The organism is Streptomyces atratus, assembly GCF_040655115.1.
In the GTDB taxonomy this organism is placed as follows: domain Bacteria; phylum Actinomycetota; class Actinomycetes; order Streptomycetales; family Streptomycetaceae; genus Streptomyces; species Streptomyces atratus_D.
Genome location: NZ_JBFAJH010000001.1, coordinates 511,507 through 617,337 on the forward strand (window position 1 = coordinate 511,507; position 105,831 = coordinate 617,337).

The 105,831-nt window shown below is 69.6% G+C and carries 94 protein-coding genes and 7 pseudogenes; 75 read left to right on the plus strand and 26 right to left on the minus strand.

The window, feature by feature from the left end; all coding sequences use genetic code 11:
- Positions 1-6: 6 nt before the first annotated feature.
- From AB0I23_RS02380 to mutM, 9 genes are all read left to right on the plus strand, one after another.
- On the plus strand, positions 7-1,641 hold the full coding sequence (locus tag AB0I23_RS02380; protein WP_359106066.1) for a DAK2 domain-containing protein: 1,635 nt from the start codon (positions 7-9) through the stop codon (positions 1,639-1,641).
- A gap of 126 nt (positions 1,642-1,767) precedes the next feature.
- A complete protein-coding gene (recG, locus tag AB0I23_RS02385; RefSeq protein WP_359106068.1) occupies positions 1,768-4,041 on the plus strand; it encodes an ATP-dependent DNA helicase RecG in 2,274 nt (757 codons plus the stop codon).
- 281 nt (positions 4,042-4,322) lie between these two features.
- Positions 4,323-4,907 carry a 16S rRNA (guanine(966)-N(2))-methyltransferase RsmD gene (gene rsmD / locus AB0I23_RS02390; RefSeq protein WP_359106070.1) on the plus strand — a complete coding sequence of 195 codons (585 nt, stop codon included), beginning with the start codon at positions 4,323-4,325 and terminating at the stop codon, positions 4,905-4,907.
- 26 nt (positions 4,908-4,933) lie between these two features.
- On the plus strand, positions 4,934-5,413 hold the full coding sequence (gene coaD / locus AB0I23_RS02395) for a pantetheine-phosphate adenylyltransferase (RefSeq protein ID WP_359106253.1): 480 nt from the start codon (positions 4,934-4,936) through the stop codon (positions 5,411-5,413).
- Between the two features lie 99 nt (positions 5,414-5,512).
- The gene (locus AB0I23_RS02400; RefSeq protein ID WP_359106072.1) at positions 5,513-6,577 is read left to right on the plus strand and encodes a cell division initiation protein; all 1,065 of its coding nucleotides are present in this window, start codon (positions 5,513-5,515) and stop codon (positions 6,575-6,577) included.
- A gap of 186 nt (positions 6,578-6,763) precedes the next feature.
- Entirely contained in the window at positions 6,764-7,438 is a 675-nt protein-coding gene (locus AB0I23_RS02405) for a YceD family protein (RefSeq protein WP_359106073.1), read from the plus strand.
- A 2-nt stretch (positions 7,439-7,440) separates the two neighbouring features.
- Positions 7,441-7,614, plus strand: coding sequence for a 50S ribosomal protein L32 (rpmF, locus tag AB0I23_RS02410; RefSeq protein WP_003965982.1), 174 nt, complete (start codon positions 7,441-7,443; stop codon positions 7,612-7,614).
- 19 nt (positions 7,615-7,633) lie between these two features.
- Positions 7,634-8,458: a ribonuclease III gene (gene rnc, locus AB0I23_RS02415; RefSeq protein ID WP_359106074.1), complete on the plus strand. Its 825-nt coding sequence runs from the start codon at positions 7,634-7,636 to the stop codon at positions 8,456-8,458.
- A 118-nt stretch (positions 8,459-8,576) separates the two neighbouring features.
- Positions 8,577-9,437 (plus strand): bifunctional DNA-formamidopyrimidine glycosylase/DNA-(apurinic or apyrimidinic site) lyase, encoded by an 861-nt coding sequence (gene mutM / locus AB0I23_RS02420; protein ID WP_359106076.1) that lies wholly within the window; start codon positions 8,577-8,579, stop codon positions 9,435-9,437.
- Here the strand turns inward: mutM and AB0I23_RS02425 are convergent.
- Positions 9,434-9,838: a winged helix-turn-helix transcriptional regulator gene (locus tag AB0I23_RS02425; protein WP_359106078.1), complete on the minus strand. Its 405-nt coding sequence runs from the start codon at positions 9,836-9,838 to the stop codon at positions 9,434-9,436. The two genes, mutM and AB0I23_RS02425, sit on opposite strands and share 4 nt — an antisense overlap.
- A 661-nt stretch (positions 9,839-10,499) precedes the next feature.
- On the opposite strand from AB0I23_RS02425, the gene AB0I23_RS02430 reads away from it, so the two are divergent.
- Complete coding sequence (locus AB0I23_RS02430) at positions 10,500-11,306, plus strand: hypothetical protein (RefSeq protein WP_359106080.1); 807 nt, start codon at positions 10,500-10,502, stop codon at positions 11,304-11,306.
- Between the two features lie 271 nt (positions 11,307-11,577).
- Here AB0I23_RS02430 and AB0I23_RS02435 read toward each other — a convergent pair whose 3' ends face one another.
- Positions 11,578-12,513 carry a CAP domain-containing protein gene (locus tag AB0I23_RS02435; RefSeq protein ID WP_359106081.1) on the minus strand — a complete coding sequence of 312 codons (936 nt, stop codon included), beginning with the start codon at positions 12,511-12,513 and terminating at the stop codon, positions 11,578-11,580.
- 148 nt (positions 12,514-12,661) lie between these two features.
- Between AB0I23_RS02435 and AB0I23_RS02440 the strand changes: the two genes are divergently transcribed.
- From AB0I23_RS02440 to AB0I23_RS02455, 4 genes are all read left to right on the plus strand, one after another.
- Positions 12,662-12,943, plus strand: a complete 282-nt coding sequence (locus AB0I23_RS02440; RefSeq protein ID WP_359106083.1) for an acylphosphatase — start codon at positions 12,662-12,664, stop codon at positions 12,941-12,943.
- 439 nt (positions 12,944-13,382) lie between these two features.
- Positions 13,383-13,595, plus strand: a complete 213-nt coding sequence (locus AB0I23_RS02445) for a hypothetical protein (protein WP_018551753.1) — start codon at positions 13,383-13,385, stop codon at positions 13,593-13,595.
- A gap of 309 nt (positions 13,596-13,904) precedes the next feature.
- Complete coding sequence (locus AB0I23_RS02450) at positions 13,905-17,771, plus strand: AAA family ATPase (RefSeq protein WP_359106085.1); 3,867 nt, start codon at positions 13,905-13,907, stop codon at positions 17,769-17,771.
- 208 nt (positions 17,772-17,979) lie between these two features.
- Positions 17,980-19,398, plus strand: coding sequence for a sugar porter family MFS transporter (locus AB0I23_RS02455; RefSeq protein ID WP_359106087.1), 1,419 nt, complete (start codon positions 17,980-17,982; stop codon positions 19,396-19,398).
- Positions 19,399-19,467: 69 nt separating this feature from the next.
- Here AB0I23_RS02455 and AB0I23_RS02460 read toward each other — a convergent pair.
- From AB0I23_RS02460 to AB0I23_RS02470, 3 genes and pseudogenes are all read right to left on the minus strand, one after another.
- A pseudogene (locus AB0I23_RS02460) lies at positions 19,468-20,435 on the minus strand (LLM class flavin-dependent oxidoreductase); the annotation flags it as partial.
- A gap of 57 nt (positions 20,436-20,492) precedes the next feature.
- Positions 20,493-20,900, minus strand: a complete 408-nt coding sequence (locus AB0I23_RS02465) for a hypothetical protein (RefSeq protein WP_359106089.1) — start codon at positions 20,898-20,900, stop codon at positions 20,493-20,495.
- Positions 20,861-21,058, minus strand: coding sequence for a hypothetical protein (locus tag AB0I23_RS02470; protein ID WP_359106091.1), 198 nt, complete (start codon positions 21,056-21,058; stop codon positions 20,861-20,863). Before AB0I23_RS02470 ends, AB0I23_RS02465 begins: the two co-directional genes overlap by 40 nt.
- Before the next feature lie 119 nt (positions 21,059-21,177).
- Here AB0I23_RS02470 and ftsY point away from each other — a divergent pair, with 119 nt between their 5' ends.
- The gene (gene ftsY, locus AB0I23_RS02475) at positions 21,178-22,389 is read left to right on the plus strand and encodes a signal recognition particle-docking protein FtsY (protein WP_037689871.1); all 1,212 of its coding nucleotides are present in this window, start codon (positions 21,178-21,180) and stop codon (positions 22,387-22,389) included.
- Positions 22,390-22,672: 283 nt separating this feature from the next.
- On the opposite strand, the gene AB0I23_RS02480 is transcribed toward ftsY, so the two are convergent.
- Entirely contained in the window at positions 22,673-23,320 is a 648-nt protein-coding gene (locus tag AB0I23_RS02480) for a bifunctional DNA primase/polymerase (RefSeq protein ID WP_359106093.1), read from the minus strand.
- Positions 23,321-23,714: 394 nt separating this feature from the next.
- Between AB0I23_RS02480 and nsdA the strand changes: the two genes are divergently transcribed.
- The 6 genes and pseudogenes from nsdA to AB0I23_RS02510 form a co-directional block, all read left to right on the plus strand.
- Positions 23,715-25,190 (plus strand): transcriptional repressor NsdA, encoded by a 1,476-nt coding sequence (gene nsdA, locus AB0I23_RS02485; protein ID WP_359106095.1) that lies wholly within the window; start codon positions 23,715-23,717, stop codon positions 25,188-25,190.
- Positions 25,191-25,557: 367 nt separating this feature from the next.
- Positions 25,558-26,913 (plus strand): ammonium transporter, encoded by a 1,356-nt coding sequence (locus AB0I23_RS02490; protein WP_359106097.1) that lies wholly within the window; start codon positions 25,558-25,560, stop codon positions 26,911-26,913.
- Positions 26,910-27,248: a P-II family nitrogen regulator gene (locus AB0I23_RS02495; RefSeq protein ID WP_037689863.1), complete on the plus strand. Its 339-nt coding sequence runs from the start codon at positions 26,910-26,912 to the stop codon at positions 27,246-27,248. The genes AB0I23_RS02490 and AB0I23_RS02495 overlap by 4 nt, the downstream gene beginning before the upstream one ends.
- A gap of 31 nt (positions 27,249-27,279) precedes the next feature.
- Positions 27,280-29,733, plus strand: a complete 2,454-nt coding sequence (locus AB0I23_RS02500) for a [protein-PII] uridylyltransferase (protein WP_359106099.1) — start codon at positions 27,280-27,282, stop codon at positions 29,731-29,733.
- A gap of 132 nt (positions 29,734-29,865) precedes the next feature.
- A complete protein-coding gene (gene ffh, locus AB0I23_RS02505) occupies positions 29,866-31,419 on the plus strand; it encodes a signal recognition particle protein (RefSeq protein ID WP_037689858.1) in 1,554 nt (517 codons plus the stop codon).
- Positions 31,420-31,475: 56 nt separating this feature from the next.
- Positions 31,476-32,097: pseudogene (locus tag AB0I23_RS02510) on the plus strand (hypothetical protein); the annotation flags it as partial.
- Between the two features lie 27 nt (positions 32,098-32,124).
- Here the strand turns inward: AB0I23_RS02510 and AB0I23_RS02515 are convergent.
- Positions 32,125-32,994, minus strand: coding sequence for a methyltransferase domain-containing protein (locus AB0I23_RS02515; RefSeq protein WP_359106101.1), 870 nt, complete (start codon positions 32,992-32,994; stop codon positions 32,125-32,127).
- Between the two features lie 225 nt (positions 32,995-33,219).
- Between AB0I23_RS02515 and proS the strand changes: the two genes are divergently transcribed.
- The 18 genes from proS to AB0I23_RS02605 all read left to right on the plus strand — a co-directional run bounded on the left by proS (position 33,220) and on the right by AB0I23_RS02605 (position 47,684).
- The gene (gene proS, locus AB0I23_RS02520) at positions 33,220-34,635 is read left to right on the plus strand and encodes a proline--tRNA ligase (protein WP_359106103.1); all 1,416 of its coding nucleotides are present in this window, start codon (positions 33,220-33,222) and stop codon (positions 34,633-34,635) included.
- 227 nt (positions 34,636-34,862) lie between these two features.
- Positions 34,863-35,456 (plus strand): hypothetical protein, encoded by a 594-nt coding sequence (locus AB0I23_RS02525; protein WP_359106105.1) that lies wholly within the window; start codon positions 34,863-34,865, stop codon positions 35,454-35,456.
- A gap of 157 nt (positions 35,457-35,613) precedes the next feature.
- A complete protein-coding gene (rpsP, locus tag AB0I23_RS02530) occupies positions 35,614-36,057 on the plus strand; it encodes a 30S ribosomal protein S16 (RefSeq protein ID WP_037689851.1) in 444 nt (147 codons plus the stop codon).
- A 2-nt stretch (positions 36,058-36,059) separates the two neighbouring features.
- Positions 36,060-36,299 (plus strand): RNA-binding protein, encoded by a 240-nt coding sequence (locus tag AB0I23_RS02535; protein ID WP_005311361.1) that lies wholly within the window; start codon positions 36,060-36,062, stop codon positions 36,297-36,299.
- A gap of 79 nt (positions 36,300-36,378) precedes the next feature.
- Positions 36,379-36,948 (plus strand): ribosome maturation factor RimM, encoded by a 570-nt coding sequence (rimM, locus tag AB0I23_RS02540; protein WP_359106107.1) that lies wholly within the window; start codon positions 36,379-36,381, stop codon positions 36,946-36,948.
- Positions 36,948-37,769, plus strand: coding sequence for a tRNA (guanosine(37)-N1)-methyltransferase TrmD (gene trmD, locus AB0I23_RS02545; protein WP_359106109.1), 822 nt, complete (start codon positions 36,948-36,950; stop codon positions 37,767-37,769). Before rimM ends, trmD begins: the two co-directional genes overlap by 1 nt.
- A 128-nt stretch (positions 37,770-37,897) precedes the next feature.
- Positions 37,898-38,248, plus strand: coding sequence for a 50S ribosomal protein L19 (gene rplS / locus AB0I23_RS02550; RefSeq protein ID WP_093899094.1), 351 nt, complete (start codon positions 37,898-37,900; stop codon positions 38,246-38,248).
- 45 nt (positions 38,249-38,293) lie between these two features.
- The gene (gene lepB, locus AB0I23_RS02555; protein ID WP_359106111.1) at positions 38,294-39,061 is read left to right on the plus strand and encodes a signal peptidase I; all 768 of its coding nucleotides are present in this window, start codon (positions 38,294-38,296) and stop codon (positions 39,059-39,061) included.
- Positions 39,054-40,124: a signal peptidase I gene (gene lepB / locus AB0I23_RS02560; RefSeq protein ID WP_359106113.1), complete on the plus strand. Its 1,071-nt coding sequence runs from the start codon at positions 39,054-39,056 to the stop codon at positions 40,122-40,124. Before lepB (AB0I23_RS02555) ends, lepB (AB0I23_RS02560) begins: the two co-directional genes overlap by 8 nt.
- Positions 40,030-40,923, plus strand: a complete 894-nt coding sequence (gene lepB / locus AB0I23_RS02565; RefSeq protein ID WP_359106255.1) for a signal peptidase I — start codon at positions 40,030-40,032, stop codon at positions 40,921-40,923. The genes lepB (AB0I23_RS02560) and lepB (AB0I23_RS02565) overlap by 95 nt, the downstream gene beginning before the upstream one ends.
- Positions 40,924-40,974: 51 nt before the next feature.
- Complete coding sequence (gene lepB, locus AB0I23_RS02570; protein ID WP_359106115.1) at positions 40,975-41,724, plus strand: signal peptidase I; 750 nt, start codon at positions 40,975-40,977, stop codon at positions 41,722-41,724.
- Positions 41,714-42,202 carry an NUDIX hydrolase gene (locus tag AB0I23_RS02575; protein ID WP_359106117.1) on the plus strand — a complete coding sequence of 163 codons (489 nt, stop codon included), beginning with the start codon at positions 41,714-41,716 and terminating at the stop codon, positions 42,200-42,202. Before lepB (AB0I23_RS02570) ends, AB0I23_RS02575 begins: the two co-directional genes overlap by 11 nt.
- A 64-nt stretch (positions 42,203-42,266) precedes the next feature.
- A complete protein-coding gene (locus tag AB0I23_RS02580; RefSeq protein ID WP_003965949.1) occupies positions 42,267-42,575 on the plus strand; it encodes a DUF2469 domain-containing protein in 309 nt (102 codons plus the stop codon).
- A 121-nt stretch (positions 42,576-42,696) separates the two neighbouring features.
- Positions 42,697-43,056, plus strand: coding sequence for a YraN family protein (locus AB0I23_RS02585; protein ID WP_359106119.1), 360 nt, complete (start codon positions 42,697-42,699; stop codon positions 43,054-43,056).
- Positions 43,056-44,681, plus strand: coding sequence for a YifB family Mg chelatase-like AAA ATPase (locus AB0I23_RS02590; RefSeq protein WP_359106121.1), 1,626 nt, complete (start codon positions 43,056-43,058; stop codon positions 44,679-44,681). The genes AB0I23_RS02585 and AB0I23_RS02590 overlap by 1 nt, the downstream gene beginning before the upstream one ends.
- A 31-nt stretch (positions 44,682-44,712) precedes the next feature.
- Positions 44,713-45,954, plus strand: a complete 1,242-nt coding sequence (gene dprA, locus AB0I23_RS02595) for a DNA-processing protein DprA (RefSeq protein WP_359106123.1) — start codon at positions 44,713-44,715, stop codon at positions 45,952-45,954.
- 241 nt (positions 45,955-46,195) lie between these two features.
- Positions 46,196-47,032: an RNA polymerase sigma factor WhiG gene (gene whiG, locus AB0I23_RS02600; protein ID WP_266981018.1), complete on the plus strand. Its 837-nt coding sequence runs from the start codon at positions 46,196-46,198 to the stop codon at positions 47,030-47,032.
- Positions 47,033-47,126: 94 nt separating this feature from the next.
- Positions 47,127-47,684, plus strand: a complete 558-nt coding sequence (locus tag AB0I23_RS02605) for a TetR/AcrR family transcriptional regulator (protein WP_359106257.1) — start codon at positions 47,127-47,129, stop codon at positions 47,682-47,684.
- A gap of 77 nt (positions 47,685-47,761) precedes the next feature.
- Here the strand turns inward: AB0I23_RS02605 and AB0I23_RS02610 are convergent.
- Positions 47,762-48,328: pseudogene (locus AB0I23_RS02610) on the minus strand (murein hydrolase activator EnvC family protein); the annotation flags it as partial.
- A gap of 278 nt (positions 48,329-48,606) precedes the next feature.
- Here AB0I23_RS02610 and rpsB point away from each other — a divergent pair.
- From rpsB to AB0I23_RS02640, 6 genes are all read left to right on the plus strand, one after another.
- The gene (gene rpsB / locus AB0I23_RS02615; protein WP_359106125.1) at positions 48,607-49,524 is read left to right on the plus strand and encodes a 30S ribosomal protein S2; all 918 of its coding nucleotides are present in this window, start codon (positions 48,607-48,609) and stop codon (positions 49,522-49,524) included.
- A 102-nt stretch (positions 49,525-49,626) separates the two neighbouring features.
- Entirely contained in the window at positions 49,627-50,463 is an 837-nt protein-coding gene (gene tsf / locus AB0I23_RS02620; protein WP_359106127.1) for a translation elongation factor Ts, read from the plus strand.
- A 159-nt stretch (positions 50,464-50,622) separates the two neighbouring features.
- Positions 50,623-51,399 carry a UMP kinase gene (pyrH, locus tag AB0I23_RS02625; RefSeq protein ID WP_359106129.1) on the plus strand — a complete coding sequence of 259 codons (777 nt, stop codon included), beginning with the start codon at positions 50,623-50,625 and terminating at the stop codon, positions 51,397-51,399.
- A gap of 181 nt (positions 51,400-51,580) precedes the next feature.
- A complete protein-coding gene (gene frr, locus AB0I23_RS02630; protein ID WP_093899080.1) occupies positions 51,581-52,138 on the plus strand; it encodes a ribosome recycling factor in 558 nt (185 codons plus the stop codon).
- Positions 52,138-53,223 (plus strand): phosphatidate cytidylyltransferase, encoded by a 1,086-nt coding sequence (locus AB0I23_RS02635; protein WP_359106131.1) that lies wholly within the window; start codon positions 52,138-52,140, stop codon positions 53,221-53,223. Before frr ends, AB0I23_RS02635 begins: the two co-directional genes overlap by 1 nt.
- Before the next feature lie 432 nt (positions 53,224-53,655).
- Positions 53,656-54,933 (plus strand): cation:proton antiporter, encoded by a 1,278-nt coding sequence (locus tag AB0I23_RS02640; protein WP_359106133.1) that lies wholly within the window; start codon positions 53,656-53,658, stop codon positions 54,931-54,933.
- A gap of 330 nt (positions 54,934-55,263) precedes the next feature.
- On the opposite strand, the gene AB0I23_RS02650 is transcribed toward AB0I23_RS02640, so the two are convergent.
- Complete coding sequence (locus AB0I23_RS02650) at positions 55,264-55,533, minus strand: hypothetical protein (protein WP_359106135.1); 270 nt, start codon at positions 55,531-55,533, stop codon at positions 55,264-55,266.
- Between the two features lie 654 nt (positions 55,534-56,187).
- Between AB0I23_RS02650 and AB0I23_RS02655 the strand changes: the two genes are divergently transcribed.
- The gene (locus tag AB0I23_RS02655) at positions 56,188-57,030 is read left to right on the plus strand and encodes an IS5 family transposase (protein WP_359106137.1); all 843 of its coding nucleotides are present in this window, start codon (positions 56,188-56,190) and stop codon (positions 57,028-57,030) included.
- A gap of 43 nt (positions 57,031-57,073) precedes the next feature.
- On the opposite strand, the gene AB0I23_RS02660 is transcribed toward AB0I23_RS02655, so the two are convergent.
- On the minus strand, positions 57,074-58,102 hold the full coding sequence (locus AB0I23_RS02660) for a hypothetical protein (RefSeq protein WP_359106139.1): 1,029 nt from the start codon (positions 58,100-58,102) through the stop codon (positions 57,074-57,076).
- Positions 58,103-58,442: 340 nt separating this feature from the next.
- On the opposite strand from AB0I23_RS02660, the gene AB0I23_RS02665 reads away from it, so the two are divergent.
- Positions 58,443-59,258 carry an IS3 family transposase gene (locus tag AB0I23_RS02665; protein WP_359106259.1) on the plus strand — a complete coding sequence of 272 codons (816 nt, stop codon included), beginning with the start codon at positions 58,443-58,445 and terminating at the stop codon, positions 59,256-59,258.
- A 72-nt stretch (positions 59,259-59,330) separates the two neighbouring features.
- On the opposite strand, the gene AB0I23_RS02670 is transcribed toward AB0I23_RS02665, so the two are convergent.
- Together AB0I23_RS02670 and AB0I23_RS02675 are read right to left on the minus strand one after the other, a co-directional pair.
- Positions 59,331-59,798: a transposase gene (locus tag AB0I23_RS02670; RefSeq protein ID WP_359106261.1), complete on the minus strand. Its 468-nt coding sequence runs from the start codon at positions 59,796-59,798 to the stop codon at positions 59,331-59,333.
- A gap of 760 nt (positions 59,799-60,558) precedes the next feature.
- Positions 60,559-60,912 (minus strand): annotated as a pseudogene (locus AB0I23_RS02675) (transposase); the annotation flags it as partial.
- Positions 60,913-61,000: 88 nt separating this feature from the next.
- Between AB0I23_RS02675 and AB0I23_RS02680 the strand changes: the two are divergent.
- The gene (locus tag AB0I23_RS02680; protein WP_359106141.1) at positions 61,001-61,153 is read left to right on the plus strand and encodes a hypothetical protein; all 153 of its coding nucleotides are present in this window, start codon (positions 61,001-61,003) and stop codon (positions 61,151-61,153) included.
- 144 nt (positions 61,154-61,297) lie between these two features.
- Here AB0I23_RS02680 and AB0I23_RS02685 read toward each other — a convergent pair whose 3' ends face one another.
- Positions 61,298-61,753 (minus strand): VOC family protein, encoded by a 456-nt coding sequence (locus AB0I23_RS02685; protein ID WP_359106143.1) that lies wholly within the window; start codon positions 61,751-61,753, stop codon positions 61,298-61,300.
- Positions 61,754-62,067: 314 nt separating this feature from the next.
- On the opposite strand from AB0I23_RS02685, the gene AB0I23_RS02690 reads away from it, so the two are divergent.
- From AB0I23_RS02690 to AB0I23_RS02725, 8 genes are all read left to right on the plus strand, one after another.
- Entirely contained in the window at positions 62,068-63,198 is a 1,131-nt protein-coding gene (locus AB0I23_RS02690) for a transposase (RefSeq protein ID WP_359106145.1), read from the plus strand.
- A gap of 3 nt (positions 63,199-63,201) precedes the next feature.
- A complete protein-coding gene (gene rlmN, locus AB0I23_RS02695; RefSeq protein ID WP_359106147.1) occupies positions 63,202-64,308 on the plus strand; it encodes a 23S rRNA (adenine(2503)-C(2))-methyltransferase RlmN in 1,107 nt (368 codons plus the stop codon).
- Positions 64,309-64,538: 230 nt separating this feature from the next.
- Positions 64,539-65,660, plus strand: coding sequence for a thiamine ABC transporter substrate-binding protein (locus AB0I23_RS02700; RefSeq protein ID WP_359106149.1), 1,122 nt, complete (start codon positions 64,539-64,541; stop codon positions 65,658-65,660).
- Positions 65,661-65,776: 116 nt separating this feature from the next.
- Positions 65,777-67,390, plus strand: a complete 1,614-nt coding sequence (locus AB0I23_RS02705) for an ABC transporter permease (protein ID WP_359106151.1) — start codon at positions 65,777-65,779, stop codon at positions 67,388-67,390.
- A gap of 22 nt (positions 67,391-67,412) precedes the next feature.
- Positions 67,413-68,438: an ABC transporter ATP-binding protein gene (locus tag AB0I23_RS02710; protein ID WP_359106153.1), complete on the plus strand. Its 1,026-nt coding sequence runs from the start codon at positions 67,413-67,415 to the stop codon at positions 68,436-68,438.
- A gap of 79 nt (positions 68,439-68,517) precedes the next feature.
- On the plus strand, positions 68,518-68,880 hold the full coding sequence (locus AB0I23_RS02715) for an ArsR/SmtB family transcription factor (protein WP_359106154.1): 363 nt from the start codon (positions 68,518-68,520) through the stop codon (positions 68,878-68,880).
- On the plus strand, positions 68,873-69,325 hold the full coding sequence (locus AB0I23_RS02720; protein ID WP_359106156.1) for an SRPBCC domain-containing protein: 453 nt from the start codon (positions 68,873-68,875) through the stop codon (positions 69,323-69,325). The genes AB0I23_RS02715 and AB0I23_RS02720 overlap by 8 nt, the downstream gene beginning before the upstream one ends.
- A 199-nt stretch (positions 69,326-69,524) precedes the next feature.
- Positions 69,525-69,881, plus strand: a complete 357-nt coding sequence (locus tag AB0I23_RS02725) for a hypothetical protein (RefSeq protein ID WP_359106158.1) — start codon at positions 69,525-69,527, stop codon at positions 69,879-69,881.
- 30 nt (positions 69,882-69,911) lie between these two features.
- Here the strand turns inward: AB0I23_RS02725 and AB0I23_RS02730 are convergent, their stop codons facing one another.
- The 4 genes from AB0I23_RS02730 to AB0I23_RS02745 form a co-directional block, all read right to left on the minus strand.
- Positions 69,912-71,096 carry a hypothetical protein gene (locus tag AB0I23_RS02730; RefSeq protein WP_359106160.1) on the minus strand — a complete coding sequence of 395 codons (1,185 nt, stop codon included), beginning with the start codon at positions 71,094-71,096 and terminating at the stop codon, positions 69,912-69,914.
- Positions 71,078-71,815 (minus strand): ABC transporter ATP-binding protein, encoded by a 738-nt coding sequence (locus AB0I23_RS02735; RefSeq protein WP_359106162.1) that lies wholly within the window; start codon positions 71,813-71,815, stop codon positions 71,078-71,080. The genes AB0I23_RS02730 and AB0I23_RS02735 overlap by 19 nt, the downstream gene beginning before the upstream one ends.
- Before the next feature lie 279 nt (positions 71,816-72,094).
- On the minus strand, positions 72,095-73,474 hold the full coding sequence (locus AB0I23_RS02740; protein WP_359106164.1) for an aspartate aminotransferase family protein: 1,380 nt from the start codon (positions 73,472-73,474) through the stop codon (positions 72,095-72,097).
- A complete protein-coding gene (locus AB0I23_RS02745) occupies positions 73,459-73,950 on the minus strand; it encodes an Lrp/AsnC family transcriptional regulator (RefSeq protein ID WP_352308301.1) in 492 nt (163 codons plus the stop codon). The genes AB0I23_RS02740 and AB0I23_RS02745 overlap by 16 nt, the downstream gene beginning before the upstream one ends.
- A 178-nt stretch (positions 73,951-74,128) precedes the next feature.
- On the opposite strand from AB0I23_RS02745, the gene AB0I23_RS02750 reads away from it, so the two are divergent.
- From AB0I23_RS02750 to AB0I23_RS02760, 3 genes are all read left to right on the plus strand, one after another.
- Positions 74,129-75,568, plus strand: a complete 1,440-nt coding sequence (locus AB0I23_RS02750; protein WP_359106166.1) for a gamma-aminobutyraldehyde dehydrogenase — start codon at positions 74,129-74,131, stop codon at positions 75,566-75,568.
- 182 nt (positions 75,569-75,750) lie between these two features.
- Positions 75,751-76,914: an ABC transporter substrate-binding protein gene (locus AB0I23_RS02755; protein ID WP_359106263.1), complete on the plus strand. Its 1,164-nt coding sequence runs from the start codon at positions 75,751-75,753 to the stop codon at positions 76,912-76,914.
- Positions 76,915-76,967: 53 nt separating this feature from the next.
- Positions 76,968-77,513, plus strand: a complete 546-nt coding sequence (locus tag AB0I23_RS02760) for a hypothetical protein (RefSeq protein WP_359106168.1) — start codon at positions 76,968-76,970, stop codon at positions 77,511-77,513.
- A 1-nt stretch (position 77,514) separates the two neighbouring features.
- Here the strand turns inward: AB0I23_RS02760 and AB0I23_RS02765 are convergent.
- The 4 genes and pseudogenes from AB0I23_RS02765 to AB0I23_RS02780 form a co-directional block, all read right to left on the minus strand.
- A pseudogene (locus AB0I23_RS02765) lies at positions 77,515-78,177 on the minus strand (serine hydrolase domain-containing protein).
- Positions 78,160-78,630 (minus strand): annotated as a pseudogene (locus tag AB0I23_RS02770) (SAM-dependent methyltransferase); the annotation flags it as partial. The pseudogenes AB0I23_RS02765 and AB0I23_RS02770, both read right to left, overlap by 18 nt.
- Positions 78,631-78,656: 26 nt before the next feature.
- The gene (locus tag AB0I23_RS02775) at positions 78,657-79,397 is read right to left on the minus strand and encodes a glycerophosphodiester phosphodiesterase (protein ID WP_359106170.1); all 741 of its coding nucleotides are present in this window, start codon (positions 79,395-79,397) and stop codon (positions 78,657-78,659) included.
- 23 nt (positions 79,398-79,420) lie between these two features.
- On the minus strand, positions 79,421-80,455 hold the full coding sequence (locus tag AB0I23_RS02780) for an adenosine deaminase (RefSeq protein ID WP_359106172.1): 1,035 nt from the start codon (positions 80,453-80,455) through the stop codon (positions 79,421-79,423).
- 132 nt (positions 80,456-80,587) lie between these two features.
- On the opposite strand from AB0I23_RS02780, the gene AB0I23_RS02785 reads away from it, so the two are divergent.
- On the plus strand, positions 80,588-81,298 hold the full coding sequence (locus AB0I23_RS02785) for a DUF4190 domain-containing protein (RefSeq protein ID WP_359106173.1): 711 nt from the start codon (positions 80,588-80,590) through the stop codon (positions 81,296-81,298).
- A 73-nt stretch (positions 81,299-81,371) separates the two neighbouring features.
- Here AB0I23_RS02785 and AB0I23_RS02790 read toward each other — a convergent pair whose 3' ends face one another.
- Positions 81,372-81,932, minus strand: a complete 561-nt coding sequence (locus AB0I23_RS02790) for an NADAR family protein (RefSeq protein WP_359106175.1) — start codon at positions 81,930-81,932, stop codon at positions 81,372-81,374.
- A gap of 207 nt (positions 81,933-82,139) precedes the next feature.
- Here AB0I23_RS02790 and AB0I23_RS02795 point away from each other — a divergent pair, with 207 nt between their 5' ends.
- The 6 genes from AB0I23_RS02795 to AB0I23_RS02820 are packed head-to-tail and all read left to right on the plus strand — an operon-like array spanning position 82,140 to position 89,340.
- A complete protein-coding gene (locus tag AB0I23_RS02795; RefSeq protein ID WP_359106177.1) occupies positions 82,140-83,654 on the plus strand; it encodes a gamma-aminobutyraldehyde dehydrogenase in 1,515 nt (504 codons plus the stop codon).
- Between the two features lie 43 nt (positions 83,655-83,697).
- Positions 83,698-84,948: an ABC transporter substrate-binding protein gene (locus AB0I23_RS02800; protein ID WP_359106179.1), complete on the plus strand. Its 1,251-nt coding sequence runs from the start codon at positions 83,698-83,700 to the stop codon at positions 84,946-84,948.
- 52 nt (positions 84,949-85,000) lie between these two features.
- Positions 85,001-86,170 (plus strand): ABC transporter ATP-binding protein, encoded by a 1,170-nt coding sequence (locus tag AB0I23_RS02805; protein WP_359106181.1) that lies wholly within the window; start codon positions 85,001-85,003, stop codon positions 86,168-86,170.
- Positions 86,167-87,099 carry an ABC transporter permease gene (locus AB0I23_RS02810; RefSeq protein WP_359106183.1) on the plus strand — a complete coding sequence of 311 codons (933 nt, stop codon included), beginning with the start codon at positions 86,167-86,169 and terminating at the stop codon, positions 87,097-87,099. The genes AB0I23_RS02805 and AB0I23_RS02810 overlap by 4 nt, the downstream gene beginning before the upstream one ends.
- Positions 87,099-87,902, plus strand: a complete 804-nt coding sequence (locus AB0I23_RS02815; RefSeq protein ID WP_359106185.1) for an ABC transporter permease — start codon at positions 87,099-87,101, stop codon at positions 87,900-87,902. The genes AB0I23_RS02810 and AB0I23_RS02815 overlap by 1 nt, the downstream gene beginning before the upstream one ends.
- Positions 87,903-87,924: 22 nt before the next feature.
- On the plus strand, positions 87,925-89,340 hold the full coding sequence (locus AB0I23_RS02820; protein ID WP_359106187.1) for an NAD(P)/FAD-dependent oxidoreductase: 1,416 nt from the start codon (positions 87,925-87,927) through the stop codon (positions 89,338-89,340).
- Positions 89,341-89,501: 161 nt separating this feature from the next.
- Here the strand turns inward: AB0I23_RS02820 and AB0I23_RS02825 are convergent, their stop codons facing one another.
- A complete protein-coding gene (locus AB0I23_RS02825) occupies positions 89,502-90,113 on the minus strand; it encodes a phosphatase PAP2 family protein (RefSeq protein WP_359106189.1) in 612 nt (203 codons plus the stop codon).
- 99 nt (positions 90,114-90,212) lie between these two features.
- Between AB0I23_RS02825 and AB0I23_RS02830 the strand changes: the two genes are divergently transcribed.
- Positions 90,213-90,413: a hypothetical protein gene (locus tag AB0I23_RS02830; RefSeq protein WP_359106191.1), complete on the plus strand. Its 201-nt coding sequence runs from the start codon at positions 90,213-90,215 to the stop codon at positions 90,411-90,413.
- A 269-nt stretch (positions 90,414-90,682) separates the two neighbouring features.
- On the opposite strand, the pseudogene AB0I23_RS02835 reads toward AB0I23_RS02830, so the two are convergent.
- Positions 90,683-90,862, minus strand: a pseudogene (locus tag AB0I23_RS02835) (phosphatase PAP2 family protein); the annotation flags it as partial.
- A 123-nt stretch (positions 90,863-90,985) separates the two neighbouring features.
- Complete coding sequence (gene gabT, locus AB0I23_RS02840; protein ID WP_359106193.1) at positions 90,986-92,326, minus strand: 4-aminobutyrate--2-oxoglutarate transaminase; 1,341 nt, start codon at positions 92,324-92,326, stop codon at positions 90,986-90,988.
- A gap of 267 nt (positions 92,327-92,593) precedes the next feature.
- Here gabT and AB0I23_RS02845 point away from each other — a divergent pair, with 267 nt between their 5' ends.
- The 4 genes from AB0I23_RS02845 to AB0I23_RS02860 all read left to right on the plus strand — a co-directional run bounded on the left by AB0I23_RS02845 (position 92,594) and on the right by AB0I23_RS02860 (position 99,270).
- Positions 92,594-95,023 carry an ATP/GTP-binding protein gene (locus tag AB0I23_RS02845; RefSeq protein WP_359106195.1) on the plus strand — a complete coding sequence of 810 codons (2,430 nt, stop codon included), beginning with the start codon at positions 92,594-92,596 and terminating at the stop codon, positions 95,021-95,023.
- Positions 95,024-95,197: 174 nt separating this feature from the next.
- A complete protein-coding gene (locus AB0I23_RS02850; RefSeq protein ID WP_359106196.1) occupies positions 95,198-96,769 on the plus strand; it encodes a PucR family transcriptional regulator in 1,572 nt (523 codons plus the stop codon).
- Between the two features lie 195 nt (positions 96,770-96,964).
- Positions 96,965-98,410, plus strand: a complete 1,446-nt coding sequence (locus AB0I23_RS02855; protein ID WP_037689742.1) for an aldehyde dehydrogenase family protein — start codon at positions 96,965-96,967, stop codon at positions 98,408-98,410.
- Positions 98,411-98,955: 545 nt separating this feature from the next.
- A complete protein-coding gene (locus AB0I23_RS02860; RefSeq protein WP_359106198.1) occupies positions 98,956-99,270 on the plus strand; it encodes a hypothetical protein in 315 nt (104 codons plus the stop codon).
- Positions 99,271-99,408: 138 nt separating this feature from the next.
- On the opposite strand, the gene AB0I23_RS02865 is transcribed toward AB0I23_RS02860, so the two are convergent.
- Positions 99,409-99,711, minus strand: a complete 303-nt coding sequence (locus tag AB0I23_RS02865; protein WP_359106200.1) for a hypothetical protein — start codon at positions 99,709-99,711, stop codon at positions 99,409-99,411.
- A gap of 696 nt (positions 99,712-100,407) precedes the next feature.
- On the opposite strand from AB0I23_RS02865, the gene AB0I23_RS02870 reads away from it, so the two are divergent.
- From AB0I23_RS02870 to AB0I23_RS02885, 4 genes are all read left to right on the plus strand, one after another.
- On the plus strand, positions 100,408-102,354 hold the full coding sequence (locus AB0I23_RS02870; RefSeq protein WP_359106202.1) for an acyl-CoA dehydrogenase family protein: 1,947 nt from the start codon (positions 100,408-100,410) through the stop codon (positions 102,352-102,354).
- 247 nt (positions 102,355-102,601) lie between these two features.
- Positions 102,602-103,864: a 1-deoxy-D-xylulose-5-phosphate reductoisomerase gene (dxr, locus tag AB0I23_RS02875; RefSeq protein ID WP_359106204.1), complete on the plus strand. Its 1,263-nt coding sequence runs from the start codon at positions 102,602-102,604 to the stop codon at positions 103,862-103,864.
- The gene (locus AB0I23_RS02880) at positions 103,861-105,171 is read left to right on the plus strand and encodes a M50 family metallopeptidase (RefSeq protein ID WP_359106206.1); all 1,311 of its coding nucleotides are present in this window, start codon (positions 103,861-103,863) and stop codon (positions 105,169-105,171) included. Before dxr ends, AB0I23_RS02880 begins: the two co-directional genes overlap by 4 nt.
- Before the next feature lie 301 nt (positions 105,172-105,472).
- Positions 105,473-105,831: flavodoxin-dependent (E)-4-hydroxy-3-methylbut-2-enyl-diphosphate synthase (locus AB0I23_RS02885; protein ID WP_359106208.1), on the plus strand; the 359-nt coding region annotated here is incomplete at its 3' end.

The following is a 105,831-nucleotide window of genomic DNA, read 5'->3' on the forward strand; positions in this document are numbered from 1 at the left end:
CACCAGGTGCCGCAGACCGCCGACGACATGGACGCCGTCGCGGTGCGTACCTGGTGCTCACTGGCGCTGGAGGCGCTGGGCCGGGAGCGCGAGGCGATCGACGCGATCAACGTCTACCCCGTCGCGGACGGAGACACCGGCACCAATCTCTATCTGACGGTGGAATCGGCGGCAGGCGCCGTCGAAGCGGTCTTCGCCGCCCACGCGACCGGTACGTCCGTGCCCGCCCTCGCCGATGTCGTACGGGCCATGGCGCACGGGGCGCTGATCGGCGCCCGGGGGAACTCCGGCACGATCCTTGCGCAGCTGTTGCGCGGCATGGCGGGGGTGCTGGGCGATGGGCACGACGCGGACCATCTGCGCCGCGCGCTGACCCGGGCCGCCGAGGCCGCCCGTCAGGCCGTCGCCCACCCGGTCGAGGGCACAGTGCTGACCGTGGCCACCGCGGCCGCCCGGGCCGCCGGGCGCACGGCGGGCGACCCGAGACCGGAAGCGGTCGTGCAGGCGGCCTACGACGGGGCGCGTACGGCCCTGGACGCGACCCCCGGACAGCTCGCCGTCCTCGGGCGGGCGGGCGTCGTCGACGCCGGAGGCCGTGGCCTGGTGACCGTCCTGGGGGCGCTTGTCGAAGCGGTCTCAGGTGAGCCGCCCGCGCACGGGACCTGGGTGACGCCCGACATCGCCCCCGTGACCGCTGCCGCCGCCGACTGCGCGGCGGACGGACCGGCGGACGGGCCCGCCTTCGAGGTGATCTATCTGCTGGAGGCCCGGGACGATGCCGTCGACCGGCTGAGGGCCCGGCTCGACGGGCTCGGCGACTCGCTCGTCGTGGTCGGCGGCGACGGGCTGTGGAACGTCCACGTCCATGTCGACGACGCCGGTGCGGCGGTGGAGGCCGGGGTCGAGGCGGGCAGGCCGTACCGGATCCGGATCACCCACTTCGGTGCCGACCGGGCCCACCCCCACCATCGGGAGCCCGCACAGCGCGGTGTCGTCGTGGTGGTCCCGGGCGACGGGCTCTCCGGGCTGTGCGCGGAGGTCGGCGCGACCACGGTGCTCGCCCGCCCCGGGGAGCCGCCCGCCAGCGGTGAGCTGGTCGACGCGATCCGTCGTGCCCACGCCCGAGAGGTGGTCCTCCTGCCCAATGACGCGGAGCTGCGCCATACGGCCGCGGCGGCCGCGGAGCAGGCCCGTACGGAAGGGATCCGGGTCGCCCTGATCCCGACCCGGGCCGCCGTCCAGGGCATCGCGGCGCTCGCCGTCCACGAACCGGACCGCAGCTTCGACGAGGACGTGGTGGCGATGACCGCCGCGGCCGGCGCCACCCGGTACGCCGAACTGGCCGTCGCCGAGCGGCAGTCGTGGACCATGGCGGGGATCTGCCAGGCCGGCGACATCCTGGGGCTGATCGACGGCGATGTGGCGGTCATCGGCGAGGACGTACCCGGCACGGCCCGGGCCGTCCTCGACCGGATGCTGTCGGCGGGCGGCGAACTCGTGACGCTGGTCCTGGGCGAGGACATGCCGGACAGCCTGGCGGAGGTGCTGCAGGAGCATGTGCGCGAGGGGTACCTGGCGGTGGACACGACGGTGTACCGGGGCGGCCGCCAGTGCGCTCCGCTGCTGATCGGGGTGGAGTAGGGCGCGCGCCCCGCGGCCCGCGCTGCCTCCGACCGCCGGACGGGCGGTGACAGGAACGGTGCGGGGACGATTCCGGCCAGGGGATTCCGGTGGCGCGGGCGACTTCTGTCAGTGGCGTGGTGTGCAATGGATCGCGTGTCTGCGTTCGATGAACCCCTCAAGAAGCTGCTCGGCGGTGCCACCGCGAAGGTGATGGCCGAACACCTCGACCTGCACACGGTCGGTGATCTGCTGCACCACTACCCGCGGCGGTACGAGGAGCGCGGCCAGCTCACCGCGCTGGCCGACCTTCCGCTGGACGAGCACGTGACCGTCGTCGCCCAGGTGGCCGACGCGCGGATCATGGTGTTCAACAACGGCAGGGGCAAGCGCCTGGAGGTGACCCTCACCGACGGCAGCGGGCGGCTGCAGCTCGTCTTCTTCGGCCATGGGGTGCACAAGCCGCACAAGGAGCTGCTGCCGGGCCGCCGGGCGATGTTCGCGGGCAAGGTCTCCGTCTTCAACCGGAAGATGCAGCTCGCGCACCCGACGTACCAGCTGCTCGACACCGCGGACGCCGACGAGGCCACGGAGGCGGTGGACGCCTTCGCCGGGCGGTTGCTGCCCATCTACCCCGCCTGCAAGCAGCTCGACTCCTGGCGGATCGCCAAGGCCGTCGACACCGTGCTGCCCAGCGCCCGGGACGCCGTCGACCCGCTGCCGCTCCCGCTGCGCGAGGGGCGCGGCTTCGCTCCCTTGCCCGAGGCGCTGCTGAAGATCCACCGCCCGCAGACCAAGGCGGACATCGCCGACGCCAGGGACCGACTGAAGTGGGACGAGGCGTTCGTCCTGCAGGTCGCGCTCGCCCGCCGCCGGTACGCGGACACCCAGCTCCCGGCGGTGGCCCGCAGACCCAGGCACGGCGGACTGCTCGACGCATTCGACGCCAAACTGCCGTTCACCCTCACCGAGGGCCAGGAGAAGGTCTCCAAGGAGATCTTCGACGACCTCGCGACCGAGCACCCGATGCACCGGCTGCTGCAGGGCGAAGTCGGGTCCGGGAAGACCATGGTGGCGCTGCGAGCCATGCTCGCCGTCGTCGACGCGGGCGGACAGGCCGCGATGCTCGCACCCACCGAGGTGCTCGCCCAGCAGCATCACCGCTCCATCACCGAAATGATGGGCGAGCTCGCCGAGAACTGGGGGCTGTGGCGCGAAGCGCCTCCTCAGGAGGGGCGGCGGTCGGGCGACGGGCGGGCGCTGGGCGGCTCCGACCTCGGCACGAAGGTGGTGCTGCTGACCGGGTCCATGGGGATGGCGGCCCGCCGTCAGGCGCTGCTCGACCTGGTCACCGGCGAGGCCGGGATCGTGATCGGCACCCATGCGCTGATCGAGGACAAGGTGCAGTTCCACGACCTGGGGCTGGTCGTCGTCGACGAGCAGCACCGCTTCGGAGTGGAACAGCGCGACGCCCTGCGGTCCAAGGGGAAGCAACCGCCGCACCTGCTGGTGATGACCGCCACCCCCATTCCCCGTACTGTCGCGATGACGGTCTTCGGCGACCTGGAGACGTCCGTCCTGGACCAGCTGCCGGCGGGCCGCTCGCCGATCGCCAGCCACGTCGTCCCCGCCAAGGACAAGCCGCACTTCCTCAGCCGCGCCTGGGAGCGGGTCCGCGAGGAGGTCGAGAACGGGCATCAGGCATACGTCGTCTGCCCCCGGATCGGTGACGACGCCGACGACGAGGCCGAGAAGAAGAACAGGAAGAAGGCCGCGGAGAAGGCGGCCGAGGAGGACGGGGAGAAGCGCCCGCCGCTCGCGGTCCTGGAGATCGCCGAACAGCTCGCCAAGGGTGCCCTCGCCGGCCTGCGCATCGAGGTGCTGCACGGCAGGATGAACCCCGACGACAAGGACGACGTGATGCGGCGCTTCGCCGCGGGCCACGTCGACGTCCTCGTCGCGACGACCGTCATCGAGGTCGGGGTCAACGTCCCCAACGCCACCGCGATGGTGATCATGGACGCCGACCGGTTCGGCGTCTCCCAGCTCCACCAGCTCCGCGGCCGGGTCGGCCGGGGTTCCGCCGCCGGCCTGTGCCTGCTCGTCAGCGAGGCGCACGAGGCGAGCCCCGCCCGAGCCCGGCTCTCCGCCGTCGCCGCCACCCTCGACGGCTTCGAACTGTCCCGGATCGACCTCGAACAGCGCCGCGAGGGCGATGTACTCGGCCAGGCCCAGTCCGGGGTCCGCACGTCCCTGAGGATGCTCTCCGTCATCGACGACGAGGAGGTCATCGCCGCAGCCCGCGAGGAGGCGGCGACGATCGTCGCCGCGGACCCGGACCTGGCCCACCTGCCCGAACTGCGCACCGCGCTGGCCGCCCTGCTCGACAAGGAGCGCGAGGAGTATCTCGACAAGGGCTGAGCACGGGGGACGCACGGGGCCCACGGGCCTCAGAGCCTGTCGGGGTGACCTCTGATCGGGCGGCCACGCCCTGGCACGCACACTTCAGGCGTTGCCGAAATGGCCTGGTAGCTCCGCTACGAGGGCATCCCGGCGCCTTGGAATCGCACGCACCATGCCGCGTCCGCTCTCCGATCGAAGGTCACCCGACAGGCTCTCAGCGGGCCCGACGCCATATCGTGGGATGCACGGCGCCCGCCCCACCCCGGCGGGCCACCCTGCGACCCGAGGACCAGACACCCATGACCCGCGTGATCGCCGGCTCGGCCGGCGGACGCCGCCTGGCCGTCCCGCCCGGCACCGGCACCCGCCCCACCTCCGACCGCGCACGCGAGGGCCTCTTCTCCACCTGGGAAGCGCTCCTGGGCACCCTGGAGGGCATCCGGATCGCGGATCTGTACGCGGGCTCCGGCGCCGTCGGCCTCGAAGCGCTCTCCCGCGGCGCGGTCCACGCCCTGCTCGTCGAGGCCGACACCAAGGCCGCCCGCACGGTCCGGGACAACGTCCGTGCGCTCGGTCTGCCCGGCGCCGAAGTCCGTACCGGCAAAGCCGAACAGATCGTGACAGGACCGGCGCCCGCGGACCCGTACGACGTGGTCTTCCTGGATCCGCCGTACGCCGTCACCGATGGCGATCTTGGCGAGATACTGCTCACACTCCGTGCTCAGGGCTGGCTCACGGACGATGCCCTCGTCACCGTGGAACGGAGCACCAGAGGCGGAGAATTCAACTGGCCCAAGGGATTCGAGCCAGTGCGGGCCCGTCGCTACGGCGAGGGAACGCTTTGGTACGGTCGCGCCGCTTCTACGTGCGAAGACGCACGATGACCGCACCGGAGAGCGAGGGACTCAAGTTGCGCCGCGCCGTCTGTCCGGGGTCGTTCGACCCCATCACCAATGGACACCTCGACATCATTGGCCGCGCCTCGAAGCTGTACGACGTCGTACATGTCGCGGTGATGATCAACCAGTCCAAGAAGGGCCTGTTCACGATCGACGAGCGGATCGAGCTGATCCGTCAGGTCACCGCGGAATTCGGCAACGTCGAGGTCGAGTCCTTCCACGGCCTCCTGGTCGACTTCTGCAAGCAGCGCGACATCCCGGCGATCGTGAAGGGCCTGCGGGCCGTCAGCGACTTCGACTACGAGCTGCAGATGGCCCAGATGAACAACGGCCTCTCCGGGGTCGAGACGCTCTTCGTGCCGACGAATCCCACCTACAGCTTCTTGTCGTCCTCGCTGGTCAAGGAGGTCGCGACCTGGGGCGGCGACGTCTCCCACCTGCTGCCGCCGCTGGTCCACGACGCACTCGTCGAACGTCTTGCCCAGCAGTGATGCGCTGACAGTCCGTCACCCGGTGTCGGACGGGCGCCGACTGGCCGTACAGTCGTCCCGTCCGTCTCCAATTCGGCAGTAGAGAGTGGCGAGCACACGGTGGACGTGCAGAAGAAGCTCGACGAGATCGTCGAAGCGGTCGGGAACGCCCGGTCCATGCCCATGTCGGCATCGTGCGTGGTCAACCGCGCCGATCTGCTCGCCATGCTCGAAGAGGTACGTGAAGCCCTCCCCGGCTCGCTCGCCCACGCGCAGGAGCTCATCGGCGGCCGGGAGCAGATGGTCGAGCAGGCCCGCCAGGAGGCCGAGCGGATCATCGAGACCGCCCAGGCCCAGCGCGGCTCACTGATCTCCGACACCGAGATCGCCCGGCAGTCCCGGACCGAGGCCGACCGCATCCTCGGCGAGGCCCGCCGGGAGGCCGACGAGGTCCGCGCCGAGGCCGACGAGTACGTCGACAGCAAGCTCGCCAACTTCGAGGTCGTTCTCACCAAGACCATCGGCTCCGTCGACCGGGGCCGCGAGAAGCTTCTCGGCCGCGGCCAGGGCTTCGACGAGCAGGGGTACGAGGACCCCGACTTCGCGGAGGCCCCCGAGCGCAGCGCCGACCCGGAGACGCTCCGGCGCCGCGCCGACGACTACGTGGACACCAAGCTCGGCGCGTTCGAGGCCGTGCTCGCCAAGACCCTGGAAGCGGTCGGTCGTGGCCGGCAGAAGCTGCACGGCCGGGTCGCCACCGACGAGCTCGGCGCGCACATGGCAGCCCAGGACGCCGTCGGCAGCCCGGGCCACACCAGCGACGAGGACCACTGGGCCGGTCTCGCCGAGCTCGCCGCCCCGGAGCCGCAGCCGGTGCCCCAGCAGGTCCAGCCGCACTTCCCGGCACAGGCACAGCCGAGCTACGCGGAGACGTACGCGTACCAGGAGCGGCCTCAGCAGGACATGTACGGGTACCAGCAGCAGCCGGACCCGTACGCCGCCTATCAGCAGCAGGGCTACGACCAGGGCCAGGCGCAGCCGCAGGGGTACGACGGCTGGCAGCAGCCGATGCCGACGCACCAGCCCCTTCCGCCGCAGGGCGAGAGCGCCCTCGACGAGGCGAGCCTCTTCGACACCAGCATGATCGACATCGATCAGCTCCGCCGGTACGAGCAGGAGCGCTGACCGGAGTAACCCGGACAGGGGCCGAACCGGACCGGTTGCGGCCGGTTCGGGACCGGAATCGGGCCCGGTTGGGAGCAGGGTAAAGCGTCCAGTATCCTGGTTCTTCGGTCGCGCGTAGATCTGCGATCCCGGCTGCCCGCTTCGACTCCGATCCGGTCGGCCCCTCCCCACGGTGCGCGCTGCGCCATGGATACGATTTCGAAAGCAGGAAAAGCCCTGAACGGCCACCTCGACCACCGAAACCCTCTCGTGTTCGATACGCACGAGCTGGGTCGGCGTCCCGGTGCCCTCCTGCGGCTGACCCGCTCGGTGGACGCACCCGGTTCGCCGGCCCTCGGTATCGACGGGGTCATCGGTGTGCCGGAAGGCGTACCCGTGGAGCTGGAGCTCCGCCTCGAATCGGTCATGGAAGGGGTGCTTGTCACAGGCACCGCCCGTGCGTCGGCCGAAGGGGAGTGCGTAAGGTGTCTGGAGCCGCTGCGCCAAGAGGTCGTGGCGGACTTCCAGGAGATGTTCTCGTACCCTGACGCCGATGACCGGGGCCGCGCCAAAGCGGAACCGGCCGACGACGCCGAGGACGACGAGGACAGGCTCTTCATCGAGGACGGCCTGTTCGACCTCGAGCCAGTGCTGCGTGATGCGGTGGTGCTCGCACTGCCGATGCAGCCGGTGTGCCGGGAGACCTGTGCCGGTCTGTGTTCCGAATGCGGAATCAGGCTGGACGAGAACCCCGGTCACCACCACGATGCCGTCGACATTCGTTGGGCGGCATTGCAAGGACTCGCCGAGACCGTTTCGGACGGCGAGAAGGACAACATGGGCGGCGCCGAAGCGGGCGTCGACGAGAAGCAGGAGAAGTAGCCGTGGCTGTTCCGAAGCGGAAGATGTCGCGCAGCAACACGCGCCACCGCCGGTCGCAGTGGAAGGCTGCGGTCCCCACCCTGGTTTCGTGCGAGCGTTGCCAGGAGCCGAAGCTGCAGCACATCGCGTGCCCCAGCTGCGGCACGTACAACAAGCGCCAGGTCCTCGAAGTCTGAGCGGCTGGTGAGAGGCCCGATGTCTGAGTTGTCCCACGCCAAGAAGCAGGCAGACAACGTCAACACAGCCTCGTCCCACACGCTTCTGGAAGGGTGGCTCGGGTATCACCTTGAGTCCGCCCTTCTGGTGCGTGCGCTGACCCACCGTTCGTACGCATACGAGAACGGCGGCCTGCCCACCAACGAGCGGCTCGAATTCCTCGGGGATTCGGTGCTCGGACTGGTGGTCACGGACACGCTGTACCGCACCCACCCCGACCTGCCCGAAGGCCAGCTGGCCAAGTTGCGGGCCGCAGTGGTCAACTCGCGTGCACTTGCGGAAGTGGGCCGCGGCCTCGAACTCGGCTCCTTCATCCGGCTCGGCCGGGGCGAAGAGGGCACGGGCGGCAGGGACAAGGCATCCATCCTCGCCGACACGCTTGAAGCCGTGATCGGCGCGGTCTATCTCGATCAGGGCCTCAGTGCGGCCTCGGAGCTGGTCCACCGGCTTTTCGACCCGCTGATCGACAGGTCCTCCAACCTCGGCGCCGGCCTGGACTGGAAGACCAGTCTCCAGGAGCTCACCGCGAGCGAGAGTCTCGGAGTCCCCGAGTACCTCGTCACGGAGACCGGCCCGGACCACGAGAAGACCTTTACTGCTGCTGCTCGCGTCGGTGGTGTCTCGTACGGCACCGGCACCGGCCGTAGCAAGAAGGAAGCGGAGCAGCAGGCGGCGGAGTCCGCCTGGCGCGAGATCAGTGCCGCTGCGGAGCAGCGGGAGGCTACGGCGAAGGCCGCAGCCGACGGAGGGGCTGCCGACACCCCTGCCGACCCGTCGCCGTCGACGGACGTCACTCCGGCCTGATCCGGGAACCCCTCGGTGCCTCGTGCACCGGGGGGTTCTCCCTGTCCGGACCCGGTGTGCTGACGGCGATACTTCGCGGACACCCCTAAACTGTTCAGTCTCTTGAGGAGCCACTGCCGTGCCCGAGCTGCCTGAGGTCGAAGTCGTACGGCGCGGTCTTGAGCGCTGGGTGACCGGCCGCACGGTCGATGAGGTCGAGGTCCTGCACCCGCGCGCGGTCCGCCGCCATCTCGCGGGCTCCACGGACTTCGCGGCGCGGCTCAGCGGCAGCCGCTTCGGTACGGCCATGCGCCGCGGCAAGTACCTGTGGGTGCCGCTGGACGATCTTTCCTCCTCGCTCCTCGGCCATCTCGGCATGAGCGGTCAACTGCTCGTACAGCCGCAGGACACCCCCGACGAGAAGCATCTGCGGATACGGATCCGCTTCGACGACGCCCTCGGCACCGAGTTGCGCTTCGTCGACCAGCGGACCTTCGGAGGGCTCTCGCTCCACGAGAACACCCCGGAAGGGCTGCCCGACACCATCGCGCACATCGCCCGTGACCCCCTGGACCCCGCCTTCGACGACGCGGCGTTCCACACCGCTCTGCGCCTGCGCCGCACGACGGTCAAGCGGGCCCTGCTCGACCAGTCGCTGATCAGTGGCGTCGGCAACATCTACGCGGACGAGGCGCTCTGGCGCACCAGGCTGCACTACGACCGGCCCACCGCGACCCTGACCCGGCCCAAGTCGGCCGAGCTGCTCGGCCATGTTCGCGACGTGATGAACGCGGCGCTCGCCCAGGGCGGCACCAGCTTCGACAGCCTCTACGTCAATGTGAACGGCGAGTCGGGCTACTTCGACCGGTCGCTCGACGCGTACGGGCGCGAGGACGAGCCCTGTCACCGCTGCGGTACGGCGATGCGCCGCCGTCCGTGGATGAACCGCTCCAGCTACTACTGCCCGCGCTGCCAGCGGCCGCCGCGGGTCGCGTTCTAGAACGTGCCCTCGCGCCCCTCGTCGTAACGGCTGCGGGCGTCGAGCACCTCGGGCATCCGGCCCTCGACGAGCTGGATCAGCCCGAGCAGCCGGCCCGCGACCTCGCGCCCCAGCGGGGTCAACTCGTAGTCGACGCGCGGCGGATTGGTGCGCTGCGCCTCCCGGAGGACGAGGCCGTCCCGCTCCAGTGCGTGAAGCGTCTGGGAGAGCATCTTCTCGCTCACGCCGTCGACCCTGCGGCGCAGCTCGTTGAAGCGGGCGCCCGCCTCGTACAGCGCGGTCAGCGTCAGGCTGCCCCAGCGCCCGGTGACATGCTCCAGGGTGCCGCGCGAGGGGCACTGCCGGGAGAACACGTCGAACGGCAGGCTGTCGGCGCCGTTTCGCGGGGTGGTCTCGTCCATGAAAAACAGCTTACGCCCGCACAGCGCTCACTTCTGGAGTGCGCTGTGCGGGCGTAAGCGATCAGACGGAGGCGCGGGCCGTGCGGCCCGGAACGAATCCCGGGAAGGTCTCGGAAGGATCAGAAGCCGACGAAGTGACACGCCGGGTTTCCGATCTGTGGCCACGTCATCGATCAACGCTGTGGCCTGCTGCTGAGCTGTCGGCGGTGGTCGGCGTTGGCCATCGCCGAGCGCCCTTGCACGGCCCCGAGACGGCCCCGGGAGGGCGCTCCGTGGTGCGATGACATCCGCTGAGGAGCGAGGTTGGACGATCATGTGTGTGACCTGCGGTTCCCCACCTTGCAGGGAGCCGTGCGGTACGTGCCCCCGTACGCCCCGATTCCCCCCTGAGTCCCCGCCCGTTCTGGCACGAGAGTGGCACGGTCCCGGGGCCTCATCGGATGACGCAGATGTCCGGCATGGGCGCTCTCCGTCCGCCCGATTCGGCCATGAGGATCCGGGCAGGCCGGTTTGCGGACCTTGATCCACCCTACTTCGCCGGACCGCGCGTCCGCGGCCCAAGGGGGTGCGATGAGGCGGTCGTTGCTGTATGGGGTTGTCGGTGGCACGTACTAACGTGCCTGCAGCGTCCCGTCGATCTTCGTACGCTTGAGGAGCCACGATGCCCGGAGACACACCCGAGCTGCCCGCGAAGGATCTGCGCACCCTGATACCGGAGTACGCGGGCCTTGCCCGGGAAACCACCCTCCTCAACCCGGAGCCCGGCGACCCTGGCGTGCGGGAGAGCTCGCTGGGAGGCGAGCTGCTGTGGCCCGCGGACGAGCCGTGGCCGTACTGCGCGCAGGAAGACCACTGGACGTACGGGTCCGACTGGCGCAACCGCACCCAGATTGTCCCGGGCGCGGTGCCGATGGTGCCGATCCTCCAGCTGTTCGCCCGGGATGTGCCGGGGTTGGAGTTCCCGGAGGGCAAGGATCTGCTACAGCTGGTGTGGTGCGCGCTGATACATGAGCAGGATCCCGGGCCGGTGATGCCGCAGCTGTACTGGCGCAACGAGGCGGAGGTCGTGGCTGGAGGGCTGCTGTCCGAGATCCCCGGGGTGAGCGAGGGGGAGTACGACGAGGACCACATGCCGGAACCGTCCACGTTGTCCCCGATTACCGCGGAGGACTGTCCGAGGTGGCTTGATCTGCCCAAGGACATGTGGGAGACCTGGGAACCTCGTCTCCGGTTGCCGGCGGGCGGCTCCATGTGGCCACCCGACTCCAACGTCATCGGGACGAAGGTCGGCGGCTGGCCCGCCTGGACGCAGCCTGCGGACTGGCCGAACTGCGAGAGCGGACACCGCATGGAGCACCTTCTGACCATCACCGGCGACATACAGTTGGGCGACTGCGGCGGCGTCTACTTCTTCCATTGCCGCCAGTGCCCCGGCCTGCCGTGGGACTGGCGCTTCGACTGCCACTGACAGCTGAGGTCGGTGGAGCGGGTTTGGCCGGTGGCCTGCCTGGGCTGGGGTCGAGCATGATCAGGGGGCCGTACGCTTGACGGCTGCTCGGGCAGGCTTGTCACGGCGAGCCCGTCAAGGTCAGGACCGACCGTCACGGCGTCGGCATGCGCTACCGCGCCCGGTACGTCGGCCCGCGGGCGGCCGTAGACACAGTTTGGGCCGCCTCGGTTGCCGATAACGGCTCCGAGACGGCCCAAGAACGCTGACAGGTCGCTGGCCTGCGTACATCTCAGAAGCCGAAGTCCTGGGTCCACCAGGGGCCGCCGGAGCCGAAGTGCACTCCGACGCCGAGGGTCTTGTAGTCACAATTGAGAATGTTTGCGCGGTGGCCCTCGCTGTTCATCCAGGAGTCCATCACCGCCTGTGCGTCGGCCTGGCCGCGGGCGATGTTCTCGCCGCCGAGCCCCGTCACACCGGCCTTCGAGGCGCGGTCCCAAGGCGTCTGGCCATCGGGGTCGGTGTGGTCGAAGAAGCCGCGGGCCGCCATGTCGTCACTGAAGTTCTGGGCGAGCGAGGTGAGCGGGACGCTGGCCGTGACCGGGCTGCAGCCGGCCTTCGCACGCTCCTGATTGACCAGCGCGAGCACGGCAGTCTGGGCGGAGGTGCCGGCGGCCGGGGGCGTGGCCCTGCGTGCCGGAGCGGCGGCAGATGTCGTCTGCGCCGCCGAGGCCCCGGCGGACGGCGCGGAACTGGTCCTGCCGGCCGCGGGCGCCTTCGTGTTCTCCGCCTGCTTCGTCTGCTCGCTCTTCTCCGAAGGGGAGGCGGACGGCGTGGCCGAGGTGCTGGGGGAGCCCGACCGCTCGGACTTCTCGGGTCCAGAGGAACGCTCGGTGCTGCGGCCGGCCTCGGCCGAGGCGATACCGCGGTCGGCCGGAGCGGTGGTGGAACCGCCCTGCGTCAGCAGGTCCGGCGCACCCTGGGAGCGGATCTGGTCGGAGGCCGCGCCACCGGTCACGTGGTGCGCGCCGCCGGGCAGCAGACCCGAAGCCACGGCCACGGCTCCGACGGCCATCGCAGCGGAGACGCCGATCAGCCCCGTACGCACGGCCGTTCCAGACCGCTTCCTGCGGCGCGCGCCCCGGCGCGAGCGGGCTTTCGCGGCCGCGGACGTATCAGCGGCCGAACCTGCCACGGGACCTGCGGCGGAGCGTCGATGGCGTCCCATCTGCTGTCCCCTTCTGACGGGCTGGACGCCATGATCGGCGTCAATCTGCCTCACCCGATCGAGTGAGGCCCTGGTTTCGACGGGACTGTACGCCATGGCTCAACAGGGCGAAGTGACCCTTGAGTAATTGGCCGGTTAGCGTTCGGGCATGAACGAAGATGTGCGACTTACCGCCTGGGTGCGCGGCCGAGTACAGCAAGTGGGCTTCCGCTGGTTCACCAGGGCAAATGCTTTGGAGATCGGCGGCCTCACCGGATTCGCCCTCAATCTCGACGACGGTCGGGTACAGGTTGTCGCCGAGGGGCAACGTGAGAATTGCCACCGCCTGCTGGAGTGGTTGCGCTCCGACGACACACCCGGACGTGTGGAGGGAGTCACTGAGATCTGGGACACCCCGCGCGGCGGTTACGAGGGGTTTGCGATCCGCTGATCCCGATGCGAACGAGGTCCGAATTCGGGGTCGTGTTCGGACCGTGTTCGACAGGCGGCGAGGGGTTACGGCAAGGGCCGCTCATCTGCGTACACATGAAATGACCTGCGAAAGGACCGGGTGGTTGCCAAGATTCGGTTGCCGTGCAAGGCTGCGGCAGTAAGGATGATCTCCGCGCCCCCCAGGGCCCCGCAGGAGAGTCGCGCCGCGTGATCGTCGAGCCGCGCGCCCCCGGGCCACCCGTGTCTACGGGGTGTGATCGTGTTGACCGTCAAACTTTTTGGTGAGACGCTGAAAACCCCGCGCACCTTAGCTGTTTGGCAGAGCTCTTTGGCAGCAGAACCGCAGTGATGACAGAGCGCTGCCGAGCACCGCGGGTGCGATTCCCTCACGACCCACACCGCATCGGTCGGTCACTCAGTGTGGAGGACCATCCATCATGGCAAAGGCGCTTCTCGGTTACGTCGGCGGTTCCGACCCGCGACTCCTCGCCGAGATGCGACGGCTCCAGCAACGCGTCCAGGACCTGGAATCCGAGCTCGTACGGATCCAGGACGAGAACGACGCGCTCAACGCCGCCGCCCAGCACCAAGAGTCGCTGCTCGACAGCATCGACATCGACGTACCCCAGGCGGAGCCGGCGCTGACCTGACCGAGGGCCCACAGGGGCCGGTCGGGCTGCTCGCGTCAGCCGTCTGAGTTCATCACCGGATCGTCACCGGAATCGTCACCGGATCATTGAAGATCATCACTGTGATCTGTCGCCTTCGTGATCCGCCGCGTTCTTTGATCCGTCACGCAGCACTGCACAAGATTTACAAGGGGCGCCTCGGCGTCCCTTCTTTCTTTTCCCCCCGGACCTGCGACAGACCCGCCCCGGACGTACACCCCTTCCCTTACGGTCTGATGTGCCCTGCACCTTCATCAGCGAAACCGAGACCGAAAGGTAGAGTCCGGCGGCGTGCATCTCAAGGCCCTGACCCTGCGTGGTTTCAAGTCGTTCGCCTCCGCCACCACCCTGCGGTTCGAACCGGGGATCACCTGCGTCGTCGGTCCCAACGGTTCCGGCAAATCCAATGTGGTGGATGCGCTCTCCTGGGTCATGGGTGAGCAGGGAGCCAAATCCCTGCGCGGCGGCAAGATGGAGGACGTGATCTTCGCCGGTACCACCGGGCGGCCGCCGCTGGGGCGCGCCGAGGTGTCGCTGACCATTGACAATTCCGACGGTGCGCTGCCCATCGAGTACGCCGAAGTGACGATCACGCGGATCATGTTCCGCAACGGTGGCAGCGAATACCAGATCAATGGCGACACCTGCCGGCTCCTCGACATCCAGGAACTTCTCTCCGACTCCGGTATCGGCCGGGAGATGCACGTCATCGTCGGCCAGGGCCGGCTCGACTCCGTACTCCATGCCGATCCGATGGGGCGCCGCGCATTCATCGAGGAAGCCGCCGGTGTGCTCAAGCATCGCAAGCGGAAAGAGAAGGCGCTGCGGAAGCTGGACGCGATGGGGGCCAATCTGGCCCGCGTCCAGGACCTCACGGACGAACTGCGGCGACAGTTGAAGCCGTTGGGCCGGCAGGCCGCCGTCGCCCGGCGCGCCGCCGTCATCCAGGCCGATCTGCGCGACGCGAGGCTGCGGCTGCTCGCCGACGACCTGGTGCGGCTGCACGACGCGCTGCGCAGCGAGATCGCCGACGAAGCGGCGTTGAAACAGCGTCGGGAGGCGGCGGAGGCGGAGCTGAAGGCGACCCTGACGCGTGAGGCGGAGCTGGAGGACGAGGTACGCCGGCTGGCGCCGCGCCTGCAGCGGGCCCAGCAGACCTGGTACGAGCTGTCGCAGCTCGCCGAGCGGGTACGCGGCACGATCTCGTTGGCCGATGCCCGGGTGAAGAGCGCCACCGCCGCGCCCGAGGAGGAGCGGCGCGGTGCGGGATTCAGGGACCCTGAAAGCATGGAGCGCGAGGCCGCCCGGATCCGGGAGCAGGAGGCGGAGCTGGAGGCCGCGCTGGAGGCGGCGGAGCACGCGCTGGAGGACACGGCTGCCCACCGGACGGAACTGGAAAGGGAGTTGGCGGCCGAGGAGCGCAGGCTCAAGGACGCGGCCCGCGCCATCGCCGACCGGCGCGAAGGACTCGCGCGGCTGACCGGGCAGGTCAACGCGGCTCGCAGCCGGGCCGGTTCGGCGCAGGCGGAGATCGACCGGCTGGCCGCCTCGCGCGACGAGGCGCAGGAGCGGGCGGTCAGGGCGCAGGAGGAGTTCGAGCAGCTCAAGGCGGAGGTGGAGGGGCTGGACGCGGGCGACGCGGAGCTGGGCGAGCGCCACGACGCCGCCAAGCGGGAGCTCGTGGAGGCGGAGTCGGCCCTCTCCGCTGCCCGGGAGGCCGCCACCGGTGCGGAACGCAAGCGGGCGGCGGTCGCGGCCCGGCACGACGCCCTGGCGCTGGGTCTGCGCCGCAAGGACGGCACGGGTGCGCTGCTCGCCTCGCGCGACAGCCTTTCGGGCCTGCTCGGCCCGGCAGCGGAACTGCTGACGGTGGCGCCGGGCCACGAGGTCGCGGTCGCGGCGGCACTGGGCGCGGCGGCGGACGCGGTGGCGGTGACGGACCCGGCCACGGCAGCGAACGCCATCCGGCTGCTGCGCAAGCAGGACGCGGGGCGGGCGGCGTTGTTGTTGGGGGGTGTTGGCGCGGGGGCCCAAGCGGCGGCGAAGGCAGGTGCGGGGCAGGTACCCGGACAAGGCGGGGCTGTGCCGCCGGACGCGCAGCACGTAGCCGGGCAGGGTTCCGCGCCCGGCGCGGCCGGGGGCGTCCCGGGCCCGACCGCCGGGTCCGGCGCGGGGCACGTACCGGGGCAGACCGCCGGGCAGGACCGGACGGCCCACACCGGTGCGGCGCATGCGCCCGGCCAGGTACCCGCGCCGGGTCCGGCCCGCTCTTCCGCTTCCGACACCCCGCCCCACGGCTTTGCCGGCCACCCCGAGGCATCCGGTCACGTGCTCCGCGTCGCCGCTGCCCCGGACGTCCCGCCCGCCGTCGCCGATCTCGTCCAGGGGCCCGCTGAGCTGACCGCTGCCGTGCGCCGGCTCGTGCGTGGCATGGTCGTCGTCCCCACCCTGGAGGACGCGGAGGATCTTGTTGCCGCGCGTCCTGAGCTGACCGCCGTGACCGGTGAAGGAGACGTCCTCGGGACGCACTTCGCACACGGCGGTTCCGCCGGGGCGCCCAGCCTGCTCGAAGTGCAGGCCTCCGTCGACGAGGCCGCCGCCGAGCTCGCGGACCTCGCAGTCCGGTGCACCGAGCTGGCCGAGGCCCAGCGGCTCGCGGGGGAGCGGCGCAGCGCCTGCGCCGTGCTCGTCGAGGAGTTGGGGGAGCGGCGCAGGGCCGCCGAGCGGGAGAAGTCCGGGGTGGCCCAGCAACTCGGCCGGCTCGCCGGGCAGGCCCGCGGCGCGGCGGGCGAGGCCGAGCGGTCGGCCGCCGCTGCCGCCCGCGCCCAGGACGCTCTGGAGCGGGCGACCGAGGAGGCCGAGGAACTGGCCGAACGGCTGCTCGTGGCGGAGGAGATGCCGGTCGAGGAGGAGCCCGACAACTCCGTGCGCGACCGGCTCGCCGCCGACGGTGCCAACGCCCGCCAGACCGAGATGGAGGCCCGACTCCAGGTCCGTACCCACGAGGAACGGGTCAAGGGGCTCGCCGGGCGTGCGGACTCCCTCGACCGCGGTGCCCGCGCCGAACGCGAGGCCCGTGCCCGTGCCGAGCAGCGCCGCGTCCGGCTGCGTCACGAGGCCGCGGTGGCCTCGGCCGTCGCCTCCGGTGCCCGTCAGCTCCTCGCCCATGTCGAGGTGTCCGTCGTACGGGCCGGGGAGGAGCGGGTCGCCGCCGAGGCGGCGAAGGCGGAGCGCGAGCAGGACCTGACCGTCGAGCGCGGTCACGGCCGCGAGCTCAAGGGCGAGCTGGACAAGCTGACCGACTCCGTCCACCGCGGTGAGGTGCTCGGCGCCGAGAAGCGGCTGCGGATAGAGCAGTTGGAGGCGAAGGCCCTTGAGGAGCTGGGCGTGGAGCCCGCCGGGCTGGCCGCCGAGTACGGCCCCGACCAGCTGGTTCCGCCGTCGCCGGCCGCGGAGGGCGAGGAGCTGCCGGAGGACCCGGAGCACCCGCGCAATCAGCCGAAACCGTTCGTCAGGGCCGAGCAGGAGAAGCGGCTGAAGTCCGCCGAACGGGCGTACCAGCAACTCGGGAAGGTGAATCCGCTTGCCCTTGAGGAGTTCTCGGCGCTGGAGGAGCGGCACAAGTTCCTCTCCGAACAACTCGAAGACCTGAAGAAGACCCGGGCCGATCTGATGCAGGTCGTCAAGGAGGTCGACGAGCGGGTCGAGCAGGTTTTCACGGAGGCGTACCGGGACACGGCCCGTGAGTTCGAGGGCGTCTTCTCGCGGCTCTTCCCGGGCGGTGAGGGGCGGCTCATCCTGACCGATCCGGACAACATGCTGGCGACGGGGGTCGATGTCGAGGCGCGTCCGCCGGGCAAGAAGGTCAAACGGCTCTCCCTGCTCTCGGGCGGCGAGAGGTCCCTGACCGCCGTGGCGTTGCTGGTCTCGATCTTCAAGGCCCGGCCGAGTCCGTTCTATGTCATGGACGAGGTCGAGGCGGCGCTCGACGACACCAATCTGCAGCGGCTGATCCGGATCATGGAGGAGCTCCAGGAGAGCTCGCAGCTCATCGTGATCACGCATCAGAAGCGGACGATGGAGGTCGCGGACGCGCTGTACGGCGTCTCGATGCAGGGCGATGGGGTGTCCAAGGTCATCAGCCAGCGGCTCCGCTGAACCTTGACGAACTTTTCAAGTCTTCAACACAGATTCTGAGTGGGTCTGGGTGGGTGTCCGCCTGTACCCCGATATTGACTTCGAAATGTGAACGCATAGTCTCTGCGACGTCGTCTTTAACTTCAAGTGGTGGCGTCTGTGAAGGTATGCGCCACTTGGAAGAGTTCGCCCCCACGCCTGACGACGCGGCCAGGCACCAGGAGTTCATGTGACCAGCACATCGCAGACACCAGGATCCGGAGCCCGAGCGGCCCATCCGGAACACCTCGGGCATGTCATCTTCATCACGGCAGCCGCTGCGATGGGCGGTTTCCTCTTCGGCTACGACAGCGCCGTGATCAACGGCGCCGTCGAGGCGATCCGGGACCGTTACGCCATCGGCTCCGGAACGCTGGCCCAGGTCATCGCCATCGCCCTGATCGGCTGCGCCATCGGCGCCGCCACGGCGGGCCGTATCGCCGACCGGATCGGCCGCATCCGCTGCATGCGGATCGCCTCGGTGCTGTTCACCATCAGTGCCATCGGCTCCGCGCTTCCGTTCGCCCTCTGGGATCTGGCCTTCTGGCGGATCATCGGCGGCTTCGCCATCGGCATGGCCTCGGTCATCGGCCCGGCCTATATCGCCGAGGTCTCGCCGGCCGCCTACCGCGGCCGGCTCGGGTCCTTCCAGCAGGCTGCGATCGTCATCGGCATCGCCATCTCGCAGCTGGTGAACTTCGGCATCCTGCAGCTCGCCGGCGGTAGGCAGCGCGGAACGATCGGCGGTCTCGAGGCCTGGCAGTGGATGCTCGGCGTCATGGTCGTGCCGGCGCTTCTCTACGGTCTGCTGTCGTTCGCGATCCCCGAGTCGCCGCGCTACCTGATCTCCGTGGGCAAGAACGAGCGGGCCAAGAAGATTCTCTCCGAGGTCGAGGGCAAGGAAGTCGACCTCGACGCCCGCGTGGCCGAGATCCAGACAGCCATGCACCGCGAGCACAAGTCCACATTCAAGGATCTGCTCGGCAGCCGCTTCGGCTTCCTGCCGATCGTCTGGGTCGGTATCGGTCTCTCGGTCTTCCAGCAACTCGTCGGCATCAACGTGGCGTTCTACTACTCGGCGACCCTGTGGCAGTCCGTCGGTATCGACCCGACCGCCTCGTTCTTCTGGTCGTTCACCACATCGATCGTCAACATCATCGGTACGGTGATCGCGATGGTCCTGGTCGACCGAGTGGGCCGCAAACCGCTCGCGCTCGTCGGCTCCGCCGGTATGGCGATCGCGCTGGCCTGTGAGGCCTGGGCCTTCTCGGCCGAGCTGGTCAACGGCAAACTCCCCACCACCCAGGGCGCCGTCGCCCTCATCGCGGCCCACGTCTTCGTGCTCTTCTTCGCCCTGTCGTGGGGTGTGGTGGTCTGGGTCTTCCTCGGCGAGATGTTCCCGAACAAGATCCGTGCCGCCGCGCTCGGTGTCGCCGCCTCCGCGCAGTGGATCGCCAACTGGGCGGTCACAGCGACCTTCCCGAGCCTGGCCGACTGGAACCTGTCGGGCACCTACATCATCTACACATGCTTCGCCGTGCTCTCGATCCCCTTCGTGCTCAAGTTCGTGAAGGAGACCAAGGGCAAGGCGTTGGAGGAGATGGGCTGATCCCCGCTGCCCCTCTCCTCGACCACGCGTCCCCGGCCCGCGCCCGCGGGCCGGGGACGCGCATCTGCCCTCCGTACGTCGGACGGCGATCGCCTCGCAGAACAGCCGCAGGCTGTGCCACCCCTCCTCGACCGGCATCCCGCCGCACAGCGGATGCAGCACCAGGCCGTCCGCGTCCAGCGCGGCCAACTGCTCCGGGGTGACGATCCGGTAGACCTCTTCGTCCCGCAGTTCCGCCACCGTCGTGGCGGCCGAGCGTACGGCCGAGCGTACGGCCGAGCGGATGTCCTTCGACTGCCAGGAGGCATATGTCCGCGCCTCGTGCAGGAAGTGCTCGCCGTAGCGGTCCCACGTCCGCTCCGGATCCTCCGACACATGCAGCAACGGCGTCTTCGCCGCCGGCATCATGCAGAAGCACTCCGTCCCGTGCTCCGCGCGTCGTTCGTGGTGGTACGCCTCCAGTTCCGGCAGATGCGCGCTCGGGAAGAACGGCAGCCCCAGCCGGGCCGCCCTTCGCGCTGCCGCCCACCAGCAGCAGTGGATGCGGCTGGGTGTACGGGCGCGGGGTGACCCGGACGGTACGGCCGCGGTACGGGAACGGCTCACCGGTCCACGCCTGCAACAGGGTCTCCAGCACCTCGTCCTGGAGCCGGCCGCGCCTGCCCCATTCGACGCCCGCCTGTTCGTACTCCTCGGGCCGGTAGCCGATGCCCGCGACCGTGACCAGCCGGTCCGCGCTCAGCAGGTCGAGGACCGCGATGTCCTCGGCCAGCCGCAGCGGATCGTGCAACGGCCCGATGATCGCGGAGACCGTGACCGCGATCCGAGGGGTGGCGCCGAAGACCGACCCGGCAAAGACGAAAGGGGGAGGGCGGCCAGGAGTCGGTGGCGCCGTGGTGCTCATCGGTCTGCACGATGTCCACGCCGTGCGCGTCGGCGTACGCGGCCATCTCCAGCGCCGCACGGTAGCGGGCCGACAACGACTCGGGGGTGGCATCGGGATCGACGAGATTGAACCGGCCCACTGTGAAGGCCATGACGCGTGTCCCCTTCGCCGGGCGGGTTGGCGGGGCGGGACAGGAGCCGACGTCACGTCAGAAATGTAGAGGTGCGTGACCCTTGTGCCCGGCGGGCCGCGGCAGCAGTGCGTACAGCCCCCCGGAGGCGGCGATCGTGGCCGCCCGTCCCAGGCCGTTGAGTCCGATCCAGGTGGCGGCGAGCGGGCCGGAGGACCACTCCACACCTGTGAACAGCAGCCCCACCGCCGGCCCCGTACCCCACGCCGCGGCAGCGGGCACGGCGAAGCCGCCCGTGTACCAGTAGGCGCCTGCGGGAGTGATGTCCAGCGGCGCCGCCGCATCGTACGTTCCCCGATACGGCACCGAGATCCAGTCCGGCAGCAAGGAGTCGGTGAAGACGACCGGGCCCTTGCTGACCGCCAGATCGGGGGTGGCGACCGCCATCACCGCACCCATTGCCACCAACGGCAGAACGACGAGCACGCGCCGCCCACCGTCGCCCCGACCACCGACCGGCCGGACGTGGTCCGCGGCAGACAGCGCGTGAGCGGCAGCACGGTCATATTGGCGGCGGCCCAGGTGGGGCAGAGGGTACGGACCCGGCCGGTGCGCTCGTCGCCGGGGAACGGGTTCCAGGCCATGGGTCTCCGCGAGCAGGGTCGCACCTTTACGACCAAAAGGGCCATAACGACCTGTTCGATCCCGGAGTGGTCCTCCGGGGCCGCCACCTGGCGGGCACGTGACTGATACTGGGTGGGTTATGGAATTCGTCATCCTTGCTGTAGTCATCGCCGCACTGGTCGTGGCCGGCCTGATCAGCGGGCTCGTGGTCAGCGGCCGCAAGAAGAAGCAGCTGCCCCCGGCACCGTCGAGCACGCCGACCCTCACTCCCGCCGAACCCCATGTCGGCGAGGAAGCCGAGACACCGCGCGAGGAACCGCGCCGCACCATCGAGGAGGCCGCTCTCCCCGGCGCTGAGGCTCCCGCCGAGGAAGCCCCGGCAGTCGCCGAGCCGGAGGCGCCCGCAGTTCCCGCGCTGGAGATCCCGGAGCCCACCGCGGGCCGTCTCGTACGGCTGCGCGCCCGGCTCGCCCGCTCGCAGAGCACCCTCGGCAAGGGACTGCTCACGCTCCTGTCCCGTGACAACCTCGACGAGGACACCTGGGAGGAGATCGAGGACACCCTGCTCACCGCCGACGTCGGCGTCGCCCCGACCCAGGAGCTGGTGGAGCGGCTCCGCGAGCGCGTCCGAGTCCTCGGAACCCGTACCCCCGAGGGGCTGCGCACCCTGCTGCGCGAGGAGCTCCTCGCGCTGCTCGGCACCGACTTCGACCGTGCGGTCAAGACGGAGAGCGGGGTCGACACGCCCGGTGTCGTGATGGTCGTCGGCGTCAACGGCACCGGCAAGACCACCACCACGGGCAAGCTGGCCCGGGTCCTCGTCGCCGACGGCCGCAGCGTGGTGCTCGGCGCGGCCGACACCTTCCGCGCCGCCGCCGCCGACCAGCTCCAGACCTGGGGCGAGCGCGTCGGCGCCCGGACCGTGCGCGGACCCGAGGGCGGCGACCCGGCGTCGATCGCCTTCGACGCGGTGAAGGAAGGTATCGCCGAGGGCGCCGATGTCGTCCTCATCGACACCGCCGGCCGGCTGCACACCAAGACCGGGCTCATGGACGAGCTCGGCAAGGTCAAGCGCGTCGTCGAGAAGCACGGCCCGCTCGACGAGATCCTGCTCGTCCTCGACGCCACGACCGGACAGAACGGCCTGGTTCAGGCACGGGTGTTCGCCGAGGTCGTCGACATCACCGGCATTGTTCTCACCAAGTTGGACGGCACAGCCAAGGGCGGCATCGTCATCGCCGTCCAGCGCGAACTGGGCGTACCGGTGAAGCTCGTGGGCCTCGGCGAGGGACCGGACGACCTGGCTCCGTTCGAGCCGGAGGCGTTCGTCGACGCACTGATCGGCGACTGAGAGCCTGTCGGGTGACCTTCGATCGGGGAGCGGACGCGGCATGGTGCGTGCGATTCCAAGGCGCCGGGATGGCTTCCAATGGGGTCTCCCCTGTTCGCCCCGAGCTGAGAGCTCGGGGAAGGAGCTACCAGGGCGTTTCGGCAACATCGGAAGCGTGCGTGCCAGGGCGTGGCCGCCCGATCAGAGGTCACCCGACAGGCTCTGAGGGGCCGACCGCGGCTCCTTTCCCCCGAACGCCGGGCGGGCTCGACAGCGAGCCCGCCCGGCGTCGTCCATCCCGCCACTACGAGCGATGAGAGATGTACGCCAGGGTGCCCAGCATCAGCCGCGCCTGCGGCGGCGTGGCCGCCGTGTCCAGGACCGGCGGACGCAGCCAGCGGACCGGCCCGAGACCGCCCTCGTCCGACGGTGGTGCGGTGATGTGGCAGCCGTGACCCAGCGCCCGAAGATCCAGGTCCGCGTCGTCCCAGCCCATCCGGTACAGCAACTGCGGAAGTTCGGCGGCGGCGCCCGGCGCGACGAAGAACTGCGCCCTCCCGGACGGCGTCACGGTCACCGGGCCCAGCGGCAGCCCCATCCGTTCCAGCCGCACCAGCGCCCGCCGCCCGGCCCGCTCGGCGACATCGAGCACGTCGAACGTGCGCCCCACCGGCAGCAGCATCGAAGCGCCGGGGACCTCCGCCCATACGCGTGCCGCCGTGTCCAGCGTGGCGCCCGCCGGTACCTCGTGGGCGAACTCCAGCGGATGAGCGCCGGGGGAGAGGCAGGCGGTGTCCCCGCAGGAGCAAAGCCCGGCCGCGGCCCGCGCCCCCGGCGCGACGGCCCAGCCCCACAGCCCTGTGTACTCGGCCACCGCGGTGCACTCGGTCGCACGGCCTCGACGCCGTGAGCCGGATCGCAGCTCACGGATGCCGCCGATCGTGAAGCCCATGCCCCCTCCAACGGGTCCGGCTCTCCGGTGGTTACGACGCGGAGCCCGGCAGCGCCCGGATGGTGCCCGGGTCGTGCGACACGAGACACGCGCCCCTGCCCGCACCACTGCGTCGGCTGCTGATCGTCGTCTGTCAAGTGAATCGTGTCGGGCGGCGGGCGCGTTCATCCGAAGGGGTGGCGAATGGTGGCGTTTCTGTAAACGTGCTCGCCGAGGCGGTGATCGTGGGATTACCGTCGGTACGCGGACCGTGGAAGTGTGTGCGCCTGTGGGTATGCCGGAGGCAACCCGATTTCCTGTTCGATGGGTGTGCAACCTCCGTACGGACGGCTTCGGCTCACGGCATTCAGACAGTGGTTCGCGCGACAGTATCCAGCGGGATGGGGGCGTTCCAGTGAGTGGCAGCGGCGCAGGCGACTCGGATGCCGGTAAGCGCCCCAACGGGCAACTGGGATCATGGTTCGTGCGCAGTGGCTGGTCGAAAGGCGAGCTGGCGCGGCAGGTGAACCGCAGGGCGCGCCAGATGGGCGCCCATCACATCAGCACCGACACCTCCCGGGTGCGGCGCTGGCTCGACGGCGAGCAGCCGCGCGAACCGATCCCGCGCATCCTCTCCGAGCTCTTCTCCGAGCGCTTCGGCACCGTCGTCGCTGTCGAGGACATCGGGCTGCGCTCCGCCCATCAGTCACCGTCGGTGTCCGGCGTCGACCTGCCCTGGGCGGGCCCGCAGACCGTCGCCCTGCTCAGCGAGTTCTCCCGCAGTGATCTGATGCTCGCCCGCCGCGGCTTCCTCGGCACCTCGCTCGCCCTCGCCGCGGGGCCGGCCCTCATCGAACCCATGCAGCGCTGGCTGGTGCCGGTCGCCGCCATGGCATCCGCGGAGCCCGAGTCGCCCGCCGCCTCCCGGCGCCCCTCCCGGCTCTCCGACCCTGAGCTCGACCTGCTGGAATCGACCACCGTGATGTTCCGCCAGTGGGACGCGCAGTGCGGCGGCGGACTGCGACGCAAGGCTGTCGTGGGCCAACTCCACGAGGTCACGGACCTGCTGCAGGAGCCGCAGCCCGCGGCCACCGTCAAGCGGCTCTTCCGGTGCGCGGCCGAACTCGCCGAGCTGGCGGGCTGGATGAGTTACGACGTCGGTCTCCAGCCCACGGCCCAGAAGTACTTCGTCCTCGCGCTGCACGCCGCCAAGGAAGCCGGCGACAAACCGCTGGGCAGTTACGTCCTGTCCGGCATGAGCCGCCAGATGATCCACCTCGGACGGCCCGACGACGCCCTCGAACTCATCCATCTCGCCCAGTACGGCAGCCGGGACTGCGCCACTCCGCGCACCCAGGCCATGCTGTATGCGATGGAGGCCCGCGCCTACGCCAACATGGGCCAGCCCAGCAAGTGCAAGCGAGCCGTCCGAATGGCCGAGGACACCTTCCTCGACGCCGGGACCGACGGCGAGCCGGAACCCGACTGGATCCGCTTCTTCTCCGAGGCCGAACTCAACGGCGAGAACTCCCACTCGTACCGTGACCTGGCCTATGTGGCCGGCCGCAGCCCCACGTACGCCTCGCTCGCCGAGCCGATCATGGAGAAGGCCGTCGATCTCTTCGGCGAGGACGACGAGCACCAGCGGTCGTACGCGCTGAACCTGATCGGCCTCGCCACCGTCCATCTCCTCAAGCGCGAACCCGAACAGTCCACGGTGCTCGCCGAGCGGGCCCTGCGGGTAGCCAAGAAGGTCCGCTCCGAGCGCGTCAGCACCCGGCTGCGCAAGACCGTCGACACCGCTGCCAGGGACTTCGGCGACATTCCCGCGGTCGCCCAGCTCACCGATCTCCTCACCGAGCAGTTGCCCGAGACCGCCGAAGCGGTCTGACCGGGCATTCCTCACTCCGGCCACGCCGACCACCCCGCACAGACCGACTTCGGCTCCCCCTTGCCAGGTCAGCGGGTGATCGGCGTGGCCGGTTCGCGTTCCCGTTCCCGTACTCCAGAGTTGTCACCGCACCGTATGCGGCCACGGCCGCAGGGTAGGCCCGGCCCCGGATGCGCCACTCGCGGTTCATAGGGACGTAACACGCCTCACTTCTTCGTCACTGCGGCGAAACATCGTGCGGCATCGGCGGAAACCGCGCTGAGCGAATCTCGTGGCGCATAACCGGCCCGCACCTTTCCACAGTGGTCCCGCACGTGGTCCCGCAGGTTTTGCCCCACGCGGCCGCACCGACGACGAGGAGACGCCGATGCCCCCAGGCATCACGACGCTTGCCGCAGACGCCCCGACGCTGTCTGCCGCCAACACCGGGTTCATGCTCATCTGCTCGGCCCTGGTGATGATCATGACCCCGGCCCTGGCCTTCTTCTACGGAGGCATGGTCCGCGTCAAGAGCACCCTCAACATGCTGATGATGAGCTTCATCAGCCTCGGGATCGTCACGATCCTGTGGGTGCTCTACGGATTCAGCCTCGCCTTCGGCACCGACATCGGCTCGTTCATCGGCTGGAGCTCGGACTTCGCCGGCCTGAGCGGGATCGGCATCACACAGCTCTGGGACGGCTACACCATCCCGATCTATGTCTTCGCCGTCTTCCAGCTGATGTTCGCCATCATCACCCCCGCCCTGATCAGCGGCGCGCTCGCCGACCGCGTCAAGTTCACCTCCTGGTCCCTGTTCGTCGTCCTGTGGGTGACCGTCGTCTACTTCCCGGTCGCGCACTGGGTCTGGGGCGCCGGCGGCTGGCTCTTCGAGCTCGGCGTCATCGACTTCGCCGGTGGTACGGCCGTCCACATCAACGCCGGTGCGGCAGCCCTCGGCGTGATCCTCGTCATCGGCAAGCGCGTCGGCTTCAAGAAGGACCCGATGCGGCCGCACAGCCTGCCGCTCGTCATGCTCGGCGCCGGTCTGCTGTGGTTCGGCTGGTTCGGCTTCAACGCCGGCTCGTGGCTCGGCAACGACGACGGCGTCGGCGCGGTCATGTTCGTCAACACGCAGGTCGCCACCGCCGCCGCGATGCTCGCCTGGCTCGGCTACGAGAAGATCCGCCACGGCTCCTTCACCACCCTCGGCGCCGCCTCCGGCGCGGTCGCCGGACTTGTCGCCATCACCCCGTCCGGCGGTGCGGTCAGCCCGCTCGGCGCCATCGCCGTCGGTGCGATCGCCGGTGTCCTCTGTGCCATGGCGGTCGGCCTCAAGTACAAGTTCGGCTACGACGACTCCCTCGACGTCGTCGGCGTCCACCTCGTCGGCGGTGTCGCGGGCTCGCTCCTCATCGGCTTCTTCGCCACCGGCGGTGTCCAGTCCGACGCCAAGGGCCTCTTCTACGGCGGTGGCCTCGACCAGCTCGGCAAGCAGGCCGTCGGAGTCTTCGCGGTCCTCGCGTACTCTCTGGTCGTCTCCGCGGTCCTCGCCTTCCTCCTCGACAAGACGATCGGCATGCGGGTCGACGAGGACGACGAGATCTCCGGCATCGACCAGGTCGAACACGCCGAGACCGCGTACGACTTCAGCGGCGCCGGCGGCGGTGCGGCCCCGCGTACGGCCTCCACTCCGGCATCGGGGACGACGGCAGCAGCGCAGACCAAGAAGGTGGACGCATGAAGCTCATCACGGCAGTCGTGAAGCCGCACCGGCTCGACGAGATCAAGGAGGCCCTCCAGGCCTTCGGCATCCAGGGCCTGACGGTCACCGAGGCCAGCGGATACGGGCGCCAGCGCGGCCACACCGAGGTCTACCGGGGCGCCGAGTACACCGTCGACCTCGTTCCCAAGATCCGTATCGAGGTCCTCGTCGAGGACGAGGACGCCGAACAGCTCATCGATGTCGTGGTCAAGGCCGCCCGAACCGGCAAGATCGGAGACGGCAAGGTCTGGAGCGTCCCCGTCGAGACAGCCGTACGGGTCCGCACCGGCGAACGCGGCCCGGACGCACTCTGACCGACGGCCACGCAAACTGAAAGGCAGCTGGGTGACGAGCACCGAAGTGACCACCGAATCCGAAGACTCGGGACCCAGCGGCTACGCGGCGGCCCGGCTGCGCCTCCTCCAGGAGAAGGCGCAGTCCGGGCCGCCGCGCCGTGCGGCCCTCGCCTCACTCACCGACGGCTGGCTGACCGCCCTGTTCGCCACCGCCACCGAGCAGACCGGCGTCCGCGGCGCCGCCCTCGTCGCCGTCGGCGGCTACGGCCGCGGCGAACTCTCCCCACGCAGCGACCTCGACCTCGTGCTGCTGCACGACGGCAGCGCCGATGCCGGGGCCATCGCCTCCCTTGCCGACCGCATCTGGTACCCCGTCTGGGACCTCGGCCTCGCCCTCGACCACTCCGTACGCACCCCCGGCGAAGCCCGGAAGACGGCCGCCGACGACCTCAAGGTGCAGCTCGGACTGCTCGACGCCCGGCCCGTCGCCGGAGACCTCGGTCTGGTCGCCGCGATGCGCACGACGATCCTCGCCGACTGGCGGAACCAGGCTCCCAAACGCCTTCCCGCCCTCGACGAACTCTGCCGTGAACGCGCCGAGCGCCAGGGCGAGCTCCAGTTCCTCCTCGAACCCGACCTGAAAGAGGCCCGCGGCGGCCTGCGCGACGCGACCGCCCTGCGAGCCGTCGCCGCCTCCTGGGTCGCCGACGCCCCCCGCGAAGGCCTTGCCGAGGCCCGCCGCATCCTCCTCGACGCCCGCGACGCCCTGCATCTGACCACAGGCCGCGCCACCGACCGCCTCGCCCTCCAGGAACAGGATCAGGTCGCCGCCGCCCTCGGCCTCCTCGACGCCGACGCACTGCTGCGCCAGGTGTACGAGGCCGCGCGCACCGTCTCGTACGCCACCGACGTCACCTGGCGCGAGGTCACCCGCGTCCTGCGCGCCCGGTCCGTACGCCCCCGGCTGCGCGCCATGCTGGGCGGCGGCAGGACCGCCGCCGCCGAACGCACCCCGCTCGCCGAAGGCGTCGTCGAGGCCGACGGCGAGGTCGTCCTCGCCCGCACCGCCCGCCCCGAACGCGACCCCGTGCTCGTCCTGCGCGCCGCCGCCGCGGCCGCACAGTCCGAACTGCCGGTCTCCCGCCACGTCGTGCGCCACCTCGCCGCCGCCGCCCGCCCGCTGCCCGTCCCCTGGCCGGCCGAGGCCCGTGAGGAACTCGTCACACTCCTCGGCGCGGGCGAAGCCACCATCCCCGTCTGGGAGGCCCTCGAAGCGGAAGGGCTGATCACCCGGCTGCTGCCGGACTGGGAACGCGTCCACTGCCGCCCGCAGCGCAACCCCGTCCATACCTGGACCGTCGACCGTCACCTCGTCGAAGCGGCCGTCCGCGCCTCCTCCCTCACCCGCCGCGTCGGCCGTCCCGACCTCCTGCTCGTCGCCGCCCTGCTCCACGACATCGGCAAGGGCTGGCCCGGCGACCACTCCGTCGCGGGGGAGGTCATCGCCCGTGACGTCGCCGCCCGGATCGGCTTCGACCAGCATGACGTGGGCGTCATCGCCAGCCTGGTACGCCACCATCTGCTGCTCGTCGAGACCGCCACCCGCCGCGACCTCGACGACCCGGCCACCGTCCGCTCCGTCGCCACCGCCGTCGGCAGCGAGCCCACGCTGGAGCTCCTGCACGCCCTCACCGAGGCCGACGCGCTCGCCACCGGGCCCGCCGCCTGGTCCACCTGGCGCGCCTCCCTCGTCGCCGACCTCGTCACACGTGTCGCCGCGGTGCTCGCCGGCGAGGCAACCACCGAGCCGGAACCCGTCGCACCCAGCGCCGAACAGGAACGGCTGGCCATCGAGGCGCTGCGCACCGGGGAGCCTGTCCTCGCCCTGCACGCCCAGGCCGAGACCCCGAGCGAGGACGGCGAACCGGAACCCATCGGTGTCGAACTCCTCATCGCCCTCCCCGACCGCCCGGGAGTCCTGCCCGCCGCCGCCGGAGTTCTCGCCCTGCACCGCCTCACCGTCCGCGCAGCCGACCTGCGTGCCGTCGAACTCCCCACCGAGCTCGGCGAGGGTGTCGACGTGCTGCTGCTCAGCTGGCGGGTGGCGGCGGAGTACGGCTCCCTGCCGCAGGCGGCCCGGCTCCGCGCCGATCTCGTACGCGCCCTGGACGGTTCCCTCGACATCCCGGCCCGCCTCGCCGAACGCGAAGCCGCCTACCCGCGGCGCCGCGGGGTGAAGGCACCGCCACCTCGGGTGACGGTCGCGGCGGCGGGCTCGCGGCTGGCTACGGTGATCGAGGTTCGCGCCCAGGACGCCCCGGGGCTGCTGCACCGGATCGGGCGGGCGCTGGAACAGAGCGCGGTACGGGTGCGCAGCGCGCACGTGTCGACGCTCGGCGCCAACGCGGTGGATGCCTTCTACGTCACAGGGGCGGACGGGGGCCCTCTGTCCGACGCACGCGCAACAGAGCTGGCCCGAGAGGTTGAGCGGGCCCTGGGCTGACCCCGGCGACCGCGCGGAAGAGCCCTGGTCCGTCACGAGAATCGGGCGAGGGCTTTGCGTTTCCCGGCGTCCGGATACCCTTGGGGACGACTGACCTGCACCCGACCCCGACCCTGAGGACCGACGAGCGCCGTGTTCGATACTCTCTCCGACCGCCTTAGCGCGACTTTCAAGAACCTCAGGGGCAAGGGCCGCTTGTCCGAGGCGGACATCGACGCCACGGCCCGCGAGATCCGTATCGCCCTGCTCGAGGCCGATGTCGCGCTTCCCGTCGTGCGCGCCTTCATCGCCAATGTCAAGGAGCGGGCGCGCGGCGTCGAGGTCTCCCAGGCGCTGAACCCCGCCCAGCAGGTCGTCAAGATCGTCAACGAGGAGCTTGTCGGCATCCTCGGTGGCGAGACGCGGCGGCTGCGGTTCGCCAAGAACCCGCCCACCGTGATCATGCTCGCGGGTCTGCAGGGTGCCGGTAAGACCACCCTCGCCGGAAAGCTCGGCCTCTGGCTCAAGGGCCAGGGTCACTCCCCGCTGCTCGTCGCCTGTGACCTCCAGCGCCCCAACGCCGTCAATCAGCTGAGCGTCGTCGCCGACCGCGCGGGTGTCGCGGTCTACGCCCCGCAGCCGGGCAACGGCGTCGGTGACCCGGTCCAGGTCGCCAAGGAGTCCATCGAGCACGCCCGCGCCAAGCAGTACGACGTGGTCGTCGTCGACACCGCCGGCCGCCTCGGTATCGACCAGGAGCTGATGCAGCAGGCCGCGGACATCCGCGACGCCGTCAGCCCCGACGAGATCCTCTTCGTCGTCGACGCGATGATCGGCCAGGACGCGGTCAACACCGCCGAGGCCTTCCGTGACGGCGTCGGCTTCGACGGCGTGGTGCTCTCCAAGCTCGACGGTGACGCCCGCGGTGGTGCGGCCCTGTCGATCGCCCACGTCACGGGCAAGCAGATCATGTTCGCGTCGAACGGTGAGAAGCTCGAGGACTTCGACGCCTTCCACCCCGACCGCATGGCGTCCCGCATCCTCGACATGGGTGACCTGCTCACCCTGATCGAGCAGGCGGAGAAGACCTTCAGCCAGGAAGAGGCCGCCAAAATGGCCTCCAAGCTGGCGTCCAGCAAGGGCAAGGACTTCACGCTCGACGACTTCCTGGCCCAGATGGAGCAGGTCAGGAAGATGGGCTCCATCTCCAAGCTGCTCGGCATGCTGCCCGGCATGGGGCAGATCAAGGACCAGATCAACAACATCGACGAGCGCGACGTGGACCGTACCGCCGCGATCATCAAGTCGATGACGCCGCACGAGCGCCAGGAACCGACGATCATCAACGGGTCGCGCCGGGCCCGTATCGCCAAGGGCTCCGGTGTCGAGGTGTCCGCTGTGAAGAATCTGGTGGAGCGGTTCTTCGAGGCGCGCAAGATGATGTCGAAGATGGCGCAGGGCGGCGGCATGCCGGGGATGCCGGGGATGCCTGGCATGGGTGGCGGCGCGGGCCGGCAGAAGAAGCAGGTCAAACAGGCCAAGGGCAAGCGCAAGAGCGGCAACCCGATGAAGCGGAAGGCCGAGGAGCAGGCCGCGGCCGCCCGTCGCGAGCAGGCGGCGGCGCAGGGTGGCGCGTTCGGTCTGCCGGCGGCCCAGGAGGACCAGAACTTCGAGCTGCCCGACGCGTTCAAGAAGTTCACGGGCTGACACCCGACGCCCCCAGGGGCACAGAGGTGAGGGGCATCCGCCGTGGGCGGGTGCCCCTCGACCCCGCGCTCACCCGGCCCGGCCGCTTCGACCGGATCGTCCAGGTCAGCCCTCCCGACCGGACCGGCCGCGAGGCCATCCTGGAGATCCACACCCGGCAGATCCCGCTCTCCGACGACGTGAGTCTCGGCCAGGTGGCGCGGGCTCTCGCCGCGCGGCCGGGCCCTCGGCGTCACTCTCTCGACGCCGGACGCCGACAGGTACGCGTACACCGAGCAGTATCTGCGCGGCCGTATCATCGGCGCCCTCGGTGGCATGGCCGCGGAACAACTGGTCTACGAAGTGGTCACCACGGGCTCGGAGAGCGACCTGGAACAGGTCGCCGGTCTGGCGCGCGGCATGGTCGGACGCCGGGGGATGAGCAGCAAGGTCGGCAGGCTGACGGCGATCCCGGGCGACGCCCAGCAGGCGTACGGACTCTCGGCGGCGCCGGCCGAGCTGGACGCGGGGGACGACGAGATGCGGCGCATCGTCGACGAGTGCTACAACGAGGCGCAGCGACTGCTGCGCGAGCACCGGGAGAAGCTGGACTCGCTGGCATCGGCGCTGCTGCAGAACGAGACACTGGACGAGGAGGCGGCCTACCAGGCGGCCGGCATCCCGCGCCTGGCCGAGTAGGACCACCCCCTCCGCGTCGCACCGGCTTCAGGAGGTGCAGACGAGATAGCGGAAGACATTCGGCATCCACACCGTGCCGTCCGGGCGCCGGTGAGGGTGCAGTGCCTCCGCGACCTCCTTCTCCACCTGGGCGCTGTCCGTCGCCCGCACTGCCGCATCGAACAGCCGCGTCGACAGCAGCCCGCGCACCGCGCTGTCCAGATCCGCGTAGCCGAACGGGCACGCCACCCGCCCCGAGCCGTTCGGATTCAGTCCGGCCCGGAACGCCACGTCCTCCAGATCGTCCCTGCGTGCCGGGCGCCAGCAGCCTGTGCGGGGCGCCCGCACTCCGTCGGTGAGCCGGGCCGCCACCCGGAGCACGGCCGCGGTGGCGCACCGTTCGGGGGGACCCCAGCCGGTCAGTACCACCGAGCTGCCTCGGGCGAGCAGCGACACGGCGGACTCCAGGACGGTCAGCAGCCCTTCGGAGTCGCCCGCCGAGCAGCCGATCGGGGTGAACACGGTGAGCAGGTTGTACGGGTCGCCGTCGGTCGGTGCGACGGAGGACGGATCACCGGCGAAGAGCTGGGGCAGTCCGGCCGGGGCCGGATCGGGACCGTCGTTCCACGCCGCTTCGGGCAGCAGCCGTTCGCGGGCCAGGGCAAGGCGTTCACGGTCGGTGTCGACGCCGGTGACGCGCGCCCCGCGGGCGGCCGCGATCAGCAGCGCGAGCCCGGAGCCGCAGCCGACGGAGAGCATGTGCGTACCGGCTCCGACTTCGAGTCTGTCGTACACCGCTTCGTACAGCGGCGCGAGCATCCGCTCCTGGATCTCGGCCCAGTCACGAGCACGGGTTCCGGGGTCCACCGGGGCGGACGGATCCGCCTGCCTGTGTTGCCGGACGAGCGTTGGTGTCATGAAAGCGCCCCAATCCGCCGAGAGGTAGGTCATTCCCGAGTGATGGACGGCCCCCGCGTGCGCGTGCCCGCACCCCCCGTATGTCAGAGAACTGCGCATCCGCGGCCGCGTCCAGAGGGTGGAGAGCAATGGTTGTGCGCCTCGGTGGTGCGCCCCCGGAGACAGTCTGCGACGACCGGTCCCGTCACTCCGTGGGAAAGGCGATGTCGCCGTACGATGCGCGCCATGGCAAAGGCACCCGTTCTCACACCCCAGGCCGAGGACTTTCCCCGCTGGTACCAGGATCTGATCAACAAGGCTGAACTCGCGGACAACGGCCCGGTGCGCGGCACCATGGTCATCCGACCGTACGGATACGGCCTGTGGGAGCGGATGCAGCAGGAGCTGGATACCCGCATCAAGAACGCGGGCGCCCAGAACGCCTACTTCCCGCTCTTCATCCCCCAGTCTTACCTGACACGCGAGGCCCAGCACGTCGAGGGCTTCGCACCCGAGCTCGCCATCGTCACCCATGGCGGCGGCAAGGACCTCGAAGAGCCCGTGGTGGTGAGGCCGACGTCCGAAACGATCATCAATGAGTACTTCTCGAAATGGGTGCAGAGCTACCGGGATCTGCCCCTGCTGATCAACCAGTGGGCGAACGTCGTCCGCTGGGAGATGCGCCCGCGGGTCTTTCTCCGTACGACGGAATTCCTCTGGCAGGAGGGCCACACGGCCCACGCCACCTACGAGGACGCCCGCGACTACGCCGCGTACATCCACCAGGACGTCTACGCGGACTTCATGACCCAGGTCCTGGGCATCGATGTGGTGCTCGGCCGCAAGACCCCCAGCGAACGGTTCGCGGGTGCCATCAACACCCTCACGCTCGAATCGATGATGGGCGACGGCAAGGCCCTGCAGATGGGTACGAGCCATGAGCTCGGCACCAATTTCGCCAAGGTGTTCCACACCGAGTACCTGTCCCGGGAAGGCAGGCAGGAGCTGGTCTGGCAGACCTCCTGGGGCTCCTCGACCCGGATGGTCGGCGGCCTGATCATGTCCCACGGTGACGATCAGGGGCTCCGCGTCCCGCCTCGGCTGGCCGCCGTGCAGGCGGTCGTCCTCGCGATCAAGGGGGACGACGCGGTGCTGACCGCGGTCCGCGAGACCGGGGACCGGCTGCGGGAAGCCGGGATCAGGGTCCAGATCGACGACCGCACGGACACCCCGTTCGGCCGTCGCGCGGTCGACTGGGAGCTGAAGGGCGTGCCCGTACGGATCGAGATCGGTCCGCGCGACCTGGAGAACGGCACCGCGATGCTCGCCCGTCGCATCCCGGGCGGGAAGGAGCCGGTCGCGATCGAGGCACTGCCGGCCCTGCTCCCGTCGGTCCTGGAGGAGGACCAGGCGACGCTGCTGCGCGAGTCCCGGACCCGCCGCGAGTCCCGTACCAGCGAGGTGTCCACCGTCGACGAGGCCGCAGAGGCGGCGGCCGCGGGCGGCTGGGCGCGTATTGCGTGGGACGTCCTCGGCCCGGCGGGGGAGGCGCGGCTCGCGGAGCACGGGGCGTCGGTACGGTGTCTGGTGGCCGAGGACGGGTCGGTGCCGGTGTCGGACGACGCCCCGGGTACTGTCGCCGTCGTGGCCCGGGCCTACTGACGCCCCGGCTGCCCGCGGAGCCCGTCCGACCCCGGTGCGGAGGCACTGTCTACACACCGGGGCGTATCCGCCACTACGTGCCACCTTGGTGTGAGCTGCGAGAGTTATCCACAGATCTGCGCACCCGCCCTCGTCGGGGCGCATCAACGGCAACTGACTGGTACGTGCAAATTATTTGGGATGCCCCGGAATAGGAACACCGGGGCACTCACGCTCGTTGTCACGACGTGAGCACGACACCACCTGTACTTGCCGCAGAGCTGGCACAGGCGTGGGCCGACATTCAGCGGTACCACCCCGAGCTGCCCGATCTTGCCGCGCCAGAGTCCCTGATCGGAGAATCCTCGTCCGCCTGTGGCGCCGAGCTCTCCTTCGAGCGACTGCTGCATGAGGCAGTCCATGGAATCGCCGCCGCGAGAGGTGTCCGCGACACCTCTCGCGCCGGCCGCTACCACAACCGCAGATTCCTCGCGATCGCCGAGGAGTTGGGCCTCGACCATGCCGAGGAGCCCCATCCCAGCAGTGGCTTCTCGCTGGTCACGCTCAATGCCGAGGCCAAGCGCAGGTACCGTCCGACGATCGAGCGGCTGCAGCGCGCCCTCAAGGCGCACACGGTCGCCACCGCCGCCGACACCAAGCGCTCCTTCCGTGGGCCCGCGGCCCGGCACGGCTCCTCCGGTGGAGGTGTGCGGGTCAAGGCCGTCTGCGACTGCGGACGCAACGTCCGGGTCGTTCCCTCGGTCCTCGCCCAGGCGCCGATCGTCTGCGGTGGCTGCGGGAAGCCGTTCCGAATCCCGGAAGCAGCGGTCGCGGTGGGGTGACCCGACGTGGTGTGGCACAATGGCAAGCTGTACTCGACAGTCGCACAGGACCCCTCTCTCCTCCGGCTGACGCGTCCATCGGGCACCCGAGTACCGCAACCCCACGTGGCATCTTCGTTGTGCCCAACCACGTCATAGACCAGGAGACACCACTTCCGTGGCAGTCAAGATCAAGCTGAAGCGTCTGGGCAAGATCCGTTCGCCTCACTACCGCATCGTCGTCGCCGACTCCCGTACCCGCCGTGACGGCCGGGCCATCGAGGAGATCGGCCTGTACCACCCGGTGCAGAACCCCTCGCGCATCGAGGTCAACTCGGAGCGTGCGCAGTACTGGCTGTCCGTCGGCGCCCAGCCGACCGAGCCGGTTCTCGCGATCCTGAAGCTCACCGGTGACTGGCAGGCCCACAAGGGCCTCCCGGCCCCCGCGCCGCTGCTGCAGCCGGAGCCCAAGGCTGACAAGCGCGCCCTGTTCGAGGCCCTGGCCAAGGACACCGGCGAGGAGTCCAAGGGCGAGGCCATCACGCAGAAGGCAAAGAAGTCCGACAAGAAGGCTGACGAGGCTGCTGACGCTGCCGCGCCCGCCGAGTCGACCGAGGCCTGAGCATGCTCGAGGAGGCTCTCGAGCACCTCGTGAAGGGCATCGTCGACAACCCTGACGATGTGCAGGTCGCCTCGCGCAACCTGCGCCGTGGTCGTGTGCTGGAGGTCCGGGTCCACCCCGATGATCTCGGCAAGGTGATCGGCCGCAACGGTCGCACCGCACGCGCACTGCGAACCGTCGTGGGCGCCATCGGCGGCCGTGGCATCCGCGTCGACCTCGTCGACGTGGACCAGGTTCGCTGACAGAGTTGAACACCGGCACGGGCCGGGGAGGGCCATGTGCCCGCCCCGGCCCGTCGTCGTATGACAGGAGAGACACAAGGTGCAGCTGGTAGTTGCGCGGATCGGCCGCGCCCACGGCATCAAGGGCGAGGTCACCGTCGAGGTACGCACGGACGAGCCGGAACTCAGGCTCGGCCCCGGGGCCGTACTGACCACCGAACCGGCCGCGAACGGACCGCTGACGATCGAGACCGGCCGGGTGCACAGCGGCAGGCTGCTGCTGCGTTTCGAGGGCGTACGGGACCGTACGGCGGCTGAGGCCCTCCGGAACACCCTGCTGATCGCCGACGTCGACCCGGCGGAACTTCCGGAGGACCCCGAGGAGTTCTACGACCACCAGCTCATCGACCTCGACGTGGTCCTCACCGACGGCACCGAGATCGGCCGGATCACCGAGATCTCGCACCTGCCGTCCCAGGACCTCTTCATCGTGGAGCGCCCGGACGGCAGCGAGGTGATGATCCCGTTCGTCGAGGAGATCGTCACCGAGATCGATCTGGAAGAGCAGCGCGCGGTCATCACTCCGCCGCCCGGCCTGATCGACGACAGCCAGGCCGTGGTCGCCTCCGCGCGGGACGACGAGGCCGCGGAGCGGGAGAACGAAGCCTGATGCGGCTCGACGTCGTCACGATCTTCCCCGAGTACCTGGAACCGCTGAACGTCTCGCTCGTCGGCAAGGCCCGCGCCCGCGGCCGCCTCGATGTGCAGGTGCATGATCTGCGGGACTGGACGTACGACCGGCACAACACGGTCGACGACACCCCGTACGGCGGCGGTCCCGGCATGGTCATGAAGACCGGGCCGTGGGGCGATGCTTTGGACGAGGTGCTGGCGGACGGATATGAGGCGGGGGCGCAGTCCCCGGTACTCGTGGTGCCCACGCCCAGCGGCCGCCCGTTCACCCAGAAGCTCGCCGTGGAGCTCTCCGAGCGGCCGTGGCTGGTCTTCACCCCGGCCCGTTACGAAGGCATCGACCGCCGGGTGATGGACGAGTACGCCACGCGGATGCCGGTCGTCGAGGTCTCCATCGGCGACTACGTGCTGGCCGGCGGGGAAGCCGCCGTACTGGTGATCACGGAGGCGGTGGCCCGGCTGCTGCCCGGCGTGCTCGGCAACGCCGAGTCGCACCGCGACGACTCCTTCGCCCCCGGCGCCATGGCCGATCTGCTGGAGGGCCCGGTCTTCACCAAGCCCCCCGAGTGGCGCGGCCGGGGCATTCCGGACGTCCTGCTCAGCGGCCATCACGGGAAGATCGCGCGCTGGCGGCGGGACGAGGCGTTCCGCCGCACCGCGCTCAACCGGCCCGATCTGATCGAGCGTTGCGAGGCGAGCGTCTTCGACAAGAAGGACCGTGAGATCCTCTCCATCCTCGGCTGGTCGCCGGAGCCCGGTGGCCGATTTTGGCGCAGGCCCGAAGCCGTGGAAGAATAAGCCGCTGCTGTACGTCCGGTGTGCGCCCCTGCCACAGGGGGAACGACGCCCGCCCGACGCGATCAGCACCCCATCTCCTTACGATCTCCCGCCGATGACCTGTGGCATCGGCGAAGAAAGCAGACAACATGGCTTCCCTGCTCGATGGCGTCAACGCCGCTTCCCTGCGTACGGACGTCCCGGCGTTCCGTCCCGGTGACACCGTCAACGTCCACGTGCGAGTGATCGAGGGCAACCGCTCCCGTATCCAGCAGTTCAAGGGCGTAGTCATCCGCCGCCAGGGCTCTGGCGTCAGCGAGACCTTCACGGTCCGCAAGGTCTCCTTCAGCGTCGGCGTCGAGCGCACCTTCCCGGTGCACAGCCCGATCTTCGAGAAGATCGAACTCGTCACCCGCGGTGACGTCCGTCGCGCCAAGCTGTACTACCTCCGTGAGCTGCGCGGCAAGGCCGCGAAGATCAAGGAGAAGCGCGACAACTGAGCTGGCTCCCAGTTCCACGGCATGGCCGGATAGGCTCTGGCCCCGATGGACACGGAAGCACAGCACCCGGAGCGCGATCGCTCTTCCGCACCCGAAGCAGGGACGGAGGAGAGGTCGCGCTCTTCGCGTATCCCGGACCGGTTCGCCTCGTTGACGTGGCGGAGTGCAGCCGTCCTCGGCGCCGTCTGCTCGGTCTTCCTGCTGCTCTTCAGCAACTATGTGCTGCAGCCCTTCCTGATCCCCAGTGGCTCGATGGAGTCCACCCTGCGGGTGGGGGACCGGGTGCTCGTCAACAAACTGGCGTACCGTTTCGGCTCCGCACCGCACCGCGGCGACGTGGTGGTCTTCGACGGCACCGGATCCTTCGTCCAGGAGGTGCCCGCCGAGAACCCCGTCATCGGACTGCTGCACGGCGTGGCGGCGTCCCTGGGGCTGGCGGAACCTGCCGAGACCGACTTCGTGAAGCGGGTGGTGGGCGTGGGGGGCGACCGGGTGGTCTGCTGCGACAGGCGGGGCAGAGTCGAGGTGAACGGGCAGCCGGTGGACGAGGAATATGTCCATTCCGGCGACGAACCGTCCCGGGTGGCCTTCGACATCGTCGTCCCCGACGGCACGCTCTGGATGATGGGCGACCACCGGAGCAACTCCCGTGACTCCCGTGACCATCTCGGAGAGCCCGGCGGTGGCATGGTGCCGGTCGACATGGTCATCGGCCGGGTGGACTGGATCGGCTGGCCGCTGGGCCGGCTGGGCTCGATCCCGGAGACCGGCGCGTTCGACTCCGTACGGGTGCCGGGCGGGACGCATGGGTAACCGCGGACGGGGAAGCGGCGCGTCGGACGCCGACGTTCCGCTGCCGACCGGCGCCAGGCCGACGACCGCGCGCTCGCTGCCCACCCGGGCGGAGCGGCGCAAACTTGCGCGCCGGGTCAAGCGGCGGCGGCGCAGGTCCGCCGTGAAGGAGATACCCCTCCTCATCACCGTGGCGCTGCTCATCGCGCTCGTCCTCAAGACGTTCCTGGTGCAGGCCTTCGTGATCCCGTCCGGATCGATGGAGCAGACGATCCGGATCGGCGACCGGGTGCTGGTGGACAAACTGACTCCCTGGTTCGGATCCAAGCCCCAGCGCGGCGACGTGGTCGTCTTCAAGGACCCGGGGAACTGGCTGAGACAGGAGAACGTCGCGAAGAAGGATCCGCCCGTCGTCATCAAACAGGTGAAGGAAGTGCTGACCTTCATCGGGTTGCTGCCGTCCGACGACGAACAGGATCTGATCAAGCGGGTGATCGCCGTCGGCGGTGACACCGTGAAGTGCTGCGACAAGGGCGGCAGGGTCAGCGTCAACGGCGTACCGCTCGACGAGCCCTATCTGCATCCGGGCAATCCGCCTTCCACGCTCAAATTCGAGGTAAAGGTTCCGGCCGGTCGAATCTTCGTCATGGGCGACCACCGCTCCAATTCCGCCGACTCGCGCTTCCACCTGGACGAGCCGGATCACGGCACGGTCTCCGAGGACGAGGTCGTCGGACGGGCTGTCGTCATCGCCTGGCCCTTCGGGCACTGGCGGAGACTGGAAGAGCCCGAGACGTTCGCATCGGTCCCGGACGCGCGCGCCGGGACGTCGGTGGCGTACGCACCGTCGAATAGTGTGTCGTCCGAGGACCTCAATGGAATGGTCCGGCTCCCGACCCCTGCGGAACTCCCGCTCGTTATGGGAGTGGTGGGCCTGCACCGACTAGGGGGCAGGCGGTGGCACGGAGTGAGGAGTGGATGTGGGGGATTTGGCGGTCGGCGCACGATCCGGACACGACGAACCCGAGGACCGGCCCGAGAGCGAAGGGCCTGCCGCGGCGACGCCGAACCGGGCGGAGAGTGACGGCGCCTCCCCGGACGGCGGTGGTACGGCTACGGGGAAGCCACGCTCCTTCTGGAAGGAGCTGCCCCTGCTCATCGGTATCGCGCTGATTCTGGCGCTGCTGATCAAGACGTTTCTGGTGCAGGCGTTCTCGATTCCCTCGGACTCGATGCAGGACACGCTCCAGCGGGGCGACCGGGTGCTGGTCGACAAGCTGACCCCCTGGTTCGGCTCGGAGCCGCAGCGTGGCGAGGTCGTGGTCTTCCACGACCCGGGCGGCTGGCTGGTGGACGGCGAGTCGACGCCGGAACCGAACCTTGCGCAGAAGTTCCTCAGCTTCATCGGACTGATGCCGTCCGCCGAGGAGAAGGACCTGATCAAGCGGGTCATCGCGGTCGGCGGCGACACGGTGGAGTGCAGGAAGAACGGGCCGGTCGTCGTCAATGGCAAGGCGCTGGACGAGCAGTCGTTCATCTACCCGGGGAACACCCCGTGCAACGACGAGCCGTTCGGCCCGATCAAGGTGCCCGAGGGCCGTATCTGGGTGATGGGCGACCACCGTCAGAACTCCCTGGACTCCCGCTACCACCAGGAGCTGCCCGGTCAGGGCACGGTCTCCACGGACGAGGTGGTCGGCCGGGCCATCGTGGTGGCCTGGCCGATCAACCGCTGGGCGACCCTGCCGGTCCCGAGCACCTTCGACCAGCCGGGGCTGAACGCCGCGATGGGGCTGACGCCGGGAGCACTAGGTGCAGCCGGAGCGCTGCCCCTCGTGTTGTGGCGTCGCAGGAGGCTGACCACCGGGCGTACTGCCGGGTAGGGTGCCGACTCGGATCAGCGATTGTCGATCTCCGGGGTGGGGGACGCTGGGATGAGTGGAACAGGACGTACGGGTGACGGCCACGGTCGGCTCGGCAGCGTGCTGTCGGGGCTGGCCGTGGCCGTCGGCTGTGTGCTCTTCCTCGGTGGGTTCGCCTGGGGGGCGGTGGTGTACAAGCCGTACACCGTGCCGACCGAGTCGATGACGCCGACGGTGAACGCGGGCGACCGGGTGCTCGCGGAGCGGGTGGACGGCGCCGAGGTGCGCCGCGGTGACGTGGTGGTCTTCAAGGACCCCGCCTGGGGCGACATGCCCATGGTGAAGCGGGTCGTGGGCATCGGCGGCGACAGGATCGCCTGCTGCGAGAAGAGCGGCCGGCTCACCGTCAACGGCAAGCCGATTGAGGAACCGTATCTGCAGACGAAGGGCCTCGCCTCGGTGAAGAACTTCACGGCGGAGGTGCCCAAGGGGCAGCTCTTCCTCCTCGGGGACGAGCGCAGCGGCTCCCTGGACTCCCGGGTCCACCTCGACGACCCGGGGCAGGGCTCGGTGCCGCGCAGCGCCGTGCAGGCCCGGGTGGACGCCATCGCCTGGCCGATGAACGGGATGATCGAGCGGCCGAAGGCGTTCGCGGACCTTCCCGGCGGAGTGTCGACGCCCGGACCGCTGGAGCTGCAGCTCGGGGCCGTGGCGGCGGGTGTGGTGCTCATCGTCGGCGGTGCGGCGTACGGGCCGATCGCGGCGCGGTCCGCGCGGAGCAGGCGCGGACGGGGCGGGAAGGTGCCTGCTGGTGCCCGCTGAGAACCGGAAGGTCGCCCGGGTGATCCTGCTCGACCCCGACGACCGCATTCTGTTGATGCACGGCCATGAACCGGACAACCCCGACATCACCTGGTGGTTCACGCCCGGGGGCGGCCTGGAGGGCGACGAGACCCGTGAGGAGGCAGCCTTGCGCGAGCTCGCCGAGGAGACCGGGATCACGGACGTCGAGCTCGGCCCTGTGCTCTGGCAGCGCGTCTGCTCCTTCCCGTTCGACGGGCGGCGCTGGGACCAGGACGAGTGGTACTACCTGGCACGTACCTCGCAGGCCGACACGGATCTGAGGGGGCTCACCGGGCTGGAACAGCGCAGTGTCTCGGGCCTGAGATGGTGGACCTCCGCCGAACTGTCGGCGGCGCGTGAGACGGTGTACCCGACCAGGCTCGCCGGGCTGCTGCGCACGCTGCTCGACGAGGGTCCGCCGCGTACGCCACTGGTTCTGCCCCCCGAAATCGTCTGAGCCTCCGGGGGCGGGGGAGCCTGGCGCACAATAGGTGGACGCACGGCTGAAGGGGAACATGCCAATGAGCGCCGAGGACCTCGAAAAGTACGAGACCGAGATGGAGCTGAAGCTCTACCGGGAGTACCGAGACGTCGTCGGTCTGTTCAAATATGTGATCGAGACCGAACGGCGCTTCTACCTCACCAACGACTACGAGATGCAGGTGCACTCGGTCCAGGGTGAGGTCTTCTTCGAGGTGTCCATGGCGGACGCGTGGGTCTGGGACATGTACCGGCCCGCCCGGTTCGTCAAGCAGGTACGCGTCCTGACGTTCAAGGACGTCAACATCGAGGAACTCAACAAGAGCGATCTCGAACTCCCGGGCGGCTGAGCCGCTCCGGCGGTCGCCCCTCCGTTCGGGTGGCCGAGTTGTCCACAACCGCTGAGTTGTCCACCAAGATCCACCAGCGGGACCCGGACGCGTCAGAGTCGGTGCCGGAGGTGGTGCCGAAATGAACGCACGGGCGGCACTCGGGCGGTACGGCGAGGATCTGGCGGCGCGGTTGCTGACCGACGCCGGCATGGCCGTACTGGAACGGAACTGGCGCTGTCGCGCCGGTGAGATCGACATCCTCGCCATGGACGGGGACGCGCTGGTCGTCTGCGAGGTCAAGACCCGCAGGGCGGGGGCGTTCCAGCATCCGATGGCGGCCGTCAGCCCGGTCAAGGCGGACCGGCTGCGGCGGCTCGCCGAGATCTGGCTCGACCGGAACGGCGGACCGCCACCGGGCGGGGTGCGGATCGATCTGATCGGCGTGGTGCTGCCCGGACGGGGCGCGCCGGTGGTCGAGCATGCGCGGGGGGTGGCCTGATGGGGTTCGCGCGAGCGTGCTCGGTGGCGCTGATCGGCGTCGAAGGGGTGGTGGTGGAGGTCCAGGCGGACCTGGAGCCGGGGGTGGCGGCGTTCACCCTGGTCGGTCTGCCGGACAAGAGCCTGGTGGAGAGCCGGGACCGGGTCAGGGCAGCCGTGGTCAACTCCGGGGCGGAGTGGCCGCAGAAGAAGCTCACGGTCGGGCTCTCCCCGGCTTCGGTGCCCAAAGGAGGCAGCGGCTTCGATCTTGCTGTCGCGTGTGCCGTACTCGGCGCGGCCGAGCGGATCGATCCCGCGGCCATCTCCGATGTGGTGATGATCGGGGAGCTCGGCCTCGACGGCAGGGTGCGGCCGGTCCGCGGCGTGCTGCCTGCCGTGCTCGCCGCGGCGGAGGCGGGGTACCGGAAGGTCGTCGTGCCCGAACAGACCGCGGGCGAGGCGGCGCTGGTGCCCGGAGTGTCGGTGCTCGGAGTGCGGAGCCTGCGGCAGTTGATCGCCGTGCTCAGCGACGAGCCGGTGCCCGACGAGCAGGAGAGTGACCAGGAGGGACGCCCCTCCACGATGCTGGCGGGGCTGATGGTGCCGGGCGCGGGCATCGGTACCGGACTGGCACGGGTCTCCGCGCGGGGCGAGGGGCATCACCCGGACCTGGCGGACGTCGCCGGCCAGGAGACGCCGCGCCTGGCCCTCGCGGTCGCAGCGGCGGGCGGGCACCATCTACTGCTCTCCGGACCGCCTGGCGCGGGCAAGACCATGCTGGCCGAGCGGCTGTCCGCGATTCTGCCGACGCTGACCCGGCAGGAATCCCTGGAGGTGACCGCGGTGCACTCGGTGGCGGGCATCCTGCCGCCGGGTGAACCGCTGGTCACCCGGGCGCCCTACTGCGCCCCGCACCACTCGGCGACGATGCAGTCGCTGGTCGGCGGGGGGAACGGAATGCCGAGGCCCGGAGCGGTCTCACTGGCCCACAGAGGTGTGCTGTTCCTGGACGAGGCGCCGGAGTTCTCCGTCCGGGCGCTGGACGCCCTGCGCCAGCCGCTGGAGTCGGGGCATGTGGTGGTGGCGCGCAGCGCCGGGGTGGTGCGGCTGCCCGCCAGATTTCTGATGGTGCTGGCGGCGAATCCCTGCCCCTGCGGGCGCTACACCCTTATTGGCGCCGGGTGTGAATGCCCGCCGTCGTCGGTCCGCCGTTACCAGGCGAGACTCTCCGGGCCGCTGCTCGACCGGGTGGATCTGCGGGTTGTCGTCGCACCGGTCACGCGCGAGGACCTGATGGGCAGGGGAGGCCGGGGCGAGTCCACGGCCGTAGTCGCGGCGCGGGTACGGGAAGCCAGGGCCCGGGCGGCAGAACGACTTGCGGGCACGGGCTGGACCACCAACAGCGAGGTGCCCGGTCATGAGCTGCGAACCCGGCTGCTCGCGGCGCCGGGGGCGCTCAGGGAGGCCGAACGGGACATGGAGCGGGGGCTGCTCACCGCGCGGGGACTCGACCGGGTGCTGCGAGTGGCATGGACCGTCGCCGATCTGCGCGGCGCTGATCGTCCTGAGGCGTCCGACATCTCGGTGGCACTGGAACTGCGGACCGGGATCGCCCGAGGAGCCTTGGCCCGGGGCGGGGCGTCGTGACGCCGGGAGACCACGGCGGGGGCGGGAAGTCATGACGCCGGAGTCGGTGGGCGACCGGGAGTCAGAGTGTGGGCCGGAGGTGGCGGGCGACCGGCAACCGGTACGTGCGCCGGGGACGGTGGGGGAGCAGGAGCGGCTGGCACGTGCTGCGCTGACGCGCGTGCTGGAGCCGGGGGACGAGCACGGTGGCCGCTGGCTGCGCCACATCGGGGCCGTCGAGCTGATGCGGCGGCTCACCTCCCGGGACGGAACCGCGGAAGAGCTGAGCGGCATGACGCCGAAGCGGCTCGCCGGATACCGGTTGCGAGTCGGGTCCGCCGAGCCCGAGCGCGACCTGGCGACGGTCGCCGCGGTGGGCGGCCGCCTGGTCTGTCCCGGTGACCGGGAGTGGCCCAGCCAGCTCGACGACCTGGGCGATTCCAGACCGACCGCGCTCTGGGTGCGGGGCCGGCCCGATCTGCGGCTCTGGGCGCTTCGCTCCGTCGCCGTGGTCGGCGCCCGCGCGTGCACTTCGTACGGGGCGCATATGGCGGCGAGCCTCGGTTCGGGACTGGCGGAGCTGGGGTGGGTGGTCGTGTCGGGCGCCGCGTTCGGGGTGGACGGGGCGGCACATCGCGGCGCGCTCGCGGCCGGCGGGGCGACGATGGCGGTGCTGGCCTGCGGCGTCGACGTCGCCTATCCCCGAGGCCATGCCGAGCTGATCGGACGCGTGGCGGAACAAGGACTGGTCATCGGAGAGTTGCCGCCGTCCGGTCATCCGACACGCAGCAGATTTATTCTTCGGAACAGGGTGATTGCCGCGTTGACGCGAGGAACCGTCGTGGTGGAGGCGCAATACCGCAGCGGCTCGCTGGTCACAGCGCGCAGGGCACAGCAGCTCGGCCGCTTCACCATGGGGGTTCCGGGCCCCGCCACCAGCGGGCTGTCGGCCGGTGTCCATGAACTGCTCCGGGGCGAAGGCGTCCTGGTCACGGACGCCTCGGAGGTGGCCGAACTGGTGGGGGACATCGGTGATCTCGCTCCCGTCCGACGCGGCCCGCTGCTTCCCAGGGACCTGCTCGATGCCGTCTGCGCCCGGATCCTCGACGCCCTGCCCTTCCGCGGTTCCGTCAACGCGAGGGACGTCGCCCGCACCGCGGGGACCGGCACCGACGAAGCGCTCGGCAGGTTGTACGAACTCCACTCACTGGGGTTCGTCGAACGTGATGGCGATGGGTGGCAGTTGACGCGGGAGTCGGCATGCGAGGGGGACGCGCGGCGAGGCGGTACTTGACCTGGAGCATTCGGGTGAAAAGGTGATGCCGATGACCTCGGCGGATCCCTCAGTGACGCCTCCGGGACCGTTGCGCAGGCGACGGGACCGGAGCGCGGTCGTGTCCGTTCCCCCAGAAGTACCCGGTGCCGATGCTCTATCCTGCGCGCACCGCGACGCTTCAGTCACGCTACGCTCACAAGGAATCCGGCTCAGACACAAGTCCCCCAGCACTTCACAGCAGAACGGCTCAAGGCATCACATGCCCCAGCACACCTCCGGGTCTGACCGCGCAGCAGTGCCGCCCGCTGCGCGTGGCACTGTGCGCCCCCCTGCCCCCTCCTCGCTCGACGAGTTGTGGCGTTCGTACAAGTCCACGGGCGACGGCCGGCTGCGGGAGCAGCTGATCCTTCACTACTCGCCGCTGGTGAAGTACGTCGCGGGCCGGGTGAGCGTGGGACTGCCGTCCAATGTCGAGCAGGCGGACTTCGTCTCCTCGGGAGTCTTCGGACTGATCGACGCGATCGAGAAGTTCGACATCGAACGGGCCATCAAGTTCGAGACGTACGCGATCACCCGCATCCGCGGCGCGATGATCGACGAGCTCCGGGCACTCGACTGGATCCCGCGCTCCGTACGGCAGAAGGCACGGGCGGTGGAGCGTGCCTACGCGACGCTGGAGGCGCAGCTGCGGCGTACCCCGTCCGAGGCGGAGGTCGCGGCGGAGATGGGCATCGCACTGGAAGAACTGCATGCGGTTTTCAGCCAGTTGTCGCTGGCGAACGTGGTCGCGCTCGAGGAGTTGCTGCATGTCGGCGGCGAGGGCGGCGACCGGTTGAGTCTGATGGACACGCTTGAGGACACCGCCGCCGACAATCCGGTGGAGGTCGCCGAGGACCGTGAGCTCCGACGGCTGCTCGCGCGGGCGATCAACACGCTCCCGGACCGCGAGAAGACTGTCGTCACCCTCTACTACTACGAGGGGCTCACCCTCGCCGAGATCGGCAACGTGCTCGGGGTGACCGAGAGCCGGGTCAGTCAGATCCACACCAAATCGGTGCTGCAGCTCCGCGCGAAACTGGCCGACGCGGGACGTTGAGCAGGCGTCCGGCCGGGCGATGTCGGCTGTCGCGCCCCCTCTCGAACACCTGCCGCCGTAGAGTGGATCCGTGCCCAGGATTCGAGCGGCCTCCGTGGCCGAGCACCGGACCATGCAGCGCGGCGCCCTCCTTGACGCTGCCCGCTCCCTGCTGTCCGAGGGCGGTACGGAGGCGTTGACCTTCCCCGCTCTCGCCGAGCGCACGGGTCTTGCCCGGTCCTCCGTCTACGAGTACTTCCGTTCCCGCGCGGCCGTCGTCGAGGAGCTGTGCGCCGTCGACTTCCCCGTCTGGGCGGCCGAGGTCGAGAACGCGATGGAGCGGGCGCAGACTCCCGAAGGAAAGATCGAGGCATATGTACGCCGCCAGCTCGATCTGGTCGGGGACCGGCGGCACCGCGCTGTCGTCGCCATTTCGGCGAGCGAGCTGGACGCGGGCGCACGGGAGAAGATCCGGGCAGCGCACGGCGGACTGATCGCCATGATCGTCGAGGCGCTCGGTGACCTCGGACATGAACAGCCGAGGCTGGCGGCGATGCTGCTGCAGGGCTCGGTGGACGCCGCCGTGCGCCGTATCGAACTGGGTGTGGCGGAGGCGCCCGGGGTGATCACGGACACCGCCGTCGCGATGATCCTGCGGGGCGTACGGGGCTGACGCCCGTACCCGACCGCCGCCACGACGAGGAGCACGGCAGGGTCTGCGGACCCGATGGTGCCCGGCGCCCGTGGCCCCGGCTCCGGTACGCCGAACACCGGCAGCAGCCGCGAAGGGCCCCGCCGCATCAGCGCCGGAGGCAGCAGCGACAGCGGGTCCAGATACGCGTCACCACGCCGCAGCCCCCAGTGCAGGCACCCGGAGTCGCAAGGGAACGGCCCTGCCTCCATGACCGCGACCGTCTGGCCGGCGCGGACCTCGTCACCCTCCCCGACCAGCGCCCGCACCGGCTCGTACGTCGTGCGCAGCGGCGGATCACCGGTCCCCGCCACCTCGATCGCCAGCACCCCCCGTCCTGCGACGTGCCCCGCGAACGAGACCCGGCCGTCGGCGGCGGCTCGCACCTGGGCGCCGGGCGCGGCGGCGAGGTCGACGCCACGGTGCCCCAGGCCGTAGGCACTGGCCGGCGGCTCCCACCCCCGTACGACCACGGGTCGCCCCGCGAGCGGCCACGCGCGCCCGCCGTCCTGTGCGGTGCGGGCGGCGGCGCCGCCCGCACCGCACAGCATCGTGAGCACCGACAGGACCGCCGCCACGAGCGCCGCCCGGATCCGGCGAGCCGTGGATTCAGGTGTGTATCGCATGACCAGAACCGTTCCGCACCTGGCGGACCCGCGGGGATCATGGACCGGATCTGTGGACTACCCGCCGGTTGTGGACAGCGCCGTCACCCGGCACCCGACGGGTCCCGTACACTTCTTGTGGCGATCCGGGTCACCGGGTCGACTTCGCACGCCCCGCCACCTCCCTCTCTGCGGACGGTGGCCGCGCTCCTCGGTCCCTTGTGGCACGGCGCGTCGGGGCGTCAGGCGCGACCGCAATCCTGCGGTTGCGACAACCGAGTACCTCAAGGAGTACGGCCATGGCCGTCGTCACGATGCGGGAGCTGCTGGAGAGCGGCGTCCACTTCGGTCACCAGACCCGTCGCTGGAACCCGAAGATGAAGCGCTTCATCTTCACCGAGCGCAACGGCATCTACATCATCGACCTGCTCCAGTCGCTGTCGTACATCGACCGCGCCTACGAGTTCGTCAAGGAGACCGTCGCGCACGGCGGCTCCATCATGTTCGTGGGTACGAAGAAGCAGGCGCAGGAGGCCATCGCCGAGCAGGCGACGCGCGTCGGCATGCCGTACGTCAACCAGCGTTGGCTCGGTGGCATGCTCACCAACTTCTCCACCGTCTACAAGCGCCTTCAGCGTCTGAAGGAGCTCGAGCAGATCGACTTCGAGGACGTGGCCGCCTCCGGCCTCACCAAGAAGGAGCTCCTGGTCCTCTCCCGCGAGAAGGCCAAGCTGGAGAAGACCCTCGGTGGTATCCGCGAGATGCAGAAGGTGCCCAGCGCCGTCTGGATCGTCGACACCAAGAAGGAGCACATCGCCGTCGGTGAGGCGCGCAAGCTCCACATCCCGGTCGTCGCGATCCTCGACACCAACTGCGACCCCGACGAGGTCGACTACAAGATCCCGGGCAACGACGACGCGATCCGCTCCGTCACCCTGCTCACCCGCGTGATCGCCGACGCCGTCGCCGAGGGCCTCATCGCCCGTTCCGGCGCCGCGACCGGCGACTCGAAGCCGGGCGAGAAGGCTGCCGGTGAGCCGCTCGCCGAGTGGGAGCGCGACCTGCTCGAGGGCGACAAGAAGGCGGACGCCGAGGTGCAGACGTCTGCTGAGACCGAGAAGGTCGCGGACGCCGCCGAGACGCCGGCCGAGGCCGCTGCCGAGACGCCGGCCGAGGCCGCTGCCGAGGCTCCGGCCGCGGACGCCGAGCAGGCCTGACGACTCCGTCACGGCTGAATGACGGCGGGGGCCGGTGCCACAGGCACCGCCCCCGCCGTTCACCCGTAGATCTTTCAGACTTCGAGAGAGAAACACAGACTCATGGCGAACTACACCGCCGCTGACGTCAAGAAGCTCCGCGAGCTCACCGGCGCCGGCATGATGGACTGCAAGAAGGCGCTCGACGAGTCCGACGGCAACGTCGACAAGGCCGTCGAGGCGCTCCGTATCAAGGGTCAGAAGGGCGTCGCCAAGCGCGAGGGCCGTTCTGCCGAGAACGGTGCCGTCGTCTCCCTCATCTCCGAGGACAAGACCTCCGGCGTCCTGCTCGAGCTGAAGTGCGAGACGGACTTCGTCGCCAAGGGCGAGAAGTTCCTGGCCGTCGCCAACGCTCTCGCCGCCCACGTGGCCGCGACCTCGCCGGCCGACCTGGCCACGCTGCTCGCCTCCGAGATCGAGGCCGGCAAGACTGTCCAGGCGTACGTCGACGAGGCCAACGCCAACCTCGGCGAGAAGATCGTCCTGGACCGCTTCGCCCAGTTCACCGGCGGTTATGTGGCTGCGTACATGCACCGCACCATGCCCGACCTCCCGCCGCAGGTCGGCGTCCTGGTCGAGCTGGACAAGGAGAACGCCGAGGTCGCCAAGGACGTCGCGCAGCACATCGCCGCCTTCGCCCCGAAGTACCTCAACCGTGACGAGGTCCCGGCCGAGACGGTCGAGAACGAGCGTCGTGTCGCCGAGGCCACCTCTCGCGAGGAGGGCAAGCCCGAGGCCGCCCTTCCGAAGATCGTCGAGGGTCGCGTCAACGGCTTCTTCAAGGACGTCGTCGTCCTGGAGCAGGCCTTCGCCAAGGACAACAAGAAGTCTGTCCAGAAGGTCCTGGACGAGGCCGGTGTCGCCCTGAAGCGCTTCTCGCGCATCAAGGTCGGCATCTGAGTCCGTCCGCGAACAACGGTGGACCCCGATAGGGTCTAGTGCAGTCGTCGGCCGGACACCCGCCGTACGACCGCAGATCTGACGAGGAGGCCATTGCCGCTGAGGGACACCAGACCCACCGGCAATGGCCTTCTTCGTATGTGCACGAGGAGAATCTCCATGAACAAGGGCGCGGACGCCGCCAAAGGTGACCACAAGCGCGAGGACGGCAAGGTGGCCGGACGCTTCATGCTGAAGTTGTCCGGAGAGGCATTCGCCGGCGGCGGAGGTCTCGGCGTCGACCCCGACGTCGTACACGCCATCGCCCGGGAAATCGCGGCTGTCGTCCGGGGCGGCGCGGAAATCGCGGTTGTCATCGGTGGCGGCAACTTCTTCCGCGGCGCCGAGCTCCAGCAGCGCGGCATGGACCGGGCCCGGTCCGACTACATGGGCATGCTCGGCACTGTCATGAACTGCCTGGCGCTCCAGGACTTCCTGGAGAAGGAGGGCATCGACTCCCGCGTCCAGACCGCCATCACCATGGGGCAGGTCGCGGAGCCGTACATCCCGCTGCGCGCCGTGCGCCACTTGGAGAAGGGCCGCGTCGTCATCTTCGGCGCCGGTATGGGCATGCCGTACTTCTCCACCGACACCACTGCCGCCCAGCGCGCCCTGGAGATCGACGCCGAGGGCCTGCTCATGGGCAAGAACGGGGTGGACGGGGTCTACGACTCCGACCCGAAGACGAACCCCGACGCGGTGAAGTTCGACGCGCTGGAGTACAGCGAGGTACTCGCCCGCGATCTCAAGATCGCCGACGCCACCGCCATCACGCTCTGCCGTGACAACCGTCTGCCGATCCTCGTATTCGAGTTGACAGCAGCCGGCAATATCGCCCGCGCCGTCAAGGGTGAGAAGATCGGCACGCTCGTGAGCGACCAGGGCACCCGGGCCTGACAACCGGGGGGCCGCCCGGGGGAGACCCGCGACGGCCCCGGGACCGGCCGGGGACACCCGGGGGACGGTCCCGAAGGATGGACAACGGCCTGCCGGTCGGACACCGTGCAGGTGAGGACGCGACGCAGGACCCGCCGGGCCCGAGCATGCCGGGCCCACTCAAGACACGCAGGAGCACGTGGTGATCGAAGAAACCCTCCTCGAGGCCGAGGAGAAGATGGAGAAGGCCGTCGTGGTCGCGAAGGAGGACTTCGCCGCGATCCGCACAGGCCGTGCGCACCCGGCGATGTTCAACAAGATCGTCGCCGACTACTACGGCGCGTTGACGCCGATCAATCAGCTGGCCTCTTTCTCGGTTCCCGAGCCGCGCATGGCTGTCGTGACGCCGTTCGACAAGAGCGCGCTGCGCAACATCGAGCAGGCCATTCGCGACTCCGACCTCGGCGTCAACCCGAGCAACGACGGCAACATCATCCGAGTGACCTTCCCCGACCTCACCGAGGAGCGTCGTCGCGACTACATCAAGGTCGCGAAGACGAAGGCCGAGGACTCCAAGATCTCGATCCGGGCCGTCCGCCGCAAGGCGAAGGAGACCCTGGACAAGCTGGTCAAGGACAAGGAGTCCGGCGAGGACGAGGTGCGCCGCGCCGAGAAGGAGCTCGACGACACCACCGCGAAGTACGTCGCGCAGGTCGACGAGCTGCTCAAGCACAAGGAAGCCGAGCTGCTCGAAGTCTGATGAACGACTCTTCCTGGGGCGCCCCGCAGGGAGCCGGCTACGGGGGTACGCCCGAGATGAGGGCGGCCCCGGTGGATCCTGCATACGATGTGCATGACGCCCAGCACACTCGGCCCATGCCCATCGTGCCGGACGTTCCCGACGCAGGTAGAGACGCTGACGACCGTGACGACCGGGGTGGGGGAGCCGCCGGCCTGGGCGGCGGTCCCCCGTACCGTGACGAGAAGCCGCAGGAGCCCATGTCCACCGCGCAGCCGCCCCCGCAGAAGAAACGTGCGGGCCGTGACCTGCGAGCCGCCATAGGGGTCGGTGTGGGGCTCGGGGCCGTCATCGTCGCCTCGCTCTTCATCGTGAAGGCCGTCTTCATCGGCGTGGTAGCGGTCGCCGTCGTCGTCGGCCTCTGGGAGCTCACCTCCCGGCTGCAGGAACGCAAGGGCATCAAGGCACCGCTCGTACCGCTCGCGATCGGCGGCGCGGCGATGGTCGTGGCCGGCTACGTGCGCGGAGCCGAGGGCGCCTGGGTCGCCATGGCGCTGACCGCCCTGGCGGTGCTCGTCTGGCGGATGACCGAGCCGCCCGAGGGATACCTCAAGGACGTCACGGCCGGTGTTTTCGCCGCGTTCTACGTACCGTTCCTGGCCACGTTCGTCGCGATGCTGTTGAGCGCGGACGACGGGCCGCAGCGGGTCCTCACCTTCCTCCTGCTGACCGTGGTCAGCGACACGGGGGCCTACGCCGTCGGCTGGCGCTTCGGCAAGCACAAGCTCGCGCCGCGGATCAGCCCAGGGAAGACCCGCGAGGGACTGTTCGGAGCCGTGGCCTTCGCGATGGTCGCCGGTGGGCTGTGCATGCAGTTCCTGATCGACGACGGCACCTGGTGGCAGGGGCTTCTGCTCGGCCTGGCCGTCGCTGCCAGCGCCACTCTGGGTGACCTGGGCGAGTCCATGATCAAGCGGGATCTCGGGATCAAGGACATGGGCACGCTGCTGCCCGGTCACGGCGGGATCATGGACAGACTGGACTCGCTGCTGCCGACCGCTCCGGTGGTCTGGCTCCTGCTGGTGCTTTTCGTCGGCTCCAGCTGAGAAGCCGGGCCGCCACTCATCCCGACCTGCGTTTCTCCATGTGAGGGTCCGTTGTCCACAGGACGGCGGGCCCTCACTCGTCTGCCTGCGACGCTGGATGAACAACCGTTGCCCGCTCACTGCGGCAACCCACGCGGAGCTGGATACACGCGGTACGGCTCCCAGGAGGTGCTGCCGTCGGCTTCGGCCCATCGAGCCCAGGTCGAGCAGGACGAGCCAGAGCCCGAGCAACCGCGCGAGTGTACAGGCCGCCCCGTGAGCCCGAGGCCCGCCACGGGCCGGGGCACTTCCGAGAAGGGCCCATCCGACGGGGCTTGGGCGGGGCTGCGGAGTGCCGCGTCGCCTCAGCCGGAGTGGCTGGCCCACGCTTGTCGTGCAAGGGAACGGTGAAGTGGACGAACCAGCGTCGCGCTCTGCTCTGAGGAGAACCGGGTGAATCCATGGGCCGCGATCGTGGCGTTCGCAGTGATTGCCTCGTACGCGGTGGTGTCGCGTCGGTTGTCCACGACGATGCTCTCCGGGCCAATGATGTTCGTTTCCTTCGGGCTGGTCCTCGGGCCGCTGGGCCTGGATCTGTTCGATCGCAGTAGGAACGCCGAGCTCATCCGGGTGCTGCTGGAAAGCGCGTTGGCGCTCGTACTGTTCACGGGAGCCGCCTCGATCCGTACGCGGGAATTGCGCCGGGAACACTTCCTGCCGGTACGGCTGCTGTCTGTCGGGCTGCCGTTGACCATGGCTTTTGGGTGGCTCGCGGCATGGCTCGTACTGCCTGGTCTCACCGTGTGGGAACTCGCGCTCGTTGCCGTCATCCTGGCTCCCACCGATGCGGCGCTAGGGCAGCAGGCGGTCTCGGACCGCAGTATCCCCGCTCTTGTACGGCACGGCTTGAGCGTCGAGTCGGGACTGAACGACGGTATGGCGGTGCCGTTCTTCTTGTTGGCTCTCGCGGCGGCCGGCGGCGGTCACGACGGCCACCAGGGTCCGATGGCGGTCTTCTTCCTCGCCCTCGTGGCCAGCAGCGCCATCGGGCTGGTGGTCGGCCGGCTGGGCGCGCGGGTGCTGCGATGGTCGGCAGCCCGGGGATGGAGCACGCCCGAGTGGCGGCCCATCCTGGTTCTCGCGGTGCTGGTCATCGCCTACGCGTTGTGCGCTGTGGTCGACGGGAGTGGCTTCATCGGGGCCTGGACCGCCGGCCTGGCCTTCGGGGCGGTGCTGCGTACGGGACCAGTCACCGGGTGTTCGGCCACCGCTGATGAAGGCAGCGGTGGGGACGTCGGGTTTCTTGAGCGTCTCGGCGAGCTGCTGGCCGCGCTGAGCTTCCTGATCTTCGGCGGAGTCATCCTGGGCCCCTCCCTTGAGCACGTGAACTGGCGGATGCTGGTGTACGCCGTGCTCAGCCTCAGCGTCATCCGTATGCTTCCCGTAGCCGTCTCACTGATCGGCACCGGACTGCGTCTCCCCTCGATCGCGTACACCGGCTGGTTCGGGCCACGCGGGCTGGCATCCGTGGTGCTCGGACTGATCGCTTTCGAAGAGCATCTGCCCGGGACGGATCTGCTCACCGGCGTTGTCGCCGTAACCGTGGCTCTCAGCGTCTACTTGCATGGCGCATCAGCCGTATTTCTGGGCTCCCGCTACGGCACCTGGTACGCCCGAGCCCGACGCCGGAGCCCGGATCTGCGTGAAGGGTCCGCCGCATCCTCAGCCTGATCCCGCCGGCACCATCTGCATGACGAGCGGTTCGGCCGGTCCGGCTCAGGCTCTTTTCCGGGCCAGGGCGAAGAAGCGCCGGTTTCGCAGCAAGCAGCGCCGGGACGGGCGTCTCGCGCACGACGGCCTACGTGGGTACGCGGTCGAGGGCGCAGCGGGCCTGGGCCGACCGGTCCGGCCGGCCTCGGTCGACCGCGCACCGCACACCTGCCGCGGTCGAGGCACGCGTGCGTGAACTGCGGACCGACCGCAAGCTCGGACCGGCCCGCATCGGCTCGATCCTCGGCGTGCCGCCTCCTCCGCCTTGCGATCCACGGCACCAGCCCCCGCTCACCGACCTGATCCGAACGAAAGCCCTTCGCCCGCGCCGTACTCGTGTGGTCGGCCGCCCTGCCACTCCACCCACCGGGGGTCGTCCAGCACGTCATCGGCGTCCGGCAGGCCGGCGCGGCGGAGGAACTCGACCACGTCGGCGTCGCTGCGGGCGAGGCCCGCGGTCCGAGCGCGGATCGTCACTCGACGGCCGCCCGCTTTTGCCGCTCGGTGCACGACGATCGGTGCGTCACGCGCGTCCTCGGGGTCCGGCAGCTCGCGGCTCAAAGCACTCCTGGCTCTCTTTCTTGGCTCTCTGTTGGGTCGGCAGCACGGGCACGTCGCGACGCCGTCTTCCACAAGCGCCCGCGGGGCCTGCTCCTCCGCGCGGGCGCCGACAGGGGCAGGGTGTGTCCCCCTGTGTGCCGCGGTCTCGCGTTTCTCCGGCTCGTGCGACCGGTCCACCCAGTCGGCACGCCTGCCACTCGCGCACGATGCGCGAGCGATCCTGGCGGGAGAAATTTTCGGACACATATTCGATTCTAGGGCGCGATGGGCTGTTGTGCGTACCACCTGCCTGCCGTGCGATCGGTCACTGTCCCTGCGCGGCCGGGCCGACTGCCGGCCGTCAAAGGGCCACCGACGTCGACTGATGACGACCGACGACGGCCGGGCCTGTGTCTGCGAACCATCGGCGCAACTGAGGGGCGCAGCAGCCCAAGGAAGCTCCCCTGCCCGAGTTGCTTCGGGACGAAGCGGTCGAGGGGTCCCGGTCGGCAACCACCAGTGAGTAGCGCGTGAGTCAGCCAAAGTTCCAAGCACGGTCAAGCGTTCTCGCAGCTCAGAGGTCGTGCGGATAGGCGCGGTTGGGGACGTCGGCAACAGTACGGGCACAGGTCCCGATCATGGAGTTGCGACGCTCTGTGATCACTGGGGAGACCTGTGCCCGCGCTTCCATCATGGCTGACCGAACCGCTCTGGGACCAATTCGCGGTCCTGCTGCCAGAGCGTTCGGAGTACCACCCGGACCATCCACTTGGCTGCCACCGCCGACGCATCAGCGACCGGATCATCTTCGACAAGATGCTGCAACTGCTGCGCTTCGGCTGTTCTTATGAGGCGATCGCCGACACAACCTGCTCGGCCACCACGATCCGCAGCCGCCGCGACGAGTGGATACGACAGGGCGTCTTCGCCCGGCTCAAGCAGATCGCGCTCGACGCCTATGACCGGATCGTCGGTCTCGTCCTCGACCAGATCGCCGTGGACGGCTCCATCACCAAGGCACCCGGAGGCGGCGAAGTGGCCGGGCGTTCCCCCGTCGATCGCGGCAAACAGGGACTGAAACACTCGGGCATGACGGACGGATACGGCATCCCACTGGGTCGTGTCCTGACCGGCGCCAACCGCCACGACTCCCCGCTGCTCGCCCCGACCCTGGACCGCCTGAACGACCTGGGACCGTTGCCCGACAACGTCACCGTGCACCTGGACGCCGGCTACGACTCGGACAAGACCCGCACTCTGCTCAACGAACGCGGCCTCCACGGCCGCATCGCGCACAAAGGCGAGAAGGCACCCATCCAGGCCAGTCAGCGCTGGCACGTCGAACGCACCCACGCCTTGCAGAACGCCTTCCACCGGCTCGCCCGCTGCTACGAGCGGCGCGCCACCGTCGTCGACGCATTCTTCGACCTCACCGACACGATCATCACCGTGCGCAGCCTGATCCGGCGGGCCTGGATAACTCACTGCTGGGACGAATGCCCGAACCGCCGACCATGACCGCGCCCCTGTCCGCGCCACCTCTTGGCGACGCGGAGATGACCTAGCGGCCGAGGGCCTGTCGCACGGTCAGGTTGTGGTACTTCCGCAGCCGGTACAGTTCCCAGCACGACAACACCGTCACCGACACCGGAGCGCCGAGCAGGAACACGATCTGGGCAAGGACGGGAACCTCGGCGTTCTCGTTGTTGATCACGTCGAGGGCGGCCATCACCCACACCAGCAAGGTGGCGAGGATCGGCGGCAGCACCTCGTGGATGTCGGCGGTGCGGAACACGTGCATGAGGCAGAGCGCGATCCCGTACAGGGCGAAGCCCAGCGACCACGCGCAGAGGGTGATGAGGACGACCATGCCGGGGGTCCCGATGGCGTCACGGAAGCCGGCGGTCTCCGGATCGGGCGCGACGGCGAGGGGGAACGTGGCCATGGACCCCATCAGAGCCGCCACGGACCCGAAGGACTTCAGGGACCGACGCAGGTAGAGCCCGCGCAGCGCACCCAGCGCGGCGAACGCGAACAGGGCGATCACGAACGGGAAGGCGCACACGAGGACGAGTGTGCTGATCCAGCTCTGGTCGAACTTGTCGCCCGCGACGGTCTCGACGCCCTTGGCGGTGTCGACCGGCTTGTACGACATGACCAGCACGAGCCAGGCGGCGATGCCGAGCCCGGTCCGCCACATCTGGATCTTGCGCACCGTCAGGTCCTCGACGGCGCCCGGGCGCGAGGGGCGGAAGGCCCGCTGGGCGGCGTAGAACGGGTTGTAGACGCACTTGAGGATCCGCTGCCTGCGCGTCAGCGGCGGCCGGGGCGGGCGCGGGAACGGCGGCTGCGGGCCACCGCCGTGCGGCTGTGGCGGGTACGGGCCCCAGCCCTGCGGATGTCCCGGGTACCCCTGCGGCGGCACGGGCGCGGGCTGCGGCGGGTAGGGCCCCACGGCGGGACCGCCGGGGTACGGGTGGTGTCCGGCCCCGGGGTAGGACTGATGGCCGGGACCTGGGCCCGGCTGTCCACCGGGGCCGGGTCCGGGTCCGCCCGTCGGACCCCAGTAACCATTGCCGTCCGTACTCATGCCGTGCACCCCCGATGTTTCGGTCCGTGCCGTGCGTGGCGCGACTCGACCCGCCCGCCCAGCGTGCGGCGTGATCCTACCCATCGCGGAGGCCGAGAAGTGCACGTTCCGGGACCGGGCCGGGCGCCGGTGGGTAACGACCTGGGGTGCGATAGGGAGCGGCAGCGTTCCTCTGGCCGACCTGGATGCCGTCGCGTTCAAGCTGAACACCCGCCCCCGGCAGACCCTCGGGTTCGAAACTCCCGCTGATGGGCTCGCGGCAGCTGTTGCATCAACCGGTTGACTCCGCCGCGGCCTTCTTCGCGAAGGAGACGATGAAGTAGGCACGCTGTGCCGCTTCATCGACGCGGAGAGGGCCACCGAGGACAGACCCGACGGCTACAGTGTCGCGCTGCTGTGCCGGGTGCTGAGGCTTCCGCGCGCCGGTTACTACGCCTGGCTCGCCGGTCGGCCGGCCGCCGCTGCACGGCAGCGGGCCGAGGACAAACTCGCCGAGGAGATAAGGGAGATCCACGCCATGTCCCGGGGTGCCTACGGCGCCCCGCGCGTGCACGCCGTCCTGCGGCGCAAGGGCCACGGGATCAACCGGAAGAAGGTCGAGCGGATCATGCGCGAGCGCGACATCCGCGGCGTGACCCGCCGCAAGCGCCGCCACCTGACGAAGCAGGACGCCAAGGCCGCCCCCGCCCTGGACCTGGTCGGCCGTGACGTCACCGCCGAGCGGCCCGGTCGGAAACTGGTCGGCGACATCACGTATCTGCCGACCATCGAGGGCTGGTGGTACCTCACAACGGTGATTGATCTGGCGACCCGTGAGGTGATCGGGTACGCGATGGCCGACCACCACGGCGCCGAGCTGGTCACCGACGCCCTGGAGACGGCCGCCGGCCGCGGCGCACGAGAACCGGGCTGCATCTTCCACTCGGATCGCGGCAGCGAGTACACATCCGGCGAATTCCGCAGACAAATAAGGGAGTTGAACCTGAGGCAGAGCATGGGGCGAACCGACATATGCTGCGATAACGCCGCAGCCGAAAGCTTTTTCGGTCTGAAAGCGGAGATCGGCACCATCGTTCGGGAGAGCCGCGAGGCAGCCCGCGCCGACGTCTTCCGCTTCATTGAGGGACCCTGTTGCCCAATTGATCTCACGCGGTGAGGTCGAGGGCTGCCAGATGGGAAGTGCGCGTCGGTGCGAGTGGACTTCCGTTCCACCATGCGTCGAGTCGGATCAGGTTGATGGCGGTGGCCATGAAGATGTGGGCCAGGTGCGTCTTCGCAGGCTGGTGTAGCGGGTGCGGCGGGCTCCGGTGGCGACGGCCTGGTGAATGGTGCCTTCCACTCCTGCGCGAGCCGCGTAGCGGGCCTTCCAGTCCTCGGTGGCCTGCTCGGACCGGACGCGTTCGAGGAGGACGTCTTGGTCCTGGGGGCGGACGGTGAGCTGTCGGCCGTACTGGGTCGAGCGGGTGCACTGGCCGCGGGCCGGGCAGGGCGCGCATGTCTGGGTGGCGAAGCGGATCCGGACCGCCAGGCGGCCGTTGTGGTCGTAACCCTCGGTCCAGTACCTGCTGTTGGCCCCGTTCGGGCAGGTCGCCTGCCGGGCGTCCCAGTCGATACTGAAGGACGTTTTGCCATAGCCGGCGGCCTTGGACGGCCTGGCGGGTGCTGTTGGGCCTGACCGGACCAATGACTTCGACACCGCGTTCAACCGGCGAGGTCAGCAGCAGTTCGGCGGAGACGTAGCCGGAGTCCAGGAGGTGCTCGGACGGCAGCAGGCCCTTGTCGTCGAGGCGATCGTGGATCTGCTCGATGACCGCCGCGTCGTGGACCGTGGCATCGGTGGTGAGGACATGGGTGATCATGTGTGGGCGCCCCACCTCAGCGGGGTCATCACAGGTCTCGCTGAGGTGGGCTTTGTAACCGTCCCAGCCAGAGCCGCGCTTGACGGCGCAACGGGAATCCACATCGTAGGGGGAGGTGATCCTGGCTCTGCTGGGCGGGCACTCGCCCTTCCCCCGCCAAGTCACCTCCTGGATCCCGTCGGTCACTGTGCGTTTGAACTGCTGCATCCACACCGTCCGCAGGACGGCGATGGCGGGGACGTCCCGCAGCCAGTGCGGCGCCGTGGGTGTGAAGACTGTTTCGAGCAGCCGGTATCCGTCGGTGGCGATCTGCCGCGCCAACTCGTCCCGCTCGTCCTGGGCGCTGGGCAATCGGTAGGCGTCCACCCGAGCCCGATAGCGTTGCTGCCAGGACGGGTCCATCCACGTCCTCAGCCATGCCGGCGCGGCGACCGCGATCGTCTCCAAAGCCGCCCGCAGAGCCTCTCCGACGAACTCAAGACGGTTCAAGTTCCGTACTGCGGCCAGGACATGTGTGGAGTCGGTGCGCTGTCGACCACCGGGGGCGACCAGCCCCAGCTCCATCAGTCGCCGCACCAGTAGGTCCAGGACCTTCTCCTCCAGCCCATGCGCCAGGATCCGGTCGCGGAACCCGGACAGCACGGTGAAGTCGAACCCCGGGTCCGACAGCTCGACGCCGAGGAGGTACTTCCAGTCGATCCTTGCGCGTGTGGCGTGCGCGGCCTGGCGGTGGGTCAGGTTCTCGGCGAATTGCAGGACGCAGACCAACGCCAACTGTCCCGGCGAGACACCAGGGCGGCCCCGGACGCCGAAGGCGGACCTGAACACCTCGTCTTCGAACAGTGGGCCGAGCTCGTCCCGGACCCTCATCGCCAGGCAGCCGTTGGGGAAGGCAGCGAGGGCCACCTGCCGTGTCAGCTGCGGGACCTCTCCCCCTGATCCCGACCCCATCGACACCACTCCACCCCGTCCTGGGGCCGAACGACTCACCCTGGATCAGACCGCTGAACAGCAATCTTTCCGTCCAGGACACATCCAGGTGCAAGATCGCGAAGGGTTCACCCAATTGGGCAACAGGGTCATCGAGGTCGAGTACAACCGCACCAGGCTCCGCAAGCACCCCGAGTTCGGGTACCTCACCCCACTCGAAACCCGAGCCAGGCTGCAACAAGACTTCACCCCCGCAGCGTAAGCAACCGCTGTCCAAGATCAGGGGGGAACTTCACCTCGTGGCGCACCCACGAGGTACGACAAGCTCGCCGTCCGCTACGAGGCGGCGACTGTGCTGGTCGCAGCCGTGAACGAGTGGCTGTGACCAGCACCGTCGCAACGGCCCTCAGACGACGTCGAATTCGTTGCCCTCGGGGTCCTGCATGGCGGCGGCGTAGAGCCCCATGTCCGGCTCGTCCTTGATCTGCAGCACGGTGGCACCAGCTTTGACCAGCCGTTCCACGGTAGCCTTGACCCGCTGTGTGCGGACCTCCAGCAGGACGTCACGGCCCCCACCGACTTTCAGGTCGAAGTGCCACCGGTTCTTGGCGACCTTCGGCTCCGGAACCTGCTGGAACCACACCCTCGGTTCACGTCCCGCGGGATCGATGATGGACTCCGGAATATCCCCGGCACCGGCCGGCAACTCCGCCTCGGGCACCCCCACCGCCGCCCAGTAAGCACGCCACGTGGCGTGCCCGCGAGGCGGAGGCTCAGGCACGTAGCCCAGGGCCTCGGCCCAGAAAGCCACCATTTTCTGCGGATCGGAGCAGTCGATCGTCAGCTGCACTGTCATCTCCATGCTCGGAGCATCCCAGGCAGGTCCGACAGACGATCCACTTTCGCAACAGGCCCTATTTTGATCTTTGACCTTGAGGTCCGAACGGCTCCTCGTACTTGATCACTCGGAACGGTAACTTCCCTACACGCAGGCGGCCTTCGGCTGAGCATGTGATCCGTCCAAGGAACACACAGCGCCAGCACGAAGGCCGTGGGGACGAGTCTTTCGCATCATGTTGTCCGACAGGATCCGTTTGCGGAACTGTCACGCTTCCGGGGTGAGTTCTACTCCTGTCTGACCAGGCGTGCGGATGCGTTGTCGAGCCGGCGGACGCCGTGTTGTGTGCGGACGGCCCGGTCCGGTCGCTGGTGGAAGTGTCGCTGGTGGGCGAACACCGTCGCGGGCACGGCGGGCTCCACGACGCCCTGCCCCCGGGCCGGGTCCTGTCGCCCGGCTGCGACGGGCTCTGGCGACGGTGCCGCTGCCGCGGACGGCGGACGGCCGGCTTCCTGGCCGCTGACCTCACCTGCTGGCTGCGGCCCAGCGCCCACACCTCACCGCAGCGGATCCTGTGCCATACCTACGGGCGGGGCAAGGACCAGCACATTCCGGTTCCCGGCTGGCCGTACTCGGTGATCTGTGCCCTGGAGACGGGCCGCAGTTCCTGGACCGCGCCACTGGACGCGCTGCGTCTGACGCCGGGCGATGATGCCGCCACCGTCACCGCCGGGCAGATGCGCGAGCTCGTCGAGCGGCTGATGGCGGCGGGGCAGTGGAAGGACGGCGACCTGGAGATCCTGATCGTGGTGGACGCCGGCTACGACGTGCCCCGCCTGGCCTTCCTTCTGAAGGATCTGCCGGTGCAGGTGCTGGGCCGGATGCGCTCGGACCGTTTCCTGCGCCGCGCAGTTCCGGCGCGGGAGTCCGGTGTTCGGGGGCGCCCGCCTCGTCACGGCGGCGAGTTCGTGTTTGGTGACCCCGCCACCTGGGGCACCCCCGACGAGCAGACGGTGACCGAGGCCCGTCTCTACGGCGCCGCCGTCGCGCGGGTCGGCGCGGGCCGCGCCACCTGCGCGCAGCATGGAGAGCTTCCGCTCGGGTGCTGGTGGGGGCAGGGCGCGTGCAGCCCGGACGGCCGCGGCCTCCTGTTCCTCCAGCTCGGCGATGGTCCGATCGGTTCGGCCCAGCCGGTACGCCTGCCACTCGCGCACGATGCGCAGCCGATCCAGGCTATAGAGACATTCGGACATATATTCGATTCTAGGTCCGAGTGGGCCGCCTTGCGTTCCACTGGCCCAGGGTGCCATCGGTCACTGCCGTGCTCACGGTCCGGGCCGTCTGTGGGCCGTCGGAGGGCCGTCAATGGCCACCGACAACGACCAACGTCGACCCGTCGCGGTCGGGCGTGGTCCCGTCCGAGCTGGCGATGGCCTCTAGTACCACGGCGTGTCTGCAACACTGGATGAACCATGCCTAAGCCCGGAGAACTCACTTTCGTCGCGCCCCGCGGAGCCAAGAAGCCGCCGCGGCACCTCGCCGACCTCACGCCCGCCGAGCGCAAGGAGGCCGTCGCCGCGATCGGCGAGAAGCCGTTCCGCGCGCAGCAGCTGTCGCAGCACTACTTCGCGCGGTACGCGCACGACCCGGCCGAGTGGACCAACATCCCGGCCGGTTCGCGGGACAAGCTCGCCGAGGCGATGTTCCCCGACCTGATGTCCGTGGTCCGGCACATCAGCTGCGACGACGACACCACCCGTAAGACACTGTGGAAGCTGCACGACGGGACGCTGGTCGAGTCTGTCCTGATGCGCTACCCGGAGCGGGTGACGATGTGCATCTCGTCGCAGGCCGGATGCGGGATGAACTGCCCGTTCTGCGCGACGGGGCAGGCCGGGCTGGACCGTAACCTGTCGACCGCCGAGATCGTCCACCAGATCGTGGACGGCATGCGGGCGCTGCGCGACGGGGAGGTTCCGGGCGGGCCCGCGCGGCTCTCCAACATCGTCTTCATGGGCATGGGTGAGCCGCTCGCCAACTACAAGAGGGTGGTCGGCGCGATCCGTCGGCTGACCGACCCGGAGCCGGACGGTCTCGGCCTCTCGCAGCGCGGCATCACCGTCTCCACCGTGGGCCTGGTGCCGGCCATGCTGCGCTTTGCCGACGAGGGCTTCAAGTGCCGTCTCGCCGTCTCGCTGCACGCGCCGGACGACGAGCTGCGGGACACGCTCGTGCCGGTGAACACGCGCTGGAAGGTGCGCGAGGTGCTGGACGCCGCGTGGGAGTACGCGGAGAAGTCCGGCCGCCGGATCTCCGTCGAGTACGCGTTGATCCGTGACATCAACGACCAGGCCTGGCGCGGTGACCTGCTCGGCCGGCTCCTCAAGGGCAAGCGCGTCCATGTCAACCTGATCCCGCTCAACCCGACGCCCGGCTCGAAGTGGACCGCCTCCCGACCCGAGGACGAGAAGGCGTTCGTCGAGGCGATCGCCTCCCACGGAGTGCCCGTGACCGTGCGGGACACCCGCGGCCAGGAGATCGACGGGGCCTGCGGGCAGCTGGCCGCATCCGAGCGCTGAGGCCGAAGCGGCCCGTGTAACCTTGGCCCGAAATCAACTTCATATTCCGACAGGGGAGCGCCACAGCGCTGAGAGTGCGGCACCAAGGACAGGTTGGCCGCAGACCCTCTGAACCTCGCCCGGGTCATTCCGGGTAGGAAGTTCGGTCATCAACTCATGCTGTTGCGCCCTGCCCGCTTTTCGCGGGCAGGGCCGCGTCTCTTCCTGGTCAAACCCAGGAGGAATTCATAGTGAGCACCACCCGCACCACGCGTGGGATCAAGCAGCTCTCGGCGGCGGCCGTCGCCGCCGCTCTCGGCGTCACGGCACTTGCCGGCTGCGGCAGTTCCGACGACTCGGCCTCGGGCTCCGGCGACACCAAGGGCTCCGGTTCGAAGACCGTGACGCTTGTCAGTCACGACTCGTTCAACGCCTCCAAGGACGTACTGAAGGCGTTCACGGAGGAGACCGGCTACACGGTCAAGGTGCTGAAGAGCGGTGACGCAGGAGCTGCCCTCAATCAGGAGATCCTGACCAAGGGCTCCCCACGTGGTGATGTGTTCTTCGGCGTCGACAACACGCTTCTCTCCCGCGCCCTCGACAACGGACTGTTCACTCCGTACGAGGCGAAGGGCATCGACCGGGTCGCGGCCGACTCCCAACTGGACGCGGCCAAGCACCGGGTCACTCCGATCGACACCGGCGACATCTGCATCAACTACGACAAGAAGTACTTCGCCGAGAAGAAGCTCGCGCCGCCGAAGAGTTTCGACGACCTGGCGAAGCCCGCGTACAAGAACCTTCTCGTCACCGAGAACGCCGCGACCTCGTCGCCCGGTCTCGGCTTCCTCCTCGGCACCGTCGCCACCTATGGCGAGAGCGGATACCAGGACTACTGGAAGAAGCTGAAGAGCAACGGCGTGAAGGTGGTCGACGGCTGGGAGCAGGCGTACAACGAGGAGTTCTCCGGCTCCGCGGGCGGCAGGAAGGCCAAGGCGGACCGGCCCCTCGTCGTCTCGTACGCCTCCAGCCCGCCGGTCGAGGTGCTGTACGCGAAGCCGCAGCCGACCGAGGCTCCGACCGGGGTCGCGACCGGGACGTGCTTCCGTCAGATCGAGTTCGCCGGTCTGCTGAACGGCGCGAAGAACGAGGCGGGCGGCAAGGCGCTGCTGGACTTCCTGATCAGCAAGAAGTTCCAGGAGGACATGCCGCTCAATATGTTCGTGAACCCCGTCACCAAGGACGCGAAGCTGCCGCAGCTCTTCACGGAGTTCGGCGCGACGGTCGACAGGCCCACGACCGTGGCCCCGGACGCCATCGCCAAGAACCGTGAGCAGTGGGTCCAGTCGTGGTCCTCGCTCGTAGTGAAGTAGCGAAGGCTCCCGTACGCGGTCCGGGCGCGGACAGGAACGGTTCACGCGCCCGGACCGGGCGGGCGAACCCCCGGCGCGCGGGGGCGTGGCGGGGGAGCGTGGTGCGGCTCGGTCTGATGGCCGTGCCCGTCGCGTTCTTCGCGCTGTTCTTCGCCTACCCCGTCGTCGCTATCGTCGGCCGCGGGCTGAAGGCCGACGGCGCCTGGCAGTTCGGCAGGATCGGCGAGGTGCTGACCCGGCCGGACATCCTCGACGTTCTCTGGTTCACCACCTGGCAGGCGCTCGCGTCGACGGCGCTGACCCTGCTGATCGCGCTGCCCGGCGCGTACGTCTTCGCCCGCTTCGACTTCCCCGGCAAGCAGGCGCTGCGGGCGGTCGTCACCGTGCCGTTCGTCCTGCCGACCGTCGTCGTGGGGACGGCTTTCCTGGCCCTGCTGGGGCGCGGCGGTTTCCTCGACGAACTGGCGGGCGTGCGTCTCGACACCACGGTGTGGGCGATCCTGCTCGCCCATGTCTTCTTCAACTACGCGGTCGTCGTGCGGACCGTCGGCGGGCTGTGGTCGCAACTCGACCCGCGACAGGAGGAGGCCGCCCGGGTGCTGGGCGCCGGGCGGTTCGCGGCGTGGCGGCGGGTCGCTCTGCCGGCTCTCGCACCCGCGGTGGCCGCCGCCGGGCTGATGGTCTTCCTCTTCACGTTCACCTCCTTCGGGGTCGTGCAGATCCTCGGCGGTCCGGCGTACTCCACGCTGGAAGTGGAGATCTACCGGCAGACGGCCCAGCTCCTCGACCTTCCGACGGCCGCCGTGCTGACGCTGGTTCAGTTCGCCGCGGTCGGCACGATCCTGGCCGTGCACGCGTGGACCGCGCGGCGCAGGGAGACGGCGCTGAGGCTGGTCGATCCGGCGCAGACCTCCCGCAGACCGCGCGGCGCCGGGCAGTGGGCGCTGCTCGGCGGGGTCCTGCTGACGGTGCTGGTGCTGATCCTGCTGCCGCTCGGTGTGCTCGTGGAACGCTCGCTGGACGCGCCCGACGGCCGCGGCTTCGGCTACTACCGTGCCCTGCGGTCCGCGGAGGCGAGCGGCGGCACGTTCCTGGTCGCACCTCTCGAAGCCATCTGGAACTCACTCCAGTACGCGGTGGTCGCGACCGTGATCGCGCTGATCGTCGGCGGGCTCGCGGCGGCGGCGCTGACGCGGCGGGCCGGTCGGCTGGCCCGTGGGTTCGACGCGCTGCTGATGCTTCCGCTCGGGGTGTCCGCCGTCACCGTCGGCTTCGGTTTTCTGATCACGCTGGACAAGCCCCCGCTGGATCTGCGGACTTCGTGGATCCTGGTGCCGCTCGCCCAGGCGCTGGTCGGTGTCCCCTTCGTCGTACGGACCATGCTGCCGGTCCTGCGGGCGGTGGACGGGCGGCTCCGGGAGGCGGCGGCGGTGCTCGGGGCGTCGCCGCTGCGGGCCTGGCGCGAGGTCGATCTGCCGCTGGTGCGAAGAGCGGTGCTGGTCGCGGCGGGCTTCGCGTTCGCCGTGTCGCTCGGCGAGTTCGGGGCGACGGTGTTCATCGCGCGGCCCGACAATCCGACCCTTCCGGTGGCCGTGGCGCGGCTGCTCGGACGGTCCGGGGATCTCAACTACGGGCAGGCGATGGCGCTCAGCACGATTCTCATGCTGGTGTGCGCGGTGTCGCTGCTGCTGCTCGAACGTATCCGCCCGGACCGGTCCGGGGAGTTCTGACGATGCTCGGGGTGTTCTGGACATGCTGACACTGGAATCCGCCACGGTCCTCTTCGGGAAGCGGGCGGCGCTCGACGCGGTCGATCTGAAGGTCGCGGACCACGAGATCGTCTGCGTCCTGGGACCCAGCGGCAGCGGCAAGTCGACCCTGCTGCGCGTGGTCGCCGGACTGCATCCGCCGGACGGCGGCCGGGTGCTCCTCGACGGCGTCGACCAGACCGGCGTGCCGGTGCACCGGCGCGGTCTCGGCCTGATGTTCCAGGATCATCAGCTCTTTCCGCACCGGGACGTCGGCGCCAACGTCGCCTTCGGGCTGCGCATGCGCGGTGTCACACGCGGCGACCAGGGCCGCAGGGTCGCCGAACTCCTCGAACTGGTGGGTCTGCCCGGTGCGGAACAGCGGGCCGTCGCCGCGCTGTCAGGCGGCGAACAGCAGCGCGTCGCCCTCGCGCGGGCGCTCGCCCCGCGGCCGAAGCTGCTGATGCTGGACGAGCCGCTCGGCCAGCTGGACCGCACTCTGCGCGAACGCCTCGTCGTGGAACTGCGCGCCCTGTTCACCCGGTTGGGAACGACGGTGCTCGCCGTCACCCACGACCAGGGCGAGGCGTTCGCTCTCGCCGACCGGGTCGTCGTGATGCGCGCGGGGCGGATCGCCCAGGCTGGCACCCCGTTGGAGGTCTGGCAGCGGCCCGCCTCCGCGTTCGTCGCCCGGTTCCTCGGTTTCGACAACGTGGTGGACGCGACGGTGACCGGCGCGGCGGCCGGTACGGCGTGGGGCGAGGTGCCGGTGCCGGACGGTTCGCCACAGGGCCCGTGCGCTCTGCTGGTGCGTCCGGCGGGCGTACGGGTCGGATCCCCGGAGACCGGGCTGCGCTGCACGGTCGGCGCCCGCACTTTCCGGGGCAACCATGTCGCCGTGACCCTCCACCCCGAGAGCGGACCGGTCCTGGAGGCGGAGTGCCCGCTGCGGGACACCCCTCAGGAGGGTGTGGCAGTGGGCGTGACCTTCGACGCGTCGGAGACAGTGGTTCTGCCCGCGGCGTTCTAGGCACGGCGCGGGCAGTTGCCGAGACGGCCCCAGGCGCCATATTGAACACATCGGTTAATCAGCGAGGTGGTTGAGCATCATGGCCGAAGCGGACCGGCTCAGCACCGTATTCGCGGCCCTGGCCGACCCGACGCGGCGTGCGATCCTCGCGCGGCTCGCCGAGGGCGAGGCCACGGTCACCGAACTGGCCGAGCCGTTCTCCATGAGCCTCCCCGCGGTCTCCCGGCATCTGAAGGTGCTGGAGCGCGCCCGGCTGCTCACGCGTGGCCGGTCGGCGCAGTGGCGGCCGTGCAGGCTGGAGGCGGCGCCGCTGGCGGACGCCACGGAGTGGCTGGACCATTACAGAGCGTTCTGGGAGAGAGGTTTCGACCGTCTCGGGGAACACCTCACACAGCTTCAGAAGATCCGGAACGACTCCGGAAAGGACACGGACCATGACTGAATCGGCACGCGAGGGCATCGACATCACCCGTATCTTCGACGCCCCGAGGGAACTCGTCTTCGAGGCCTGGACGACCCCCGAGCACTTCGCCGTCTGGTACGGCGGGGACGCCGAGGTGCCGCTCGACCGGGTGTCGATGGACGTCCGGCCGGGCGGCACGTGGAGGTTGGTCATCGTGGTGCCGGGCACCGAGATGCCGTTCCACGGTGTCTACCGGGAGGTGGTCGCACCCGAGCGGCTCGTCTTCACACTCAAGGACGCGACCGCGCCCGACGACATCGAGGGCGAGATCGTCACCGTCACCTTCACCGACCGCGGCGACAAGACCACCGAGATGGTCTTCCAGCAGCGTGGCGGCAACCTCACTGCCGAGCAGTACGCGGCGGCGGAGGACGGCTGGGAGGCGTTCTTCGACGCGCTGGTCAATCGGCTCGCGACGATCTGAACCGACCGGCCGGACGGTCAGCCGGACAGCCGGGCGAGTGCCTCGGGGGCCTCGTCCACCGTGTCGACCTCATCGGACTGCCCGTCGTGCCGCTCGCCGCGTTCTCTGACGGCCCGCAGCCCGCAGCCCGCAGCCGGCCGTCAACGGCGACAGCGCCGAGACGGTCGGCTGGCCGCAGTTCGCCGCGACCGTGGGCAGGGTGTCGGACGCTGCCGCCCGCGGAGCGTGGAGCCCGACGATCGTGACCCGCAACTACGGGGAGGCGGGGGCGCTCGCGCGGTACGGCGACGCGTACGGGCTTCCGACCGCGTACAGCGGCCACAACTCCTACCACCGGTGGGGGCCGCCGCCCTCGGACCGCAGCACCGTGACGTTCTTCGTCGGGGTCCGGAGCGCGGGCGAACTGCGCCGCTCCTGGCGCGAGGTGGAACCGGCTGCCCGGATCGACAACGGGTACGGGGTCGAGAACGAGGAGCAGGGCGCGAGGGTCTGGATCTGGCGGGGTCTGCGCGAGCCCTGGCCGGAGATCTGGCCGGCCTTCCGGCACCTCGGCTGACCGTCGGCTCCAGGGCCCGCCGACGGCCCCTCAGCCGGTCAGCGGCAGCGCGGCCAATTCGGCGATCGCCCAGGTCATCGGGGCGAACACGACCAGCAGGACGCCGGCGCGCAGGGCCACTGCGGCCCGCAGCGCCGAGACCGGCGCACCGAGCCGCAGCAGCGTCTGGGCCAGGTGGGCGCGGGCCTGCTTCGCCTCCAGGGCTGAGGTCAGCAGCGTCGCCGTCGTGCAGCCCAGTACGAGTACCGCGCCGAGCGCGGTGAGCGGGCCGAAGTGACGCGGACCCGTCCCGTACAGCGCGATCGCCGCGATCACCGCGGAGAGCACCGCGCAGACCACACCCAGCGGCAGACCGATCCGCCGCGCCTCGTCCATCAGCACCCTTCCGGCCAGCAGGCGTACGGCTCCGGGACGCACCGCCTGCAGCAGTCGTCCGCAAAGGTACGTCAGTCCGGGACCCGCCATGGCCAGACCGATCGCCGTCAGCGACCACCCCGCCAGCACCCACACCGGGGTGGCGTCGGGAATTCCCGGCAGGGGGAACGGGCTGCCCGCGCCGTCACGGCTCGCGTACGCCTCGACCGCGAGACCGGCTGCCGTCAGCGCCACACCCCACGGCAGTCCGGTCGGCGGGGCAGCCGGAGCCGGGATCTGCTCGTCCGGCACGATGTCCTGCGTGCCGTCCTCCGGCACCGCCGGCTGTACCGGCCGGGTGCGCAGCGCCATCGCGCTTGCCGTCGCCGCGGCCACCGGTACCAGCGTCAGCAGAACAAGGGTTGCGGCCACCGGCAACGGGGATCCCGCGCCCAGCAGTTCGGCCGCCGCACCGTCGAACGGCAGTCCGGTCAGATCGCCGCGCAGATGCAGGAAGAGGAGCAGCGCCACCATCGACCCGAGAGCGCAGGACACGGCGGTGGAGACCGCGGCCAGCACGCCGAGCCGGACCGGCCCGAGGCCGACGGCGGACAGCCCCGGACGCGGGCGGGTGCTCGGGTCCGTACGGGCCACCGCGACCGCGAACTGCACGGTGGCGGCCAGCGGTACGAAGCACCACAGCAACCGCAGCACCGAGGCGGTCGAGTACGCCGGATGCGTCGACGCGTATCCCAGGGTGCACAGCAGCAGGAAGCCGACCCCGGCTGAGGCCGCCGCGACCATCAGCCGCCGTACCAGGACCAGCGGACGGGTACCGCGGGCTAGACGGAGAGCGAGCACGCCGCGCGGCCTTCCGTATCGGACCCGGCGGGCAGGGCGACGGTGGCGACGCGGCGGCCGTCCAGCAGCGGGACCGTGCGGTCGGCCAGCGAGGCGACCTCCACGTCATGGGTGGCGAGCACGACCGTGATGCCGTGCGAGCGGGCCGCGCTCGTCAGGGTCCGCAGCACATGGGTGCGGTCCGTGCGGTGCAGAGTCGCGGTCGGCTCGTCGGCGAAGATCACCGTGGGTGAGCCGGCCAGCGCGCGGGCGACGGCGATCCGCTGGCGCTGCCCCTGGAGCAGCGTGTGCGGCCGCTTCTTGGCGCACACGCCGATGTCGAGCCGCTCCAGCCACTCCATGGCGGCCTTCTTCGCGCCCCGGTGCGAGGTGCCGCGCAGCAGCAGGGGAAGTGCCACGTTCTCCCAGGTGTTCAGCTCCGGGACGAGCTGGGGTTCGGGTGCGATCCAGCCGAACCGGTCACGACGCAGCCGCTCGCGCAGCCGCGGACCCATGGTGTGGACGGGGACGCTGTTGAACCACACCTCGCCCTGCTGGGGCACCAGTTGGCCGGAGAGGCAGTGCAGCAGAGTCGTCTTGCCGCTGCCTCGTGGGCCGGTCACGGCGAGGATCTCGCCGTCGTGGACCTCCAGGGAGATCCCGCCGAGCGCGGGTGAGCCGTTGTGGGAGTGGTGCAGGGAACGCGCCCAGATCACGTCGTTGTCCGGCGGGGCCACCATGGCGTACACCTCGGTTCAGATCAGATTTCCCGTCCCCCGTACGGGGGAACGAAGAGGGGGCCGATCGGTCACTCGGCACCGTAAGGATTCGGACCGCGGTGAGCGCACAGCACGCGGCCCGGGTGCGCTTCTTCCCACTCGAATGGGCGCATCCGGGCCGTGTGGACCGTATGAAATGACCGCTGGAACGCGGTCGGGTGGTGATCGGGCCGGGGTCAATCGGTCAATCGATCCGTGGTCGATCGGCCGATCGACCCGCGGTCCGGATCACCGACCCCCTCAGAGCTTCGTCCAGGCCTCCGTCAGGACGCTCCGGAGGATGCCCTCGATCTCGTCGAACGTCGACTGGTCGGAGATCAGCGGTGGCGCGAGCTGGACGACCGGGTCGCCGCGGTCGTCGGCCCGGCAGTACAGGCCGTTGTCGTACAGCGCCTTGGAGAGGAAGCCGTAGAGAACGCGCTCGGTCTCCTCGTCGGTGAACGTCTCCTTGGTGGCCTTGTCCTTCACCAGCTCGATGCCGTAGAAGAAGCCGTTGCCGCGGACGTCGCCGACGATCGGCAGGTCGTGCAGCTTCTGCAGCGTCGTGAGGAACGCGTTCTCGTTGTCCAGGACGTGCTGGTTGAGGCCCTCGCGCTCGAAGATGTCGAGGTTGGCGAGGCCGACCGCCGCGGAGACCGGGTGGCCGCCGAAGGTGTAGCCGTGCAGGAAGGTGTTGCCGCCCTCGTAGAACGGCTCGGCGATGCGGTCCGAGACGATGCAGGCGCCGATCGGGGAGTAGCCCGACGTCATGCCCTTGGCGCAGGTGATCATGTCCGGCACGTAGCCGAACTTGTCGCAGGCGAACATCGTGCCGAGGCGGCCGAAGGCGCAGATGACCTCGTCGGAGACGAGCAGCACGTCGTACTTGTCGCAGATCTCGCGGACCCGCTGGAAGTACCCGGGCGGCGGCGGGAAGCAGCCACCGGCGTTCTGTACCGGCTCCAGGAAGACCGCGGCGACCGTCTCCGGTCCCTCGAAGAGGATCTCCTGCTCGATCTGGTCGGCGGCCCAGCGGCCGAAGGCCTCCGGGTCGTCGCCGTGGATCGGGGCGCGGTAGATGTTGGTGTTGGGCACCTTGTGCGCACCGGGGACCAGCGGCTCGAAGGGGGCCTTCAGGGCCGGCAGGCCGGTGATGGACAGGGCGCCCTGCGGGGTGCCGTGGTAGGCGACCGCACGCGAGATGACCTTGTACTTGGTCGGCTTTCCCTTGAGCTTGAAGTACTGCTTGGCAAGCTTCCAGGCGGTCTCGACGGCCTCGCCGCCACCGGTGGTGAAGAAGACCTTGTTGAGGTCGCCCGGTGCGTAATCGGCGAGCCGCTCGGCCAGCTCGACGGCCTTCGGGTGGGCGTAGGACCACACCGGGAAGAAGGCCAGCTCCTGGCCCTGCTTGTAGGCCGCTTCGGCGAGCTCGTGACGGCCGTGACCGGCGTTGACCACGAACAGGCCGGACAGGCCGTCGAGGTAGCGCTTGCCCTGGTCGTCGTAGATGTAGGTGCCCTCGCCACGCACGATGGTGGGAACGGGCGCGTTCTCGTAGTCCGACATGCGGGTGAAGTGCATCCACAGGTGGTCGTACGCGGTTCGGCTGAGGTCCTTGCTCACGGCTATCGGGTTCCCCACATATAGGTCTGCTTCTTGAGCTTCAGGTAGACGAAACTCTCGGTGGAGCGCACGCCGGGGATGGCCCGGATGCGTTTGTTGATCGTTTCCAGCAGGTGGTCGTCGTCCTCGCAGACGATCTCCACCATCAGGTCGAAGGAGCCCGCGGTCATCACCACGTACTCGCACTCGGCCATGGCCGACAGCGCCTCCGCGACGGGATCGAGGTCGCCTTCGACATTGATGCCGACCATCGCCTGCCGTCGGAACCCCACAGTGAGCGGGTCCGTGACGGCGACGATCTGCATCACGCCCTGATCGAGCAGCTTCTGGACGCGCTGCCGCACGGCCGCCTCGGAGAGGCCGACGGCCTTGCCGATCGCGGCGTACGGACGACGCCCGTCCTCCTGGAGCTGCTCGATGATTGCGAGGGAGACGGCATCGACCGTTGGTGACGATCCGTTCCCGGTCCTGGAGTCTGCGCTGCGACTGGCCACGCACCCACTGTGCACCGGGACTCGTCTGTCTCGCAACCCTCAATCGATGAAATTCGTTGTCTGAGGGTCCAGATCTCACTGAATCCGAAGTTCCTGGCGGGTGGGTATGTCGAAAGCGTTACCCATGCGACTAGGCTGGACGTCTCATCCATTGGACGTGTCGACAGGAGGGGTGGTTGTGACCACCGAGGTGCGCCGTCTGCGCAACTACATCAACGGGGAGTTCCGGGACGCCGCGGACGGGCGGACCATCGACGTGGTCAACCCGGCGACGGAAGAGGTCTACGCGACCTCCCCGCTCTCCGGCCAGGCCGATGTCGATGCCGCCATGGACGCCGCCGCGGCGGCCTTCCCCGCCTGGCGCGACACCACGCCCGCCGAGCGCCAGAAGGCCCTGCTGAAGATCGCGGACGCCTTCGAGGCGCGGGCGGAGGAGCTGATCGCCGCCGAGTCCGAGAACACCGGCAAGCCGATCGAGCTCACCCGCACCGAAGAGATCCCGCCGATGGTGGACCAGATCCGCTTCTTCGCGGGTGCGGCACGGATGCTCGAAGGGCGCTCGGCCGGCGAGTACATGGAGGGGATGACCTCCATCATCCGCCGCGAGCCGGTCGGCGTCTGCGCCCAGGTCGCGCCGTGGAACTACCCGATGATGATGGCCGTATGGAAGTTCGCCCCGGCGCTCGCCGCGGGCAACACCGTCGTCATCAAGCCGTCCGACACCACCCCGGCGTCGACCGTGCTGATCGCCGGGATCATCGGCGACATCCTGCCCAAGGGCGTCTTCAACGTCATCTGCGGCGACCGGGACACCGGCCGCGCGATGGTCGAGCACCGGACCCCGGCGATGGCCTCCATCACCGGTTCGGTACGGGCCGGCATGCAGGTCGCCGAGTCCGCCGCCAAGGACGTCAAGCGCGTCCACCTGGAGCTCGGCGGCAAGGCGCCCGCGGTCGTCTTCGAGGACTCCGACATCGCCAAGGCCGTCGAGGGCATCTCCGTCGCGGGCTTCTTCAACGCGGGTCAGGACTGTACGGCCGCGACCCGCGTCCTCGTCCACGCGTCGATCCACGACGAGTTCGTCACCGCGCTCGCCAAGGCCGCCGCCGACACGAAGACCGGGCAGCCGGACGACGAGGACGTGCTCTACGGCCCGCTCAACAACGCCAACCAGTTGAAGCAGGTCAGCGGGTTCATCGACCGGCTGCCCGCGCACGCCAAGGTCGAGACGGGCGGCCACCGGGTCGGCGAGAAGGGTTACTTCTACGCCCCGACCGTCGTCTCCGGTCTGCGACAGGACGACGAGATCATCCAGAACGAGGTCTTCGGACCGGTGATCACGGTCCAGTCCTTCACCGACGAGGACCAGGCCGTGGAGTACGCGAACGGTGTCGAGTACGCCCTCGCCTCCTCGGTGTGGACCAAGGACCACGCCCGCGCGATGCGCATGTCCAAGAACCTCGACTTCGGCTGCGTGTGGATCAACACCCACATCCCGCTCGTCGCCGAGATGCCGCACGGTGGATTCAAGAAGTCCGGCTACGGCAAGGACCTCTCCGCGTACGGCTTCGAGGACTACACGCGCATCAAGCACGTCATGACCTCGCTCGACGACTGACACCCACGCGGTGGTGACGGCCCCTCGAATGCGCCTGTTCGAGGGGCCGTTCCCGTGTCCGTCCCCGACGGGACATCGACAGGGTGTGCGGGAGGGGCACGCTCCGCTGGACGGTTGGTCCATTGTCCGACACGTTCCCGGCCCGGCATCCTGCGCAGGTGCGAGCGATCCCGAACAACCCCATGTCCCGCCGGTCCCTGCTGCGCGCCTTCGGGGCGGGAGCGGCCGGTGTCACGCTGGCCGGCTGCGGAGTGCCCGCCGCCTATGTGCAGCCCGGTGACCGCGCCGGACGCGACTACTCCGGCAGCGATCACACGCTGCACTTCGCCAACTGGCCCCTCTACATCGACGCCGACGACAAGAACGCGTCGAAGCGGCCCACCCTCGACGCGTTCGGCAAGCGGACAGGGATCTCCGTCACATACACCGAGGAGATCAACGACAACGACGAGTTCTTCGGGAAGATCAGTCCGGCGCTGATGAACCATCAGGAGACCGGCCGGGACCTGATCGTCGTCAGCGACTGGATGGCCGCCCGGTTCGTACGGCTCGGCTGGGTGCAGGAGATGGACCGGGCCAAGCAGCCCAACGTGGCCAAGTACCTCGATCCGCAGTTGCGTTCACCCGCCTTCGACAAGGGCCGGACGCACAGCGTCCCCTGGCAGTCCGGGATCACCGGCATCGCGTACAACCGCAGGAAGCTCGGCCGCGAGATCAGGAGCCTGAGCGATCTGTGGGCGGACGACCTGAGCGGCAAGGTGACACTGCTGTCCGGGCTCGACGAGGCCTTGGCCCTTCTGATGCAGGGCAACGGCGTCGATGTCACCCGCTGGAAGCGCGAGGACTTCTACGAGGTGTGTGACCAGGTGGAGAAGCTGGTGAAGAAGAAGCACATCCGCCGCTTCACCGGCAACGACTACATCAAGGACCTGTCGACCGGCGATGTACTCGCCTGCCAGGCCTACTCCGGCGATGTCATCCAGCTCCAGGCCGACAACCCGGAGATCGAGTTCGTGGTGCCCGAGGAGGGTGCCGAACTCTGGGCGGAGTCCCTCATGATCCCCAACCTCGCCCGCCACAAGCGCAACGCCGAGAAGCTCATCGACCACTACTACGACCCCGAGGTCGCCGCGGCGTTGGCGACCTGGGTCAACTACGTCTGCCCCGTCCCCGCCGCCCGCGAGGTGCTGGCCTCCTCCAAGGACGAGGAGACCGCCGCGCTTGCCGAGGAACCGCTGATCTTCCCCGACGAGGCGATGCGCAAGCGGCTGGCGATCGCCCGCGACATCACGTCCGAGGAGCGCACCGGGTTCGCGAAGAAGTGGAACTCCATCGTCGGGTTGTGACAGCGCCCCGGGGTGCCGTGAAGGGCACGTAAACACGGGCGTACGCTGCGGACATGAGCGAGCGAAGAGCCCTGCTGAGGCGCATACGCGTGTGGTTGGTCGTCTTTATCGTCTGTCTGGTGTTGAGCGGACTGACCGCCTTCCCGCTCGTCCATGAACTCCACTGGGCCGAGGATCTGCTGAGGTCCTCGGCCTCTCCCGTGCCCGAACACTTCCCAGCCCTCATGGAGTGGATCACCCGGGTCCGGACCGGCCTCGACGAGGCCGACGCGAGGTACCCCTTCGTGCTGTACGGCACCGACTGGCTGGCCTTCGCCCATCTCGTGATCGCGGTCGCGTTCTACGGTCCGTACCGCGACCCCGTCCGCAACATCTGGGTCGTCGAGTTCGGCATGATCGCCTGCGCCGGGATCATCCCGCTCGCGCTGATCTGCGGACCGATCCGGGGCATTCCGTTCTGGTGGTCGGTCATCGACATGTCGTTCGGTGTTTTCGGGGTGCTTCCGCTGCTCGTCGTCCGTCGGATGATCAAGCGGCTGGAGAGCCTGTCGCAGACACCGGACCCGGTGGCGGATCCGGCGTCCGCCGCGGCCGCCTGACTCAGCTCTCCGACGGACGGCCGAACGCCGCGACGATCAGCCCCCTCACCACATCGTTCGTACCCGCACCTTTCGCGTCCGTGGAATTGACGCTGTAGACCGCGGTGCGGGAGAGATCCCTGGAGGCTCCGATCCCCGTGTTGTAGCCCCGGCGGCCACCGGTCTTGCCCCAGACCCGGTGACCGCCCAGCTCCCAGGAGGTCAGCCCCGCGCTGTACGCGGCAGGCCCGCCCGTCAGGTGGTCGCGCACCGAGGGGTCGGGCAGCGTGAACATCTCCTCCAGCAACGGGCCGCGCACCACCCGACCGCGGAACAGGGCCGTGACGAAGCGTTCCAGGTCGGCGGTGGTCGAGATGATGTCGCCCGCCGCCCAGGCGTCGGTAGCGCCCCAGACGCTGACGTCGCGCAGCCCGGTGGAGCCGTCCGCCGATGTCATCGTCCGGCAGCCGTGGTCGTGCGGTCCGTGGATGCGCGGGTCGCTGCCGGGGAACGACGTGCCGTGCAGTCACAGCGGGCGGAGGATGCGGCGGCCCACCTCGCTCTCGTACGTGTGGCCCGTCACCTTCTCGATCAACAGTCCGGCCGCGGTGTAGTTGATGTTGAGGTAATGCTGCCGCGTCCCGGCGGAACTCGGCCGGCTTCGCCGCGCGACCGGCTTCTTCAGGTCGAGTACCGGTTCGATGCCCCGCAGGATCTCTTCCGGGTTGGGGGCGTCCGCCTCGATGTACTCGGTCGCACCCTCCGGTGAGCTGATGATCAGCGCGCGGGCGTGTGTCGGCACGATCGGGTCGTTGTCGACGTAGACGATGCGGGCGGCGGGCGCGGTGTGCTGGGCGACCTCATGGGTGTTGTCGGCGGTCGGCAGGCCTGTGCCTATGTCCAGGAACTGTCCGGCCTCCACGTCGCCCGCCAGATGCCGGACCACCCGTCCCAGGAACGCCCGGTCGGCGCGGGCCACTTCACCGATGCTCGGGTACATGGAGGTGACCCGGTCGCCGACCGCGCGGTCCACGGGGTAGTTGTCCTTGCCGCCCGGCCAGTGGTTCCAGACCCGGGCGTTGTGCGCGATGTCGGAACGGACTCGGGTGGGACGGGGGCTGCTGTGCGGATCGCTCACATCTGCTCCTCGGGCACCTGACTCCCTTACGGCGGTGAGGCACCGTCCATGATGCCGGATCGATCAAGAAAGCTCAGCGACGAGGAGTTGGCGAGCAGACCGTGCAGGGCGTCGACCCGGTTGGTGGTGATGGCGTCGACGCCGTGCCCGATCAGACGGCGCATGGTGCGCTTGGTGTCGGCCGTCCAGGCGGAGACCAGCAGCCCGTCCCGGTGGATACGGTCCGTCAGTTCGGGGCTCACCAGTCCGAACCGGTAGTTCAGCCAGCGCGGCCTCACCACATCCAGCAGGGCGGCGCGCGGCGGGGCGAGTGTCGTCCAGGTCAGGGCGATCTCGGCGGACGGGTCCGCGGCGCGCACCCGCAGCATGGCCTCGGGGCCCGCGCAGTAGTACGTACGCTCCACGGCCCCGCACTCGCGGACCACGCCGACGGTCTTCCGTACCGACTCGTCGGTGGAGCCGGGCAGATCGAGCATGAGGCGGTGCGCCCCGGTGGCGAGCAGCGCCTCGCGCAGGGTGGGCACACCGCCCGCGGTCAGTTCGGTGAGCTCCTGGTGGGTGAGCCGGTCCAGTCTGCGCTCGTGGCCCCACAGCCGCTCCAGCGTGGCGTCGTGCAGCAGGACCGGCACCCCGTCGCGGGTGATCCGGACGTCGATCTCGACCGCGTCCGCCCCCCGTTCGATGGCGGAGCGGATCGAGGGGAGGGTGTTCTCGCGGACACGGTACGGATCGCCGCGGTGAGCTACGGCGGTGACAGGGGTGGCCATGCGGACATTGTCGCCACCGGCGGTCACCGGCCCATGCGCTGCAGCCAGTCCGCCGTGTACGTGTCGATCTCGGCGGCCAGCGTCCGCTTGCCGGCCGGGTCGAGGTACGAGGCCTCCACTGAGTTCTTCGCGAGCGTGGCAAGGCCTTGCTCGTCCAGACCGAGGAGGCGGGCCGCCACCCCGTACTCGTTGTTGAGGTCGGTGCCGAACATCGGCGGGTCGTCGCTGTTGATCGTGACCAGGACTCCGGCGTCCACCATCTCCTTGACCGGGTGCAGGTCGAGATCGGCCACGGCGCGGGTCGCGATGTTCGAGGTCGGGCAGACCTCCAGTGCGATCCGGTGCTCGGCGAGGTGGTCGAGGAGCCTGCGGTCCCGGGTGGCGCTGGTGCCATGGCCGATGCGCTCGGCGCGCAGCTCGGTGAGGGCGTCCCAGATCGTTTGCGGGCCCGTGGTCTCCCCGGCGTGCGGAACGGAGTGCAGCCCTTCGGCGATCGCCCGGTCGAAGTAGGGCTTGAACTGCGGGCGCGGCACGCCGATCTCCGGACCGCCGAGCCCGAACGCGACGAGCCCCTCCGGCCGCAGGTCCACCGCGAGCCGGGTGGTCTCCGCGGCGGCTTCCAGCCCGGCCTCTCCGGGGATGTCGAAGGTCCAGCGCAGGACGACGCCGAGCTCGGACTCGGCGGCCTTGCGGGCGTCCTCGATGGCCTCCATGAAGCCCTGCTCCGGGATGCCGCGCCGGGTCGAGCTGAACGGGGTGACGGTCAGTTCCGCGTACCGGATGTTCTGGCGGGCCATGTCACGGGCGACCTCGAAGGTCAGCAGCCGGACGTCCTCCGGGGTGCGGACCAGGTCCACGACGGAGAGATAGACGTCGATGAAGTGGCCGAAGTCGGTGAAGGAGAAGTAGTCGGCCAGCGCCTCGGGGTCGGTGGGGACCTTGGAGTCCGGGTGGTGGGCGGCCAGCTCGGCGACGATGCGGGGCGAGGCGGATCCGACATGGTGGACATGCAGTTCGGCCTTGGGCAGCCCCGCGATGAAGGGGTGCAGATCGGTCATCGGATCCTCCGGGGCAGGACGTGGAGCGGTCCGGGCACGGGACGGCCCGGTGTGGGACGGGGATCATCGTAGGCCGGAGGAGTGGTGGTGCGGGCGGGCCGTAGCATGACGGGACCACGATGGGGGAGGCCCATGTCAGAGAACACAGAGCAGCCCGCGGACGGGGCTGCGCCACGCGATCCGTGGGCTCCGCCGGACAACAGGGTGCCGCTGGAGAAGCAGACCGGTGACCCGCGCCCGCCCGCTGTGCACGACCAGCAGACGGTCACCTCGATGCCGGCCGCGGGTACGGGCCCGGCGCCCACGGCGGGGTTCGGCGCCGCACCGGGGACCGGCCCCTTTGCCGCACCGGGGACCGGGCCGCTGCCCGGGGACGTACCACCGCCGCCGATCGCGCCGAACGGTCCCGGGCAGCAGGTCCCTCCGGCGGGACAGTACGGATACCCGGCCGCACCCGTTCCGCAGTACGGCGGTTACCCGGGATACCCCGGCTACGGCCAGGCGCCCTGGGGCGGACCGGCGCCCGCGAACGGGCTCGGTATCGCGTCGATGGTGCTCGGCATCGTCGCCGTGGTCGGCTTCTGCATGTGGGGGCTCGGGGTCATCCTCGGCGTCCTCGCGCTGATCTTCGGTCTCATAGGCCGTGGCCGGGTCAACCGGGGTGAGGCGAACAACGGCGGCGTCGCGCTGGCCGGAATCATCCTGGGCTCGCTCGGCATCGTGATCAGCGGAGCGTTCCTGGGCTTCCTGATCTGGGGCGTGACCCACGACTTCAACAACGAGGACAGCTACCCGTACGACGACACGTACGGAACGTCCCTGGTCGTGGACGGCGCGCGATAGAGGCGGGAAAGCCGCTGTACAGAGCACGGCCCGCGGGGCGGTGGGGAGAACCCCGACCGCCCGGCGGGCCTTTTCATGTCGCGTCGGGCACGGCGCGCAGCCGCGCCCGCGCCTCCATCAGGGCGAACCCCAGCAGATTCAGCCCCCGCCAGCGCGCCGGATCCTCCGCCCGCGGGTCGTCCGCCGCCAGCCCGATGCCCCAGATCCTGTCCAGTGGGCTCGCCTCGACCAGCACCCGGTCCCCGGTGTTCAGCAGGAACTGGCGCAGCCCGGCGTCCTGGCCGAACTTGTGGACGCTGCCGGCCACCACCAGGGCGAACCGCTCCCGCTCCCACGCCGTGTCGTCGAAGGCGCGGACCAGTCGGCCCGCCTTCTTCGCCGCTGCGGGGCTGCTCGCGGACAGTGCGCGGCGCTCCGCCTCCGCGTCGCCGAAGAGCCGCGCCTTGCCGGCCATCATCCAGTGCTCGGCCGACGCGTACGTCACCCCGTCGACCGTGAACGGCGAAGGCCACCACTGGCTGAGGCAGCTCGCGCCGATCCGCCCGTCCGGTCGAGGGCGGTGTCCCCAGAACGGCAGGTATTTCACTTTCTCCCCGCGACGGGTCCGCGCCACCAGCTCGTTCAGATGTTCCATGACATGCGAGTGTGGCATTCGCCACTGACACTCCGTACGTGGATTTCCGCAGCGACGCGACACATGGTCGACAGATTTCGTCGCGTAACCAAAAGGCAACAACGGAATCACTTGTTGGGCTCGGTCTCCTCTGTCAGGATCGGCACTCAAATCGAGCAGAAGCTACGCCGCTCCTGGTTCACGGGGAAAGCGGCGGAGGAGAGTGTCATGGGCAACGGCTTCCACGTGCGGGACCGCTTCGCGGCCGGCGCGCAGTACATCGGCGGAAAGCTGCGCTCCGGCACATCGGGACGCAGCCACGACGTCGTGAACCCGGCTACGGGCGAGACCGTCTACACCTACGAACTGGCGGGCACCGCCGATGTCGACGCGGCCGTCGCGGCCGCCCGCGAGGCGTTCCCCGGTTGGTCGGGCGCCACCCCGGCCGAGCGGTCCGAGGCGATGCACCGGTTCGCCGCCGTCCTCGCGGAGCAGGCCGACGACTTCGCGTACGCCGAGTCGCTCCAGTGCGGCAAGCCCATCAAGCTCTCCACCGAGTTCGACGTGCCAGGCACCGTCGACAACACCTCCTTCTTCGCGGGCGCCGCCCGCCACCTGGAGGGCAAGTCCGCCGGGGAGTACGACGGCGACCACACCTCGTACGTACGCCGCGAGGCCATCGGCGTCGTCGGCTCGATCGCCCCCTGGAACTATCCGCTCCAGATGGCCGCCTGGAAGGTCCTCCCGGCGGTCGCGGCGGGCAACACGATCGTGCTGAAGCCCGCCGAGATCACCCCGCTGACCTCGCTGATGTTCGCCCAGGCGGCCACCGAGGCAGGCATCCCGGACGGCGTGATCAACATCGTCACCGGCGCGGGCAAGGACGCCGGCGAACATCTCGTCGGCCACCCGGACGTCGTGATGACCTCCTTCACCGGCTCCACCGCCGTCGGCAAGCGGGTCGCGGAGATCGCCACCGCCACCGTCAAGCGTCTCCACCTCGAACTCGGCGGCAAGGCCCCCTTCCTGGTCTTCGACGACGCCGACCTGGAGGCCGCCGTCAACGGTGCGGTCGCCGGAGCGCTCATCAACACCGGCCAGGACTGCACCGCCGCCACCCGCGCCTACGTCCAGCGGCCGCTCTACGACGCCTTCGTGCAGGGCGTCGCCGAGCTGATGGAGACCGTCCGGCTCGGCGACCCCTTCGACCCGTCGACCGACCTCGGCCCGCTGATCAGCCACGCCCAGCGGGACCGGGTCGCCGGCTTCGTCGAGCGCGCCCGTGCGTACGCCACCGTCGTCACCGGCGGCGAGGCCCCCGGCGGTGACCTGGCGGACGGCGCCTACTACCGGCCGACGCTCGTCGCGGGCGCCGCCCAGGACAGCGAGATCGTCCAGTCGGAGATCTTCGGCCCGGTCCTGGTCGTGCTGCCCTTCGACACCGACGACGAGGGCATCGCCCTCGCCAACGACACTCCGTACGGACTTGCCGCCTCCGCCTGGAGCCGCGACCTGTACCGGGCGGGCCGCGCCACCCGCGAGATCAAGGCGGGCTGCGTCTGGATCAACGACCACATCCCGATCATCAGCGAGATGCCGCACGGCGGATACAAGGCCAGCGGCTTCGGCAAGGACATGTCGGTGTACTCATTCGAGGAGTACACACAGGTCAAGCACGTGATGTACGACAACACCGCGGTCGCCCGGAAGGACTGGCACCGCACGATCTTCGGGGACCGATAGCCAGGCCGGACAACGGCCACACCCACCCGAAAGGGCAACGCGCATGGAACAGTACGAGCCGGAGCACCTCTCCGCGGCCCAACTGGCAGCGATGCGGCGCAGTCTTACCAGCGGCAGGGGTGCCCTCACCCGCCGTTCGTTGCTGCGCGCCTCCGGCATGGGCGCGCTCGCGCTCGGCGGCCTGGGCACGCTGAGCGCGTGCGGCATCCCGCCCGCGAAGCGGGAAGGGGACGCAGCGGCGGCCTCCGACGACCACTCGGCCAAGGAGAAGCAGGTCAACTTCTCCAACTGGACCGAGTACATGGACGTCACCGACGACGGCAAGCACCGGCCCACCCTGGAGGCGTTCACGAAACGCACCGGGATCAAGGTCAAGTACACCGAGGACATCAACGACAACGTCGAGTTCTTCGGCAAGATCAAGCCGCAGCTCGCGGCCGGCCAGGACACCGGCCGCGACATCATCAACGTCACCGACTGGCTGGCCGCCCGCATCGTCCGCCTCGGCTGGGCGCAGAAGCTCGACGCGTCGAACCTGCCGCACGCCTACGCCAACCTCTCGGCCCAGTTCCGCTCCCCCGACTGGGACCCCGGCCGCGCCTACTCGTACCCGTGGGCGGGCATTCCCACCGTCATCGCCTACAACTCCAAGGCGACCGGAGGCCGCAAAGTCGATTCCGTCAGCCAGCTGCTCGACGACCCGAAGCTCAAGGGACGGGTCAGCTTCCTCTCGGAGATGCGCGACTCCATCGGCATGACCCTGCTCGACATGGGCAAGGACCCCGGTACCTTCACCGACGCCGACTACGACGCCGCGATCGGCCGGCTCCAGAAGGGCGTCGACAAGAACCAGATCCGGCGCTTCACCGGCAACGACTACACGGCCGACCTCGACAAGGGCGACATCGCCGCCTGCGTCGCCTGGGCGGGCGACATCATCCAGCTCCAGGCCGGAAACCCGGACATCAAGTACGCCATCCCGGCCGCCGGTTACATCATTTCCAGCGACAACCTGCTCGTCCCGGTGAAGGCCCGGCACAAGACCAACGCCGAGAAGCTCATCGACTACTACTACGAACCGTCGGTCGCCGCCCAGCTCGCCGCGTACATCAACTTCGTCTGTCCGGTCGACGGAGTCCGCGACGAACTGGCGAAGATCGACCAGTCGATGGCCGACAACGTCCTGATCCTTCCCGACAAGCAGATGGCGGCCAGATCGCACGCCTTCCGCTCGCTGACCTCCAAGGAAGAGACGGCGTACGAAGAGAAGTTCGCCAAGCTCATCGGTGCCTGACCGCCCGCCCTTCCTCCCCGATCTCCCCCTGACACCACTGGGACTGCGACCCATGACACAGCAGCAGACAGAAGGCGGCGACGTCCGCCTCACCGGGATCAGCAAGACGTACGGCTCCTTCAAAGCCGTCCAGCCGCTCGATCTGACCGTTCCGCAGGGTTCCTTCTTCGCCCTGCTCGGGGCGTCCGGCTGCGGCAAGACCACCACCCTGCGGATGATCGCGGGGCTGGAGGAGGCCACCACCGGCACCATCTCGCTGGGCGGCCGGGACATCACCGACCTGCCTCCGTACAAGCGGCCCGTCAACACCGTCTTCCAGAGCTATGCGCTCTTCCCGCACCTCGACATCACCGAGAACGTCGCCTTCGGTCTGCGCCGGCGCGGCATCAAGTCGGTCAAGAAGCAGGTCGACGACATGCTGGACCTCGTCCAGCTCGGCGACTTCGCGAAGCGCAAGCCGCACCAGCTCTCCGGCGGCCAGCAGCAGCGCGTCGCCGTCGCCCGCGCCCTGATCAACCATCCGCAGGTGCTTCTGCTCGACGAGCCGCTCGGCGCCCTCGACCTCAAGCTGCGTCGCCAGATGCAGCTGGAGCTCAAGCGCATCCAGACCGAGGTCGGCATCACGTTCATCCATGTCACCCACGACCAGGAGGAGGCCATGACCATGGCCGACACCGTCGCGGTGATGAACGCGGGTCGCGTCGAACAGCTCGGCGCCCCCGCCGATCTGTACGAGAACCCGAAGACGACCTTCGTCGCCAACTTCCTCGGCACCTCCAACCTCATCGAGGGTGAGGTCACCGAGTCCGGCGAGGACATCCTGGTCGGCGCGGGCGGCATGACGCTGCGGCTGCCCGCCGGGCGGTGTCAGACCCCCACCGCACGCGGTGGCAGGCTGCTGCTCGGCGTCCGTCCGGAGAAGATCTCCCTCGCCCACGCCGACGACGCGGACTCCATAGCCGCCGGACGCAACCGGGTCACCGGCCGGATCATCGACTCCAGCTTCATCGGCGTCTCCACGCAGTACGTGGTGGAGAGCCCGGCCGGCAAGGCACTTCAGGTGTACGAGCAGAACATCGAGCGCGACACCCGGCTCACCTCGGGAGCCGAGGTCGTCCTGCACTGGAACCCCGCGCACACCTTCGGCCTCGACGCGGCCCAGTCCATGCTTGCGGGGACGATGGGCGACGCCGGCGTGGAGACGGTGGAGGACGCGACGTGACCGTCACCGAAGCGCCGCCCGCGCCGTCCGTGGACCCCGCCGAACTCCCCGTACGCAAGGCCTCCACCCGCAAGCGGCTCATCCCGTACTGGCTGCTGCTCCCCGGCATCCTGTGGCTCGTCGTCTTCTTCGCGCTGCCGATGGTCTACCAGGCGTCGACCTCCGTGCAGACCGGATCCCTGGAGAAGGGGTTCGAGGTCACCTGGCACTTCCAGACCTACTGGGACGCGCTGTCCGAGTACTACCCGCAGTTCATCCGGTCCCTGCTGTACGCGGGCACCGCGACGATCCTGTGCCTGCTCCTCGGCTACCCGCTCGCGTATCTCATCGCGTTCAAGGCGGGCCGCTGGCGCAACGTGGTGCTGGTGCTGGTCATCGCACCGTTCTTCACCAGCTTCCTGATCCGTACGCTCGCCTGGAAGACGATCCTCGCGGACGGCGGCGCGGTCGTCGACGTGCTGAACACCCTGCACGTCCTGGACGTCACCAGCTGGCTCGGCTGGACCGAGAGCAACCGGGTGCTGGCCACGCCGATGGCGGTGGTCTGCGGTCTGACGTACAACTTCCTGCCGTTCATGATCCTGCCGCTCTACACCTCGCTGGAGCGGATCGACGGCAGGCTGCACGAGGCGGCCGGCGACCTGTACGCCACCCCCGCCACCACCTTCCGCAAGGTGACGTTCCCGCTCTCCATGCCGGGCGTCGTCTCCGGCACACTGCTGACCTTCATCCCGGCCAGCGGTGACTACGTCAACGCGGAACTGCTGGGCTCCACCGACACCAAGATGGTCGGCAGCGTCATCCAGACCCAGTTCCTGCGCGTCCTCGACTACCCGATGGCGGCCGCGCTCTCCTTCATTCTCATGGCGGTCGTCCTGCTGATGGTCACCGTCTACATCCGCCGCTCCGGGACGGAGGACCTGGTCTGATGTCCGTACTGCGCTGGCTCCGCCGCCATCTGATCGCCATCGCGGGTCTGCTGACCCTCGGGTACATGATCCTGCCGAACATCGTCGTCATGATGTTCTCCTTCAACAAGCCGAACGGGCGCTTCAACTACGCCTGGCAGCGCTTCTCACTGGATGCCTGGAAGGACCCCTGCGGCGTCGCCGACATGTGCGGCTCGCTCTCGCTCTCCCTCCAGATCGCCACCTGGGCGACCATCGGCGCGACCGCGCTCGGCACGATGATCGCCTTCGCGCTGGTCCGCTACCGCTTCCGGGCGCGCGGCGCGATCAACTCACTGATCTTCCTGCCGATGGCGATGCCCGAGGTCGTCATGGCTGCCTCGCTGCTCACGCTCTTCCTCAACATGGGTGCGCAGCTCGGCTTCTGGACGGTCCTCATCGCGCACATCATGTTCTGCCTGAGTTTCGTCGTGACGGCGGTCAAGGCGCGCGTGATGTCGATGGACCCGAGGCTGGAGGAGGCGGCCCGCGATCTGTACGCGGGACCCGTGCAGACGTTCCTGCGGGTGACCCTGCCGATCGCCGCCCCCGGAATCGCCGCGGGAGCGCTGCTCGCCTTCGCGCTCTCCTTCGACGATTTCATCATCACCAATTTCAACGCGGGCTCGACCGTGACCTTCCCCATGTTCGTCTGGGGTTCGGCACAGCGCGGCACACCCGTGCAGATCAACGTCATCGGCACGGCGATGTTCATCATCGCCGTCACGGTGGTTGTCGCCGGCCAGCTGATCGCGAACCGGCGAAAGAACAGCGCACGACCCTGAAGTCCTGAAGGAGTTGGAAACCATGGCCCCAGCTGCCATGCGTACTGCTGCACAATCACTTTCCGACGCCCGGCCGGTCTCGTTCTGGCTGGACGACCCCGGCAAGCCCGAGGCGCTGGCCGCCCTGACCGGCGACGAGCACTGCGATCTGCTCGTCATCGGCGGTGGCTACAGCGGACTGTGGACCGCACTGATCGCCAAGGAACGCGACCCGGAACGGGACGTCGTACTGATCGAGGGGCACGAGGTGGGCTGGGCCGCCTCGGGCCGCAACGGCGGATTCTGCGCCGCCTCCCTCACCCATGGCCTTCCCAACGGCCTGGAACGCTGGCCGGACGAGATCAAGAAGCTGGAGGAGCTGGGCGAGCAGAACCTCGACGCCATCGAGGCGGCTGTCGCCCGCTACTCCATCGACTGCGAATTCGAGCGCACCGGCGAGATCGATGTCGCCACGGAACCCCACCAGCTCGAAGAACTCCGGGAATGGCACCGGGAAGCGGAGGAACTCGGCTTCACCGGAGTGGAATTCCTCGATCAGGACGCACTGCGCGCGGAGGTCGACTCACCGACATTCCTGGGTGGGCTCTGGGACCGGCGCGGGGTCGCCATGCTGCACCCCGCCAAGCTCGCCTGGGGGCTGAAGCAGGCCTGCCTCGATCTGGGCGTACGGGTGTACGAGCACACCCGGGGCCTCGAACTGGCCAGGACCGCCACCGGGATGGCGGTCCGGACGCCGTACGGGAAGGTCCTCGCCCGGCGGGTCGCCCTCGGCACGAACATCTTCCCGTCCCTGGTCAAGCGGGTGCGTCCGTACACCGTCCCGGTCTATGACTACGCGCTGATGACCGAACCGCTCACCGCCGAGCAGCTCTCCTCCATCGGCTGGAAGAACCGGCAGGGGCTGGGCGACAGCGCCAACCAGTTCCACTACTTCCGGCTCTCCGCGGACAACCGGATCCTGTGGGGCGGCTATGACGCGATCTATCCGTACGGTGGCCGGCTGAGCGCCGATCTCGACCAGCGGCCGGAGACGTTCCTCAAGCTCGCGGGTCAGTTCTTCGACTGCTTCCCGCAGTTGGCCGGGGTGCGTTTCAGCCATGCCTGGGGCGGCGCGATCGACACCTGTTCCCGCTTCTCCGCCTTCTTCGGTACGGCCCATCAGGGGCGGGTCGCCTACGCCGCCGGATTCACCGGGCTCGGTGTCGGAGCAACGCGGTTCGGCGCCGATGTGATGCTCGACCTGCTGTCCGGTGAAAGGACCGAGCGGACCGGTCTGGAGATGGTGCGCACCAAGCCGATGCCGTTCCCGCCGGAGCCGTTCGCCTGGGCCGGGATCGAACTCACGAAGAGGTCCCTGGCCAGGGCGGACGCCAATGGCGGGCACCGCAATCTGTGGCTGCGGACGATGGACCGTCTGGGGCTCGGCTTCGACAGCTGACCGGGCCGCGAGCCGGGACGGTCGCGCTGTGACCGGTTCACGATCAACTGGTGGCCCCCGCGCGAAGCGCGTCAAGCCCGCTGCCGCATGGCAAGCAGGAATCTCCTGGTTTCAGCCGGGAGAGCACTTCAAGCGCTCTGGGGAATCCCTGCGCGACGACCTCAACCTGCGCCACGTCCAGGACCGCCTCGATCAGTGGGGGTGCTCGAAGAACTTCGGCGCCTGCTTCGGCGGCCGGCCACCCACAGCGCCATCAGCAGCACCCCGCTCAGACACCAGCTGCCGACCACATCCAGCGGCCAGTGGTAGCCGCGCAGTACCAGGCCGATGCTCGTCGCCGCCGACAGCAGGATGGCGGCGACGAGCATCGGCCAGGACCGCTTCAGGTGCGGGACCAGGAGCATCGACGCCGCTCCGTACGCCACCGCGGCCGTCGCGGTATGGCCCGACGGGTAGTAGCCGGTCGCCTCGGTCAGGGGTCCCTGGCGATCGGTCCACACCTTCAGCGGGACAACCAGCGCGGGTACGGCCGCCATCGCGAGGGCGGAGTAGAGCGGTTCGCGGCGGATGCCGCGGGTCAGGGAGAAGATGATCGCGCAGGCCAGCACCGGGAGCGCGACCTGCATATTGCCGAGATCGGTGAAAAATTCGGCGAGCCCGACGGGACCGTGACCGACCAGCGCCCGGCTGATCTGTTCGTCCGGTCCGAGCAGGGGACCGTCGGCCACGACCTGCCAGGTGACGAGTGCGAAGACCGCGAGCAGCGACGGCACCAGAGAAATGCGAAGAACCGACCACCCAGGAACAGGAGGGGCAGTACCTTGCTTGGGGGTGCTCCTGTGGGGGTGCCGCTGAAGCGGGGAGGGCGTCATATGAACAGCCTGCCAGCAGCCGCACTGACTGTCCGGGAGTATCTGCGGGTGTCCGCCGAGGGGGAGCGCTCCATCCCGGAGCAGCGCCAGGACAACAAGCGGGCCGCCGACCGCGAGGGCTTCGCGCTCGGCAGCCGTACCAGGACCAGGGGAGCGCCTCCCGTTACGCCACCAAGGGGCGTGACGGCTACGACCGGCTGACGGACGAGCTGACGAGCGGCCAGTTCGGCGCCGAGGTGCTCATGTTGTCGTCCACGCCCGCCCACACGCACACAGCCCTTGCCCCTGACACGTTCCCCAGCACCTGGCAAGCGCGGTGACCTGATCGAGCGGGCGGAGTTCCGGCGAGCCTGATCTGCCGAACACATGAGTTGTGTGGCAAGCCGAAGAGCGGAAGCTGGGGGGTAGCTTCCGCTCTTCGGTGTTGCGGGCTGATCCAGCTACTTACCGGAGTAAAGAACCGCAATCGGGCCGCCTGGATCGGTTTGCCGCGCGCCCCGGGGGGTTTGGGGCGAGCGGCCATCCGATCGGTGAGGAGTTCCGGAGCCAGAGGCTCCAGTGGTGTGCGCGAAGGCACGACCAGGACGGCGCCGGGGAAGCTCCGACCCGGTATCGCCCGCAGTCCCCTGCGAGCGGGGTGTTTCTCTCATCTGCGAAAACCGTACGGCAGCCGAGGGGGGACCGACAGCCGGAATCGGATCCCGCCATCGGCCCCCCACACCTTCTTCACAGACCCACACGTGGGCCCGGTCAGGATCGGCGCCGGGACCGGATCAGATCTGGGTGAAAGCCTGCTCGATGACGTCGAGGCCCTCGTTCAGCAGGTCCTCGCCGATCACCAGCGGAGGCAGGAAGCGCAGCACATTGCCGTACGTGCCACAGGTGAGGACGAGCACGCCCTCGGCGTGGCAGGCCTTCGCGAGCTTCGCGGTGGCCTCCGGGTTCGGGTCCTTCGTGCCGGACTTCACCAGCTCGATCGCGATCATCGCGCCGCGGCCGCGGATGTCACCGATGACATCACCGTTCGGCAGCTTCGCCTGCATCTCGGCGAGGCGGCCCTTCATGACCTCCTCGATGCGCTTCGCCTTCCCGTTCAGGTCCAGCTCACGCATGGTCTCGATGGCGCCGAGCGCACCCGCGCAGGCCACCGGGTTACCACCGTACGTACCGCCGAGGCCGCCCGCGTGCGCGGCGTCCATGATCTCGGCGCGGCCGGTCACTGCGGAGAGCGGCAGACCGCCCGCGATGCCCTTGGCGGTGGTGATCAGGTCGGGGACGATGCCCTCGTCCTCGCAGGCGAACCACTGGCCGGTACGGCAGAAACCGGACTGGATCTCGTCCGCGACGAAGACGATGCCGTTGTCCTTGGCGAACTGCGCGATGGCGGGGAGGAAGCCCTTCGCCGGCTCGATGAAGCCGCCCTCGCCGAGCACGGGCTCGATGATGATCGCGGCGACGTTGTCGGCGCCGATCTGCTTGGTGATCTGGTCGATGGCCTGGGCGGACGCCTCGGCACCGGCGTTCTCCGCACCGGTCGGCCAGCGGTAGCCGTACGCCACCGGGACGCGGTAGACCTCGGGCGCGAACGGACCGAAGCCCTGCTTGTACGGCATGTTCTTGGCGGTCAGCGCCATCGTGAGGTTCGTCCGACCGTGGTAACCGTGGTCGAAGACGACGACGGCGGTGCGCTTGGTGTAGGCACGGGCGATCTTCACGGCGTTCTCGACGGCCTCGGCGCCGGAGTTGAACAGCGCGGACTTCTTGGCGTGGTCGCCCGGCGTCAGCTCGGCGAGCTGCTCACAGACCTCGACGTACCCCTCGTACGGCGTGACCATGAAACAGGTGTGGGTGAAGTCGGCGAGCTGCGCGGACGCGCGGCGTACGACGGCTTCGGCGGAGGCGCCGACCGAGGTCACGGCGATGCCGGAGCCGAAGTCGATCAGGCGGTTGCCGTCCACGTCCTCGATGATCCCGCCACCGGCACGGGCGGTGAACACCGGCAGGGTGGAGCCCACACCTGCGGCGACCGTCGCGAGACGGCGGGCCTGCAGCTCCACCGACTTCGGGCCGGGAATGGCAGTGACGACGCGGCGCTCCTGCGGAATTGCGGTCATGCGGGGCTCCTGGGGGTGTTTCGGACGCTTCTCTGTCTGCAGGCTAGGGGCGAGGCCGGGGGTCCGGCATGTTCCGTTCGGGAGAAGTGGCGGGTCGCGGTTGTCCGTCACGGACATAGCGACCGGCCTGGCCCCGGCCCGGCGACAGGTGCGGGACATCCCGCCCGACAGCGTCTGACGGGGTGGTAGGGGGCACTAGATTGAGGGGATCGGGCGCCCGCGCCCGGAGTTACCGGTCGGCGCTGGTCAGGGGACGAGGGACAGCACATGGACACCGAGGGCACGTACGACTCACGCGACACCCGCTCCGGTCATCCGGTGCCGCGCCCGGCCGGCCCACCACCGCCCGTGCTGCCACCCGTGCCGGGCCACGCACCGGCCTCCGGCCCCTCGCTCGGCGACTGGCTGCGCATCCCCAGGCCCACGGCGGAACCAGGCGTCTGGCGGTCCGGTCACACCTCCCGGCCCGCCCAGGAGGAGGAGCGCACGCCCGACCGCACCCTGCTCAGCGGAGCGGTGATCTCGCTGCTGGCCTCCGTCCTCGTCTGGTCGCTCTGGCGCAACGGATACATCCCGTACTGGCGCGTCCCGCTGAAACTCTTCACCCCCGACGGCTGGTGGGGGCCGTTCGGCGATCAGCCGCTGACGCATGGAGCCGTACGGGCGCTCGACATCTACCGCCTCCTGATCACCGGAGCCATCTTCTACGGGTTCGGCCGCTTGGGTAACTGGTCCGCCGCGTTCGAACGATGGGCCGGGGGCCGGGGACCCGCCGCCCGAGCCGGCGGCGCCGCGCTCGGCGCCCTGCTGGTCTGGATCCTCGTATGGAACGGGATCGTGCCGGGCATGGAGCTGACCTTCAGCTTCGCCGCACCATGGCTGGGCACCGACCGCACCGTGACCACCGCGGTCACGTACACGCTGTACGCCCTGATCACCCTGGTGATCGTGTGGCCGTTCGCGAAGCTGGGACGGTGGGCGGAACTGCGGCGCCGGAGCTTCGGCGGCGACGGACCGCAGCGCGCGCCGACGGCCGACGCCGCCACCACCGAACGCGCGAACCGCAAGGTGCGCGGCGGCGCGGCCCAGGAAGCAGGCCGCGGCACGGAGGGCCACACGGAGGACGAGGCGAACGATCCGGCCGAGTGGCCCGACCTGCGCGCCGCCGGGCAGAACCAGGTCGCGGCCAAGCTCTCCCAGGAGGCGCGCTCGGGCCGGATGAACGACGTCGACTACGCCCGTATCCGACGTGCCTGGACGTCCGTACGCGCCGACAGCAGCCGGCTCTCCGCCTTCACCGACACCGTGCTGCGCAACGGCGCCGCCGCCTGTACCCACCCCTCCGGCGCACGTGACCTCCCGGTCCGCGCCGCCCGGCACGACCTGCTGGTCGACCAGGTCAGACTCGGTACCGTCGACGACAGCGAACGCAACCCCTACGCGCGCCGCGGCAGCGGCATCGCCCTCGATCCCGGACTGCTCGGCACGTCCCTGCTGGCGGTCGGGCCGCCGGGGGCGGGCAAGAGCCGCGCACTGATCCGACCGGTCGTCGAATCCCTCGCCCTCCAGGCGCTCGCCGGGCGTGCCGCCGTCGTCGCGGTGTGCGCCGCCGGAACCCAGCTCGGCGCCGACGAGGGCTTCGACGTCGTGGTGAAGCTCGGCGACCCGTCCTCCGTCCACGATCTCGACCTGTACGGAGGCACCACCGACCCCGACGAAGCCGCCGCCGCCCTGGCCGAGGGGCTCGTCGGCGATCTCCAGGAGGTGGACAGCAGGCGCGCCGCCACCGCTCTCGCCCAGCTCCTCGGCCCCTACCGCGCCGCCCACGGCCGCTTCCCCTCCATTCCGGAGCTGCGGGAACTGCTCGACGGCGTACCGGAGACGTTCTCCACCCTGCGCGAGGCCCTCGACGCGACGGGCCGGCAGGACATGCACCGCGAACTGGACGCGCGCGCCCGCCAGTCCGGCGCCCCCGGCGACGCGGGACCCGCGCTCGCCGACCGGGTCGCGCTCCTCGACCGGCCCGCGTTCGCCGACTTCTTCGACACCACCGGCAAGGCCCGCCCCTTCTCCCTGCGGGCCCTGGAACACCCCCTGAGGGTCCGCATCGACCTGCCCGAACGCGGCCACGCCGAGGCGTCGCGGATGCTGGCCCGCCTCGTCCTCGCCCAGTTCACCGCGAGCGCCGCCGCCCGCACGGACCGCTCGCTCTTCGCCTGCCTCGTCCTCGACGACGCGACTCGCACCCTGACCCCCGACATCGTCCGCGGAATCCAGCGGCTGCGCTCCGCGCACGCCGGAGCCGTGGTCACGCTGCGCACCCTCGACGACGTCCCGGAGAACCTGCACACGGCGCTGCTCGGCGCGGTGGGCTGCCGGATGGCGTTCTCCGGGATCACCACCTGGGACGGCAAGAAGTTCGCCGAGGCGTGGGGCACGGAATGGGTCGAGACGAGGGACGTCACCCAGCGCACGGTCTTCGCCGACCAGCCGATGACGAGGGCCATCCACGCCTTCCGCAAGCTGGTCACCGGGAAGGCGGTGACCACGGACGCGGTGACCGTGCGCCAGGTCGAGCGCGAACGCTGGTCCGCCTCCGAACTGGCCCATCGCGTTCCGGCCGGACACGCGGTGCTGTCCCTCACGACCGTACGAGGGGACCACGCGCCGCCCCTGCTGGTGAACCTGAACGGCTGAACCATGGCCGTGCGGCCTCGACCTGCGGACCGGGTCCGCCGAAGCGGATCCGGCCGGCGGAGACGGTGCCGTGTCTCCGGGAGCGGTTACCGCGGACCCTGCCGCCCTGGCAGAATTGGGAGGAGCCGTTCGGACGGGACGGCGAAATCGACTCCTTGAGGTCACGCGGTCTCCATGCCACCTACTCTCGCCTCGCTCGTCCAGCACTCGGCGCTCAAACTCACGGTGCGTGCGGGGGCGGACCGGCTCGACCAGCCCGTGCGCTGGGCGCATGCCAGCGAGCTCGCCGACCCCGTCCCTTACATGGAGGGCGGAGAGCTCCTTCTCGTCACCGCCACCAACCTCGACGCCGAGAATCCCGAAGCGATGCGGCGGTACGTGCAGCGGCTGGCCGGTGCCGGAGTCGTCGGGCTGGGCTTCGCCGTGGGCGTCAACTACGACGACGTACCCCAGCCGCTGATCGACGCCGGGGAGGAGGCCGGGCTGCCGATCCTGGAAGTGCCCCGCCGCACCCCGTTCCTCGCCATCGCCAAGGCTGTTTCGTCGGAGATCGCCGCCGACCAGTACCGGGCGGTGACAGCGGGGTTCGAGGCCCAGCGGGATCTGACCAAGGCCGCACTCGCGGGGGACGGACCCGCCGAACTCCTGGCCCGGCTCGCCGCGCAGGTCGACGGCTGGGCCGCGCTGTACGACGCCTCCGGTGCCGTCGTGGCCGCCGCCCCCGACTGGGCCGCCCGGCGTGCCGCCCGGCTCACCCCCGACGTGGAACGCCTGCGAGAACGCCCCTCCCCGGCGAGCGTGGTCGTCGGCGACACCGACGACCGGATCGAGCTCCAGACCCTGGGCACCGGCCGCCGGGCCCGGGGCGCCCTGGCCGTGGGCACCGGTTCGGCTCTCGGCACCGCCGAGCGGTACGCCGTGCACTCGGCCGTCGCCCTGCTGACGCTCATCACCGCCCGCTCGCGCTCCCTCCAGGGCGCCGAGCAGCGGCTCGGCGCGGCGGTGCTGCAGATGCTCCTGGCCGGCCAGCCGGACCACGCGCGGGCCGTTGCCGGGGACCTGTACGGAGGGCTGCTCGACGCTCCTTTCCGGCTGCTGATCGCGGAGGCGGCCGAGCCGTCGGCAACGGCGCTGCTCGGTGAGGCGATGGAAGCGGCGGCCTCCCGGACCGGCGAGACCCTGTTGACGGTTCCCGAGGGCGAGCGGCTCGTCGTCCTCGCCGCGGACGGTGGTGCGGCCGTCGCCGCGTGCACGGCATACGCGGAGGCACAGGACGAGCGGACCCCCCGCGACCGGAAGACGTCCGAGGAGGGGGAGGTGGTCGTCGGGTTGTCCGCACCGGCGGGTCCGATCGCCGTCTCCGCCGCGTACAAGCAGGCCGAACAGGCACTCTCGGTCGCCCGCCGCCGGGGCAGGGCCCTCGTCGAGCACGAAGAGCTCGCGGCCGGCTCGGTCCTGCCACTGCTCGCGGACGACGCGGTACGGGCCTTCGCGGACGGCATGCTCCGCGCCCTGTACGAACACGACGCGAAGGGGCGCGGTGACCTGGTCGCCTCGCTGCGCGCCTGGCTCTCCCACCACGGCCAGTGGGACGCGGCCGCAGCCGACCTGGGCGTGCACCGCCACACCCTGCGCTACCGGATGCGGCGTGTGGAGGAGATCCTCGGCCGCTCCCTGGACGACCCGGATGTCCGCATGGAACTGTGGCTGGCGCTGAAGGCCACCAGCTCCCCGCCGACGCCGTGAAACCGAGCCCGTCCGGCGCCTGAGGACGCCCCGCGCGCCGGAAGGTCGAGGCGAACCGCCCTGATGCGCGTGGTCATCCGACAATCCGGCGCATGCCTTCCGTCCTTCGCTCCATGACGGACAAGCGCCAGGTCGGCGGCCCGGCCCTACGGTGGGGGTCAAGACACCCCACGACTCCGAAGGGCCGGAACCTCCATGACTTCCACCCACGCCTTCTGGCTCGCCGGCCGCCAGGCCACCGGCGAGGACAGCTTCGACGTCACCAACCCCTGGGACGGCCGTCTCGTCGGTACGGTCAGCGTCCCGACCGACGCGCAGATCGAGGAGGCCGTCGCCGCCGCGCACGCCGTGCGCGAGGAGTTCGCCGCGACGCCCGCCCACGTCCGCGCCGCCGCCCTCGACCACGTCGTACGGCGTCTCGTGGAACGCACCGAGGAAATCGCCCAGCTGATCTCCGCCGAGAACGGCAAGCCCATCAAGTGGGCGCGCGGCGAGGTCGGCCGCGCCGTGTCCGTGTTCCGGTTCGCCTCCGAGGAGGCCCGCCGCTTCAACGGCGGCGATGCCCAGCGCCTCGACACCGACGCCGGTGGCACCGGCCGTCTCGGCCTGACCCGGCGCTTCCCGCGCGGTACGGTCCTCGGCATCGCGCCCTTCAACTTCCCGCTGAACCTGAGCGCCCACAAGGTCGCCCCGGCCATCGCCGTCGGCGCCCCGATCATCCTGAAGCCGGCCCCGGCCACCCCGATCTCGTCGCTGATCCTCGGCGAACTGCTGGCTGAGACCGACCTTCCGGCCGGTTCGTGGTCCGTGCTCACGGTGCCCAACGACCGTATGCCCGCTCTCGTCCAGGACGAGCGCCTGCCCGTGATCTCCTTCACGGGTTCCGGCCCGGTCGGCTACTCCATCCTGGAGTCGGTGCCGCGCAAGCACTGCACCCTGGAGCTGGGCGGCAACGGTGCGGCGGTCGTGCTCGGCGACTACGCCTCCGACGAGGACCTGGACTGGGCCGCGAGCCGTATCGCGACCTTCTCCAACTACCAGGGCGGCCAGTCCTGCATCTCGGTGCAGCGCGTCATCGCGGACGCCTCCGTCTACGACCGGCTCGTCCCGAAGATCGTCGCGGCCGTCGAGGCCCAGGTCACCGGTGACCCGTCCGACGCCGCCACCGATGTCGGCCCGCTCGTCAGCGAGGACGCCGCCAAGCGCGTCGAGTCCTGGGTCGACGAGGCTGTGCAGGCAGGCGCCCAGCTGCTCACCGGCGGCAAGCGGGACGGTGCCACCTACGCGCCGACCGTGCTCGCGGAACTCCCGGACGGCGTCAAGCTCTCCTGCGAGGAGGTCTTCGGACCGGTCCTGTCCGTACAGAAGGTGGACGGCGAGGCCGAGGCCTTCGCCTCCGTGAACTCCTCGAAGTACGGACTGCAGGCAGGTGTGTTCACCCACGACCTGCAGACCGCGTTCCGTGCGCACCGGGCCCTCGAGGTCGGCGGCGTGATCATCGGCGACGTCCCCTCCTACCGCGCGGACCAGATGCCGTACGGCGGAGCCAAGCAGTCCGGCGTCGGCCGTGAGGGTGTTCGCTACGCGATGGACGACTACACCTACGAGCGCGTGCTGGTCCTCACCGGCCTCGCCCTGTAGCCCGTGAGCAGGATCGAACCGATCCACCGGAGCCGCCTGTAATCCGCCTGGACAGCACGACGGCAGGCGGCGGACGAACGGCCGGAGCCCACTGTGCGGGGGCTCCGGCCGTTCCTGCGTATCTGCACCCTGACCTGCGGCGATGGTCGGATCTTGGCTGGTTCAGATGGGGTAGTGGGAGCACCGTGGGAACACGCGGCGTGGCCTGCGCTCATGGCGAGCTTGGTTCCGTGCAAGAACAAGCTGGGGAAGTCACCAGCTACCAGGTGTCGCGGTCCGGGGACCGGCAGAGCGAACGCTTCGGTGACGAGGAGTCGATCCAGGTCTTCAAGGAGGGCGGGGTCTGACACCGGGCAGGACTGCGCCCTCCGGCGTGGAACCCGGGCGGGGTACCCGTGCTCGGATCGGAGACGCCCCCGTGGAGGCAGCCGTCAGCTGGGCCCGTCCGGCCGGTCGCGAGGGTTGTGGGGCGCGTGGACCCGCGGTGCGGTGGGTGTCATGATCACGCGAGCGTCCGGCGCGGGTCCGGCGCGCGGGGAGGGACCATGAAGCTCTACATCGCCATACCAGCCGTTCTCGTGGCGTTGCTCGTCGCCGCCTCCGGCGTAGCGGCGGTTACGCGTGGCTGGGTGCTCCCCACGAACCGGCGGCCGGTCCGCCGCCCTCGCCTCTACGGCTGGGGTCAGTTGGTGGCTGCCTCCGCTCTGTGCTGGCAGATGGTCTTCTTCTGGGGAATCAGCGGCATCGGCATCCGGCAGTGGGGAACCCTGTCCGGCAGCGCGCTTCTGCTGACCGGCCTCATCCTGATGATGATGAGCCGGCGCACGGGTGGTGATCGACAGGGCAGCGGCGCACCCTAGCCGTGGAAGTGGTTGCGCTTGATCACGGCCTTGCGGATGTTCACGGTGGTGCCGCCCTAGTGGCTGCTCGCGTACGTCCCACGAGCCGGGGGCCGGGTGCGAAGGAAGCGGAAGCCATCCCTCCGGTCCCCGACCCTCTCAAGATCCGTCCCATATCCCCAGACGTTTGAGCCGACGCTGCCGGAGCCGCTCCGAGGCGGCCGTGAGGCCGAAGACAATTCCCATTGCAAGCCCGAAGAGCACAGCGAACAGCGGATCGTCGGGTTCCTCGTCACGCGACAGCATCAAGAGGAAGAGCGTGACGGGAACGGCTATGGAGAGACCGGCGCCAATCGGGTGCCGGGCCACCAATCTCTGGATCCGAGTCGGACGCCGCAGCCCACCCAGGGCCTGATCCAGAGCCCAGAACGCATCCTTCAGAGGTCGCCGCCAGTTCGCCATGGCAGAAGGATATGCAGACGATCGGCTGCCCCCGGGGGCCGAGGGCTCATGGCCGAGCAGCAGCCCGTCAGCCACCCAGTGGTGATGCGGCGGGAGTCGAGGGGCGCCGCGCACTTCTCGACCGAGTCCAGCTCGATTTCTCCCTTGGCGGTCTCATCGGTCCGGGGCTCACCCGTGGGCGGCGGCTCAGCCGGGACGGAAAGCTCGGGCAAGGGCGCGGTGGGCGGCGCTGCTGGAGCCGGCCCCACCGGCGGCGCCGCGAGGACGACACCGTACTGCCCGTCACTTCTCGTGAACATCCACGAGCCGGTGCCCCACCAGCCGCCCTTGCGTGTTTCCGTGGGGCCACGGCGGCGGGGAGGAGCGGGCTGCGACGGGTCTGGACGGGTCGGATGCGGAAACATATGCGCAGGGCAGGGGAAAATCGCAGGTCAGCGCGGGGTCTCGGATCCAGCTGGGTGGGCGCTCCGGCTGTTTCTGCTCGACCCTCGACCCGGTCCGACCGCAGTCCGCCCGCTGAACGTGCCACTGGAGTGGCGCGAGACCCGATCGGCGTCCGAGGGCTGGTGAGGGCGGCAGGAATCGGGTACATACGGACGAGTAGCACCGGTTGGTATGCCTCGGCAGGCGCGCATGCGCGCTCCGCGCGGACCGGCCGGGTCCGCCCACCCGACAACGCGGCGAGGTGAGCTCCTCATGTCCGCACCATCCGCTCCGAAGAACACCCCCAGGGTCACCGAGCGTGAAGCACGCCAAGTGGCCGAGGCCGCACGCGAGCAGGACTGGCGAAAGCCCAGTTTCGCCAAGGAACTGTTCCTGGGCCGCTTCCGCCTGGACCTGATTCATCCGCATCCCATGCCGGCCGCCGACGACGTCCGGCGAGGCGAGGCGTTCCTCGCCCGATTGCGCGACTTCTGCGAAACCAAGATCGACGGCGCTCTGATCGAGCGTGAGGCGAAGATCCCCGACGAGGTCATCAACGGCCTCAAGGAACTCGGCGCCCTCGGGATGAAGATCGACCCGAAGTACGGCGGGCTGGGACTGACCCAGGTCTACTACAACAAGGCCCTGGCCCTGGTCGGCACCGCCAACCCGTCGATCGGCGCGCTGCTCTCCGCACACCAGTCCATCGGCGTGCCGCAGCCGCTGAAGATCTTCGGCAGTCAGGAGCAGAAGGAAGCCTTCCTGCCCCGGCTGGCCAGCACCGCCATCTCGGCCTTCCTCCTCACCGAACCGGACGTCGGTTCCGACCCGGCCCGGCTCGCCACCTCGGCGGTCCCGGACGGCCCCGACTACATCCTCGACGGCGTGAAGCTGTGGACCACCAACGGCGTCGTCGCCGACCTGCTGGTCGTCATGGCCCGTGTCCCCAAGTCGGACGGGCACAAGGGCGGCATCACCGCGTTCGTCGTGGAGGCGGACGCCCCGGGCATCACGGTGGAGAACCGCAACGCCTTCATGGGGCTGCGCGGCATCGAGAACGGTGTGACCCGTTTCCACCGCGTCCGGGTGCCGGCCGCCAACCGCATCGGCCCCGAGGGAGCCGGTCTCAAGATCGCCCTCACCACGCTCAACACGGGCCGCCTGTCGCTCCCCGCCATGTGCGTCGGAGCCGGAAAGTGGTGCCTGAAGATCGCCCGCGAATGGTCGGCGGTCCGCGAACAGTGGGGCAGGCCGGTCGCCCGGCACGAAGCCGTCGGAGCCAAGATCTCCTTCATCGCTGCCACCACATTCGCCCTGGAAGCAGTTGTCGATCTCGCCTCGCAGATGGCGGACGAGGATCGCAACGACATCCGGATCGAAGCGGCCCTGGCCAAGCTGTACGGCTCCGAGATGGGCTGTCTCATGGCCGATGAACTGGTCCAGATCCGCGGCGGCAGGGGCTTCGAGACCGCCGACTCCCTCGCCGCCAGGGGCGAACGGGCCGTCCCCGCCGAACAGCTCCTCCGCGACCTGCGGATCAACCGGATCTTCGAGGGCTCGACGGAGATCATGCATCTGCTGATCGCCCGCGAGGCCGTCGACGCCCATCTGAAAGTCGCCGGAGATCTCATCGACCCCGACAAGCGCCTCTCGGCCAAGGCGAAGGCGGGAGCGAACGCGGCCGGCTTCTACGCCCGCTGGTTGCCCAAGCTCGTCGCCGGACCAGGGCAACTGCCCCGCACCTACAACGAGTTCCATCCGCCCGGACACCCGGACCTGTCCACCCATCTGCGCTACGTCGAACGTTCTTCGCGCAAACTGGCCCGCTCCACCTTCTACGCGATGTCGCGCTGGCAGGGACGCATGGAGACCAAGCAGGGCTTTCTGGGCAGGATCGTCGACATCGGCGCCGAACTCTTCGCGATGAGCGCCGCCTGCATCCGTGCCGAACTTCTGCGTACCACCGACGAGCACGGCCGCGAGGCCTACCAACTCGCCGACGCCTTCTGCCACCAGTCCCGCATTCGCGTCGAGGAACTCTTCACCCGCCTGTGGTCCAACACCGACCAGCTCGACCGGCGCGTGGTCGACGGGGTCCTCTCCGGTGCGTACCTCTGGCTGGAACAAGGCATCGTCGACCCGAGCGGCGAGGGCCCCTGGATCGCCGACGCCACCCCTGGCCCGGCGACCAAGGAGAACGTCCACCGCCCCATCCGCTGATCGCCGGTCCCTCGGGCCGGCCGGTCGGGCCTGGCGGGGAGCGTCCACTCGCTGGACGCTCCCCGCCAGGCCGTGTGCCGCACGGCAGGACGGGGCCCCGTGACCGTCATCGCCCCTCGGCGAGGACACTTACGCCTGGTGGGTCGCCGTTCAGGGACCGCCGGAATTCACAGGAACGCTTCCTGAGCCGCTCCGCCCTGAGATTTCAGGGGACGCGCTGTCCGCGTGCCGGGCCGATGCGGCAACAATGGGGGGCATGAGCGACAGCCCTGCCCCCCTCGCCGACCCGCACCTCGTCTTCGACGCAGTGGAAGGACGCCGGGATCTCGTCATCCTCGGCTCCACCGGGTCCATCGGCACCCAGGCCATCGACCTGGTGCTTCGCAACCCCGACCGCTTCCGTGTCACCGGGCTCTCCGCCGCGGGTGGCCGGGTCGCCCTCCTCGCGAAGCAGGCGCGGCAACTGAGGGCGCGCACCGTCGCCGTCGCCGAACCGGACGCGGTACCGGCCCTCCGCGAAGCGCTGCGCGAGCAGTACGGTGCCGGGGAACCCCTTCCTGAGATCCTGGTGGGGCCGGCCGCCGCTACGCAGCTCGCCGCGAGCGATTGCCACACCGTGCTCAACGGAATCACCGGCTCGATCGGTCTGGCCCCCACGCTCGCCGCGCTGGAGGCCGGCCGTACGCTCGCCCTCGCCAACAAGGAATCGTTGATCGTGGGCGGTCCGCTGGTGAAGGCTCTGGCCAAGCCGGGCCAGATCATCCCGGTCGACTCCGAGCACGCCGCGCTCTTCCAGGCGCTCGCCGCCGGCACCCGGGCCGATGTCCGGAAGCTTGTCGTCACCGCATCCGGCGGCCCGTTCCGGGGACGGACGAAGAGCGAGCTGGCGAGCGTCACGCGCGAGCAGGCGCTCGCGCACCCCACCTGGGCCATGGGTCCGGTGATCACGATCAACTCCGCCACCCTGGTCAACAAGGGACTGGAGGTCATCGAGGCGCATCTCCTCTACGACATCCCGTTCGAGCGGATCGAAGTCGTCGTCCACCCTCAGTCGTACGTCCACTCGATGGTGGAGTTCACCGACGGCTCCACCCTCGCCCAGGCCACCCCGCCGGACATGCGCGGACCGATCGCCATCGGCCTCGGCTGGCCGGAGCGCATCCCGGACGCGGCACCCGCTTTCGACTGGTCGAAGGCGTCCAGCTGGGAGTTCTTCCCGCTCGACAACGACGCTTTCCCGTCCGTGGGCCTGGCCAGGCACGTAGGAGCGCTCGGCGGCACCGCCCCGGCGGTGTTCAACGCCGCGAACGAGGAGTGCGTGGACGCTTTCCTGTCAGGACAGCTGCCGTTCAACGGAATCATGGATACGGTCACGGCGGTGGTGGCCGAACACGGCACCCCTCCCACGGGAACTTCACTCACGGTCGCAGACGTCCTGGAAGCGGAGAGCTGGGCACGGGCCCGGGCTCGGGAACTCTCGGCGAAAGCGACAGCGGAGGCGCGCGCATGAGCATCACGACGGTCCTGTTGACGATTCTGGGGATCGTCGTCTTCGTCATCGGCCTGCTGTTCTCGATCGCCTGGCACGAGCTGGGACACCTGTCGACCGCGAAGCTCTTCGGGATCCGCGTCCCGCAGTACATGGTCGGCTTCGGCCCGACGATCTGGTCGCGGAAGAAGGGTGACACCGAGTACGGGATCAAGGCGATTCCGGCCGGTGGCTACATCCGCATGATCGGCATGTTCCCGCCCGGTCCGGACGGACGGATCGAGGCGCGCTCCACCTCGCCGTGGCGAGGAATGATCGAGGACGCCCGAGAAGCTGCTTTCGAGGAACTCGAGCCCGGTGACGAGAAGCGACTCTTCTACACGCGCAAGCCGTGGAAGCGCGTGATCGTCATGTTCGCCGGACCGTTCATGAACCTGGTCCTGGCTGTCGCGATCTTCCTCGGTGTGGCGATGACCTTCGGCTTCCAGACGCAGACCACCGAGGTCGCGGGCGTCCAGAAATGCGTGATCGATCAGAGCGAGAAGCGGGACACCTGCAGGAAGAGCGACCCGGTCTCGCCCGCGCAGGCCGCCGGACTGAGGAAGGGCGACAAGATCGTCGCCTTCGACGGTCAGAAGGTGGGCGACTGGGCCACCCTCTCCGACCGGATCCGCGGCACCATCGGCCCCGCCACCCTCACCGTCGAGCGCGACGGCCGGGAGACGACGCTCCACGCCGTGCTGCAGAAGAACGTGGTGGCCAAGAAGGACTCCAAGGGCGAGGTGATCCCCGGCAAGTACATTCCGGCCGGGTATCTCGGCTTCGCAGCCCGGACCGAGATCCTTCCGCTCTCCTTCAGCGACTCCGTCGTCCGCATGGGCGACATGATCGAGAACGGTGTCGACTCGATCATCGCTCTTCCGTCCAAGATCCCGGACCTGTGGAGCGCGGCCTTCGGCGACGGCGAGCGGGCGGCCGACTCCCCGGTCGGCGTGGTGGGTGCGGCCAGGATCGGCGGCGAGGTGATGACGCTGGACGTCCCGGCGACGAACCAGATCGCGATGATGCTGTTCCTGCTGGCCGGCTTCAACCTCTCGCTGTTCCTCTTCAACATGCTGCCCCTGCTGCCACTCGACGGCGGGCACATCGCGGGAGCGCTCTGGGAGTCCCTGCGCCGCAACGTGGCGCGGGTCTTCAAGCGCCCCGACCCCGGCCCCTTCGACGTGGCCAGGCTGATGCCGGTCGCCTATGTCGTCGCCGGTGTCTTCATCTGCTTCACACTGCTCGTCCTGGTGGCCGACATCGTCAATCCGGTCAAGATCTCCTGACCGGCCTGAGACACCGGCCCGGCCTGGAACGTCGGTCGGACCGGCGCGCCGATGGGTCCGGCACCCGCCCGGTCCGGCGCGTCGGTCCCCCACGCTTCGCGCCGGATCACCGCGGCGTGACGACCGGGCAGATCGCCGGGCGCCCCACGGGCGGTGACCGGGCATGCGCTCGGGTCCGGGCGCCTCTTTTCGTACGGACTTCGGGATGCGGTGTGCTCCGGGTCCCCCCGGTGCCGTAACCTCGAAGGCCGGAGCCCGCCGATCTCGGGACCTTGATCCACACCTTGGGGATGCTCAGCGCATGACTGCGATTTCTCTTGGAATGCCGTCCGTTCCGACCAAGCTCGCCGACCGGAGGGTCAGCCGCAAGATCCAGGTCGGGTCGGTGGCGGTCGGTGGGGATGCGCCGGTGTCGGTGCAGTCGATGACCACGACCCGTACGTCGGACGTCGGTGCGACGTTGCAGCAGATCGCGGAGTTGACGGCGTCGGGCTGTCAGATCGTGCGGGTGGCGTGTCCGACGCAGGATGACGCGGATGCGTTGGCGACGATCGCCAGGAAGTCTCAGATCCCGGTGATCGCGGATATTCATTTCCAGCCGAAGTATGTGTTCGCGGCGATTGATGCGGGCTGTGCGGCGGTGCGGGTGAATCCGGGGAA

What these genes read in the sequence shown, in the direction of transcription:
- recG (WP_359106068.1), top strand. Translation starts at nt 1,768, where the DNA reads ATGGATCGCGTGTCTGCGTTCGATGAACCCCTCAAGAAGCTGCTCGGC.
- rsmD (WP_359106070.1), top strand. Translation starts at nt 4,323, where the DNA reads ATGACCCGCGTGATCGCCGGCTCGGCCGGCGGACGCCGCCTGGCCGTC.
- AB0I23_RS02405 (WP_359106073.1), top strand. Translation starts at nt 6,764, where the DNA reads ATGGATACGATTTCGAAAGCAGGAAAAGCCCTGAACGGCCACCTCGAC.
- rnc (WP_359106074.1), top strand. Translation starts at nt 7,634, where the DNA reads ATGTCTGAGTTGTCCCACGCCAAGAAGCAGGCAGACAACGTCAACACA.
- AB0I23_RS02425 (WP_359106078.1), bottom strand. Translation starts at nt 9,838, where the DNA reads ATGGACGAGACCACCCCGCGAAACGGCGCCGACAGCCTGCCGTTCGAC.
- AB0I23_RS02430 (WP_359106080.1), top strand. Translation starts at nt 10,500, where the DNA reads ATGCCCGGAGACACACCCGAGCTGCCCGCGAAGGATCTGCGCACCCTG.
- AB0I23_RS02435 (WP_359106081.1), bottom strand. Translation starts at nt 12,513, where the DNA reads ATGGGACGCCATCGACGCTCCGCCGCAGGTCCCGTGGCAGGTTCGGCC.
- AB0I23_RS02440 (WP_359106083.1), top strand. Translation starts at nt 12,662, where the DNA reads ATGAACGAAGATGTGCGACTTACCGCCTGGGTGCGCGGCCGAGTACAG.
- AB0I23_RS02445 (WP_018551753.1), top strand. Translation starts at nt 13,383, where the DNA reads ATGGCAAAGGCGCTTCTCGGTTACGTCGGCGGTTCCGACCCGCGACTC.
- AB0I23_RS02470 (WP_359106091.1), bottom strand. Translation starts at nt 21,058, where the DNA reads ATGGCCTGGAACCCGTTCCCCGGCGACGAGCGCACCGGCCGGGTCCGT.
- ftsY (WP_037689871.1), top strand. Translation starts at nt 21,178, where the DNA reads ATGGAATTCGTCATCCTTGCTGTAGTCATCGCCGCACTGGTCGTGGCC.
- AB0I23_RS02480 (WP_359106093.1), bottom strand. Translation starts at nt 23,320, where the DNA reads ATGGGCTTCACGATCGGCGGCATCCGTGAGCTGCGATCCGGCTCACGG.
- AB0I23_RS02490 (WP_359106097.1), top strand. Translation starts at nt 25,558, where the DNA reads ATGCCCCCAGGCATCACGACGCTTGCCGCAGACGCCCCGACGCTGTCT.
- AB0I23_RS02495 (WP_037689863.1), top strand. Translation starts at nt 26,910, where the DNA reads ATGAAGCTCATCACGGCAGTCGTGAAGCCGCACCGGCTCGACGAGATC.
- AB0I23_RS02515 (WP_359106101.1), bottom strand. Translation starts at nt 32,994, where the DNA reads ATGACACCAACGCTCGTCCGGCAACACAGGCAGGCGGATCCGTCCGCC.
- proS (WP_359106103.1), top strand. Translation starts at nt 33,220, where the DNA reads ATGGCAAAGGCACCCGTTCTCACACCCCAGGCCGAGGACTTTCCCCGC.
- AB0I23_RS02535 (WP_005311361.1), top strand. Translation starts at nt 36,060, where the DNA reads ATGCTCGAGGAGGCTCTCGAGCACCTCGTGAAGGGCATCGTCGACAAC.
- trmD (WP_359106109.1), top strand. Translation starts at nt 36,948, where the DNA reads ATGCGGCTCGACGTCGTCACGATCTTCCCCGAGTACCTGGAACCGCTG.
- rplS (WP_093899094.1), top strand. Translation starts at nt 37,898, where the DNA reads ATGGCTTCCCTGCTCGATGGCGTCAACGCCGCTTCCCTGCGTACGGAC.
- lepB (WP_359106111.1), top strand. Translation starts at nt 38,294, where the DNA reads ATGGACACGGAAGCACAGCACCCGGAGCGCGATCGCTCTTCCGCACCC.
- lepB (WP_359106113.1), top strand. Translation starts at nt 39,054, where the DNA reads ATGGGTAACCGCGGACGGGGAAGCGGCGCGTCGGACGCCGACGTTCCG.
- lepB (WP_359106115.1), top strand. Translation starts at nt 40,975, where the DNA reads ATGAGTGGAACAGGACGTACGGGTGACGGCCACGGTCGGCTCGGCAGC.
- AB0I23_RS02580 (WP_003965949.1), top strand. Translation starts at nt 42,267, where the DNA reads ATGAGCGCCGAGGACCTCGAAAAGTACGAGACCGAGATGGAGCTGAAG.
- AB0I23_RS02585 (WP_359106119.1), top strand. Translation starts at nt 42,697, where the DNA reads ATGAACGCACGGGCGGCACTCGGGCGGTACGGCGAGGATCTGGCGGCG.
- AB0I23_RS02590 (WP_359106121.1), top strand. Translation starts at nt 43,056, where the DNA reads ATGGGGTTCGCGCGAGCGTGCTCGGTGGCGCTGATCGGCGTCGAAGGG.
- dprA (WP_359106123.1), top strand. Translation starts at nt 44,713, where the DNA reads ATGACGCCGGAGTCGGTGGGCGACCGGGAGTCAGAGTGTGGGCCGGAG.
- whiG (WP_266981018.1), top strand. Translation starts at nt 46,196, where the DNA reads ATGCCCCAGCACACCTCCGGGTCTGACCGCGCAGCAGTGCCGCCCGCT.
- rpsB (WP_359106125.1), top strand. Translation starts at nt 48,607, where the DNA reads ATGGCCGTCGTCACGATGCGGGAGCTGCTGGAGAGCGGCGTCCACTTC.
- tsf (WP_359106127.1), top strand. Translation starts at nt 49,627, where the DNA reads ATGGCGAACTACACCGCCGCTGACGTCAAGAAGCTCCGCGAGCTCACC.
- pyrH (WP_359106129.1), top strand. Translation starts at nt 50,623, where the DNA reads ATGAACAAGGGCGCGGACGCCGCCAAAGGTGACCACAAGCGCGAGGAC.
- AB0I23_RS02635 (WP_359106131.1), top strand. Translation starts at nt 52,138, where the DNA reads ATGAACGACTCTTCCTGGGGCGCCCCGCAGGGAGCCGGCTACGGGGGT.
- AB0I23_RS02660 (WP_359106139.1), bottom strand. Translation starts at nt 58,102, where the DNA reads ATGAGTACGGACGGCAATGGTTACTGGGGTCCGACGGGCGGACCCGGA.
- AB0I23_RS02685 (WP_359106143.1), bottom strand. Translation starts at nt 61,753, where the DNA reads ATGGAGATGACAGTGCAGCTGACGATCGACTGCTCCGATCCGCAGAAA.
- rlmN (WP_359106147.1), top strand. Translation starts at nt 63,202, where the DNA reads ATGCCTAAGCCCGGAGAACTCACTTTCGTCGCGCCCCGCGGAGCCAAG.
- AB0I23_RS02705 (WP_359106151.1), top strand. Translation starts at nt 65,777, where the DNA reads ATGGCCGTGCCCGTCGCGTTCTTCGCGCTGTTCTTCGCCTACCCCGTC.
- AB0I23_RS02710 (WP_359106153.1), top strand. Translation starts at nt 67,413, where the DNA reads ATGCTGACACTGGAATCCGCCACGGTCCTCTTCGGGAAGCGGGCGGCG.
- AB0I23_RS02715 (WP_359106154.1), top strand. Translation starts at nt 68,518, where the DNA reads ATGGCCGAAGCGGACCGGCTCAGCACCGTATTCGCGGCCCTGGCCGAC.
- AB0I23_RS02720 (WP_359106156.1), top strand. Translation starts at nt 68,873, where the DNA reads ATGACTGAATCGGCACGCGAGGGCATCGACATCACCCGTATCTTCGAC.
- AB0I23_RS02735 (WP_359106162.1), bottom strand. Translation starts at nt 71,815, where the DNA reads ATGGTGGCCCCGCCGGACAACGACGTGATCTGGGCGCGTTCCCTGCAC.
- AB0I23_RS02755 (WP_359106263.1), top strand. Translation starts at nt 75,751, where the DNA reads ATGTCCCGCCGGTCCCTGCTGCGCGCCTTCGGGGCGGGAGCGGCCGGT.
- AB0I23_RS02760 (WP_359106168.1), top strand. Translation starts at nt 76,968, where the DNA reads ATGAGCGAGCGAAGAGCCCTGCTGAGGCGCATACGCGTGTGGTTGGTC.
- AB0I23_RS02775 (WP_359106170.1), bottom strand. Translation starts at nt 79,397, where the DNA reads ATGGCCACCCCTGTCACCGCCGTAGCTCACCGCGGCGATCCGTACCGT.
- AB0I23_RS02780 (WP_359106172.1), bottom strand. Translation starts at nt 80,455, where the DNA reads ATGACCGATCTGCACCCCTTCATCGCGGGGCTGCCCAAGGCCGAACTG.
- AB0I23_RS02785 (WP_359106173.1), top strand. Translation starts at nt 80,588, where the DNA reads ATGTCAGAGAACACAGAGCAGCCCGCGGACGGGGCTGCGCCACGCGAT.
- AB0I23_RS02790 (WP_359106175.1), bottom strand. Translation starts at nt 81,932, where the DNA reads ATGGAACATCTGAACGAGCTGGTGGCGCGGACCCGTCGCGGGGAGAAA.
- AB0I23_RS02795 (WP_359106177.1), top strand. Translation starts at nt 82,140, where the DNA reads ATGGGCAACGGCTTCCACGTGCGGGACCGCTTCGCGGCCGGCGCGCAG.
- AB0I23_RS02800 (WP_359106179.1), top strand. Translation starts at nt 83,698, where the DNA reads ATGGAACAGTACGAGCCGGAGCACCTCTCCGCGGCCCAACTGGCAGCG.
- AB0I23_RS02805 (WP_359106181.1), top strand. Translation starts at nt 85,001, where the DNA reads ATGACACAGCAGCAGACAGAAGGCGGCGACGTCCGCCTCACCGGGATC.
- AB0I23_RS02815 (WP_359106185.1), top strand. Translation starts at nt 87,099, where the DNA reads ATGTCCGTACTGCGCTGGCTCCGCCGCCATCTGATCGCCATCGCGGGT.
- AB0I23_RS02820 (WP_359106187.1), top strand. Translation starts at nt 87,925, where the DNA reads ATGGCCCCAGCTGCCATGCGTACTGCTGCACAATCACTTTCCGACGCC.
- AB0I23_RS02830 (WP_359106191.1), top strand. Translation starts at nt 90,213, where the DNA reads ATGAACAGCCTGCCAGCAGCCGCACTGACTGTCCGGGAGTATCTGCGG.
- gabT (WP_359106193.1), bottom strand. Translation starts at nt 92,326, where the DNA reads ATGACCGCAATTCCGCAGGAGCGCCGCGTCGTCACTGCCATTCCCGGC.
- AB0I23_RS02845 (WP_359106195.1), top strand. Translation starts at nt 92,594, where the DNA reads ATGGACACCGAGGGCACGTACGACTCACGCGACACCCGCTCCGGTCAT.
- AB0I23_RS02850 (WP_359106196.1), top strand. Translation starts at nt 95,198, where the DNA reads ATGCCACCTACTCTCGCCTCGCTCGTCCAGCACTCGGCGCTCAAACTC.
- AB0I23_RS02855 (WP_037689742.1), top strand. Translation starts at nt 96,965, where the DNA reads ATGACTTCCACCCACGCCTTCTGGCTCGCCGGCCGCCAGGCCACCGGC.
- AB0I23_RS02860 (WP_359106198.1), top strand. Translation starts at nt 98,956, where the DNA reads ATGAAGCTCTACATCGCCATACCAGCCGTTCTCGTGGCGTTGCTCGTC.
- AB0I23_RS02865 (WP_359106200.1), bottom strand. Translation starts at nt 99,711, where the DNA reads ATGGCGAACTGGCGGCGACCTCTGAAGGATGCGTTCTGGGCTCTGGAT.
- AB0I23_RS02870 (WP_359106202.1), top strand. Translation starts at nt 100,408, where the DNA reads ATGTCCGCACCATCCGCTCCGAAGAACACCCCCAGGGTCACCGAGCGT.
- dxr (WP_359106204.1), top strand. Translation starts at nt 102,602, where the DNA reads ATGGGGGGCATGAGCGACAGCCCTGCCCCCCTCGCCGACCCGCACCTC.
- AB0I23_RS02880 (WP_359106206.1), top strand. Translation starts at nt 103,861, where the DNA reads ATGAGCATCACGACGGTCCTGTTGACGATTCTGGGGATCGTCGTCTTC.